The sequence below is a fragment of the uncultured Phycicoccus sp. genome (genome assembly GCF_947495705.1).
In the GTDB taxonomy this organism is placed as follows: Bacteria; Actinomycetota; Actinomycetes; order Actinomycetales; family Dermatophilaceae; genus Phycicoccus.
Window position 1 is genome coordinate 225,035 of sequence record NZ_CANLZR010000003.1, and the last position, 113,582, is coordinate 338,616.

Below are 113,582 nucleotides of genomic sequence, written 5' to 3' on the forward strand. Positions count from 1 at the left end.
ACGTCGAGAAGCGCACCGGCACGCAGCTGCACGACCTCGCGGCCGAGCACGAGGGCAAGCAGATCACCTTCGCCGACACCCAGGTCGCGCCGGTGCCGGTCATCACCTCACCCGAGTGGTCGGGGTCGGAGTCGGGCGGGCGGCGCTACGCGCCGTTCACGATCAACATCGAGCGGCTCAAGCCGTTCCACACCCTCACCGGGCGGCAGCAGTTCTACCTCGACCACGACTGGATCCTCGGGATGGGCGAGGCCCTGCCGGTGTACCGGCCGCCGCTGAACATGACCCGGCTCTTCGGCGAGACGGCGCTCGGCGAGCAGAACGAGCTCGGCGTCTCGGTGCGCTACCTGACCCCGCACAACAAGTGGTCGATCCACTCCGAGTACCAGGACAACCTGTTCATGCTCAGCCTCTCCCGCGGCGGGCAGACGATCTGGCTGTCCGACCGGGATGCCGAGAAGATCGGGGTCAAGGACAACGACTGGATCGAGGCGGTCAACCGCAACGGCGTCGTCGCGGCCCGGGCCATCGTGTCGCACCGGATGCCCGAGGGGACCGTCTACATGCACCACGCGCAGGACCGGCTCATCGACGTGCCGCTCACCGAGCGGGACGGCAAGCGCGGCGGGATCCACAACTCGCTGACCCGGATCCTCATGAAGCCCAGCCACCTCATCGGCGGCTACGCCCAGCTGGCGTACTTCTTCAACTACATCGGCCCCACGGGCAACAACCGCGACGAGGTCACGATGATCCGCAAGCGGACCACCCCGGTCGAGTACTGAACCAGGACGAGAGGAGAACCGCGACATGCGCGTCATGGCTCAGATGGCGATGGTGATGAACCTCGACAAGTGCATCGGGTGCCACACCTGCTCGGTCACGTGCAAGCAGGCGTGGACCAACCGGGCCGGCACCGAGTACGTGTGGTTCAACAACGTCGAGACCCGGCCCGGGCTCGGCTACCCCCGAGGTTACGAGGACCAGGAGGAGTGGCAGGGCGGCTGGGTCGTGAAGAACGGGCGGCTTCGGCTGCGCGCCGGCGGCCGGTTCCGCAAGCTGGCGACGATCTTCAGCAACCCCAAGATGCCCTCCATCCAGGACTACTACGAGCCCTGGACCTACGACTACGAGACGCTGCTCAACGCGCCGGCGCAGAAGAACTTCCCCGTCGCCCGGCCGTACTCCCTCATCTCCGGCAAGCCCATCAACATCTCGTGGAGCGCCAACTGGGACGACGACCTCGGCGGCTCGCGCGAGCACGCGGCCAAGGACGTCATGCTCAAGGGCATCGAGGACAAGGTCCGCATGGAGTTCGAGCAGACCTTCATGTTCTACCTGCCCCGCATCTGCGAGCACTGCCTCAACCCGTCCTGCGCGGCGTCCTGCCCGAGCGGGGCGATCTACAAGCGCGAGGAGGACGGCATCGTCCTGGTCGACCAGGACGCCTGCCGCGGCTGGCGGATGTGCATCACCGGGTGCCCGTACAAGAAGATCTACTTCAACCACAAGACCGGCAAGGCCGAGAAGTGCACCTTCTGCTACCCGCGGGTCGAGGTGGGGATCCCGACGGTGTGCTCCGAGACCTGTGTCGGCCGGCTGCGGTACATCGGCCTGGTCCTCTACGACGCGGACCGGGTCCTCGAGGCCGCGAGCGCCGAGGACGACACCGACCTGTACGAGTCCCAGCTGGGCGTCTTCCTCGACCCCGAGGACCCCGAGGTGCAGCGCGCGGCCGAGCAGGCGGGCATCCCGGGCGACTGGATGGAGGCCGCACGGCGCAGCCCCGTCAAGAAGCTGATCATGGACTACAAGGTGGCGCTGCCGCTCCACCCGGAGTACCGCACGATGCCGATGGTCTGGTACATCCCGCCGCTGTCGCCCGTCGTCGACGTCATCAAGGACACCGGCTATGACGCCGAGGACGTCGACAACCTCTTCGGGGCGATCGACACCCTGCGGATCCCGGTCGAGTACCTCGCGAACCTCTTCACGGCCGGCGACGTGGAGCCGGTGAACGGCGTGCTCAAGAAGCTCGCCGCGATGCGGTCGTACATGCGCGACATCAACCTCGGTCGCGACCCCCGCGACGAGATCCCCGCCGCCGTCGGGATGGAGGGCGAGGCCATGTACGACATGTTCCGCCTCCTCGCCATCGCGAAGTACGAGGAGCGGTACGTCATCCCGACCGCGCACGCCGAGCAGGCCCACGCCCTCGAGGAGCTCGCCACCGAGTGTGCGGTGTCCGAGTACGGCGGCGGGCAGGAGATCTTCGGCGAGGGGTCGGGTGGGGCGCCGACGCCGGTCGCGGTCGAGAACTTCCGGGTGCTCCAGCAGGCCCAGACGGCCGACACCATGGAGGCGCTGCCCGCCGACAACCCGATGCGCGGCCGCATCAACCTGCTCACCTGGGACGGCCGGGGTCTGCCCGAGGGGATGTTCCCCAGATCCGCCGGGGACGACGAGGGAGGCGACCGATGAGCTGGCGCCGACACCGGAAGGAGCGGCCGGGCCTGGACGAGCGGGCACTGTCCGACACCTGGCAGGTCGCCTCGTTGCTGCTCGACTACCCCGACGATGCCCTCGTCGCGAGGGTGCCGATGCTGCGCCGGGTCGTCGGTGCGCTGCCGGAGGCGCAGCGGCTGCCGCTCGCCGAGGCGCTGGACTCCCTCGAGCGCGGCGACCTCACCGCGCTGCAGCAGGAGTACGTCGACACCTTCGACATCACCCGCAAGTGCTCACTGCACCTCACCTACTTCACGCACGGCGACACCCGCCGCCGCGGGGTCGCCCTCGTGGAGTTCAAGCAGGCATACCGGAAGGCGGGCGTCGACTTCGACAGCGACGTCGAGCTGCCCGACCACCTCTGCGTCGTGCTCGAGTTCGGCGCGGCGCACGACTGGGCCACGGGGTGGCATCTGCTCACCCGGCACCGCGTGGGCATCGAGGTCCTGCGGGCCGGTCTCGCGCAGCGGAGCTCGCCGTGGCTGCCCGTCGTCGAGGCCCTGCGCACGACCCTGCCGCGGCTCGAGGGCGACGACGAGGAGGCGCTGCTGCGTCTCGTCGCGGAGGGGCCGCCCCAGGAGGAGGTGGGTCTCGAGCCCTACGCCATGGACCCGCGCCTCAACCCCCGACCCGAACCCGCCGACACCACCGCCCTGCTCGGCCCGACCATCCCCGTGGGAGCCCCGCGATGACCATGTTCCTCTGGGTGATCGTGCCCTACGTCTGTCTCGCCGTCTTCGTCGTCGGCCACGTCTGGCGCTACCGCTACGACAAGTTCGGCTGGACGACCCGCTCCAGCCAGCTCTACGAGGACCGGTTGCTGCGCATCGGCAGCCCCCTGTTCCACTTCGGGATGCTCGGGGTCGTCGCAGGGCACGTCGTCGGGCTCGTCATCCCCCAGGTGTGGACCAACGCCCTCGGCCTGAGCCCGCACACGTACCACGTCATCGCGCTCGCCGGCGGCATCCCGGCCGGGCTCGCGGCGGTCGCGGGCCTGGTGATCCTCGTCTACCGGCGCCGCACGACCGGGCCGGTCTTCAGCGCCACGACCGTCAACGACAAGGTGATGTACGCGCTCCTCGGCACGGTGATCCTCCTCGGCATGTGGAACACCATCGCGGGGAGCCTGCTGCAGTTCGGCGGCGAGTACAACTACCGCGAGGGCGTCAGCCCGTGGTTCCGCAGCATCTTCCTCTTCCGGCCCGAGCCCGAGCTGATGGCGGCGGCGCCGCTCGGCTTCCAGGCCCACGCCCTCCTTGCGTTCCTCCTCTTCGCCATGTGGCCGTTCACCCGGCTGGTCCATGTCTTCTCCGCACCGATCGGGTACCTCACCCGGCCCTACCTCGTCTACCGCTCCCGCGACGCGCGTCCCGGCAGCCGAGCACCCCAGCGCGGCTGGGAGCGCCCGGAGCTCCAGAAGAAGTGAGGCCGGGGCCCGCGGGGTCCCGGCGGCCGGGGGTGGGCTGGCAGGATGCCGACTGCTGCACCACCCCCCGCATCGGCGCCGACCTTTCCGCGCCCACGACCAGGAGAGCCCCATGACGCTCGCCACGACGGCCGCCCTCATCGAGGCCGCCCGCCACGCCCGCCGCGGGGTCGCCGCGTTCAACGTCATCACCCTCGAGCACGCGGAGGCGATCGCGGCCGGCGCCGAGGCCGCCGGGCACCCGGCGGTCCTGCAGCTCAGCGAGAACGCGGTGCGCTACCACGGCGGGCGGCTGCGGCCGCTGGCCGCGGCAGCGGTCGCGGTCGCCGACCAGGCCGGGGTGCCGATGGCGGTGCACCTCGACCACGTCGAGAACGCCGACCTCATGCGGGAGGCGGTGGACCACGGGATCAGCTCGGTGATGTTCGACGCCTCGACGCTCCCCTACGACGACAACGTGGCGGCGACGCGGGCGGCGGCGGAGTGGGCCTCGGCGAACGGGGTCTGGCTCGAGGCGGAGCTGGGCGAGATCGGCGGCAAGGACGGGGCCCACGCCCCGGGAGTGCGGACCGACCCGGCCGAGGCGCTGGCCTTCGTCGAGGCCACGGGGGTCGACGGGCTCGCCGTCGCGGTGGGCAGCTCGCACGCCATGGTCGACCGCACCGCCGCGCTCGACCTCGACCTCATCCGGCGGCTCGCGGCCACCCTGCCGGTGCCCCTCGTCCTGCACGGCTCCTCGGGGGTGCCGGACGACACCCTGCGGGCCGCGGTCGCGTCGGGGATGGTCAAGATCAACATCGGCACGATCCTCAACGTGACCCTGACCGCGGCCGTGCGGACTGCCCTGGCCGACCCGGCGGTCGTCGACCCGCGCAGATACCTGGGCCCGGGCCGGGACGCCGTGGCGCTCGAGGTGCGGCGTCTGCTGGACGTGCTCCGGGGAGCCGGGCCGACCAGCCCCTCGTAGGAGGGCGCAGCACCGGGACCCGGGTCCGGCGCGCGACGACTCGCTCACCAGTCTCCGAACCGGGGCCCCGCACCCCGATCTCGACGGGGAGCCGCTCGTGGCCGACCCGGGGGTCGAGATCGCCACCGGACAGGCAGCAGGCGAGCCTCTCCGTCGAGCTCGGCGTCAGGGCCTCCGTGTCTTAGTCGGCCGGGCCGCGCGGGCCGGCGGACCGCTATCGTCGGGGCAGGAGGCGGTCGCCATGGAGTCAACCCCACTGCTGGACCTCGCCGACGGTCAGCTGGAGGCGGCCCGGCAAGCGCCGAGCGCGCGGTCGTCGCGGACGATCCAGGGCGGCCACGACCGGATGCTGCGCGAGACCGTCATCGCCCTGCTCGCCGGGCACGAGCTGGCCGAGCACGAGAGCCCCGGCGAGGCGACCCTGCAGGTGCTCCGGGGGAGGGTCCGGCTCACGGCCGGTGACCAGCGCTGGGACGGCACCGTCGGGGACCACGTCATCATCCCGCGGTCCCGCCACGCCCTGACCGCGCTCGAGGACGCGGCCGTCCTGCTCACCGTCGTCAAGACCGTGACCTGAGGGGCCGGGGGGCGATGCAGCACCCCGACGCCGAGTCCGAGGACCTGCTCCGGCTCACCCGGTGGGAGGGCGCCGGCGGGACGTGGGAGGTCCTGGCGTCCCGCGACGGCCGGGTGACGATCGCGTTGTGCCGCTGCGACGGTGGCGAGGAGGTCGACCGCTTCACCTCGGCCGACCCGGCGCTGCTCCGCCACGTGGCGGGTCAGGACCACGACGACGGACCCTGACGCCCCCCCGAAATAGATGAGCAGAACGGGCTATTACCAACCCCGTTCGGCATCACTAGTCTCACCGCAAGCGGTCGGGGAAACGTCGATTGACGCGCACCCCTGCCGCAGCCGGACGGGCAGGGGTGTCTCATGGTCGGTCATGTTGTTGCGTCGGCGATCCGCCTTCGCATTCTCATCGTCATTCTCGCTGTCGGGGCGACGGCCTTCGCGGCCGTGCAGGTCGCGACGACCCCGATGGAGCCGGTCCCGGAGTTCCGGCCGGTGACGGTCGAGGTGCAGGCGGAGGCACTGGGGCTGTCGGCCCAGGAGGTCGAGGACCTCGTCACCGTCCCCCTCGAGTCGAACCTGCTGAGCGGGGTGGCCTGGGTCGACTCCATGCGCTCCGCCTCGATCCCGGGCCTCTCCTCGATCGTCATGACGTTCGAGGAGGGAACCGACGAGATCCGGGCCCGGCAGGTCGTCCAGGAGCGGCTGACCCAGGGTGCGCTGCTGACCAACGCCTCGAAGGCGCCGGTCATGCTCCAGCCCGTGTCGGCGGCCAACCGGGTCATGATGATCGGGCTGTCGTCGGAGGACCAGTCGCTCATGGACCTGTCCGTGCTGTCGCGCTGGACGATCCGCCCCAAGCTGATGAGCGTGCAGGGCGTGGCCAACGTCGCGATCTGGGGGATGCGGGACCGTCAGCTGCACGTCGAGGCGGACCCCGCCCGGATGGAGCGGCACGGGGTGACCCTCGACGAGCTCGTGGCGACCACCGGCAACTCGCTGTGGGTCTCACCGCTCAGCTTCCTCGAGGCTTCGACGCCCGGCCGTGGCGGCTTCCTCGACCTGCCCCAGCAGCGGGTCAACGTCCAGCACATCTCGCCCATCACCGACAGCGCCGCCCTCGGTCGGGTCGCGGTCGAAGGAGCGGACGGTGACGTCGTCCTGTCCGACGTCGCGAACATCGTCGAGGCACCACCGACGATCATCGGCGACGGCATCGTCAACGACGCCTCGGGGCTCGTCCTCGTCGTCGAGAAGCAGCCCGGGGTCAGCACCGCCGAGGTGAGCGCCGGGATCGAGGCCGCGCTGGCCAGCCTGTCCGTCGGGCTCCCCGGGGTCACGATGGACCCCACGCTCTACCGGCCCGCCGACTACGTCGCGGACGCCGGCCGCAACCTCGCGCTCGCCGCCGGCCTGGCCCTGCTCCTCGTGGCGGTGGCGTCGGCGCTGATCTACCGCGCTTGGCGGCCCGCGGTGTCCGTGACGACCACCGTCGCGCTCGCGCTGCTCGGTGGCTGGCTCCTCCTGTGGCTGCGGCCCGCGCCCGTGAGCGTCCTCGCCCTCACCGGGCTGGCGGCCGGCGCGGTGCTCGCGATCGGCCAGGCCGTCTCGGCGGTCGACGGCGTCGCGCGGGCACCCCGCGAGCTCACGCCGCTCCAGCGCGTCGGCCACGCGTACACCGGGGCCGGCCTCACGGCCGTCTACACGGCTGCGGCCGTCGTGCTCATGGCGGTCCCGGCGTTCCTGCTGGCCGGCCGCGCCGGTGCGTTCCTGCCCGAGGTCGCCCTCGGCTTCCTCGCAGCCGCCGCCGGCTCGCTCGTCGTCGCGCTCCTCGTCGCGCCCGCGGTCGCCGCCCTCGTCGGGGCGCCCCGCGCGGCACACCTCCCCCCGGAGCGGGCCACCTCCCCGCGCCTGACGTCTGCGGTCGGCCGGGTCGCGGCGTCCGCCGTCGCGGTCGTCGCGGTCGTCGCGGTCGGGGTCGGGGCCTCGGTGGCCCTGGCGGTCGGACTGGGGGTGGACACCCGGCCGACCTTCGAGGAGCGGAGTCTCGTGCTCGAGGCCGTCGCGCCCGAAGGAACGGCACCCCAGGCGCTCGCGCGCACGCTCACGGCGCTCTCCGGCGACCTGCGCCGGATCGACGGGGTCGCCGGGGTCGGCGGCCACCTCGGGCGCGCGGTGAGCGGCGAGCGCATCGTCGGCGCGAACTCCGGGGAGCTGTGGATCACCCTGGACGACGGCGCCGACCGGGAGGCCGTGGCAGGCGAGGCGCTGGCGGCCGCGCGTGCGGCCGGTGGCCTCGACACCACGGTGCGCGGCTTCCTCGACGGGCGGGTCGACACGATCCTCCCCGACGCCGACGGCCCGCTCGTCGTGTCCGTGTACGGGCCCGAGCCGGACATCCTGCGCGCGAGCGCCGCCGACGTCCTGGGCGTCGTGTCGGGGACCGCAGGCGTGACCGGCGCCCGGCTCGTCGAGCCCCCCACGGAGCAGAACATCCAGATCTCGGTCGACCTCGCGAAGGCCGAGGCGCTGGGCATGACCCCCGGGGACGTCCGGCGTCAGGCCGCCACGCTCGTCGGAGGTCTCGAGGTCGGTGCCATCTTCGAGGAGCAGAAGGTCTTCGACGTCCAGGTGTGGTCGGGCGAGGAGATGCGCAACAGCCCGGAGATGGTCCGGGCCCTCCCGATCGACACCCCGGACGGCACGCACGTCGCGCTCGGCGACGTCGCCACGGTCGCGGTGGCCGAGCAGCCGACGGTCATCGAACGAGAGGCCGTGCAGCGACGGCTCGACATCGTCGCGGACGTCTCCGGCGGCGGGGTCCGTGACGCGGTCGCCGCCTCCCTCGCCCGGATGGCCCTGCCGACGGAGTACCACGCCGAGGTGCGCCACGAAGCAGCGCTCATCGCCGGGAACCAGCGCGACGTCCTGCTGTACGGCATCGCGGCGGTGCTCGGGGTGCTCCTGCTCCTCCAGGCGGCGACCCGCAACTGGTGGACGTCGGTGGCGGCCATGGCCACGCTCCCGCTCGGACTGACCGGCGGGCTCGTCGCGGCCCTGCTCATCGGTGACCTCACCGTGGGCGCCCTGGCGGGGCTGCTCGCGCTCGGCGTCCTCGGGGTGCACAACGCGCTCACCATCCTGCGGACCGTTCGGAGTGGCACCGAGGACCGCACGCACCTCGCTGCGGCCACGGGGACGGTCCTCCCCGCGACAGTGCTCACCCTGCTCGTCGGGCTGGGGGTCGCCGTCCTCGGCGGCCGTGCCGGCCTCGAGGGCATCGCCCATCTCGCGCTCGTCGTCGCGGGTGGAGCCGTCACGACCGGTCTGGTGGCGCTCGTCGTGCTGCCGGCGGTCGCCCTCAGGTACGGGGAGCGGCTCGAGGCCGTCGACGACCTGTCCTTCGACGACGCAGCCCGGTTGGGGCTCCGAGGCGTGGGCGCCCATGCGTAGGTCAGCGCTCCCGACCGCCCTCGTTGCCGTGGCGCTCGGCACGCTGCCCGCCGCCGGGTGCACCGCGAGCGACGCCGCGGTCCACACGCCCGTACCGGCCGTCGAGATCGTCGACGGGGCGGACGACAAGGCCCCCAAGACCCTCACCCTGACGGCCGACGCGGTCCGCCGACTCGAGCTGCTGACCGTGACGGTCGACGACGAGGGGTCCATTCCGTACTCCGCGGTCGTGTACGACAAGACCGGCGCCCCCTGGGTCTACTCGAACCCGCAGGAGCGCACGTTCATCCGCGTCCCCGTGACGATCGACCGCGTCGAGGGCGACACGGCCCTCCTGTCGGCCGGCCCCGCCGTCGGGACGCGGATCGTCACCCGGGCGTCCATCAAGCTGTACGGCGCCGAGAACGGCGTCGGCGGCGGCCACTAGGAGGGCCGGACCGTGATGCGTCGAATCCTCACCGCGAGCCTCAGGTTCCGGTTCATCGTCGTGGCGGCGTCGGTGGCCATGCTGGTGGTCGGCGGGCTCCAGCTACGGGACACCCCGGTCGATGTCTTCCCCGAGTTCGCCCCCCCGCGGGTCGAGGTGCAGACGGACGCGCTGGGCCTGTCGGCGCAGGAGGTGGAGGAGCTCATCACGGTGCCGCTGGAGCAGGGCCTGACGGGCATGCCCGGCCTCGACACGCTGCGGTCGAAGTCGATCCCCCAGCAGTCCTCGATCGAGCTCATCTTCGTCAAGGGCACCGACGTCATCGAGGCCCGGCGGCTCGTGTCCGAACGGATCCAGACGATCACGCCGACCCTGCCCAGCTGGGCGACCCCGCCGGTCGTGCTCCAGCCGCTGTCCGCGACGAGCCGGGTCATGAAGATCGGGATCAGGTCCGACTCCCTCGACCTCATCGAGCAGGCGACCCTGGTGCGCTACAAGATCCGGCCGGAGCTGATGTCGCTGCCCGGCGTCGCCAACGTCGCGGTGTGGGGGATGCGCAAGAACCAGTGGCAGATCCAGATCGACCCCGAGCGGATGCGCGCAGAGGGCGTCACCCTGGAACAGGTCATGGCGGCGGCATCGGCCGGGACCGACGCCGGCCTGCTCAAGCACCGCACCGGCACGAAGATCGGCACCGGGGGCTACGTCGACTCCGGCGACCAGCGGTACATCGTCCAGCACGTGCTGCCGCTCGACTCCGCCGAGACGCTCAAGCAGATCGTCGTCGACCGCGCCGACGACCGGACGATCGTCATGGGCGATGTCGCCGAGGTGGTCAAGGGCCATCAGCTGCTCATCGGCGACGCGGTCATCAACGACGGCGACGGCCTGCTGCTCATCGTCGAGAAGCTGCCGTGGGGCAACACCCTCGACGTGACCCACGAGGTGGAGGAGTCCCTCGCGGCGATGGCGCCGGCGCTCGAGGAGCTCGAGATCGACACGACGATCTTCCGCCCTGCGAGCTTCGTCGAGCTGGCCATCGACAACCTCACCCAGGCCCTCACTCTGGGCATCCTGCTCGTGGCTGTCGTGCTGGTCTTCTTCCTCTTCCAGTGGCGCACCGCCGTCATCTCCCTCGTGGCGATCCCGCTGTCGCTCGTCGCCGCCGCGTACGTCCTGCACCTGCGCGGTGAGACGACGAACACGATGGTGCTCGCGGGTCTGGTGATCGCCGTCGGGGTGGTCGTCGACGACGCCATCATCGACGTCGAGAACATCGTGCGCCGGCTGCGCGAGCACCGGGCCCAGGGAGGGACGCGCTCGACCGCGTCGATCGTCCTGGACGCCTCGATGGAGGTCCGCAGCCCCATCGTGTACGCGACCCTCATCATCCTCGCCGCCGCGATCCCGGTGTTCTTCCTCACCGGGCTCATGGGCTCGTTCTTCCAGCCGCTGGCCCTGTCGTACACGCTGGCCGTCGCGGCGTCGATGCTCGTCGCGGTCACGGTGACCCCCGCGATGGCGCTCATCCTGCTCCGTCGGGCGACGCTGCAGGCCGAGGCCCCCCGCCACGTGCGCGCGCTGCAGGGGGGCTACACCAGGGTGCTGCGGCGCACCGTGCGCCGACCGCTCGCGGCGTACGTCATCGTCGCGGCGCTGGTGGTCGGTGGGGCGGCGGTCGTCCCCCGGCTCGGCCAGGACCTGCTGCCGACGTTCCGGGAGCGCGACTTCCTCATGCACTGGGTGCTGGAGCCGAGCGCGTCCTACGACGAGACGATGGACGTCACCCGGGCCGCGAGCCGGGAGCTGCGGGAGGTGCCCGGGGTCCGCAACTTCGGTGCCCACGTGGGCCAGGCCGCGATGGGCGACGAGGTGTACGGCATCTACTTCGTCGAGAACTGGATCAGCATCGACCCGGACCAGGACTACGAGGCGACCCTGGACCGCGTGCAGACCGTCGTCGACGGGTACCCCGGGCTGCGCCGGGATGTGCAGACCTACCTCAAGGAACGCATCCGTGAGGTGCTCACCGGAGCAGGGGAGGCCGTCGTCGTCCGGGTCTTCGGGGACGACCTCGACGTCATCGAGGACAAGGCGCACGAGATCGAGGACGCCATCGCGGGCATCCCCGGCGTCAGGGACCCGCACACCGACCTGCAGACCCGGATCCCGCACCTCGTCGTCGAGGTCGACCTGGACAAGGCCCAGGCCGTGGGGCTGAAGCCGGGCGACGTGCGCCGTCAGACGGCGATCTACCTGGCCGCGGAGGAGCTGTCCGACGTGTTCCGCACCGGCAAGGCGTACGACGTCATGGTGTGGAGCGTGCCCGAGGCGCGGCAGACGCCCGACCACGTCCGGGACCTGCTCATCGACACCCCGGGCGGCGACACGGTGCGGCTGGGCGACATCGCCTCGGTCGAGATGAGCTCGACCCCCAGCATGATCCGGCGCATCGACGGGTCCCGTCGCCTCGACGTCGGGGCCAACGTCGAGGGCCGGCCGCTGGCCGACGTGGCAGCCGACGTGGAGGCGGCGGCGATGGCCGTCGAGCTGCCGGTCGGCTACCGGGTCGAGGTCAGCGGTGAGGACACCGAGCGCGCGGCGGCGTCGCAGCGACTGCGCCTCCTGTCCGGCGTCGCGTTCCTGGCGATCCTGGGGCTGCTCTACGGGTCCTTCCGGCGCTGGCGGCTCGCCGTCCTCAGCCTGCTCACCCTCCCGATGGCCCTCGTGGGCGGGGTCCTCGCCGCCTGGCTCACCGGAGGCACGATGACGATCGGGTCCTTCGTCGGGCTGTTCACCGTGCTGGGCATCGCCGCCCGCAACGGGATCCTCATGATCAGCCACTGCCAGCACCTCGAGGCCGTTGAAGGCGTGACCTTCGGCCCCGAGCTCGTCGTCAGAGCCGCCAAGGAGCGCCTCGCCCCGATCCTCATGACGACCCTCGCGACCGCGCTCGCGCTCGTGCCGCTCGTCGTCATGGGCGACGTGCCGGGCCACGAGATCGAGTACCCGATGGCCATCGTCATCCTCGGGGGACTGCTGACCTCGACGCTGCTCAACCTGTTCGTCGTCCCGTCGCTCTACCTGCGGTTCGGCCGGCCCCGGGAGGCGCCGGCCTACGCGACCCAGCCCGACACCCGCGTCCTGGGGCCGCAGCGGCAGCCGGCGGTGACCTGACGCCCTCGGGCCGCCGTCCCGTCAGCCGATGGTGCGCCGCGTCGGCAGTTCGGTGGCGGGGCCGCGTTCGGGCATGTCGGGGTGGCCCCCCGAGAGCCGGGCACCCAGGCGTGCCGCCCAGGGGCTCGCGCTCAACCCGTGGGCGTAGACGCTGACGAGCACCGTCCAGACGGCGATGTCGAGCACGGTCTCGACGCGAGGGCTGTCGAGCTCCTGCGACACGATGAGCGCGAACAGGATGGACGCGAGACCGCGGGGACCGAACCACCCGAGGAACAACCGGGTCTCGACGAGGGTTCCCGAGCGAGCCAGCGCCAGGAGCACCGGCACGACCCGGACGACGGTGAGCGACGCGAGCGCGTACAGCCCGATCTGCCACGTCCAGTCGGCCAGCCGAGGACCCGCCAGAGCGGCACCGAAGATGAAGAAGGTGACCGCCGTCAGCAGCTCGCCCTCGTCCTCGGTGAAGTCCTGGACGTCGGCGCACTCGGTGGTGGCGGCGCGGGCGAAGGCCAGGCCCGCGACGAACGCCGCGATGAACCCGTTGCCATGGAGGACCTCGGCCGCGGCGAAGGCGCCGGCCGCCACGGCCAGGGTGGCCAGCTGCCGGTAGATGCCGTCCACCGCGCCCGCTGCCGAGCGGTGGTGCAGCAGCCGGCCGCCGAGCCCGCCCGCCACGAGGCCGGCGAGCAGCCCGAACCCGAGCTGCTGGGCGATGAGGCCGCCCCAGCCGTCGGTTCCACCGGCCTCGGCCGCCGCGATGGCCAGCAGCACGGTGACGACCGGCACCATCATCCCGTCGTTGAGCCCGCTCTCGACGTTGACGCTCTGCCGGATCCGCACCGGCAGGCGGCGGTCGCTGACCACGGCCTGGCCGAGGGCCGCGTCGGTCGGGGCGAGGATGGCGGCGACGAGACCCGCCTCGACGAGCGTGAGGTCGCGGAAGACCAGGGCGGCCGTCCCGGTCCCGGCGAGGATCGTGAGCGGGAGCCCGACGCCGAGCAGCCGCCCGGGGATGCCGGCGTTGGAACGGAGCGCTCGCAGGTCGATCCGGGCGGCGTCGGTGAACAACACGAGCACGAGGGTCGCCTCGACGAGGGTCGCGACGACCTCACCGCCGAGGGAGAGGTCGAACAGGTCGGCTCCCAGGGTGCCGACGAGCAGACCCGCGGCGGTGAAGACCATCGGCGCCGTCACCGACGACATCGTCGCTCGGCGCGAGACCATCGCGAACCCGAAGATCGCACCGGCCATGACCAGCAGCTCGACCATGCGCCATCGTGGCATGCCCCAGCGGTCGCCGCGGGGCGAGCCGGCCGGCACGGGCCGGGGGCGGCGTGCTCGTCATGCGATGTCTGGTGGTCATCCCGTGGCGGGTCTAGATTCGGGAGGTCCAGCCGACCATCGGAGTACGCCATGCTGCCCGAGCCCGTCCAGGCGTTCATCGACGCCGAGATCGCCGCGAACGAGACCGACTTCAGCGACCTGCGTGCCGTCTACCTCAACGGCACGCTCAAGCCGTCGCCGGCGCCCAGCCACACCGACGGCCTCATCGCCGTGTCGGCCCACGTGCTGCGCGGGGTGGGGGCCCGGGTCGACACGATCCGGGTCGTCGACCACACGATCCCGCCCGGCGTGCAGCCCGACATGCGTGAGCAGGGCGCCGAGGTCGACGACTTCCCGGACCTCTACCGCGAGCTCATCGCCCCGGCGCACATCGTCGTCCTCGCGACACCCATCTGGCTCGGGGACCAGTCCTCGATGACCCGACTCGTCATCGAGCGGCTCTACGGCTGGTCCGGCAAGCTCAACGACGCCGGGCAGTGGTCGTACTACGGCAAGGTCGGCGGCGTCCTCGTCACCGGCAACGAGGACGGCGGCAAGCACTGTGCGGCGCAGATGCTCTATGCGCTCTCGCACATCGGGTTCACCATCGCGCCCCAGGCCGACTCGTACTGGGTCGGCGAGGCCGGGCCGGGGCCGTCGTACCTCGACGACGACCGGGGGGCGCAGAACCACTGGACCACCCGCAACACCGTCTTCGCCGCGTGGAACATGCTCCACACGGCCCGCCGGATCACCGACCAGGGCGGCATCCCGGCGCACGGCAACGTCAGCACCAACTGGGACCTCAGCGACCCCGACCACCCCAACCCCGAGTACCACTGAGGCCTGCCGGCACGTTGGGCCCTTGACGGTGGCTCCGCCGCGGCCTAACCTAACAACGTTCGGAGATTCGAACGACGTTAGGTTGATCGATGGAGCAGCGAGTCGAGGCGCGGCGCAGCCGCACCCGTGACGACATCATCGCCGCGGCGTGGCGCCTCGCCGAGCGTGAGGGCCTCGTCGGGCTGACGCTGCGCGACCTGGCGGCCGAGGTGGGCATGCGCGCTCCTTCGCTCTACGGCTACTTCGACAGCAAGGCCGCGATCTACGACGCCATGTTCGCCGCGGCCTACCGCGACCTCGACGCCGCCATCTGGGCGCCGGAGGCGTGGGCGACCGACCCCGGTGAGGACCCGCACGCGTGGCTGGTCGCCGGTGCCGAGCAGTGGCTGGCGTTCTGCCAGGCGTCGGTCCCGCGCTACCAGCTGATGTTCACCCGCGCCGTCCCGGGCTGGGAGCCCTCGCCGGAGGCGTACGCGGCGAGCACCGACAGCTTCACCCGGATGCGCGAGGCGCTGGCCCGGGCGGGGATCCGGGAGGACCGTGACGTCGACCTGTGGACGGCGCTGGTGGCGGGGCTGGCGGCACAGCAGATCGCGAACGAGCCAGGCGGGCAGCGGTGGGTGGCGCTCACCGACCGCGCCGTCCGCATGGTGCTGCACGAGATCAACGAGAGGACCGCACCGTGACCACGACCCAGGTCGACATCGTCACCGTCCCCCGGATCACCCGGGGCCCCGAGGCCGACCGTCTCGCCGCAGCCGCCTACGACCGGCTGATCGCGCTGCTCGAGAGCCTGCCCGACGACGCCTGGGGTCGACCCACGGACTGCGCGGCGTGGACGGTGCATGCCATGGTGGCCCACCTCGTCGGCGCGGCGCGCGGCCACGCGTCGCGGGTGGAGTTCGTCCGGCAGGTCGTGCACGGGCAGCGGGCCAAGGGCGCCTTCGACGGCAACGACATGGACGCGATGAACGCCTACCAGGTGGAGCGCAACGAGCACCTCACCCCGGCCGAGCTCATCGCGGAGCTGCGCGCCCTGGCCCCACGCGCGGTACGGGGCCGGGCGCGGACGCCGGGCCTCCTGCGGCGCCGGAGGATCCCGATGGCGCCTTCCGGCTCGGTCGCGAGCGGCACTCCCGCGTCGATCGGCCTCGGCGAGCTCATGGACGTCATCCTGACCCGCGACGTCTGGCTGCACCGCATCGACATCTGCCGGGCCGTGGGCCGCCGGCCCGACCTCGACCAGGACGTCGACGGCCGGATCGTCGCCGACATCGTGGCCGACTGGGCCGCCCGCCACGGCCGGCCGGTGGACCTCGAGCTCACCGGTCCGGCCGGTGGCCGTTTCGTGCAGGGCGACCGGGGCGAACACCTCGTGCTCGACGCGGTGGAGTTCTGCCGGATCCTGTCCGGTCGGGCCGGTGGCGAGGGCCTGCTCCGCACCAAGGTCGTGTTCTGACACGCGACGATCCGGCGCCAGCCCTGGTCCGGACCGCTCCGAGGGTGTAGGCAAGGGGTAGGGCGCGGCCCCGCGCGTTCGCCACCGAGGAGGATCCATGGCCACACTCGACAGCGCCCAGTTGCTCGCCGCCCTCGAGCCCACGGTCGAGGAGAACCTCAACCGGCACCTCGGCGCGGCCCAGGAGTGGATGCCGCACGAGTACGTGCCGTGGTCGCTCGGCCGCGACTTCAAGGAGCTCGGCGGCGAGCCCTGGTCGGTCGAGCAGTCCCCGCTCTCGCCGATCGCCCGGACCGCTCTCGAGGTCAACCTCCTCACCGAGGACAACCTCCCCAGCTACCACCGGGAGATCGAGCGTGCGTTCGGTCGGGACAGCGCGTGGGGAGCCTGGGTCAACCGCTGGACCGCCGAGGAGGGCCGGCACGCGTTCTGTATCCGCGACTACCTCCTCGTCACCCGCGGCGTCGACCCCGACGAGCTCGAGCGGGCCCGGATGGACACGATGGAGGCCGGCTACGACTCCGGAGACAAGCCCCTGCTGAACGTCTGCGCCTACGTCTCGTTCCAGGAGCTCGCGACCCGGGTCTCGCACCGCAACACCGGGCGCTTCACCGAGGAGCCCATCGCCGAGAAGCTCCTCATCCGGGTCGCCAAGGACGAGAACCTCCACATGATCTTCTACCGCAACATCATCCAGGCGGCGCTCGAGCTGACCCCGAGCCAGACCATGCGGGCGATCACCGACGAGGTCGTGAACTTCCAGATGCCCGGAGCGATCATCCCGGGCTTCGGACGCAAGGCGGTGCAGATGGCGATGGCCGGCATCTACGACCTGCGCATCCACCACGACGACATCGTCGCCCCCCTTCTGCGGCAGTGGGGCATCTGGGAGCTCGAGGGCCTCGACGCCGATGGGGAGAAGGCGCGCGACGAGCTGGCCGCGGCGGTGGCCGCCCTCGACGACGAGGCCTCCCGCTTCGTCGCGAAGCGGGAGGAGCGGGCGGCCAAGCTGGCCGCCCGACAGCGGGCGTAGGGGCCGGTGCTCGGCGACCGCTGGGGTGTCACCGACGCCGAGGTGGCTCGCCGCTACACCTGCGACGGGGTCGTGCCCGAGCCGGTGCTCGAGGCGTGGCGCGGGGTCACCGTGGCGGCGGCCCCGGCACAGGTGTGGCCGTGGGTCTGCCAGATCCGGGTGGCGCCGTACTCCTACGACTGGATCGACAACCTCGGGCAGCGTTCACCCCGGAGGCTCCTCGGGCTGGACGCTCCGCGAGTCGGTGAGGCGTTCACCCGGACGGGGGGCCGGCCGGTCGGCCAGGTGCTCGCCGTCGACGAGGGCCGTGAGCTGACCGGCCGGATCATGGGCGCCGTCATGTCGTACCTCCTCGTGCCAAACGGCGCCACGTCGACCCGGCTGCTCCTCAAGGTCGTCCTGGCCCGGGGCCGCCTCCTCGCGCCGTTCGTCGCAGTGGGCGACCTCGTGATGGCACGGCGGCAGCTGCTCACGTTCGCCGAGCTCGCCGAGGCCGATCCCACCGGTCCGTGACCGGAGACCGGGGACCCGAGGCGGTCAGGGAGTGCCGGTGGGGGAGGCCGTCGGTGAGGGGGTCGGCGTCGCGCTGCTCGAGGGCGACGGTGAGGGCGACGGGCTCGGACTGGAGCTCGGGCCGGCCGTCGGGCGCGCCGTGGGGGACGCGGACGTCGTTCCCGACGGGCCGGCGGACGGCGAGGCGGCGTCGGTCGCTGAGGGCGATGGGCTCGCCGAGCCGGACGCGGTGGGCGTCGGGGAGCCCGAGGGGCCGGCGCCGCCGAGGGGGCCCTGCTCCTCCTCCACCACCGCGAGGATCTGTTGCTCGAAGGCGGTGAGCTGCGCCTGGATGTCGGCCAACGGGACCTCGCCGATGTTCTCGCCGTAGGCGACGACGTCCTGCCAGATCCGCTCGATCCGGGCGGTCGCCTCGGCACTGAGCGGGCCGTCGAGGGTGACGAAGAGCTGGACCGCGAGCGCGAACGTCAGGCAGTTGACGCAGTCGCTGTTCACCGCGACCGAGATGTTCTGGGGCACGGCGACGTCGGTCTGCCCCACCACGAGCACGACCTGGAAGGAGACCGCGACGGCCGCGCAGCCGGTGCAGCTGGCAAGGGCGTACGCCTCGTTGGTGTTCGTCGCGGGCTCGCTCCCGTCCGCCCAGATCAGCCCGAAGGCCACGTCGTAGACGGCGGTGCCGTCGGTCGTGTTGACCGCCAGCGCCTGGGTGTCGCCTTCGCCGGGGGCGGGGGGCTCCGAGAACGGGAAGATCCAGGTCTGCGGTGCGGGGGAGTCCGCCGCGGTGCCGGCCGGTGCGCTGCCGGTGTCTCGGGGGACGAGCACCATGCCCAGCTGGGGGCGCTCCCGCGTCGGCAGGTCGGTGCCCGCCGGCCAGGCGATGGTGCCCTGGCCGGTCGACCCGACGTCGAACCCGGTCGAGGGGCCGGCGAGCGCTACGGCGTCGGCGAGCGTGCCGCGCTCGTAGGCCTGGATCGGCCGGTAGCGCTCCGAGGACGGCCACCACGCCCAGGCCAGACCGCCCACGAGCGCGACGGCGGCGACCGCGGCCACGGCGCGGCGCGCGGGGCGGCCCTCGGTGCGGGTCCGGACCGAGGTGACGAGGCGGTGGGCGACGCGGACCAGGACGACCGCGATCGCTGCGACGGGCAGGAGCACGACGAGTGCCGACAGCCCTCGTGCAGTGGCGGAGACCAGGTCGCCCTCGTCCAGGGCCGTCGTGAACTCCGCCCACTGCGCGGCGGCGGCCGCCGCCGCGGTCCCGACGATCCGGGGGAACGTCGTGACGAGCAGTACGAGGGTGACGGCGAGCACCGGGACCACGGTGAGGACCCAGGCCGAGACGACGGCCCGGGCCCAGGGCTTGAGCACCTGCGCCTCCGGGCTCCGCCAGTTCCAGGGCAGCAGGCCGCGCAGCGTCGGCCCGATCCGCTGGAAGAGGTCCGGGACCCCGGTGAGGTCGGCGAGGACGTGGTACCCGTCGAAGCGCACCAGCGGCAGGAGCTGGCGCAGCATCTGCAGGATCTGCGCCGCGACGAGCAGCAGGACCGCGTCGTCCCGGGTGAGCCACCACGCCGCGACGGTGACGACGGCGACGATGGCGTTGAAGTAGAGGCCGCCGAGGTCGGTGCGCAGGCGACCGCCGCGGCCGAGCCGGTAGGAGTCGGTGACGTCGGTGTAGAACGCGGGCCAGATGAGGTAGAGCCCGACCCCCATGGCGCCGGGCGGGGCGCCCCCGCGTCGCGCGGCGGCGGCGTGGCCGAACTCGTGGAAACCGGCCGAGAGCACCGTGATCGCGAGCACGGCCAGCAGCAGGCCCGGTCGGGCGAAGGCGTCATGGGTGGCTCCGGCCAGCCCGCGCTCGAACAGCACCCACCAGCAGATCCAGACGAACGCCGCCACGACGAGCGCCACCAGCACCGGGTTGAACAGAGCGGCGAACGGGGTGGTCAGCCGCCGCGTCCGCTCGGGGTCGGTGACGACGGCCTTGAACCGTAGGCCGAGCAGCGGGTTGGAGCGCTGGACCTCCGGCTGGGCGCCGTCCACGGTGGTGCACAGACCCATCTCGCGGAGCTTGCCCACGAGGGTCTCGACGTTCGCGGCGCTGACGCTGCGGCCGGTGGCGGCAGAGACGGCCGCCGCGAGCTCGTCGTGGTCGCGGCGGCCGTCGAGAGCCTCCAGCAGGAGGTACAGCATCGGGGTGAGCTGGATGGTCTGGCCGTCGGCCCGGCGGGCCAGCGCCGGGGGTCGCCGGTACCCCGACCCGCTCATCTCGCCCATCAGCCGGACGCCGTCGGCCCGGTCGGGCAGGGATCCGCCGTCGCTGGTGCGTCCGGCGGCCGGGGCGTCGGTGACCTCGCTCACCCGCGGACTACGGCTGGTCGATGGTGGAGGTCTGGTCCGCGTTCGCGGTGGCCGAGCCCTCGATGTTCTGGTTGATGATCGCGTCCTGCTGCGCGACCGCGACCGCGTCGCTGTCGATCGAACCGATGTTGGCGGCGACCGCCGCATCGATCGGGGCGGCGACGTTGGCGTTGGCCGCGACCGCACCGTTGACCGGGGCCGCGATGTTGGCGTCGGCGTTGAGGTCGACGTCGACGTTCAGCAGGTCGTCGTCGGCGAGGTCGCCCACGGTTCCGCCGACATCGCCCGTGGCGTCGCCGGGCAGAGCGGTGGTCGGGTCGGTGGTGGTGCCGTCGGGGGCGGCCACGCCGGAGTCGGGGGTCGTGGCGTCGGGGCTCGCGCCCTGGGTGATCCCGCTGTCCTGGGTGGAGTTCGCGGTGGCGTCCGCCGAGACGTTCTGGTCGATCATGACCCCCTGGTCGGCCAGGGCCTGGGCGGTCGAGCCGGTGGAGAGGATGTTGGCACCGACGGCGGCGTCGATCGGAGCGGCGACGTTGGCGTTGGCGGCCACGGCGAGGTCGATCGGGGCGGCGGCGTCGATGGCGAGGTCGAGGTCGGCGTTGAGGTCGAGGATCGAGACGACCTCCTTGTCCGGCAGGGCCACGGCGCCCTCGGCTGCGAGCTCCTGGTCGGACAGGCCGTTGGTGTCGTCCATGAGGGGTTCCGTTCGTCGAAGGGTCGGGTGCTCGAGTCACCGTACCCACGGAGACGTCCGGGAAAACCCTTGCGAACACGCGAAATTCGCCGGCCCCGCTGACGGATGCGCCCTGGTCCCGGACCTGGCGTGACCTATTGGTCGATGTGGGGACGGGCCGGCGGGCACCGTACCTGGCGTGACCTATTGGTCGATGGGGGGACGGGCGGGGGTGGGGCCGCGGGGAGAGGTCCCCGCGGCCCCACCGGGCGTCAGTCGGCCGCCTGGAGCGCCTTGACCTCGTCGCGCGCCGCGACGATGGCGGAGTGCTGGCGCTGCACGACCCCGCGGAAGCCCTCGCTGAGGTCCTGCTCGAGAGCCTTCTCGTACTCGGACACGGCGTGGTCCTCACCCGTGACGGCGGCGCCGAGCACGCTGCCGGCGTCGTCACCGGTGACGGCGTCCTTCATCGCGATCCAGCCGCGGTGCAGCCGGGCCGCGAGCGACCCGCTCTCGTCGACCTCGTCGCCATAGGCGTGGCCCAGCTCGACGATTTCGCGGACGAAGCCATCACGCTGCTGCGAGAAGCGCTGCATCGTCTCGGCCCACTGCGGCCGGTCGCTGTCGCGCAGCTTGTCCGCTGCGGCGGCGAACCCGTCGCGGCCGTCCTTGAGCGTCTCGACCAGGTCCTGGGCGACGTTCTCGTCAACCGACATGTGTTCTCCTTCGTCGTGGGAGTGGTGCACGAGCACCCGTACCCGCTGACACCTCGGCGAAACAAGCCGGCACGATCCGCGGCGGACGCGCAGGAGCCTCCGACCCGAAGGCCGGAGGCTCCTGCGCTCCTCGTGTGATCGCTCAGGCGAGGAAGCGGTGCCGCTGGACGATCGGCCGCGACTCCCACCAGCGGCCGAGGCCGAAGGTGTGGCCCGCGCCGGCGAGGACCAGCATGACGAGCACGAGGGCGTACACGATGTGGTCGTCCATGAAGGGGTTGTTGTCCGGCGGCAGGACGGCGGCCCACATGAGCACGAGCATCAGGACCCCGGAGGTCGCGGCGACCCGCATGGCGACACCGAGCATGAGCGCGGCACCGATGGCGAGGAGGCCGAGCATGAACAGCCAGTTGGCCCAGGTGGCGCCGGCGAAGCTCTGGAAGAACTCCGCGAACGGGCCCTTGGTGCCGAAGGACAGGAACCCCTTCGTCGGGGACCCCTCGTTGAACCAGGCGGCCGGGCCGAACCGGTCGACGACGCCGGTCTCGGCGTCCCGCCCGGTGGCGAAGCCCAGGGCGAAGAGCTTGTCGAGGAAGGCCCACAGGAAGATCCAGCCGAGCGCGAGGCGGGTGACCGCCGCGACAGCCCGGAACGTCTTGCCTCCGATGGGCGCGGTGACGGCCCCGGACGTGGGGGTCGTGCTCTCGCGGTTGGTGATGGTGGTCATGGTCCCGGTCTCCTTCGATCTGGTTGGGCTGTGGTGCCACTTCAACAGTGGCGCGGGGCGGTCCTGCGGGACAGGGACTTTGGACCCAACCTTGTGGGACCTCGGTCGCTGGTTCGGGGCGGGTCGCGGTCAGTGCGAGACGGCTCCGGGGCGGACGATCATCACCGGGCAGGAGGCGTGCCGCAGGAGGGCCTGGCTGACCGAGCCCAGGAGCAGTCCGGTCACCTCGCCCCGCCCCCGGCTGCCCACGACGAGCATCTCGGCGCCGCGGGACACGTTGGTGAGGACCCGCCGGGGGTCGCCGTGCACGACCTCCTGCTGGAGGGGGACGTCGGGGTAGCGCTCCGCCATGCCCGTGACCATCTCCGCGGTGAGGGCTCGCCCGTACTCGCCGGCGCGCAGCCTCTCGACCTCGAGGTCCGGCACGAGCACGTCCGCGCCGGAGTACTGCACGGACCACACGTGGACGACCGTGAGGGGCATGCCGAGCCGGGCGGCCCGCCGGAAGGCCTCCTCGACCGCGGCGCGGCTGCCCTCGGAGCCGTCGGACCCGACGACGACGCCGCGAGGCAGGCTCGTGACCGGCAGGCGGTCGCGGATGACGACGACGGGGCAGCGGGCCTGGGCCGCCACCTCCACGGTCGTCGAGCCCACGAGGGCGCTGCCGAGGGCTCCGTGGCTCGGGCCGCCGACGACGACGAGGGCCGCCGTCGCGGAGGCCTCGACGAGGAAGCCCGCGGCGCTGCCGCCGACGCTCGCCGCGGTGACGCCGATCGCGTCGACCACGTGGCCGACCCGCGCGAGGCCGTCCTCGACGACGTGGTCATCCGCCTCCGGGGGGACCGGGACCGGGGCCATGGACTCCGGCCACGGCAGGGGGACGGTGTGCGCGTGCAGCAGCTTGAGGGGGCGGTCGAGGGCCTCGGCCTCGCTCACCGCCCAGTCCAGGGCGGCGTTGCTCGCCGTGCTGCCGTCGATCCCCACGACCACCGGACTCCCGGTCCGGGGCGTGGTGTCCGTGTCGTGCTGGGTGGCCGACGTCGTGGTCATCGGGGGCCTCCTCGGGCCGGGGCCGGCGCCGGATCGGCCGGACCTGTCGACTTCAAGCCTCGGGGCCGGAGCCGACCCGGCACAGGGACTTTGGACCCGCGTCCTGATGCACTTCGCTGGGCCGACGCTGCGGGCTCAGGCGACCGGGACCGTCCAGGTGAGGAGCGTCCCGACGCCCGAGGGGCCCGGGCCCACGACGCAGGTGCCGTCCCGTCGCTGCGCACGGTCCTGGAGGTTCGACAGGCCGCTGTGGCGGGTCGGGTCGCTGACCCCCCGGCCGTCGTCGGCGACCTCGACCGTCAGCGCGGCGGCGCCCGCGCGGAGCCGGACGACGGCCGTGTCCGCGCCCGCGTGCCGGGCCACGTTCGTCAGCGCTTCGCGGACCACGGCGACCACGTCGGCGCCCAGGTCGCCGGTGCCGACGGCGTCGACCGGCCCGTCGAACGCGACGTCGGGGTCGAACCCGAGTGCCTCCGCGACCTCGCGGGCGACGTCGAGGACCAGCGACCGGAGGCTGTTCGCGTCGGGACGGGCGGAGCGGAGCTGGAAGATCGAGGTGCGGACCTGACGCACCGCCTCGTCGAGGGTGTCGACGACGGACGCCAGCACCCGCGACCGGTCGGGGTCGTCGATCGTCGAGGCGATGCCCTGGACCGACATCCCGGCGGCGAAGAGCTGCTGGATCACGTGGTCGTGCAGGTCGCGGGCGATGCGGGCCCGGTCCTCCAGCAGGACCATCCGCTGCTGGTCCTCCCGGGCCCGCGCGAGCTCGAGCGCCACCGACACCTGGGTGGCGAAGGTCGAGGCCATCTCGAGCTCGGGACCGGTGAAGGGGCGGGCGCCGGGCTCGCGGAGCGCGACGAGAAGCGTGGGGGGCGAGCCGAGCAGCGGCAGGAGGATGGCCGGCCCGCCCACCGGGAGGGCTGTCCCTGGCGACGCCTCGAAGACGTCGACCGCGCGAGCGTCCCCGGTCGCGATCGTGCGGTGGAGGGCGTCGGGCGGGTGGATCTCGGCCCCGACCGCGGACTCCGCCGCCTCGCCCGCCACGGCGGTGACGGTCGCCGTCTCGGCGGAGGCGACCTCGAGGACAGCGACCGCGACGCTGCCCGCGAGGGTGCGCACCGTCCGGGCGACGAGCGCCGGGGTGACCGAGGTGGGATCGGCCAGGACCCGACGGGTGAGGTCGGACGACGCGAGCAGCCACTGCTGCCGGCGGCCGCTGTCGGTGTACAGCCGGGCGTTGTGGATGGCGATGCCGGCCGTCGCCGCGAGGGAGACGGCGATGGCCTCGTCCTCGGCGTCGAACTGCCCGGCCCGGGAGTCGGTGAGGTAGAGGTTCCCGTACACCTCGCCGCGGACCCGGATGGGCACGCCGAGGAAGCTGTCCATCGGCGGGTGGCCGGGGGGGAAGCCCACCGACCGCGGGTCGCCGGCGAGGTGGGGCAGCCGGATCGGGCGGGGGTCCTCGATGAGGGCCCCGAGCAGGCCCTTGCCTTCGGGGAGGTGGCCGATCAGGTCGAGCACGTCGTCGTCGATGCCCACGTGGACGAACTGCTCGAGACCGAGCCGGTCGGGGGCGACGACGCCGAGGGCCCCGTACCGCGCGCCGACGAGCTCGAGGGCAGCCTCGACGATGCGGCGCAGCACCGTGGGCAGGTCGAGGTCGGCGACGATGCTCTCGTTGGCGGCGACGAGCCGCTGGAGCCTCGCGTCACCCGGGCCGGGCGCCGTCATCGATCGGGGCCCAGCAGCCGGGTGGCGAGGACGGCTGCCTGGGTGCGCCGCTCGAGGCCGAGCTTGTGGAGCAGCACCGACACGTAGTTCTTGATCGTCTTCTCGGCCAGCGACATCTGCTCGCCGATCTGGCGGTTGGTGAGGCCCTCGGCGATGAAGCCGAGCAGCCGCAGCTCCTGCGGGGTGAGCCCGGCCAGCTCGGGGGCGGTCTCCTGGCCGTTGCGCACCCGGTCCAGCACGCGGGTCACCAGCGCGGGGTCGATGAGGGACTGCCCCGCGGCGACCCGGCGTATCGAGTCGACGAGGTCGAGGCCCTTGACGTCCTTGAGCACGTACCCCACGGCACCGGCCATGATCGCCGCGAACAGCGCCTCGTCGTCGTCGTAGGAGGTGAGGATGAGGGCCCGGATGCCGGGGTCGACGGAACGGATCGCGCGGCACACCTCGATGCCGGACCCGTCGGGCAGGCGCGCGTCGAGGACGGCCACATCGGGGCGCAGCGCGGGGATGCGGGCGGTCGCCTCGCCGGCGGTCCCGGACTCCCCGACCACCTCGATGTCACCGGCGGACTCCAGCAGGGTGCGCAGCCCCTGCCGGACGACCTCGTGGTCGTCGAGGAGGAAGACCCGGACCGGCGGCTGCGTCATGGGTCCATTCATTCGGGTCGAGGCGCCCACCGCAAGCCTGACACCGCGACATGCGCACGAGGACCGGCCGGCGCAGGGACACTGCCTCGAGCGCGGTGTCGCGGTCGACCATGGCCCCGCACCAGCAGGCTGCGCTGTCGACCAACACCGTCAGTTGAGCGGGCGGGTGTCCTCGGGCAGCGCCCCGTCCCCGGCGAGCGCGCGCTCGGTGAGCTGCTGGAGCGCGGTCAGGGCCACCCGCTGCGACCACGGCCCGTAGGTGACGCGCGCGACGCCCAGTGCCTCGAGCTCGGACAGCGGCAACGTCCCGGGGATGCCGATGACGGTGAGCCGCTGCGGGCCGAGCTCGCCGACGAGGCGCTCGATGTGCCCGCGCTCGACGACCCGGGGCACGAACACGACGGGCGCCCCGGCGTCGAGGAACGCCCGGCAGCGCACGACCGCCTCGTCGAGGCACTCGTCCGGCGAGCGGCCCTCGGGACGTACGAACGCGTCGGTGCGGGCGTTGAGGACGAAGTCGGGGACGCCCAGGTCCGTCGCGGCCGCCATGACGTCCTCGACGGCGCGCACCGCCTCGGCCAGGGGGCGCATGCCGTCCTCGATGTTCGCCCCGACGACGCCGAGGTCGATCGCCCGCCGCACGGTCACGGCGGGGTCGCCGTAGCCCGCTTCGAGGTCGGCGCTCACCGGCAGGCTCGTGGCGCCCACGATCCGGGCTATCGCCGCGAGCATCTCGTCGAGGGGGATCTTCTCGCCGTCCGGGTAGCCGAGCGAGGCCGCGATCGAGTGCGACGCCGTGGCCAGCGCCGCCGTGCCGGGCGTCTCCGCGACGACCCGGGCGCTGGCGACGTCCCAGACGTTGACGAGGGTGAGCAGCGTCGGGACCCGGTGCAGCTCGAGGAAGGAGGTGGCGAGGGCGGCGGTGTCCTGTGACATGGCGGCAAGCATCGCCCCGGGCCCGACGTTCGACAAGCCCCCGCCCGCGAGATGGGTCACCGCCTGCGACCTAGAGTGGGACGGGTGGCCGGTTCCGGCTGCCCGGTTCGACGAACGGAGTGGGATGGACCTCGACCTCGGGATGCTGCTCGTGCGGCTCGCCCTCGGCCCGATGCTCGTGCTGCACGGCGCCAACAAGGTGTGGGGCGGCGGCGGGCTCACCGGGACCGCGGGCTGGTTCGAGTCGCTCGGTCTGCGCCCCGGGTGGCTCCACGCCCGGATCGCCGCCGGCACCGAGATCGTCGCGGGGCTGCTCGTGACGTTCGGCCTCGGCACCGGGCTCGCGGCCACGGCGTTCGTCGGGCTCATGACCGTCGCGGCCCTCACCGACCACCGGGGCAAGGGGTACTTCGTCTTCAAGGGCGGCTGGGAGTACGTCGTCCTCGTCGCGATCGTCGCCGTCGCGCTCGCGGTCATCGGTCCCGGCGACTGGTCGCTCGATGCCGCGTTCGGCCTGCCGCTCTCCGGCATCGGCTGGGGTGCCGTCGCCGCGGTGGGCGGTGTCGGCGCCGCCCTCGGGATGCTCGCGATGTTCCGCCGGCCGGTCCCCGACGAGTCCTGATGCCCGTCCGGACCCTGCCGGGCAGCTGGGACGCCGACGCGCTGCTCGCCGCCAAGGGCGACACCCGGGTCACCGTCGTCGTCCCGGCCCGGGACGAGGAGGACACCGTCGGCGACGTCGTCGCCGGCATCCGGCAGGCCTGGCTCCAGGACGTGCCCCTCGTCGACGAGCTGATCGTCATCGACTCCGACTCCACCGACCGCACCGCCGCCGTCGCCCGCGCCGCGGGCGCCACGGTGCATGCCGCCCGCGACGTGCTGCCCGGCCTGCCTCCGGCCCGCGGCAAGGGCGAGGCGCTCTGGAAGTCCCTGCACGTGAGCACCGGCGACGTCCTCGCGTTCCTCGACGCCGATCTCATCGAGTGGGGCCCCCACTTCGTCAGCGGCCTGCTCGGTCCGCTGCTCACCGACCCCGGCATCGCGCTCGTCAAGGCCGTCTACGACCGGCCCCTCCTGGACGCCGCGGGGCGCGAGGCCGAGACGGGCGGCCGGGTCACCGAGCTCGTCGCGCGCCCCCTCATCGCCCTGCACCATCCGCACCTGGCCGGGCTCGTCCAGCCGCTCGCCGGCGAGTGGGCGGTGCGCCGCTCCGTTCTCGAGCAGTTCCGGGTCCCGGTCGGCTACGGCGTCGAGATCGCCGCGCTCGTCGACACGGCGACGGCGTTCGGGGCGTCGTCGATCGCCCAGGTCGACCTCGGCCGGCGCGCGCACCGGCACCACCGGCACGACACCCTCGGGCCGATGGCCGTGCAGGTCATCGCCGCCGTCGAGGCGCGGCTGGACCGCTCCGCCGCACCGCGCGACACCGCCCGGCTCACTCAGTACGACCGGACCGGGTCGGGGTTCGCGCCGCACCCCCGCCACGTCGACCTCACCGAACGCCCTCCGGCCGTGAGCATCGAGGGCTACGCGGGAGCCTCCCGATGAGCCGCGGAGCGCCGCTGCGGCTGGGCCGCCGTGAGTACGCCCCGACGGCGCGTCTCGTCATGGCCATCGTCAACCGCACCCCGGACTCGTTCTACGACAAGGGCCTCACCTGGGGCGAGGACGCCGCGATGGACCGGGTCCGCCAGGTGGTCGACGAGGGCGCCGACCTCGTCGACATCGGCGGGATCAAGGCGGCACCCGGGGCCGTGATCGACGCCGACGAGGAGAAGCGCCGGGTCGTCGGGTTCGTCGCTCGGGTCCGTGACGCCTACCCCGACCTCGTCATCAGCGTCGACACGTGGCGCAGCGAGGTCGCCCGGGCCGTCTGCGAGGTCGGCGCCGACGTCATCAACGACGCCTGGGGCGGGGTCGACGCCGGTCTGCCCGACGTGGCCGCTGAGTTCGGAGCCGCCCTCGTGTGCACCCACACCGGTGGCGTCACCCCGCGCACCCGGCCCCACCGCATCGAGTACGACGACGTCGTCGCCGACGCCCGCGACTCGCTGGTGCGGCAGGCCGAACGGGCCGTCGGGGCCGGGGTCGAGCGGGAGCGCGTGGTCATCGACCCCGCGCACGACTTCGGCAAGAACACGTGGCACTCCCTGGAGGTGACCCGCCGGCTCGACGAGCTGACGGGCCTCGGGTGGCCGGTGCTCGTGTCGCTGTCGAACAAGGACTTCGTCGGCGAGGCCCTCGACCGCCCCGTCGGGGAGCGGCTCACCGGCACGCTCGCCGCCACAGCGCTGTGCGCGTGGCACGGGGCTCAGATCTACCGGGTGCACGAGGTGCCCCAGACCCGCGAGGTGCTCGACCTCGTGTCGACGGTGCGCGGCGACCTGCCGCCGGCCCGGACCGTCCGGGGGCTCGGATGAGTGGGTCGGTCGTCGTCGTCCCGAGCGCGCCGCTGCTGCTGCCCGAGTACACCGGCCGCCAGGACGTCGGCGCGGACCTGCGGGACCGCGCCGTCGAGGCGATCCGCGCCGCCACCGACACCGACGGCAGCGACCGGGCAGTCCTCGTCGTGGCGACCGACCGCGAGCAGCGCGGCACGCGCCCCCCGCTCGGCCAGCGCGTGGGCCGGCACCTTTGCGAGCTCGCCGGGGTCGGGGTCGACGGCGTCGTCGCCGTGTCGTGGGACGCCACCGTCGACGAGTGCCGGGCGGTCGGGGAGCACCTGGGCCGGCGGCCCGCCGCCACCCTCGTCGTCGTCGCCGACGGCAGCGCCCGGCGGGGCGAGAAGGCGCCCGGGCACCTCGACGACCGGGCCGCGGCGCTGGACGACGAGATCGTCGCGGCGCTACGGACGGCCGACCCCGAGCGTCTGCTCGCGCTCGACCCCGGCCTGTGCGCCGACCTCCTCGCCCACGGTCGGGCTCCCCTCCAGGTCGCGGCGGCGGCCATGGCCGGCCGGGGCGAACCGCGGTGCACCGAGCTCGAGGTGAGCGACCCGCTGGGGGTCCTGTACGTCGTGGCCCGGCTCGCCGTCGGCTGAGCGTCGCCGCCGCGTGACCCCAAGACGACCCCGGGCCGGAGCCCGGGGTCGTCCCCGATCCGCCGAGCGTGTCGGCGGCTCTTGGACCCCGGCGGCGGCGGAGGAAGCCGACGGCGGGGCCGGTCTGGGGGTGTCCACGAGCGGTTCGACGCGGGGCGGCCGGTCGGATTGGCGTGATCACCTTGACGGTTGATCAACAAAAGAGTTGAATACACCGCACACCGGATGCGACGGAGGTGGTCATGGGTACGCAGAGACCCGCGCGGCCGCCCGTCGACGACCCTCTCGTCGACGCCGGCTTCGCGGCGCTGGCCGACCCCGTGCGCCGCGCCATCGTCGCGCGGCTCAGCCGGGGCCCGGCCACCGTCAACGAGATCGCCGAGCCCTTCGCCATCTCGCTGCAGGCGGTGTCCCGGCACATCCAGGTCCTCGAGCAGGCGGGCCTGGTCACCAAGGGACGGCAGGCCCAGCGCCGGCCGGTCCAGCTCGACCCCGCGGCGCTCGAGCGCCTCACCGCCTGGATCGACGGCTATCGGCTCGCGCACGAGCGGTCCTTCCGGCGCCTGGACGCCCTCGTCGCGTCCGATCCCGCTCCCACCACGAGAAGGAAGACCCGATGAGCAACTCCCTGTACCTCGACGTCCCGGCCGACGTGCCGTGGATCGACTTCACCCGCGAGTTCGACGCCCCCGTGGCCGCCGTGTTCGACGCACATCGCGACCCCGACAAGGTGCGCCGCTGGCTCGGGCCGTACGGCTACGACATGGAGATCCTGCGCTGGGACGTCGCCGACGGCGGCGGCTACACCTACATCCACCGGGACCCCGACGGCGCCGAGTACGGGTTCCGCGGGGTGTTCCACACGGTGCGCGAGGACGAGCTCATCGTCCAGACCTTCGAGTACGCGGGCGCCCCGGACGAGGTCGCGCTCGAGTTCCTCACCTTCGAGGACCTCGGGGGTGGCCGCACGCGGCTCCGCGGGCGCAGCGTCGGGCGGACGGTCGAGGGGCGCGACGCGATGGTCGAGTCCGGCATGGAGGGCGGCATGCGCGAGGGCTACGTCCGGCTCGACGGCGTCCTCGCCGAGGCCGGGTGACCGGGATGGACTGGACACTCGAGGTCGTCGTCGTCCCCGTCTCCGACGTCGATGCCGCGATCGCGTTCTACCGGGACCTCGTCGGCTTCCACCTCGACCACGACACCGACACCCCCGGTGGGCGCGTCGCGCAGCTGACGCCGCGGGGGTCCGGGTGCTCGGTCGTCGTCGGGACCATGCCGAACCTCCAGTCGATGACGCCGGGCAGCCTCCACGGGCTCCAGCTCGTCGTCGCCGACGCCGAGGCCGCGCGGGCGGAGCTGGTCGCGCGCGGCGTGGAGTGCGACGACATCTACCGCTTCGACGACGAGCGCGACGGCAGCACGTTCTTCGGCTTCCGCGACCCCGACGGCAACGCGTGGGCGGTGCAGCAGATCGCGGCCCGCGCGCAGCGACCCCTCATGGCGCGGGACACCGGCACGCCCTGACGTGGGCGGTCAGCGCCCGGCGTCGTCGGGCTCCGGAGCCTCGCCGGTCCCCGCGATGGCGCGGCGCTGCAGGCGCTCGCGGACCTCGTCCGGGGTGTAGGCGCGGCGGGCCCGTTCGTCGCGGGCGATGAGCGCGCCGGTCGCGACGACGCCGGCCGCCCCGGCCACGCCGAGGATCTTCACCCACCTGTTCCGGTTCACCCTCGTCACCCTAGCGAGGGCCGCCGGGCACACTGGGGTCATGGCGCGCACCGGCACCCAGGCCGTCCCGTTCGACGAGGCCGTCGCGGCGACCCGGACCGGCGACCTGTGGATCTTCCGCGGCGGCACCGTCGCCGACCGGCTCATCCAGACGGCCAGCAACGCCCCGGTCAACCATGTCGGGATGGCACTGGTCGTCGACGACCTGCCCCCGCTCATGTGGCACGCCGAGCTCGGCCGCTCGCTGCGCGACCACTGGACCGGCGACCACCACCGCGGGGTTCAGCTGCACGACCTCGGCGAGGCCGTGCGCACGTGGCAGGTCCGCTACGGCCAGCAGGCCTGGCTCCGTCAGCTCGACCCGGGCGCCGGGCCCGAGCAGGAGGATGCCGCGCTGCGCACGATCGCCCGGCTCGACGGCGTCTCGTTCCCCTCGACGCTGCGACTCGGCCTGCGGTGGCTGCGCGGCCGTGACGCCCATGTCACCCGTCGGGCCCGGGAACGCAAGGCCCTGCGCCCCGAGGACGCCTACTGCGCCGAGGTCGTCGCGGCCACGCTCGAGGAGATGGGCATCCTGCGCCCCGACGTGCCGACGAACTGGTACGACCCGGGCCGGTTCTGGAGCGGCGACTCGCTGCCGCTCAACGCGGGCTGGTCCTACGGGATCGAGGTCGAGGTGGCCCGGCCCGCGGACTGACCGAGTCCGGCTCAGGACGGCCGCTGGCCGGCTCGCTGGCGCCGGACCCACGGCAGGGCCACGGCGACGACACCGACGGCGAGGGCGGAGGCCCCGGCGAGCAGGCCCCAGAGCACGCACCACGCGAGGACCACGACGCCCTCCCAGATGACGGTCGTGTACGCGAGGTCGGGGGTGCGCTGGGCCGCGAGCCACGCACCACCGATGAACCCGAGGCTCGTCAGCAGCATGAGGCCGAGGGTGAGGCCGGCCGAGCGCGCGAGCGCGCGCACCGGCGGGATGGCCCTGCGGCGCTCCTCGGGGACGTCCACGCGGTCGGCGAAGGCCTCGAAGACGTCGGGGGCGGGCCCCGGCTCGCGGCGACGCATGGGGCAAGAGCATACGGGCCGGGCTACGGGCGGACCATCGACCAGCCGAGGGCCGCGGCGCCGATCCCGAGGACGAGCGAGGACGCGACCACGGCCGTCGCCTCGACGCGGCGGCCGTCCGCCATCGCCTCCCACACCTCGAGGGCGAGGCTCGAGAACGTCGTGAAGGCGCCGCAGAAGCCGATCCCGAGCAGGGCGACCCATCCCGCGCCCACCCCGGCCCCGACGAGCGCCCCGAGGGCGAGCGAGCCGAGGACGTTGACGGCGAGGGTGCCTGCCGCAGCGGTGGTGCCGAAGCGGTCACGAACCCAGTGGCCGACGAGCATCCTGGCGGGGGCGCCCACGGCTGCCCCGAGCGCCACGAGCAGCGCGTCCGTGCCGGTCATGGACCGGGCCAGACCGTGCGGCCGAGGCGGAGGCCCGCGGCGACCGCCAGCACCCCGACGAGGAAGGTCCCGGCGACGTAGAGGAGGGCGACCTGGACGTGATGGCCGGCCCCGAGGCCCACCGTCTCGACCGCGAGGGCCGAGTACGTGGTCCACCCCCCGAGCAGGCCCACTCCGACGACGGGGCGTGCGAGCCGGTGGGTGCCCGGCCGGTCGACGAGGTACGTGACGAGCAGGCCCATCGCGAACGCTCCCGAGACGTTGACGGCGAACGTGCCCCACGGCACCTCACCGGCGCGGTGGGGGAGGCCGAGACCCACCGCCCATCGCCCGAGCGACCCCACCGCGCCGCCGACCGCGACGGAGGCCAGGACTCGGGAGTCCGGCCGCGTCGGACCCGTCGGCGGCATCAGTCCCGGATCGTCTCGAGGAACTCGGCGATCCGGCCGATCGCCTCGGTGAGCGTCTCCTCGTCGGGGAGGGTGACGAGGCGGAAGTGGTCGGGTTCGAACCAGTTGAAGCCGGTCCCGTGGGTCACGAGGATCTTCTTCGCCCGCAGCAGGTCGAGGACGAACGCCTCGTCGGACTCGATCGGGTACACCTCGGGGTCGAGCCGCGGGAAGCAGTAGAGCGCCCCGCGCGGCTCGACGCACGAGACCCCGGGGATGTCGTTGAGGAGCCGGGACGCGAGCTTGCTCTGCTCGCGGAAGCGGCCACCGGGACCGATGAGCTCGGTCACCGACTGGTAGCCGCCGAGCGCGGTCTGGATGGCGTGCTGGGCCGGGACGTTGGCGCACATCCGCATGTTCGCCAGCAGCGTCAGCCCCTCGAGGAAGTCCTCGGCGAGGTGCTGGGGCCCGCTGATCATCACCCAGCCCGCGCGGTACCCACACACCCGGTACGCCTTCGACAGGCCGCTGAAGGTGAGGCAGAGGACGTCCTCGCCGGCGAACGTCGCCGCGTGGTGGTGGACGGCGTCGTCGAAGAGGATCTTCTCGTAGATCTCGTCGGCCATGACGACGAGCTGGTGACGCCGGGCGATGTCGACGAGGGCACGCACCGTCTCCTCGGAGTACACGGCGCCGGTGGGGTTGTTCGGGTTGATGATGACGAGCGCGTGGGTGTTCTCGGTGATCTTGGCCTCGATGTCCGCGAGGTCGGGGTTCCACCCGTCGGCCTCGTCGCACCGGTAGTGCACCGGGGTCCCGCCGGACAGCGACACCGCGCCGGTCCACAGCGGGTAGTCGGGCGCGGGGACGAGCACCTCGTTGCCGTCGTCGATGAACGCCTGGAGCACCATCGTGATGAGCTCGGAGACCCCGTTGCCGATGAAGACGTCCTCGACGCTGGTCTCCCGGAGCCCGCGGGACTGGTAGTACTGCGCCACGGCGGTGCGGGCCGAGTAGATGCCCTTGGAGTCGGCGTAGCCCTGGCTGTCGGGCAGGTTGTGCACGATGTCGGCGACGATCGACTCCGGCGCCTCGAACCCGAACGGCGCCGTGTTGCCGATGTTGAGCTTGAGGATCTTGTGGCCCTCGGCCTCGAGCCGGTGGGCCTCGACGAGGATCGGGCCCCGCACGTCGTAACGGACGTGCTGGAGCTTCTTGCTCTGGACGATCCGGCGCATGGGTCCAGTGTTCCAGCCCGCCCCCGCCCCCGCCCGCCCCGTCCACCCCCCTGCTTTCCCGACTTTTCATGCCGGCGTCCGCGCGACACCCCGCTCCGACGGGGTGTCCCGCGGACCGGAGCATTAAAAGTCGGGAAGCGCGGAGGGGTTGTGGGGGGATTACCGGGTGCCGCGGGATGGGCACCCCGGGCGGGTCGGCGCCCTAGCCTGGGCGGGTGGTGCGCATCCTGGTCGTCGAGGACGACGCGACGGTGCGTGAGGCCGTCGCCGCGTACCTCGCGCGAGCCGGGCACGACGTCGAGGCCGTGGGCGACGGCGAGGCCGCGATCGAGGCCTACACCCGCACTCCGGCCGATCTCGTGCTCCTCGACCTCATGCTGCCCGGGCTCGGCGGGTTCGAGGTGACGCGTCGGCTGCGGTCGATGCGCCGCGACCTGCCGCTCATCATGGTCACCGCCCGGGGCCAGGAGCACGAGCGGGTCCAGGGCCTGCAGCACGGGGCCGACGACTACGTGACCAAGCCCTTCAGCCTCCGCGAGCTCGAGCTGCGGGTCCGCTCGGTGCTGCGCCGCACGAGCGGCCCGGCGCCCGAGGTCACCGACGTCCTGCGGGACGGCGACCTCGTCGTGGACCTCGGGGCCCGCACCGTGACCCGCGCCGGGGAGCCGGTGCCGATGACCGCCCGCGAGCTCGACCTGCTCGCCTGGCTCGTCCAGCACCCCGGCGTCGTGTGGTCCCGCGACGAGCTGATGCGCGAGGTGTGGGGCTGGGACGTCGGCGATGCCTCCACCGTCACCGTCCACGTCCGGCGGGTCCGCGAGAAGGTCGAGGACGACCCGGGCGACCCCACGCGCCTCGCGACCGTCTTCGGGCGGGGCTACCGGTGGGACGCCTCACCCGCCGACGCGACAGGGCACGTCGATGGGCGCTGAGCTGGGCGCCGTCGTCATCTGCGTCCTCGTCACGGCGGCGGTCGGGGCGCTGGGCTCGGTGCTGCTCGCCCGGGTCTCGCGCGACCGGGCGCACATCGCCGCACTCGGCGCTCCGCTCGTCGTCGTGGCCGCACTGGCGGCCGGGGTCGGTACCGCGAGCGGCGCGATGCTCATCGCGGAGGACGACCAGAAGACCCTCGTCGTCGTGCTGCTGGCCGGGATGCCCGTCGCGATCGGCGTCGGGCTGGTGCTCGCGCGGCGGGTCCGCCGCCTCGAGGAGAGCGCCGCGCACGACCGGGCCGCCCGCGAACGAGACCGCGAGGTCGAGGCGTCCCGACGCGAGACCATCCGGTGGCTCTCGCACGACCTGCGCACCCCGCTCGCGGGCATCCGGGCGCTCGCCGAGTCGCTCGAGGACGGCGCCGTCGCCGACCCGGCCCACGCCTACGGCCGCATCGTCCACGAGGTCGACCGGATGGACGGCATGGTCGACGACATCGCCGAGCTGTCGCGGCTCCAGGGCTCGCCCGAGGTGCTCCGCGAGCCGGTGGACCTCGACGACGTCGTCTCGGACGCCGTGGCCGGGGTGATGCCGCTCGCGGACGCCGCCGGGGTCGCGCTCGTCGCGGGCGAGCTCGCGGGCGCGACGGTCCTCGGCGAGGCCCGGGCCCTGACCCGCGCGGTGTCCAACGTCGTGCGCAACGCGCTGCAACACACGCCGGAGGGGGGCCGTGTGCATGTCGGCACCGCCCACCGGGGCGGCTCGGTCGTCGTGGAGGTCGTGGACGGCTGCGGAGGCCTGCCGGAAGCCGCGCTCGACCGGGTCTTCGAGCCGGGCTGGCGCGGGGACCCGTCCCGGCACGACCGGGGGATGGGGCTGGGGCTGACGATCTCGCGCGAGGTGGCCCGGGCCCACGGCGGCGACGCGACCGCGGCCAACCTGCCCGACGGCACGGGCTGCGTCGTCCGGCTCGAGGTGCCGCGGCGCGTTCTCCCGCCGGCCCACGCCTGAGCGCAGTCCTTACCCGGAGATCACGGCCGCACCCGCCGGCTGGATCGGCGCCCGCCCGTGGGGTGCACTGGAGGCTCCCCCACGAAGGAGCTGCCGATGCGCACTCGCCCGATGGCCCTCGCCGTCGCCTCCCTGGCCGCCGCCCTCACCCTCGCGGCCTGCGGGACCGGCACGGCGACGAGTGACCCCACACCGGCGGCGTCCGATGGTCCGTCGGCGGGTGTCTCCACGTCGTCGCCGGCGGAGTCGTCGTCGGCGGAGTCGTCGGCGGGGGCGACCGCCGAGAGCTCGGCGCCGGCCGACGGTGCCTACGTGACGCGCGCCGAGTACGAGGCCGACCCCGCAGCCTACGAGGGCAGCAAGGTCGTGTACTTCTTCCACGCGTCGTGGTGCTCGAGCTGCCGTGCGACGGAGAAGGCGATCGCGGAGACCGGGGTGCCGGCCGGGCTGACCCTCGTCAAGGCGGACTACGACAGCGACACCGAGCTGCGCCAGCGCTACGGCGTCACCACCCAGCACACGTTCGTCCAGGTCGGGCCGGATGGCGAGCGCCTCGGCATCTGGACCGGCAGCCCGGACGGCGCGGCGATCCTCGCCGAGACGGTCTGAGGTGCTCGTCGCGCTCGGCGGGGCGCTGCTCGCCGGAGCCCTGACCACCCTCGCCCCCTGCGCGCTCTCGCTGCTGCCAGTGGTCGTCGGCGGGTCCGTCGCGGGCGGCCCCGGCGGCGGGGCCGCCCGCCGCGCCGTTCTCGTCGTGACTTCGCTCGGGGTCTCCGTCTTCGCCTTCACGCTGCTCCTGCGGGCGACGACGGCCCTCATCGGCGTGTCACCGTCGGTGTGGCAGTGGCTGAGCGGGGGTCTGCTCGTCGTCCTGGGCCTCACCCAGGCGGTGCCCGAGTTGTGGGACCGGGTCTCGGTGGCGTCGGGGCTGTCCTCAGGGAGCGCCCGGGGTCTCTCGGCCGCGCACCGGCGGGGTGGCTCCCTCGGGGCCGTCCTCACCGGGGCGGCCCTGGGCCCCGTCTTCACCTCGTGCAGCCCGCTGTACGGCTACGTCGTCGTGACCGTGCTGCCGGCCGAGCCGGGGCGCGGGCTGGCCCTGCTCACGGCGTACGTCGCGGGGCTCGTCGGCGTGCTCATGGCCGTCGCCCTCGGCGGCCAGCGGGTCGTCGGGCGGCTGCGCTGGGCCGCGGACCCCCACTCGCCGCTGCGGCGCGGGCTCGGGGTGCTGTTCGTCGTGGTGGGCGTCCTCATCGCCACCGGGCTCATGCTCGAGCTCGAGGCGTGGCTGCTCGAGCACTCACCCGTCGCGCCGTGGGAGATCGGGTCCGAGATCGGACGCTGAGCGTGCCCGCCGCGGGGGGTCAGGCTCCGCCGAAGCCGCTGAGCAGGAAGAAGAAGACGAGCATCCCGAACAGCGCAGCGACGACCCCGACACCGGCGCCGACGACGAGGGTCCGCGGGCCCGGGGGCGCCGACGGCAGCGCCTGCCAGACGAACGCCCCGACGGCGGCCATCACGACGAGGTCGAGCGGGATGATGAGGTTCTCGGTGCCCTCCCCGTCGAAGACCGCTGCGAGCAGCGGCAGCGCGAGGAGTCCGAGGACGAGCAGGCCGACGACGGCGAGCGCTCGAGGTGCAGACATGACAGCCACCACCTTCCGGGCCCCGTCCTGGGGGGGGGGTCCTCCCTGGAGGATAGGGCCCGCGGCGGCACGGCCGGGGAGTTCGTGCCGGGTCCCCCCCGGTCGGGCACACTCGGGGCCGTGGACGACGTCGTCGTGGAGCGGGTGCTCCGGGCCGTGGAGCAGGTGCCGCGGGGGCGCGTCGTGTCGTACGGCGACCTGGCGGCTCTCGTGGGGATCGGTCCGCGACAGGTCGGCTCGATCATGAGGGTGTACGGCGGCAACGTCACCTGGTGGCGCGTCACGAACGCGGCCGGCGACCTGCCCGCGCCGTTGCGTGAGGCGGCCCGGCTGCGCTGGGCGGACGAGGGGATCCTCGTCAAGCCGAACGGACTCGGCTGCCGGATCGCCGACTACCGCGCCGACCTCGCCGCCCTCGGGGACGCCTACCACCGAGCCACGGTCGACCTGGAACCCTGACGCCCCGCGCCTCGACACCGGGTCCACGCACTGACGCCCAGGGGTGCCGGGCGGCGGGCCGGGGTGTGAGACTCGGGTATGCGACCCGCGCGCCCCGACCATGTCCCCGCTCGCGCCGCGGCCGCCCTCGCCGGCCTCGCGCTCGTCCTGACCGCCGCCTGCTCGTCCGCGGACGACGACGGCTTCGGCGAGGTGCCGGCCCGGCCGACGACCGGCACGAGCACCGCCGCCGCGACCCCCAGCCCCGCGCCGCGCAGCACGGTCGTGCCGGCGCTCGACGTCGAGGTGGTCTCGGACCAGTTCGAGCACGGCTGGGACATCGGGTTCCTGCCGGACGGCTCGGCGCTCGTCACCGAGCGCCCGGCCCGGATCTCGCTCGTGTCGTCCCTGCGCGCAGGTGCCGAGGTCGCCCGCCTGGACGTCGACCTGGACGACGTCTACGTCCGGGGTGAGGGCGGGCTGCTCGGCATGGTCGTCCACCCCGACTTCGAGTCCTCGCGTGAGTTCACGACCTGCCAAACTCACCAGGAGGGCGGGGCGCCGGTCGACATCCGGCTCGTCACGTGGCGGCTCGCCGGCAACGCGGCGTCGGCCGAGCGGGTCCGGACCCTGCTCGACGGGCTGCCGCTCTCGACCGGGAGGCACTCGGGCTGCCGCCCCGAGATCGACGCCGACGGTGCCCTCGTCGTCGGCACCGGGGACACCGCCGTCGGGTCCGTCCCGCAGGACCGCACGAGCCTCGGCGGCAAGACGCTGCGGCTCGACCTGCGCACCGGGGACCCGCTGCCCGACAACCCGTTCATCGACAGCGACGACCCGAACGAGCGGTACGTCCTCAGCTACGGGCACCGCAACATCCAGGGCGTCGCCCTCCAGCCGGGGACGGGCCGCATCTACACCGCGGAGCACGGGCCGTCGAACAACGACGAGGTCAACCTCATCGAGGCCGGGGCGAACTACGGGTGGGACCCGGCCCAGGGCGGCACCGTCGGCGGCTACGACGAGGGCGTCCCGATGACCGACACCGACCGGTACCCCGACGCCGTGCAGGCCGTCTGGCAGTCGGGGCGGACGACGCAGGCGGTGTGCGCTGCGGAGTTCCTCGAGGGCGAGCAGTGGGGGGCGCTGGACGGTGCGCTCGTCGTGACGGCGCTCAAGGGCGCCAAGCTGCTGGTCCTGGCCCTCGACGACGACGGCGGTGTCGCCGAGGTGTCGGTGCCGGAGGAGACGAACGGCCCCTACGGGCGGCTGCGTGCGGCGCGGCTCGGCCCGGACGGTGCGCTGTACGTGACGACGACGAACGGCGAGGACGACAAGCTGCTGCGGATCACCCCGCGCACGTGAGCGGCGCCGCCGGGTGACTCGGGTCGAGATGAGGTGACACGCCGACCCGCGAGCGCGTGCCCCTGCGTGTCACCTCATCTCGACTGGTCCGCCTCCACCTCGACGATCGTCGTCGTCACGTTCGTCACCGCGGGCCGGCGCGGGGTGGACGAGAAGCCGAACCGGCACGGCGGGTCCACCGGCGCCAGGTGGCCGAGGTCCGTCCCGTCGAAGGTGCCCGCCACCGAGGTGACCGCCCGCATGTCCGTCGCCCCGTAGTACTCGCGGCGGCCGGCCCGGGCGACACCACGCGTCCGCACCCCGCGCAGGACCACGCGCGCCACGGGGTCCGCGAGCGTCGCGAACGCCGGGCTCGTCGCCACCGGTGCCGGGACGAGTCGCAGCACGCGGCCCAGGGCCGTCCGACCGCCGACCTCGACCCGCAGCGAGAGCGACGGCGCCGACACCACCCACGAGCGAGCCCACCCGTCGCCGTCAGCCGCGGCCGCGTGCACCTCGACGGGCTCGATCCGCACCTCGTCGAAGGTGTAGGTGGTCGACACCAGGTCGGCGACCTCGGCGGTCGGTGCCAGCAGCACCCGGTGCCCGTCCGCCCGCTCGACCATCGCGTCGGCGAACCCGCCGAACGGGGACTCGTGCCACCAGCCGACCACGACCCGCACCCCGGACGTCGAGCCGACCCCGGCGATCCGTCCACGGAACCTCCGACGCTCCCTCACGCGCCCCATCATTCCCGCAGGGGAGCCCGGTCTGTCCGTCACGTGACCCACGACGGCGTTATGCCGATGGCGGCCGCGGTTATGCGGCGCACCCGCGCACTGCGGTCGGTCGTTCCATGCGCCCCTAGCGTCCTGGGCCAGCGAGGGGGCTGCCGCTCGGGTTGGCCTCCCACCAGCAGAGAAGACCAGGCCATGCCAGCAGTTACGCTCCGCCGCAGCGTCGGTGTCCTCGCGACGATCACCGTCCTCCTCGGGGCGGTGACCTCGACCTCCGGGGCCGCCGAGCGCCCGTCACCGTTCACCGACGTCCCGGCACCCGTCGACGCGAGCGCCCTGCGCCAGGTGGCGGCCAAGGGTGGTGCGGCCGCCCGGAATGGGCCCGGCACCGCTGACCGTCCCGAGCTGCCCGCCAAGGGTGTCACCGCAGTCCCTCGTGCCGAACGGGACCGGCTGCTGGGCAGTGGATGGGAGCGGTCGACCGACCGGGCCTGGACCACCACCGGTGACGCAGCGGGCCTGCACGTCCTCGTCGCCGACGCGGACGACGGCTACACGTGGCGAACGGCCACCACGCTCTCCGAGCCCGGTCTCGAGGCGGACGCGTGGATCGGCAACGCCTGTCTCACCGGGGACGGGCGGACCCTGGCTGTCACCTACGCACCCCGGACCTTCACGAACCGGGCCCCGCTGAGCGAGCGGGGTGCCTTCGTGGCGACTGTCGACCTGCGGACGGGCGAGGTGGCGAAGCTCCCGGTGCGGGGGAGCCTGGCGTACTTCTCGCCCTCGTGCGGGACAGGTGACGAGGTGCTCGTGACCCAGGAGGGCGGTGAGGAGCACGGCGCTACCCGGATCTTCTCGGTCGACGTGAGCAGCCACCGGGTATCTGCCCCGGTCGAGGTGCCAGGTCAGCTGACCTCCGCCGTCCCGACCCCGGACGGCATCGTCGCGGCTGACTCCGGGGCCGTGGTGCGTCTCGACGACAAGGGCGCCCGGCGCGTCCTCGCGCCGACCACCGGTGTCGCCTACGACCTCACCGTCGGGCGCGACGGGTCGGTGACCTATCTCGAGCGTCGAGGTAGTGACCGGGCCGAGGTGCGACGCCTCGACCACGAGCAGATCGCCGCCGGTCGCCGGGTGGCCCGGCCGCGTGCCCTTGCCCGCGGCCCCCTGACCTCGCTCGGCCTGGCGGGGTCCGCACAGGGTCCGGTGAGCATCTTCGGCGACGCAGCTGCCACGGCCGCCCTTCCCTCCGGCCTCCGGGTCGTCGACGCCGACGCCGACGCCCGGGTCTCGACCTCGGGGGCGCTGGTCGTCGAGACCCCGCTCACCCGCACCCTCGGCCCGGCCGCGGGAGCCGCCGGGGTCGACACCCCGGTCGCCATCCCCGCGCGCCTCACCAGGTCAGGTACGGCCCTGACCTTCGCGACCGAGCCGATGACCCCGGAGACGACGGGCGGGACCGACCCCAGCACGTCGTCCGGGACGGCCGGCACCGGCACCGCACGCACGGGCGCACAGCTTGCGGGGTCACCGACCGAGCTCGTCGAGTCCGAGCGCTACTGCTCGGTGCCACGGAACGACCCCCGCAACCAAGCGATGCAGCCCAAACCCCGTCAGGTGGAGTGGGCCGTCAACCAAGCGGTCCGCAATGTCCTGACCGTGCAGCGCCCGTCGAACTGGAAGAACCTCGGGATGCCCGCGTACACCCCTCAGGGGCTGTTCCCGCCGCGGACGCTGACAGGCGGGGGCTACGTGCCCTCGCAGGTGTACCTGGGCATCCTCGCGCAGGAGTCCAACCTGTGGCAGGCGGCCCGCTTCGCGGTGCCCGGTGTCACCGCCAACCCGATCATCGGCAACTACTACGGGATCGACTACTACGACGGTGACTCGAGCAACGACTGGACCATCAACTGGGCCGACGCTGACTGCGGCTACGGCGTGGGCCAGGTGACCGACGGGATGCGCCTCGCCGGCAAGGAGCGCCCCGGCGAGACGGCGATGCCCTACCAGACCCAGCGTGCCGTAGCGCTCGACTTCGCGGCCAACGTCGCGGCCGGCCTGCGCATCCTCCAGGACAAGTGGAACCAGACCCGCGGCGCGGGCATGTCGATCAACAACGGTGACCCGTCGAAGATCGAGAACTGGTTCTACGCCGCCTGGGCCTACAACTCCGGCTTCTACCCGCAGTCGTCGGCGGGCTCCAATGACGGCGCCTGGGGGGTGGGCTGGCTCAACAACCCGGTGAACCCGCGCTACCCCGCGAACCGGGCGCCGTTCCTCGACCTCACATACGCGGATGCCGCCCACCCACAGGACTGGCCCTACCCCGAGAAGGTCATGGGCTGGGCCGGCCACCCGGTGGAGGTCCTGGAATCCCCCGGGACTCTGGTCGCCGGGTACCGGGCGGCCTGGTGGAACGGGGACGCCACGACCGGCCCGCAGAACCGGTCCAACGTCAAGCCGCCGGTCAACCAGTTCTGCGACAGCAGCAACTCGTGCGTCCCCGGGGCGAAGTACACCCCGAACGACCCCGACGTGATCGGCGAGCCCGCGGGGCCGTGCGCCCACAAGAACGCCGCAGGACAGTACGACCTCAAGTGCTGGTACCACGGGTCCACGACCTGGAAGTCGGACTGCTCGTACAGTTGCGGCAACGAACTGCTCCGCTTCAGCCCGGGCTACGCGTACCAGGAGGACGCGACGTCCTACGCCCCGAACTGCTCGACGAGCGGCCTCCCGGCCGGTGCGCTGATCATCGACGACGTGCCGGACGGCACCCCCTCGATCAGACCGAACTGCGCCCGGACCTGGACCGATGCCGGGTCGTTCTCGCTGACGTTCCCCGCGGATGCTCGGGGCGACTACCCCGGCAAGATCGACACCCATCAGATCGGTGGTGGCTTCGGCGGTCACTTCTGGTTCACCCACACCCGCACCAGTGGGCCGATCAGCTTCACTGCGAAGTGGAAGATGAACTCGACCCGCAACGGGCCGATGCGGGTGCTCGTCGCGCTGCCGGACCACGGGGCTCATACCCGTCAAGCGACCTACGTCGTCAAGACCGCGCAGGGCGACCGGACCCGCACCGTCGTCCAGCCGGGCACGGGCAACCGCTGGGTCTCCCTGGGTGCGTTCATGTTCAACGGCTACCCCGAGGTCAGCCTGTCCTCGATCACGAGTGACGGCAGCGGCGACCAGGACATCGCCGTCGACGCGGTTGCCTTCGTGCCGGTGACCGGGACCTACAAGGAGCAGTCGGTCGAGTCGGTGGCCGTCTTCGACGAGGACCAGGACATCGACACCAAGGCTCCGTCGTCGTGGCTCGCGGGGTTCCTGTCAAGCCGTCAGGAGCTGTACGACTGGGGCATGTCCAAGTCGACGGGCATCGCCGGCGCCGCGTCGTGCAGCGTTCTCGTGACGACGAACTGCGTGGGGACCAGCCTGAAGGCGGCCGCCGCCGCGTGGAAGGCCGAGGTGACCGCCGCCGGTACCGATCCGACCGCGCACCCGGACGGCACGAGTATCGCGACCTGGATCGGTTTCGCGCAGAAGTACACCGACCGTCCGACGTCATCGACTCGGCCCAGCTGGTTCGACACGGACGAGCGGTACAAGATCAAGACCAAGGCGACCGCGTCGTACATCGTCGACGGTGGCGGCAACATCATCGACGGCAGTGAGTGGGTCGAGTACTCGAACCGGACCGGGAACACGCATCTGCCGCAGTTCTGGCGCTCGCTCGTGTCGGCAGTGTCGACGGACTACGGTCTCGCCCCGCCGAACATGACGTACACCACGCGAGACCTCAACACCCACTACGGGCAGAGCACGACGTGGGACCCGATCGCAACGGGGATCCTCCCAGGGCGGGCCTACGCCTTCATGGGCAAGAAGCCGACCCTTGTCGACTCCACCGGTGCGCCCTCCGGTTCGAATGCATCGTGTGTCGCCACGCTGTACACGGCGGGCGGGTCGCTCGGGTACCGGCCGTTCCTCGGCGCCCAGGACGGCGTCCCGGCCGAGCGGTACAACACCTGGGTCGAGGCCCTCGATGCCAACCGCAAGGCCCCTGACGCGCTCGTCGACACGATGCGCGACTTCAAGAACACCTTCCTCGACCCCGGCAGAATCCCGGGGGCGGACTCGGCGTTCAACTTCGCCCCGCCGATCTGGCAGGAGCTGAGCCTGAACTTCTGCGCCGACGGCACGATCCAGAAGGTGTCGGGGCGCCAGCTGCTCCGCGCCAGCCACATGCCGGACCAGTACTTCTACGTCGACGGTAAGGCGGCGACCCTCGACGGCGCGGCGACGTCGTCGTCGGCTCCGGTCTGGCGAGGGGACTTCCAGAAGTTCAGCGCCTCTCCGGACCCGAACGAGGACTACCCCCTGTGGCCCAACCCGTTCGGTCCGTGCGGGGCGGCGACCGACCGTTCCGGGAACCCGTGGGACCTCAGCGCTGCAGACCCCACCCAGGGCGCGGACGAGAATCCGGGCGGGCACTTCTGCCTCGACCGCAACCTGCCGGCGGATGGTCCATGGAGCAGCTGAGGGGTAGGAAGGCTGGGTGACCCTTCTCATCGCATACCTCGTGGTGGTCGTCCCGCTCGGCCTGCTCGCCCTGGCGGCGGTGTGGCGTCCGCGGCCGTGGCAGGTAGCCCTGATCCTGGCGGGACCGCTGGTCAGTGCTCTGGCGGTGGTGGGGGTCAGCCCGGCGAAGGACCTCGGCTGGGTCGCAACCATCGGCGTGGGGTACCTGTTTCTCGTCGTACTCCCGGTGCTGCCGTGGAGTCGGGAGTGGGCGCGCACCGCGATGCCGCTCGTGGTGCTCGCCATCTCCGGGTTGCTCGTCGGGCTGGCGCAGGGGTCTCCCGCGATCCTCGTGGTCGTGGCGCTTCCCGCCACCCTGTCGCTGGGCGCGCTCGTCGTCGCGGCGCTGTCCCGGCGCGACCGGCGTCGGCGCGCGGTGGCCCAGGTCGACTGAGCCCGATCCGGTTGCCCGCCAGGGCGGCGGCGTGTTGGCTGAACCCTCAGGCACCCTGCCGGAAGGACGACGATGACCACGCCGACCGAACCCACGCTCTCGCACGCCGTGGGCCCGCTCGACCCGCCGCTGCTCGAGCAGACGATCGGCGACAACCTCGACACCGCCGTCGAGCGTTACCCCGGCCGAGACGCACTCGTCGATTGGACGCAGGGCCTGCGGCTCACCTACGCCGAGCTCGGGGAGCAGGTCGACCGCCTGGCCAGGGCTTTCGTCGCGGCGGGGCTGGAGACGGGTGACCGGGTCGGCATCTGGGCGCCGAACTGCGCGGAGTGGACGCTCACCCAGTTCGCGACGGCGAAGATCGGGGCCATCCTCGTCACGATCAACCCGGCGTACCGCACCCACGAGCTGACCTACGTGCTCAACCAGGCCGGCATCCGCTGTCTCGTCGCCGCACCGGCCTTCAAGACCTCCGACTACGTGGCGATGGTCGAGGAGGCCCGCCCGGAGTGCCCCACGCTCGAGCAGGTCGTCGTCATCGGGCAGGAGTCGTGGGATGCGCTACTGGCCCGCGCCGACGAGGTGAGCCCCGAACGGCTGACGATGATCCAGCACGAGCTGGCGCCGACCGACCCGATCAACATCCAGTACACCTCGGGCACCACCGGGTTCCCCAAGGGCGCCACCCTCTCGCACCACAACATCCTCAACAACGGCTACCTCGTCGGCGAGGTGTGCCGTTACACCGAGGCCGACCGGATCTGCATCCCGGTGCCCTTCTACCACTGCTTCGGCATGGTCATGGGCAACCTCGCGGCCGTCTCGCACGGCGCCTGCATGGTGATCCCGGCGCCCGGGTTCGACCCGGCGGCCACGCTCGCCGCGGTCAGCGAGGAGCGCTGCACCTCGCTCTACGGCGTGCCGACGATGTTCATCGCCGAGTGGAACCTGCCGGACCTCGACGCCTACGACCTGTCCTCGGTCCGGACCGGGATCATGGCCGGCTCGCCCTGCCCGGCCTCGATGATGACGCAGCTCATCGAGGCCGGGATCGAGGAGATGACGATCTGCTACGGGATGACCGAGACCTCGCCGGTGTCGACGCAGAACCGCACCGACGACACCTTCGAGCAGAAGGTGCAGACGGTCGGGTCGGTACACCCGCACCTCGAGGTCAAGGTCGTCGACCCGGTGACCGGCGAGACCGTGCCCCGCGGCACGCCGGGGGAGTTCTGCACGAAGGGGTACTCGGTGATGCTCGGGTACTGGGAGGAGCCCGACAAGACCGCCGAGGTCATCGTCGACGGGTGGATGCACACCGGCGACATTGCGGTCATGGACGACGACGGCTTCGTCCAGATCACCGGCCGGATCAAGGACATGGTGATCCGGGGCGGCGAGAACGTGTACCCCCGTGAGATCGAGGAGTTCCTCTACACCCACCCCGACATCCAGGACGTCCAGGTCATCGGCGTCCCCGACGAGAGGTACGGCGAGGAGCTCTGCGCCTGGGTCCGGATGCGTGAGGGCGCCGCGCCGCCGACCGCGGAGGAGGTGCGGGAGTTCTGCACCGGCCGGCTCGCGCACTACAAGATCCCTCGGTACGTCACGGTGGTCGAGGAGTTCCCGATGACCGTGACGGGCAAGGTCCGCAAGGTCGAGATGCGCGAGTCGACGATCGCAGCGCTCGGTCTCTGACCGGCGGCGACCCGTCCCGGGCGGTGGCGCCGGACGCCGCGGACGCCCTACGTTGGCCGTACGGAGACGCCCTGAGCACCTCGGTGAGCGGTACGGTCTCAACCTCGCTGCCGGGGGTAGGTTCTCCGCCGACGGCATCCGCCGGTGACCCGACGACAGGAAGACCCCATGCCGACCTACCAGCTGCTTCTCCTTCTCCTCGTCATCGTCGTCGCGCTCCTGCTCGTCTGGCTGCTCGTGCGCCGCTCCTCGGCCAAGAAGGACCTGGCGCGCGCCGAGGCGGCCGAGGTCCGCGCCGAGGCGGAGCAGGTGGCGGCGTCCGTGGCCGGGCTCGAGACCTACGCGGCCCAGTCCGAGGAGCGTGCCGACCTCGCCCGGGCCGAGGCCGAGAAGGCCGCCCGGGAGGCCGACCGACTCATCGTGGAGGCCGACCAGCACCGCACCGAGGCCGAGGCCACCCGGCACGACTACGAGGCGATGCTCGCGCGCGCCGACGAGGTGGACCCCGACGTCCGCACCTCCGACGCGGCGACCGCGCAGCCGGCCGAGCCCGAGTCCCACGACGCGGCCACCGCGGCCTCCGATGCGGACGACGACAGCGCGGCGGACGCCGACGGCTCGACGCCGCTCACGCGGGCCGAGGCTCGCCAGCAGCGCGAGGAGGCCGAGCGGGCCGCGTGGGCGGGGAGCCCGGCAGCCCCGATCCCGGGGGCTGCTGGTGCGGCCGTCATGGGTGCCGACACGTGGGCGGCCCACCCGGACGAGGGTGAGCAGGAGCAGCAGCGCGAGGACGAGGACGCGAGCCTCGGGCAGCAGCCCGTCGAGGCCGCCGGGGCCGGCGAGGTCGCCGCCGAGGATGTCGCCGACGACGCCGTTTCGGCGCGCGACACCTGGGAGGAGCCGGTGGCCGCCGACACCGCCCCCGAGGAGCAGGTGTCCGGCTGGGGCGCCGCCGAGGAGGCCGGCACCCGGGCCCCCGCGGACGACTCCGAGGCCGAGGCCCCGGCGGACGAGCGCAGCGCCCGGATCGCGGCCGCCACGGACTATCGCGACGACACGGGCAGCGACGCCGGTTCTGACCCCGACACCGGTTCTGACACCGACACCGGCACGGCCCCCGCGTCCGAGCCGCTGGAGGCCGAGGCCGCGGCCGCCGGCCCCGACGACGCTGCGGACCCGGCGACCGACGCCCGGACCCCGACGAACGAGTGGGGCGGGCCGCACGACGAGGCCGACGAGGAGGAGCCGGACGTCGCCGACAGCAGCGAGACCGCGGCCCCGGAGACCCGGGACGACGTGACGAGCGAGACCGCCGGCGACCGCTACGACCCGACCCCGGAGCGGGACTGGGCCGCCGACGAGGGCGCCCTCCTCGCCGAGAACGAGGAGCGAGCCGAGCGCCTGGCCGAGGACCGCGCCGACATGGAGCGGGAAGCCGCAGCGGCCGGGATGGACAGCCCGCACGGCGACGAGCCCGCGAGCGAGCCCGAGCCGGCGGTGCAGGAGCCCGCAGCGGCCGAGGCGGAGCCGGCCGCGGACGAGCAGGACGCGCTCGAGCAGGATGCGGAGGAGCAGGACGCCCCCGTCGAGGTGGCCGGGGACGCGGCCGCCACCGAGCACGACGACACCATCGAGGAGGAGCCGGTCGCCGCCGCGCAGGACGCCCCCGAGCCGGACGCTCCGGCCGAGGAGGGCCCCGCAGCCGCGGAGCCGCGCCCGGCCCGCCGGGTCTCGGAGTTCCACGAGATCCGCGACGGCGGTTTCGGGATGGGCTCGGCCGCCCCGATCGGCGACGGCGCCCAGCCCCTGGACCACCCCGTCCAGGCGTACCGCGACACGATGACCTACCGCGTCCCCGGGGACCCCGGCTACGACGACGCCGACGCCGACGTGTGGTTCTACGACGCCGGCGCCGCCGAGCGCAGCGGGTTCCGCCGGTCCGAGGGCTGACGCAGTCCACTGCCCACCGGCCGGGGCGTCCCGACGCCCCGGCCCGGGCCACGGACCGGGCTCCGGGACGCCGCTGCGGCGCGCGTGAGACCTGTCGTGCCGAGCCGGGCCCGACCCGCTAGGTTCGACCCGACCGTCCCCTCCGGAGAGGAAGCACTGTGCGCATCGGCGTCCCCCGCGAGTCCCGGCCCGGCGAGACGCGGGTCGCCGCGACCCCGAAGACCGTCGAGCAGCTGGTCGGGCTCGGGTACACCGTCTTCGTCCAGCGCGGCGCCGGCCGTGCCGCCAGCTTCGACGACGACTCCTACCTCACCGCCGGGGCCGACGTCATCGACGACGCGGTGTGGAAAGCCGACGTCGTCCTCAAGGTCAACGCCCCCAGCGACGTCGAGATCGCCCTGCTGCGACCCGGCCAGATCCTCGCCTCCCTCCTGTCGCCCGCGCTCGAGCCGGCGCTCATCGAGAAGCTCGCGGCCCGCGGGGTCACCGCCCTGGCGATGGACGCCGTCCCCCGCATCTCGCGTGCCCAGTCGCTCGACGTGTTGTCGTCGATGGCCAACATCGGCGGGTACCGCGCGGTCGTCGAGGCGGCCCACGAGTTCGGGTCGTTCTTCACCGGCCAGGTCACCGCGGCCGGCAAGGTGCCGCCCGCGAAGGTCCTGGTCGTCGGCGCGGGGGTCGCGGGGCTGGCCGCCATCGGCACGGCGAGCAGCCTGGGGGCCGTCGTCCGGGCCTTCGACGCCCGCCCCGAGGTCGCCGAGCAGGTCGAGTCGATGGGGGCCGAGTTCCTGCGCATCGACGTCGCCGACGACGGTCCGTCCGCCGACGGCTACGCCCGGGAGACGAGCGAGGACTTCGACGCCAAGGCCGCCGCGCTGTACGCCGAGCAGGCGCGGGACGTCGACATCGTCATCACGACCGCGCTCATTCCGGGGCGCCCGGCGCCGCGCCTGTTCACCGAGGAGATGGTCGCCTCGATGAAGCCGGGGTCGGTCGTCGTCGACATGGCCGCGGCCAACGGCGGGAACGTGGCCGGCACTGTCGCCGGGCAGAAGGTCGTCACCGACCACGGCGTCACCATCCTCGGGTACACCGACCTCCCGGGCCGCCTGCCCACCCAGGCCTCGCAGCTCTTCGGGACCAACCTCGTCAACCTGCTCAAGCTGCTGACCCCGGACAAGGACGGCGAGGCCCACCTCGACCTCGACGACGTCGTGCAGCGCGGCATGACCGTCGTCCGCGACGGCGAGGTGCTGTGGCCGCCGCCGCCGGTCCAGGTCTCGGCTGCTCCCACCCCGGGCACGGATGTCGCGCCCCCCGCTCCGATGTCGCACGTGAAGCAGCCGATGTCCTCGACCAGGAAGCTCGGCATCGCGGCTGCCGCCGCCGTCCTGTTCCTCCTCGTGTCGACGTTCGCGCCCGCCCCGTTCCTCGGTCACTTCCTCGTCTTCATGCTCTCGGTCGTCATCGGGTTCTACGTCATCCGCAACGTCCATCACGCGCTGCACACCCCGCTCATGTCGGTGACCAACGCGATCAGCGGCATCATCGTCGTCGGCGCCCTGCTGCAGGTGGGGCACGACAGCGTGTGGGTCTCGGTCCTCGCCTTCGTCGGGATCCTCGTCGCGAGCATCAACGTCTTCGGCGGGTTCCGGGTGACCGCGCGAATGCTCGGCATGTTCAGCCGCGAGGGGGCCACCCGATGAGCGCCACCCTCGTCCAGGGCGCCTACATCGTCGCCGGACTCCTCTTCATCCTGGCCCTGGCCGGCCTCTCCCGGCACGAGACCGCCCGGTCCGGAAACCGCTACGGCATCGCCGGCATGGCCCTGGCGCTCGTCGCCACCGTCCTCGCGGCCACCGCGGGGGAGGACGGGTCCGGTGGGCTCGGGTTCCTGCTCATCGTCGCCGCGATGGGGATCGGTGCCGTCATCGGCCTCGACCGCGCCCGCAAGGTCGAGATGACGGGGATGCCCGAGCTCATCGCGCTGCTCCACAGCTTCGTCGGGCTCGCGGCCGTGCTCGTCGGCTGGAACAGCTCGTACGAGCAGACCCCGTACCCGACGATCCACGACATCGAGGTCTTCGTCGGCGTCTTCATCGGCGCGGTCACCTTCACCGGCTCGATCGTCGCGTTCCTCAAGCTGTCGGCGCGCATCCCGTCGCGGCCGCTCATGCTGCCGTACCGGAACTGGCTCAACGTCGGGGCGCTGGCCCTGTTCTTCGTGCTCACCGCCGTCTACCTCGCCGTGCCGGAGTCCTCGGTGTTCGTGCGGCACCTGCTGCTGGGGGTCGTCACGATCCTCGCGCTGGCCCTCGGGTGGCACCTCGTCGCCTCGATCGGCGGCGGCGACATGCCCGTCGTCGTCTCGATGCTCAACAGCTACTCGGGCTGGGCGGCGGCCGCGGCCGGGTTCCTCCTCAGCAACGACCTGCTCATCATCACCGGTGCGCTCGTCGGCTCCTCGGGTGCCTACCTCAGCTACATCATGTGCCGGGCGATGAACCGGTCCTTCATCTCGGTCATCGCCGGGGGCTTCGGGGTCGAGGGCGGCACGGCCGCCGCGGACGCCGACTACGGGGACCACCGCGAGATCACCGCCACCGGTGTCGCCGAGCTGCTCGCCGGCGCCTCCTCGGTGCTCATCACGCCCGGCTACGGCATGGCGGTGGCGCAGGCGCAGTACCCCGTCGCCTCCCTCACGAGCACGCTCCGCGAGCGGGGGGTCGATGTGCGGTTCGGGATCCACCCCGTCGCAGGCCGGCTGCCCGGGCACATGAACGTCCTCCTCGCCGAGGCGAAGGTGCCGTACGACATCGTCCTCGAGATGGACGAGGTCAACGACGACCTCGCCGACACCGACGTCGTCCTCGTCATCGGCGCCAACGACACCGTCAACCCGTCCGCCGCCGAGGACCCGTCCTCGCCCATCGCCGGCATGCCGGTGCTGCGGGTGTGGGAGGCGAACGACGTCATCGTCTTCAAGCGGTCGATGGCCACCGGGTACGCCGGCGTGCAGAACCCGCTGTTCTTCCGCGAGAACACCCAGATGCTCTTCGGCGACGCCAAGGAGCGGGTCGAGGACATCCTCAAGGCCCTCTGACCGCCCGGGCCGTGAGGGGGCTCCCCACGGGACGCCGTCAGCGCCGCCCCCCCGGCCTCGGTAGGCTGCCGGGCGTGAGCGAGCCCATCACCTATGCCGCGGCCGGGGTCGACGTCGAGGCCGGCGACAAGGCCGTCGAGCTGATGAAGGCCTCCGTGCGCCGGGCCACCCGCCCGGAGGTGCTCGGCGGGCTCGGCGGGTTCGCCGGGATGTTCGACGCCAGCGGCCTGGCCGCCTACCGCCGGCCGGTCCTCGCCACGTCCACCGACGGGGTCGGCACGAAGGTCGCCATCGCCCAGGCCCTGGACCGGCACGACACGATCGGCTTCGACCTCGTCGGCATGGTCGTCGACGACATCGTCGTGTGCGGCGCCGAGGCGCTGTTCATGACCGACTACATCGCCTGCGGCAAGGTCGTGCCGGAGCGGATCGCGGCCATCGTCTCGGGCATCGCGGCCGCCTGCGAGCAGGCCCGCGTGGCCCTCGTCGGCGGCGAGACCGCGGAGCACCCGGGGCTGCTCGGGCCCGACGATTACGACGTCGCCGGCGCTGCCACCGGCGTCGTCGAGCACGACGACGTCCTCGGCCCGCAGCGCGTCGCGGTCGGCGACGTCGTCCTTGCCCTGGCCTCGAGCGGCCTGCACTCCAACGGCTACTCGCTCGTGCGCCGGGTCGTCGCCCACGCCGGCTGGGCCCTGGACCGGCACGTCGACGAGTTCGGCCGCACCCTCGGCGAGGAGCTGCTCGAGCCCACCCGCGTCTACGCCGCCGACCTGCTCGACCTCGTCCGCTCCGACGGCATCGACGTGCACGCCCTGTCGCACGTCACCGGCGGTGGGCTCGCGGCCAACCTCGCCCGGGTGCTGCCGGACTCCGTGCACGCCCGGCTCGACCGCGCCACGTGGACGCCCCCGCCGGTGTTCACCACCGTCGGGGCCCTCGGCAGGGTGCCGCGCGCGGACCTGGAGCGCACCCTGAACATGGGGGTCGGCTTCGTGGCCGTCCTCCCGGCCGACTCCGTCGACGACGCGACCGCCCACCTCGCGGCCCGCGGCATCGACACCTGGGTCATTGGCGAGGTGTCCGGCGCGGACGCCGCCGAGCAGGCCACGGGCGAGGTCGTGCGCGGAGCCAAGGGTGTCGACGGCGGCTCCGTCGAGCTCGTCGGCGACCACCCGGGCGCCTGAGCCGCCGGGCTCAGCCCCAGATGGAGGCCGCCCACTCCGGGTGGTCGATGAAGGGGTTGCGGTTGCCCTGCCAGGTCGAGTGGATGCGGTCGTTGCGGCGCATCTCGAAGGTGTCGACCGGGTCGGCCGCGTTCCACGCCAGCAGCACCGACAGCCGCCCCATGAACGGCGCGCTGCCGTTGCCGACCGCGTCGTTGGGCTCGAGGTCGGGCCAGCCGTCGCCACCTTCGTAGCGGACGGCCATGTAGAGGATCATCCTGGCCACGTCGCCCTTGACCGCGTCGCGTGGCTCGAAGGAGTCGATGTCGGTGAGGCAGCCGCCGCACTGGCTGACGGTGCCGCCGCCGGTGTCGAAGTCCTTGTTGCCGCGCGCACTGTTGACGGTGACGTCCTCGGGGCGCAGGTGGTGCACGTCGGTCCCCGGCCCGGTGGCCGTGCCGAAGTCACCGTGCGACTTGGCCCAGACGTGCTCACGGTTCCAGTCGTCGACGCCGCCGCCGTTGGTCGACTTCGGCAGCGACAGCCCGGAGTAGAGCGTGCGGATGTTGTTCGTGTTGGCGGGGTCCTGGTCGGTGTCCTTAAGTGCGGTCCACACCTGGTCGTAGGTGAGCTTCGTCTGGTCGTCGATGATGTCGTGCAGCGAGGCCTTGAGCGCCGCTCCGGACTTGCCCATGGCGGGGGCGTAGTACGTGCTGTCCCAGGGGCTCGTCCCGCCAGGCGGTGGGTCGCTGGGGCTGCCGACCGTCGCGAACGCCGTCGTGCCGGTCATCCCGGGGTGCGAGAAGTAGGCGGTGAGCTTCCCGGTGACGTCGATCTGGCGGCCCTTGAGGCCGGGGTTGGACTTCAGCCCCCACTGGGCCCGGAAGGCCGACGGGATCTGGACGTAGAGCATCGACGCCGTGTTCGTCGTGCCCGCGGAGTCGGCGATCGCCAGGGCGTAGTCGTTCGGGTAGTTCGAGGTGACGACGGTGTTCGTCGCGGTCGGCTGACCCACGACGTACCCCCGGACGGTCTGCGTCGACCCGTCCTGGCCGGCGACGGCCTGAGCGACGGTCAGCGGCGCCGCCGCCTGGGAGGCCGGGGCCGTCAGGCCGAGGGAGAACAGGAGGGCGGTCACGAGGGCGAGCCACGGGGTCGGGCCCCGGCGTCGGCGGCAGTCGATGGTCACGCTCCCAGACCCTGCACCAGCGGGCCCGTTCCCGCTCGCCGGGCGGGCGGCCTGCGGGTGAACCTCTGGTCAGGGTTGTCCCAGGGGGCGGTCAGCGGTCGGTCAACCGGGGTCGCCTCGGCGGCACGACTGAGTAGCGGAACTCATGACGCGGCGCCGCTATCCCGCCACGCTGGCGTCATGAGCACCTCGAGCGCCTTCCCCGCCCCGGCCGGGCCGCGGCACGCCGCCGACCTCCCGTACCGGTACGCCCGGGCGCGGCGCTGGGCGGTCGGCGTCCTCCTGGCCGGGACCCTGGCCGCGTTCGCCTACCTGGCGGCGGTCCTCGCCGCGGTGTGGCTCGTCGCCTCGGCCTACGACGCCCTGACCGCCGGCAGCCTGGCCCGGCTCGACGTCGTCGCAGCCGCTGCGGACCTGGCCCCCGGGCTCCTCGTCGGATGGTGCACCGGACTCGCGATGGTGAGCGTGCTGGCGCGGGGCGAGGGGATCGGACCCCGGACGGCCGGCGTCGCCGCCGGCAGCGTCGGCGTACTGGCCGGCGTCGTGGTGCTCCGGCTCACCGGGGTCCTCTGACCCGGGTCCCCCGCGAGGCCCAGTGCACCCATCCGCCGGTGCCCCGCGCCCGGGACGCCAGCTTTCTCGGGTGACCCGAGAAAGCCGCGCTCCACCCCGGAAGGGTTCCCCTGCGAAGTGCTGGGTTCTCGGGTGACCCGATAAATCCGCGCTCCGGCGGGGCTCAGGTGATGGTGATCTGCGGCCCGAACAGCGCCATCGTCGCGAGCGCGTGCTCGTGGCTCTCCTGGGTCGACCCGGCGCACGCGTCCGCGACGAGCTCGATCGTCACCCCGGCGTCGGCCATCGGCAGCGCGGTCGAGATGACGCAGCAGTCGGTGGCGACCCCGGCCAGCGTGACCCGCGCCTCGGGCCCCACGAGGTCGGCGAGCACCGGCCACTTCCCGAAGGTGCCCGCGGTGACCACCTGCCCCCCGACGTCGTCCAGCTCGGGCACGACCGCGTACAGGGGGTCGTCGCCGGGGACCAGGGCGAACGGCCACTCGTCGTAGTACGGCTCCCAGGACCCCCCGAGCGAGGGGTCGGCGACGAACCGGGTGACGACGGTGCGGTCGGGGCCGAACTCGCGGGCCAGCGCCACCATGTGCGGGACGGCGTCGGCGAACAGCGGCGACCCCCAGGGCGAGGCCGCCGGGTCCGCGAAGACGACCTGCGGGTCGACGATGACGAGCCAGCCGTCGCGGGTCGGCATCAGGCGACCGGCTCGGTGGCCGACACCCGGGCTCCCGCGGCGCGCTCCTGCCGGCGGACGGTGGCGCGCCGGGCGACGAACGTGACGCCGAACCCGAGCGCGAGCGCGAGGAGCACCCCGATGTTCGAGTACGGCCACGCGCCGTCCCAGTACGGGCCGCCGTCCGCGGCGGAGACGAAGGTGCCGAGGCCGAGCGGCTCGAGCAGATAGCCCTGCCAGTTGTTCCACGCCGCGTCCTCGGCGAACGCGTTGACGACCAGGCCCCAGCCGATGACGGACGCGCCGGCCATCGTGCCGATCGAGACCCAGTCCCACGAGCCGTAGCGGCCGCGTTGGTCGAACAGCGCCTCGGCGCCGTCGGGCCCGGCGTCGTAGTCCTCCCTGCGCAGCGCGAGGTCGGCGATGAAGATGCCGGCCCACGCCGCCAGCGGCACCCCGAGGGTGATGAGGAAGGACTGGAAGGGCCCGAGGAAGCTCTGCGCGAAGAAGACGACCCAGACCGTGCCGAGGGTGAGGATGACGCCGTCGACCGCGGCCGCTGCGGGCCGCGGGATGCGGACCCCGAGCGAGAGCAGGGTCAGGCCGGAGGAGTAGATCCCCAGGACGGCGCCGGAGACGAGGGAGAGGATGACGGCCACGAGGAACGGGACGAGGAACCAGGTCGGCAGCACCGTCGCGAGGGTGCCGATGGGGTCGTTGGGGATGCCGTTGAGCACCGTCTCGTCCGAGGCCGCGAGCATGAGCCCGAACAGGACGAGAAGCACCGGCGCGGTGGCGCCGCCGATGGTGTTCCACAGCACGATGGACCCGCCCGAGGCGTCGCGCCGCTGGTAGCGGGACCAGTCGGCGGCGATGTTGATCCAGCCGAGGCCGAAGCCGGTCATCAGCATGACGAACGCGCCGACGACGGCCTGGGGCGGACCGGCCGGGACAGCGGCCACGGCGGACCAGTCGATGCTGCCGGAGGCCACGACGATGAACAGCACCGTGACGATGCCGGTGACCCAGGTGAGGACCGACTGCATCGCCATGATGATGTGGTAGCCGGCGACCGACGCCGTGACGATGAGCGTCGCGACGACGACGGCCGCGACGACCTTCGTGCCGGTCCCGCCGCCCCAGCCGAGCCGCTCGAAGATCGTCGAGGTGGCGAGGACGGCGAGGATCGCGAGGAAGGTCTCCCAGCCGATGGAGACCAGCCAGGAGAGGACCCCCGGGACCTTCTGCCCGACGACGCCGAACGAGGCCCGCGACAGGATCATCGTCGGGGCCGACCCGCGCTTCCCGCCGACCGCGACGAGCCCGCAGAGCAGGAACGAGACGACGATCCCGATGACCGTGACGACGGCGCCCTGCCAGAACGAGACGCCGAACTGGAGGACGAAGGCGGCGTAGGAGATGCCGAAGACCGAGACGTTGGCCGCGAACCACGGCCAGAAGAGGTCACGGGGCCGCGCGGTGCGCTCGGCCTCGTCGATGATCTCGATCCCGGTGGTCTCGAGGCCGAGACGCGGGGCCTCGGTGGTGGTGGGAGCACTCATGGGCCGAGCATGGCACGCCGCGCGAGCCCGTGGCGGGACCGGTTCGCGGCAGCCCCGCGACGCGTGTCGCCGGGGGGAGGCAGAGGGGTTAGGCCGACGTCAACGTCGGCCCGAGGCCCACGAGTCGTAGTCGTCCTCGTCGTCACGGCTGCGCTCGCTGGCGGAGTTGCCGTGACCGGACTGTGTGTGGAGTTCCTGCTCAAGCGCCGAGAGGTCGGTGTCGGGGCTGAAGTACTTCAGCTCGCGGGCGACCTTCGTCTGCTTGGCCTTAGCTCGGCCGCGCCCCATGGCGTGACCCCCTCGTGCGTCTGCCGGGGCGGCAACGCTGATGGGACGGCCCCGACTTCGGGGTCATCCCACGTCGCGGAGCGGCTCCGGGAATGGTGTGCTTATCGTGGGTCCAACGATACATGGGACTCGGGGGGTTCGGGGACGCCTCCGACGCACGGCCCGGTGTCGTCGGTCGACCTACAGGGCGTCGGACCGGTCCGCAGGCAGCCACGGGGCCGCGGAACCCCGGGCGATCCGCTGCTCGGCGAGCCGGTCGGCGGCCACCGCAGGGCTCACGCCGTCCTCGTCGGCCGCCTGCAGCACCGCCAGGGTGCTGTCGAAGATGGCCTGGGTCCGCGCCGCGGCCCGCTCCATGTCGAACCCCCGCAGTTCGTCACTGACCTGGATGACCCCGCCGGCGTTGACGAGGAAGTCCGGGGTGTAGACGATGCCGCGAGCCGCCATCCGCTCCGCGCTGTAGGTGCTGGCCAGCTGGTTGTTGGCGCCGCCGCAGACGATCGCCGCCCGCAGCCCCGCCACGGTGTCGTCGTCGAGGGCCCCACCCAGGGCGTTGGGGCTGAAGACGTCGAGCGCGGACCGGGCCAGGTCCTCGGCGTCGCCGGCGACGTTCACCTCCGGGTGCTTCTCGACGAGCCGGCGCACGGCATCGCCGTCGACGTCGGTGACCGTCAGCTCGGCGCCGTCCTCGAGCAGGTGCTCGGCGAGCCGCGACCCGACCTTGCCGATCCCGGCGATGCCGACGTGGCGGCCCGCGAGCGTCGGTTCGCCCCACACGTGCTGCGCCGCCGCCCGCATCCCCTGGAAGACCCCGAGCGCCGTGAGCACCGACGAGTCGCCTGCGCCGCCGCGCTCGGGGGAGCGGCCGGTGGCCCACCGGGTCTCCTCGGCGATGACGTCCATGTCGGTGACGTAGGTGCCGACGTCGCAGGCCGTGACGTAGCGCCCCCCGAGGGACTCGACGAACCGGCCGTAGGCCCGCAGCAGGGCAGGGGTCTTCGTGGTGGCGGGGTCCCCGACGATGACGGCCTTGCCGCCCCCGTGCGCGAGCCCCGCGAGCGCGTTCTTGTACGACATGGCCCGCGACAGGCGCAGCGCGTCGGCGACGGCCGAGTCCATCGTCGGGTAGGGGTGGAACCGGGTCCCGCCGAGGCCCGGCCCGAGGGCGGTGGAGTGCAGCGCGATGACTGCACGGAGCCCGGTGGCGGGGTCGGAGCAGAAGACGACCTGTTCGTGTCCGACGAGGTCGATGAGGTCGGTGGCCATGGGTTCCACCGTAGACCGCGGGCCGGCATCGGGCTCGAAGCGAGGTCGCAGCATCGGCGCAGGGCTCTGCCGCAGCGTGGGCGTCGATCCCGGCCAGCGTGGCCGGGCCGACCCAGGAGGATCCGAATGTCCGTCACATCCGTCCGCCGCCGCGCTACCGCCGGCATCGCCGTTCTCGCGGCGACCGTCGCCACCGCGGGGGCAGTCTCGATGGCCGCTGCCGGCGCCGCCGAGGCCGCCGGCACCCGTCCGCTGCTCAAGGTGCCCTTCAAGTGCAACCAGACCTGGCGCGGCTCCACCCGGTCGAACCACTCGCCGAGCGACCGCGCGATGGACCTCAACCTGCCGTCCGGCGGTGACACCGACCTCGGCGAGCCGGTCAAGGCCAGTGCTCCCGGCAAGGTCGTCGCGGCCGGCGTCGGGGGCGGGGGCTACGGCAACCGGATCATCATCGGCCACGGCGACAACTGGTCGACGCTGTACGCCCACCTCAGGTCGATCAACGTCAAGGTCGGGGACCACGTCGAGGACACCACGACGATCGGCACCGTCGGCAAGTCCGGCGGTCAGGAGTACGCCCACCTGCACTACGAGCAGCGGAACTTCGGCGAGCCGAAGAGCATCCGGTTCGGGTCGTCGACGTGGGCGACCTACTACGACGCCGAGCAGTACTTCACGCGCACCCGCTGTTGAGCCGATCCGGGCCTCGCAGCGATTTCACAGCGATCGCGTAGTGGGGCCCTGGACAGTGGTCGTCACGCACCACCGGGGGGACGGCGGTGCGTGACCCGGGCCATCGGGGGGTCGATGGCCCGGGACTGCACCACGCATTCGGGGTGCGGACCGTCGCGAGGGGGACGGTCCGCACCCCGACCGCGTTGTCGGGGTGCGACCGGCCCTGGCCCGGGGTCCTGGCCCGGGTCCTGGCCCGGGCACCGGGCGGCCGGCCTGGGGCAGGATGGGGCCATGACGGGTTCGCGCGGCATCCGGGTCGGCTACAAGGCGTCGGCGGAGCAGTTCGCTCCGGGGGAGCTCGCCGGGTACGCGGTGCTCGCCGAGGAGCTCGGCCTGGACTCGGTGACGATCTCCGACCACTTCCAGCCCTGGCGGCTCGAGGGCGGGCACGCGCCCAACTCGATCGCCTGGATGGCGTGGGTGCTGGCGCGGACAGAGCGGGTCCTGCTCGGTACGTCGGTCATGACGCCGACCTTCCGCTACAACCCGCCCGTCATCGCCCAGACGTTCGCGACGATGGCCTGCCTGGCCCCCGGGCGGGTCATGCTCGGGGTCGGTACCGGCGAGGCCCTCAACGAGGTCGCCGTCGGGTCGGTGGCCGAGGGGGAGTGGCCCGAGTTCAAGGAGCGGTTCGGGCGGCTGCGCGAGGCCGTCGTCCTGATGCGCCGGCTGTGGACCGAGGACCGGGTCACCTTCGAGGGCGACTGGTACCGCACCGAGGACGCGGCGATCTACGACCGTCCGGACACGCCGGTGCCGGTGTACATCGCGGCGGGTGGGCCCATGGTGGCGCGCTACGCGGGGCGGCACGGTGACGGCTTCATCTGCACCTCGGGCAAGGGCGAGGAGCTCTACCGCGACCAGCTCGTCCCCGCCGTCGACGAGGGCCTCGACAAGGCGGGCAGGGCCCGGAACGAGATCGACCGGATGATCGAGATCAAGGTCTCCTACGACCCCGACCCCGAGCTGGCCCTCGAGAACACCCGGTTCTGGGCGCCGCTGTCGCTCAGTGCGGACCAGAAGCACTCCATCCACAGCCCCGAGGAGATGGAGCGGGCCGCCGACGAGCTGCCGATCGAGCAGGTCGCCAAGCGCTGGGTCGTCGCGTCCCGACCCGAGGACGTCGTCGAGGCGCTGCGGTTCTACACCGACCTCGGGTTCGACCACCTCGTCGTCCACGGCCCCGGCCACGACCAGGAGCGCTTCCTCCGGGCGTTCTCGGAGCAGGTGCTCCCGGGGCTGCGCGAGCTCGTCCCCGCGTCCCGGTGAGCGCCGTCGCGCCGGCGGCTGCGCCGGGGCCGCTGGCCGGAATCCGGGTCGTCGAGCTCGGCGGCATCGGGCCGTCCCCGTTCGCGGCGATGATCCTCGCCGAGCTCGGCGCCGACGTCGTCCGGGTCGACCGGCCGGCCGAGTCCAACCTGCTGGCGACGTCCGGGGGCCTGCGGCGCTCGCGGCCGAGCATCGCCGTCGACCTCAAGCACCCGGACGGGCTCGCAGTGGTGCGCCGGCTCGTCGACGACGCCGACGTCCTCCTCGAGGGGTACCGGCCCGGCGTGCTGGAGCGGCTCGGGCTCGCCCCCGCCGACCTGCACGCGCGCAACCCCCGGCTCGTCGTGGGCCGGATGACCGGCTGGGGCCAGGACGGGCCGTGGGCGCAGCGCGCCGGGCACGACATCACGTACGCCGCGGTGTCCGGGACGCTGCACGCCCTCGGGCCCCGGGAGCGGCCGATCGCGCCGGTGCCGGCCATCGGGGACTTCGCGGGCGGCTCGATGTACCTCGTCGCCGGGGTGCTCGCGGCGCTGGTGTCGCGGGCCAGCACGGGCCGCGGGCAGGTCGTCGACGCCGCGATGGTCGACGGGGCCGCGCATCTGCTGACGATGGTCCACGGGATGCTCGGGGTCGGGGGGTGGCGTGACGAGCGGGCCGCGAACCTCCTCGACGGCGGGGCGCCGTTCTACGACGTCTACGAGTGCGCCGACGGGCGGTTCGTCGCGGTCGGGGCGCTCGAGCCGCAGTTCTTCGGCGAGCTCGTCGCGACGCTCGGGGTGGAGGTCGAGGGGGAGCAGTACGACCGGAGGACCTGGCCGGCGCAGCGCGAGGCGTTCACGGCGGCGTTCCTGTGCCGGACCCGGGACGAGTGGGCGGCGGTGTTCGACGGCACGGACGCGTGCGTGGCGCCGGTGCTGTCGCTCGTCGAGGCCCGGCACCACCCGCACCTGGCGGCGCGCGGCTCGTTCGTCCCCGGTCCGGGGGGTGCGCCGGTGCCGCGGCCCTCGCCCCGGCTGTCCGGGACGCCGCAGCGCGAACCGGGGGAGGAGCCGCTCCCGGGGGCCGACACCACGTCGTGGCTCACGGCGCACGGTTTCGGCGCCGACGAGGTGGCGTCCCTCCTCGCCGCAGGCGCCCTCCACCAGGCCTGACGCGGCGGCCCGCCAGGTGGCGGGCTCGATGCGGTTGGATGGCGGGATGAGCAGCGAGCGGGTCCGCGTAGAGGCGGACGGGGCCATCGGACGCATCACCCTCGACGCGCCGGAGCGGCTCAACGCCGTCGACCCGGACATGTGCGCCGCGGTCGTCGAGGCGCTGGAGGCCTTCGACGCCGACCCCGCCGTCCGGGTCATCGCGCTCGGTGGCACCGGTCGCGGCTTCTGCTCCGGAGCGCCGCTGTCGGCCGAGGGGGCGCAGATGGGGGTCCTGGACGCCGGCGCCGACGTCGTCCGCGCCCTCCTCGCGACCCGCACCCCCGTCGTCGCGCTCGTCCACGGGGTCGCGGCGGGCATCGGCGTCCCGATGGCGCTCGCCTGCGACCACGTGCTCGCCAGCGACGCCGCGTCCTTCGTCCTCGCCTTCGCCCGGATCGGGCTGATGCCCGACGGCGGGGCGACCGCGCTGGTGGCCGCCTCGGTCGGGCGGGCCCGCGCCATGCGCCTCGCACTCACCGGCGAGAAGCTCGACGCCGCGACCGCCGCCGAGTGGGGGCTGGTGGCCGAGTGCGTCCCGGCCGCGGAGTTCGCGGACCGTGCCGCCGCCCTGCTCGGCGCCTACGCGACGGGCGCAACGCTCGCCTTCGCCGAGACCAAGGCCGCGATCAACGCCGCGACCCTCGACGTCGAGGCCGCGCTCGCCGTCGAAGCCGGGGGCCAGACCCGGCTCGCAGCGACCGAGGACCACCGGGAGGGCACCGCCGCGTTCGTCGCGAAGCGTCCCGCCGAGTTCCGCGGCCGCTGAGTCGTCCCTGGCCCGCTGTCGGGCCGGAGCCGCGAGTGGCGTGACCGTCGGCTGACCCGATCGGGTCATTGCGCGCGTCGATAGCCTGCGGACGTATGCGCATGTGGGCGCACGCAGGGGCTCCACAGGGGCCACCTCGCGAACCGGAGGTCCCGGTCATGGCATGGACACGGTCTCTCGTACCGCTCGGCACAGCAGCCGCCGTCGCACTCGGGGTGGTGGCGGCGCTCGCGCCGGGCGCGGAGCCCGGGGCGGCCGCAGCAGACGTCCCGGCACACGTGGCCACGGTGTCGACGGCGCCGCCCGTGTTGTTCGCGGACGGCTTCGAGTCCGGTGATTTGTCGGCGTGGACCGGGGGCAGCGGCCTGGCGGTGCAGCAGGCCGTGGTCGACGAGGGGGGCTGGGCGGCGCGGGCGACGATGGCGGGTAACGCCGCATCCACGTACCGCACCCTCTCCTCGGCGGTGCCCGAGCTCACCGCGTCGCTCCGGGTCCGGGTCGTCAGCGCCCCGACGTCGAGCGCGGTGAACTTCGTCAAGGTGCGTACCGCGTCCGGGTCGGCCATCGCCGAGGTCTACGTCACCGCCTCCGGCGTCCTCGGCGTGCGCAACGACGTCCTGGGCGCCTCGACGAACAGCACGCGGACCCTCGCGACCGGCACCTGGCACCGCGTCGCGCTGCACGTCGTCGTCAACGGGACGGCAAGCCGTACCGAGGTGCTTCTCGACGGGACGACGGTGCTCGATCTGGCGACCGACCTCGGGACGGCCGGGGTGGGGCGGGTGCAGGTCGGGGAGAACGTTGCGGGTCGCACGGCCGACCTGGTCTACGACGCGGTCGCCGTGACGGGTCCTGCTCCGGCCCCGCCGCCGGCGGTCCCGGCGCTGTTCGCGGACGGCTTCGAGTCCGGTGACCTGTCGGCGTGGACCGGTGGCAGCGGCCTGGCGGTGCAGCAGGCCGTGGTCGACGAGGGCGGCTGGGCGGCGCGGGGTGCGATGACGGGTGGGGCGGCTTTCGCGTATCGCTCGCTCGGCACCGCGGTCGATGACCTGAGCGTCTCGGTGCGGGTGAACCGGGTCAGCCACGCGGGGAGTCCGGCCGTGAACTTCCTCAAGCTGCGGACGAGCACGGGGGCGGCGATCGCGGAGGCCTACGTGACCTCCAGTGGGTTGCTCGGTGTCCGGAACGCGGTCACCGGGGTGGCCACGAACGCCGCGGCGCCGTTGCCGACCGGCGGGTGGCACACCGTCGTCCTGGAGGCGGTCGTGGCCGGGCCGCAAGGCTCTGCCCGGCTGGCGCTCGACGGGACGACGGTGCTCGACCTGGCGACCGACCTCGGGACGGCCGGGGTGGGGCGGGTGCAGGTCGGGGAGAACGTTGCGGGTCGCACGGCCGACCTGGTCTACGACGCGGTCGCCGTGACCGAGGCGCCGCCCACGACGAGCTCGGACCCGGTCCTCCTCGCCGCCGGTGATATCGCCTGCGACCCCACGAACGGCAGCTTCAACGGTGGCGCCGGCACCTCCAACGCGTGCCGCCAGCGGGCCGTGTCCGACCTCGTCCTCGCCCAGACGGACGTCAGCGTCGTCGCCGCGCTCGGCGACATCCAGTACCAGTGCGGCGGGTACGAGGCGTTCCTCGCCTCGTACGACCCGAGCTGGGGGCGGTTCCGGGCCATCACCCGACCCGCGGTGGGCAACCATGAGTACCTCGACGTGGCCGAGGGTGGCCCGAACGCCACCGACTGCGACCCCACCGGCACCGCCACCGGGTACTTCACCTACTTCGGCGCCGCCGCGGGAGAGCAGGGGAAGGGTTACTACAGCTACGACCTCGGGGCCTGGCACATCGTGGTCCTCAACACGAACTGCTCCGACGCCGGTGGCTGCGGGAGCGGATCCCCGCAGGAGACCTGGCTCCGCGCCGACCTCGCCGCCCACCCGGCCCGGTGCACGATGGCCTACTGGCACATCCCGCTGTGGTCCTCGGGCGGCCGGGCGGCCCCCAACTCCCGGGCGCTCGTCAAGGCACTGGTCGACGCCGGAGCCGAGGTCGTCCTCACCGGGCACGACCACACCTACGAGCGCTTCGCCCCGATGGACTCCACGGGCGCGGCGACCCCGGCCGGGGTTCGGCAGTTCGTCGTCGGGACCGGAGGAGCGAAGCACACCTCGATCCCGACCGTCGCCGCGAACAGCGAGGTGCGTGACGCCTCGACGTTCGGGGTGCTGCGGATGGTCCTGCACGACGACAGCTACGAGTGGGAGTTCCTGCCCGAGGCGGGCGGCACCTTCACCGACTCCGGCTCCGAGGCCTGCCACTGACCGTCACGGATCGGGGGTTGGCCGTTCCGGAGATGCCGCTCAGGCGCCGAGCAGCTCGGCGAGCTCGGTGACTGACGCCACCGTCAGCTCGGGGGGTCGCATCGTCGGTGGGTACGGGGTACCGCTCCGGGCGAGGTAGGCGGTGCGCAGCCCGGCCGCCGCGGCGCCGTGGATGTCCCACGGGTGAACCGCGACGAGCATCGCCTCCTCGGCCTCGACGTCACAGGTCCCGAGCGCGTACGCGTACGCGCGCGCGTCGGGCTTCCACAGCGGGGCGTCGGCGACCGACAGCAGATGCTCGAAGACGCCCTCGAGCCCGCTGCGCTCGACGAGCCCCTGGGCGACCGCGGCCGAGCCGTTGCTCAGGGTGGCGAGCCGGATGCCGAGGTCGGCCAGCGCCCTCAGGCCCGGCGCCACGTCCGGGTGCAGGGACAGGTCCATGAAGGTCGAGATGATCTCGGAGGCGGCGGCATCCACGTCGTCGGGTGCGTCCGGCCGGCCGTGCACGAGGGTGTGGAAGGAGGCCCGGGCGAGGTCGGCGAAGGCCGGGTTCTCGCCGGTGACGGTGAGGGCCAGGCCGTCGCGGAGCGCGCCGGCGAACCACGGGGCGGCGAGATGCTCGGGCAGGCCGAGGGCGGCGAACCTGTCGCCCACCGGGGTCATGTCCGAGAGGGTCTCGTTGACGTCGAAGACGATGAGCCGGGGCGCGTGGACGATGTCGGTCATCGGCCCATCGTCCCGCGCACGGCTCCGCCGTGGGGCCGCAAGGGTGACGTCAGCGCGGTGACAGCGCGGCGCCGGTGCGTCGTAGGGTGACGAGCGACCCCGCCGGAGGAGCGCCGTGACCACGATCCACTCCGCGCCCACGCGCGCGGTGCCCGCCGAGACGCTGTACGCGCTGATGCGGCTGCGGCAGGACGTGTTCGTCCTCGAGCAGGAGTGCCTCTACCCCGACCTGGACGGGCGTGACCTCGAGCCAGGGGCGCGCCTGTACTGGGCCGAGCAGGGCGATGGGACGGTCGTCGGGACGCTGCGGGTGCTCGCGGAGCCGGGCGGCGGTGTGCGGGTGGGGCGGGTCGCGACGGCGTCGTCCGCCCGGGGCTCCGGGGTGGCGGCGGCACTGGTCCGCGCGGTGCTGGAGGCGAGTACGGGCCCGGTGGTCCTCGACGCGCAGAGCCACCTGGAGGGCTGGTACGCGCGGCTGGGGTTCGAGCGCGACGGTGCCGAGTTCCTCGACGACGGCATCCCGCACGTGCCGATGCGGCTCGACCGCTGAGCGCAGTCGTCCGACCCGCGCCGCCGCCCCCCGCCGCCCCGCCGCCCCGCCGACCCGCGATGACCCCTCGACGCCCCGACATCGACCAATAGGTCACGTCCGGTACGGGAGGCGCCGGACGGGATGAGGGGGAGGCGTACCTCGGGTGACCTATTGGTCGGGTGGGGTACGGCCGGCGCTGGGCGGGGCGTGGGGGAGGCGTACCTCGGGTGACCTATTCGTCGGGTGGGGTACGGCCGGCGCTGGGCGGGGCGTGGGGGAGGCGTACCTCGGGTGACCTATTGGTCGCGTCGGGTACGGGGCCGATGTCGGCGCCGACCGGCAGGATGAGGGGATGGACGCCGCCGCGCCCCGGTCCGGGACGACGCTCGCCGATCTCGTCGCCGTGTCCCGGGCCGTCGCGGCCACCCGGTCGCGCACCGCGAAGACCGAGGCCATCGCCGCCATGCTGGCGCGCGCCGACGCCGACGAGGTCGGCACCGTCGTCGCCTTCCTGTCCGGGGTGCTCCCGCAGCGCCGGCTCGGCGTCGGGTACCGCTCGCTCGGGTCGCTGCCCGAGCCCGCCACCGACGCGTCCCTGACCGTGGCCCACACCGATGCCGCGTTCGACCGCCTCGCGGCCGCCGCCGGCTCCGGGTCCTCGACCACCCGACGCGCCGAGCTGGCCGCGCTGATGAGCCGAGCCACCGCCGACGAGCAGCGCTTCCTCCGCGACCTCATGACCGGCAACCTCCGGCAGGGGGCGCTCGACGGTGTCGTGCTGGCCGCCGTCGCCCGCGCCTTCGACGTGCCCGACGCACTCGTCCGCCGGGCCACCATGCTCGCCGGCTTCACCCACGTCGTCGCGGGGCTCGCGGCCCGCGGCGGGTCGGAGGCCCTCGAGCAGGTCGGCCTCGTGGTCGGCCGCCCGCTGCGGCCCATGCTCGCCGCCTCGGCGAAGACGACGGCGGAGGCGGTCGAGGCCTTCGCCGGCGCCGAGATGCTCGTCGACGGCAAGCTCGACGGCATCCGGGTGCAGGTCCACCGGGCGGGCGCCGAGGTCACGGTCTTCACCCGGAGCCTGGACGAGATCACCGAACGCGTCCCCGAGGTCGTCGAGGCGGTCGCGGCTCTGCCCGGGGGCGACCTGGTGCTCGACGGCGAGGCGATCGTCCTGCAGGGCGACGGGCGCCCGGCCCCGTTCCAGGTCACCGGAGCGCGCACGGCCAGCTCGGCCGACGTCGCGCGGCTCCGCACCGAGGTGCCCCTGACCACCTACCTCTTCGACGTTCTCCACGCCGACGGCCGCGACCTCCTCGATGCTCCGGCGGGCGAGCGCCATGAGGTCCTGACCGGTCTCGCGCCGCACCTGCTCGTGCCGCGGATGCTCACGTCCGACCCGGGCGAGGCGGGTGACTTCTTCGACCGGCTCGTCGCGGCCGGTCACGAGGGCGTCGTCGTCAAGGACGCCGCCGCCCCCTACGCCGCGGGCCGGCGGGGCAGCGGCTGGGTCAAGGTCAAGCCCACCCACACCCTCGACCTCGTCGTCCTCGCGGTCGAGCGCGGGTCGGGGCGTCGCCGGGGCTGGCTGTCGAACATCCACCTGGGGGCGCGCGACCCCGCGACCGGCGGCTACGTGATGGTCGGCAAGACGTTCAAGGGGATGACCGACGAGACCCTGCGCTGGCAGACCCAGCGGTTCACCGAGCTCGCCGAGGGCCCCACCGACGGCTACGTCGTCACCGTCCGCCCCGAGCAGGTCGTCGAGATCGCCGTCGACGGCATCCAGCGCTCGAGCCGCTACCCCGGCGGCGTCGCGCTGCGGTTCGCCCGGGTGCTGCGCTACCGCGACGACAAGACGGCCGAGCACGCCGACACCATCGACGTCGTGCGTGCCCTCGGCCCCGGCTGATCGGGGGACCCCGGCCGAAGCCCGACGGATCGTCCGCCTCCAGTCCTGGCGATCTGCGGTGGTCCAGGTGCGGTGGCGCCAGGAGTACCGCAGATCACCAGGACCACGGGCGGTCCCGCTGGCACGATGAGCCCGTGGAGGACCTCCGAGGCATCTGGACCATGACCGCCGACGTCGACCTGCTGCGTCGGCTGGCGCGCAGTGGCGTCGACTGGATCGCCGTCGACGCCCAGCACGGGCCGGTCGACCGCGGCGCGCTGCACGGCGTGGGACGCGCCCTCGCCGACTCGCCGGTGCCGTGGCTGGTGCGCGTGCCGTCGGTCGACGCCGCGTGGATCGGCGCGGCCCTCGACGCGGGCGCGGCCGGGGTGGTCGTCCCGTCCGTCACGGGCGCCGCCGACGCACAGGCCGCCGCCCTTGCCGCCCGCTACCCGCCTCTGGGAGAACGCAGCTGGGGCCCGTTCGCGCCGCTCTGGGGCGGCGTTGCCCCCACGCCCGAGGCGGCGAACCAGGCTGTCCGCTGCTGGGTCATGGTCGAGACGCCGGGGGCGCTCGACGAGGTCGACGCCATCGCCGCCACTCCCGGGGTGGACGGCGTGTTCATCGGACCCTTCGACCTCGCGCTGTCCCACGGCACCACCGTCGACGCGCTCCTCGAGGACGAGTCCGCTGACGGCCCGATCGCCCGGGTCGTGGCCGCGGCCCGGCGCCAGGGGATCGAGGTCGGCGCGTTCGCGGGCACCCCGCAGAACGCGCTCCGGCTCCGGGCCCACGGCATCGGGTACGTCGCGGTGACGACCGACGCCGGCGTCGTCTCAGCCGGGGTGCGCGCCGTGCTCGACGCGTGCGACGCCCCGGCCTGACCGTTCCTCAGCCGCACTCCACGGGCGGCACGGCGACGGGGACGTGGTCGGCCCCCAGCCGCGCGATGAGGCGCAGCGCGTCGTGGGGGGCATGGCCTTTGGCGTCGTTGTCGAAATAGGCGACGACGTCGCAGGTCTCCGCCCACTGCCGGCACCTCGCCGCCCACGCGTCCAGGGCGTCGTCGCTGTAGCCGCTGGCGTAGAGCTCGGTGTCGCCGTGCAGGCGTACGTACACGAGGTCGCTGGTCACCGCCTCGGCCACGGGCCAGCGGCCGGCGCTGTCCGCGACCACGGTGGCGACGTCGTGGGCACGCAGCAGGGCGGCCGCCTCGTCGGTGCAGAACGACTCGCTGCGGAACTCCAGCGCATGGCGGACCCGCTGCCCGGCGAGCCCGGCGGGCAGCGTGGTCAGCGACCGGCCCTCGGCCAGCTTGTCGTCGTGGCGCCGGGCGAGGTCTGCGGCCTCGCCGAGCGTGCGCGGGAGCAGGGCGAAGAACGAGGCGAGCAGGTCCGCGTCGTACTCGAGGCGCTCCGGCACCTGCCACAGGACCGGCCCGAGCTTCGACCCGAGCGCGAGCACCCCGGAGGCGAAGAAGTTGGCCAGCGGCGTCTCGGCGTCGCGGAGCCGCTTCATGTGGGTGATGAACCGGCCCCCCTTGACGGCGAGGACGAACTCGTCCGGGGTCTGCTCGTGCCACGACGTGTACGACGTCGGACGCTGCAGGGAGTAGAAGGAGCCGTTGACCTCGATCGAGCCCATCCGCTGCGCGGCGTACGCCAGCTCGCGGCGCTGGGGGAGCCCGCGTGGGTAGAAGTCACCGCGCCAGCCCGCGTAGGTCCAGCCGGAGATGCCGACGCGGATCTCACCCATGACTGCCTCCCGGTGTGGCTCGGGCCCGTCGCGCACGCTACCGGCGGAGGGCCGGGTGCAGGGCGAACGGTCGGTGGCGACGTTCCCGCCGCAGCCGCTACCTCGGGGTGACGACCGGCTCCGTGGCCGGAATGGCGGGCGCCGCCGGGCTCGAGCCCGTCACCCCGACCGGAGCGGCAGCGTCCTGGGCCGTGGGCAGGCGCCACCCGAGGCCGGCCCGTCGCCGCAGCGCGCACCAGCCGAACAGGGCGAGCCCGCCCACCGGCACCTCCATCCCGACGACGAGGGCGCGGTACACGAGGACCCCGGCGACGGCCACGGCCGGCGCCGTCCCGAAGGTGCCGAGCATCCCGACCATCCCGACCTCCACGGCACCCACGGCACCGGGGGTGAGGACCAGCATCGACAGCACCCGCTCGACGGCGAACGCGCAGGCGACGACGACGGGCTCGACCTGGCCGCCGACCGCCCGCAGGCACGCCCACAGGAGCACGGCCTGGAGCGCGGCGTAGGCCAGCTTGCCGCCGAGCATCCAGCCCCAGCCGGCCCGGACCAGCCGGGTGCTGTCCCGGCGGAACCCGGCGGCTCGCTCCCCGTAGCCCTCGGGCGCTGACGGCACCCACCGCACCCTCGCCGCGACGGCATCCGCCCGGCCCCCGGCCCACCGCACCGCGCGATCGTCACGGGCGACCAGGCCGACTCCGAGGACGAGGACCCCGAGCAGCCCGGTGCCGACGGCGGCCGCGGCCCCCATGACGCCGCCGGCGACGGCGCCGGACATCGCGACCCAGCAGAGGACGAGGCCGGGCAGCGCCACCTTGACGACGGTGTCGGCGACGTTGGTGAGCATCGCCCATCGCGCGAACGCGTTCCCGCCGAAGCCCCAGGCCCGCGCCATCCGCCAGTTGACGACCGTGCCGACGGCGCCCCCGAGCGGGAGCAGGTTGGAGACGAACGAGCCGCTGAGGTTGAGGAGCAGGGCGCGCCGGTGGGACAGCCCCGGCAGCGCCGCGGTGAGCGACGGGGTGTGCACCCAGAGGCCGGCCGCCCAGAGCGCGACGAGAAGCACGAGCTCGGTGGACCCGACCTCGCCGAGCGCGGCACCGGTCTCGTCCCACCGCGCGCCCGACACCGCCGGCAGCGCCAGGACGACCATCGCCGCCCCGGCTCCCCCGCAGAGCGCGAGCCGCGCCGCAGGCCCCGTCCACCTCGACATACGTCGAGGATGACGCCCGGACCGGTGGCAGCGCATCAGGTTTGTGCCGGGGATCGACCCCGGGGGGTGGGGCGGCGTATCAGGGAGGACCCCGAGGCAGCGACGGCGAAAGCCGCAGTCAGCGGGGGCTGGCTGCGGCTTCGTGAACTGGTGGCCAGGGGCGGGGTCGAACCGCCGACCTTCCGATTTTCAGTCGGACGCTCGTACCAACTGAGCTACCTGGCCGGACCTACACGCCGGGGCCGGACGAATCCGGCCCCAACATGGAGGAGCGACCCCGACGGGACTCGAACCCGCGACCTCCGCCGTGACAGGGCGGCGCGCTAACCAACTGCGCTACGGGGCCTTGACTGGTGCAAGACCGTATCCCCAACGGGATTCGAACCCGTGCTACCGCCGTGAAAGGGCGGGGTCCTGGGCCGCTAGACGATGGGGACCCGACCTCGTCGGACCCTCTTCGTCACGCAGACCGGGCTCGGATCCGTCGAGGACTCCGAAAGCATAGGGGACGCCGAGCCCGGGACCAAAACGGGGGTGGCGGCGGTCGGGGCCGGCGCTCAGCCGAGCCGCCGGTAAGCGCCCCGGACCAGGTCGACGGCCTCCTGTTCCGACGTACCCGCGGCCCGCGCCGCCCGCGCGTAGTCGGCCGCGGCCAGCCGAACGGCGGGGTCGGGACCGCCTCCAGCGGGGGAGGCGGCGGCTCCGTCGGGGGAGACGACCGTGCCCAGCCGGCGCCGGGTCAGGACGAGCCCCGCGGCCTCGAGCTCGCGGTAGGCCCGTGCCACGGTGTTGACCGCGAGCCCGACCTCCTCGGCGAGCGACCTGATGGTCGGCAGCTTCGCCCCCGCCGGCAGACGGCCGTCGCCGATGGCCTCAGCGAGCTGGCTGCGGACCTGGTCGAACGGTGGCCGGGGCCCCTCGTGGTCGACCCGCAGCAGCCCGTCGAGGGCCACCGACACGTGCCCGCCGGCGCTCATCGGGAGGCTCCGGCCCACTCGCGGACGCGGTCGACGTCCCACGTCGTGACGATGCGCTCGGCCGGGACGCCGAGCCGCTCGGCCCGCGCGCACCCGTACGCCTTCATGTCCAGCTGCCCGGGGGCGTGCGCATCGGAGTCGATCGAGAAGAGGCAGCCGATGTCGAGGGCCAGCGTCACGAGGTCGTCCGGGGGGTCGCAGCGCTCGGGGCGGCTGTTGATCTCGACCGCCGTGCCGTGCTCCGCGCAGGCCTCGAAGACGGCGCGCGCGTCGAACTCCGACTGCGGGCGGGTGCCCCGAGACCCTTCGACGAGCCGGCCCGTGCAGTGCCCGAGGACGTTGACCCGCGGGTTCGAGACGGCCGCGACCATCCGGCGGGTCATCGGCTCGGCGTTCATCCGCAGCTTGCTGTGGACGGAGGCGGTGACGACGTCGAGCCGCCCCAGCATCTCCTCGGTCTGGTCGAGGGAGCCGTCGTCGAGGATGTCGACCTCGATGCCCTTGAGGAGGGTGAAGTGGCCCGCCAGGGAACGGTTGATGCCGTCGACGATCTTCAGCTGCTGCCGGAGCCGCTCGACGGTGAGGCCGTTGGCGACCCGCAGCTGCGGGCTGTGGTCGGTGAGCACCATCCACTCGTGGCCGAGCTCGACCCCGGTGAGGACCATCTCGTCGATGGGGGAGCCGCCGTCGCTCCAGTCCGAGTGCAGGTGGGCGTCGCCCCGGAGCGCGGCGTACAGGTCCTCGCCGCCGTCGACGAGCCGGCCGCCGGCCTTCTGCTGCAGCGACTCGAGGTAGCTCGGCAGCTCGCCGGTGAGTGCCTCGGTGATGACGCCGGACGTCGACTTCCCGATGCCCTCGATCTCCTGCAGCGTGCCGGCCTCGGCGCGCTCACGCACCTCGCCGGCCTCGAGCGTGCGCAGCGTCTTGACCGCGTTGCGGAAGGCCTCGACCCGGTACGTCCCGGCCCGGGTGCGCTCGAGCAGGAAGGCGATGCGGCGCAGGGCGTCGACCGGCTCGACCGGTGCCTCCAGGGGCTCGAGCAGCGCGACCATGGGCCGATGCTGTCACACCGGCCGGGTCCGCTGCCGCCGTGCGGACTGGCCCGCGGCTGCAGCCGTTGCCGCCGGCGGTCGCCGGCGCTACGGTCCCTCACGGGGGAGCCATTGGGGGGTCCTCCATGACCTGAAGGGGGATTTCATGACCACATCCATCCGTCGCCTCGGGGCGGCTGCCGCCGTCGCGGTGGCCGCTCTCGCCGTGCCTGCCGGGGCGGCCTCCGCCGCCGGCGAGTCGTGCGAGGGCACCGCGGTGAAGAAGTGCGTGTCGCTGTCGGTCGCCAACGGCGTCTGGCAGGCGGAGGGCGTCATCACCGACGTGGGCGGAGACGGGATCAACGTCGACGTGCGGGTCGACGAGGTCCGCATCCAGGCGTACAGCGGCGGCCGCTGGGTCGACGTCATGTCGTCCAACGCCGTCGACGCCGACGGCTGGCACGGCGCTCAGGACGTCGGGCTCAGCCTGCGGCGCGGCTGCAACGAGCTGCAGATGTACGGCAGCAGCATCCGCGCGAAGGCGCACATGCAGTGGCGTGGCGACCGCACCGGGGACCTGTGGGTGACCGGTGCCGCCGTCACCCCGGGCTGCTTCGGCTGACGGCCGGTGGTCGGGGTGGGTCCTGGGCCCCACCCCGACCGTCACAGCAGCGCGCGCAGCCCGGTGAGCAGGCGGTCGACGTCGGCGTCGTCCGTGTACGGCGCGAGGCCGACGCGCACCCCGCCTGCATCGCCGAGGCCCAGGTGGCGCGAGGCCTCGAGCGCGTAGAAGTGGCTCGCGGGCGCGTTGACGCCGTGCTCGGCGAGGCCGCGGTAGATGTCCTGGGGGTCGCGGCCCTCGACGGTGAACAGCAGCGTGGGGGTGCGCCGGCCCGCGTTGGAGTGCACGGTGACGCCGGGCATGGCGCGCAGCGCCGGCTCGAGGCGGGCGAGCAGGGCGTCCTCGTGCTTCTCGAGGGCGCCGAAGGAGGTGAGCAGCCGCTCGCGGCGGTCGGCCGGGTCCACCGGGGTGTCGAGGTCGTCGAGCCCGGCGAGGAAGTCGACGGCGGCGGTGGCGCCGGCCATCAGCTCGTACGGGAGCGTGCCGAGCTCGAACCGCTCCGGGACGGCGTCGGACGACGGCAGCAGCTTGTCGGGACGGAGGGTCTCGAGGAGGCCTGGGTCGGCGGCGAGGACGCCGCAGTGCGGGCCGAGGAACTTGTACGGCGAGCACGTCCAGGCGTCGGCCCCGAGGGCCTGGAGGTCGACGGACGCGTGGGCGGTCGCATGGACGCCGTCGACCCAGTGGAGGGCGCCGACCGCGTGCACCGCGTCGGAGATCTGGCGGGTCGGCGGGCGGGTCCCGATGAGGTTGGACGCGGCAGTGGTCGCGACGAGCCGGGTCCGGTCGGAGAGGACCGCCTCGATGTCGGCGACGGTGAGCTCGCCGGTGGCCGGGTCGAAGTCGGCCCAGCGCACGGTGGCGCCGGCCGCCTCGGCCACCTGGAGCCAGGGGCGGATGTTGGAGTCGTGGTCGAGGCGGGTCACGACGACCTCGTCGCCGGGGCCCCACTGCTTGGCCAGGGCGCGGGCCAGGTCGTAGGTGAGGGCCGTCGCGCTGCGCCCGAAGACGACGCCGCGGGGGTCGGCACCCAGCAGGTCGGCCAGCGCCTGGCGGCACGCCGCGACGACGTCGCTGGCGCGCCGTTCGGACGCGGTGACGGTCCCCTTGTTGCTGATGGACGCCGTGATCGTCCGGGCGACGGCGGCACCGACGACGTCCGGCACCTGGCTCCCGCCCGGGCCGTCGAAGTGCGCCAACCCGCCCTCGGTCAGGGAGGGGAAGTGGGACCGGATCTGCTCGACGTCGTAGGCCATGGCGTCATCCTCCCCCACCCCGCCGTCCCTGAAGGGGACCGGAGCGGGGGTGGGGCGGGCTACCAGGAGGAGTGCAGGGGGCGTCCCTCGGCGAACCCGGCGGTGGACTGGATGCCGACCGTCGCCCGCTCCTGGAACTCCTCGAGCGTGCGGGCGCCCGCGTAGGTGCACGAGCTGCGGAGGCCGGCGACGATCTCGTCGATGACGTCCTCGACGCTCGGGCGGGCGGGGTCGACGTACATCCGGGCGCTGCTGATGCCCTCCTCGAACATCCCCCGGCGGGCCCGCTCGTACGCGGAGTCCGCCGCGGTCCGGTTGCGGACCGCGCGGGCCGAGGCCATCCCGAAGGACTCCTTGTACTGCCGGCCCTTCTCGTCGGTGTAGAGGTCGCCGGGGGACTCCAGCGTCCCCGCGAACCACGAGCCGACCATGACGTTGGACGCTCCGGCGGCCAGCGCGAGGGCGACGTCACGGGGGTGCCGGACGCCGCCGTCGGCCCACACGTGCTTGCCGAGCTGCCGTGCGGCGGTAGCGCACTCGTGCACCGCCGAGAACTGCGGTCGGCCGACGGCGGTCATCATCCGGGTCGTGCACATGGCGCCCGGGCCGACGCCGACCTTGACGATGTCGGCGCCCGCCTCGACGAGGTCGCGGGTCCCCGACGCGGTGACGACGTTGCCGGCGACGAGCGGCACCCCGAGGTCGAGGCGGCGCAGCGTCGTCAGCACCTCGAGCATCTTCTCCTGGTGGCCGTGGGCGGTGTCGATGACGAGCACGTCGGCGCCGGCCTCGGCGAGCGCGGTGGCCTTGGCGGCGACGTCCCCGTTGATGCCGACGGCGGCGCCGACCCGCAGGTGGCCCGCGGCGTCGACCGCAGGGGAGTAGAGGGTGGCCCGCAGCGCCCCGGCCCGGGTGAGGAGCCCGACGAGCCGCCCGTCCGGCGCGACGACCGGGGCCAGCCGCCGCCGGGCGTGCGAGAGGGTGTCGAAGGCGGACTCGACGTCGACGCCGTCGGGCACGGTCACCATCTCGCGGACCATGACGTCGGCGAGCTGGGTGAACCGGTCGACGCCGGTGAGGTCGGTCTCGGTGACGATGCCGACGGGCTTCTCGCCGTGGACGACGACACCCGCCCCGTGCGCCCGCTTGTGAAGCAGGATGAGCGCCTCACCCGCGGTCGTCGCCGGGTCGAGGGTGATCGGGGTGTCGTAGACGAGGTGGCGCGACTTCTGCCAGGCGATGACGTCGGCGACGACGTCGACCGGGATGTCCTGCGGGATGACGGTGAGCGCGCCGCGCCGGGCCGTCGTCTCCGCCATCCGCCGCCCCGCGATCGCGGTCATGTTCGCGACGACGAGCGGGATGGTCGTGCCGGTGCCGTCGGAGGTCGACAGGTCGACGTCCAGCCGGCTCGTGACGGACGAGCGGTTCGGGACCATGAACACGTCGTCGTACGTGAGGTCGTGCTGGGGCATCAGGCCGTTGAGGAAGTGCACCGCCCCAGCGTAGGCGGGGCCGCGGTGCCCGGGCGCGGCCCGGGTGCCGCCGACGCACGGGGTCGTCAGCGTGGCAGGACCTCCGAACCCGTGCCGCGCTGACATTGCGGGGTGACCCCGAAATGTCGAGGCGGGCGGGGGAGGAGCCGTGCCGGGGGACGCAGGTCGGGCAGGATCGGGGCCGTGAGTCTCCTGGCCCCTTCGCCCGCCGACGAGCGACGGCGCACCGGCCTGCGCCGGATGCGGCTCGTCGCGCTGTCGCTGCTCGTCCTCGCCGCCGTCGTCTTCCTCGCGACCGTGCGCCTCGACCACGACGGCCCCTGGGGGTACGTCAACACCGGCGCCGAGGCCGCGATGGTCGGGGCGCTCGCCGACTGGTTCGCGGTCACCGCCCTGTTCCGGCACCCCCTCGGGATCCCCGTGCCGCACACCGCGATCATCCCGAAGCGGAAGAACGAGATCGGCCGCAACCTCCAGGACTTCGTCACCGAGAACTTCCTCACCGAGGAGATCGCGCGCGAGCGGCTGGCCGCGGCCGACGTGAGCGGGCGGGTCGGCCGGTGGCTCGGGGTGGGCCGGCACCGCCGCACCGTCCTCACCGAGGTGACCCGGGTGGCGCGGGCCGGGCTCGGCCGCCTCGACGACGCCGAGGTGCGCACCCTCGTCGAGGACTTCCTCGTCCCGCGTCTCGTCCGCGAACCCGTCAGCCCCATCGCCGGGGCGCTGCTCGAGGGGGTCGTGGCCGAGGGCACCCACCACGGGCTCGTCGACCTCGGTCTCGAGGAGCTGCACGACTGGCTGCGCGAGAACCCCGGCACGTACGCGGCGGTGCTCGGGTCGCGGGCCCCGTGGTGGAGCCCGCCGTGGCTGGACGACCGGGTGATCGGGTGGACCTTCGACCAGGTCCTCGCGTTCCTGCGCGAGGTCCGCGACGACGCCCGGCACCCGGCCCGGCTCGCGCTCGACGACCTGCTGCGCCGGCTCGCCCTCGACCTGCAGCGCGACGCCGACGTCATGGCGCGCGCCGAGGCGCTCAAGGAGCGGCTGCTGCTCCACCCGCAGGCCGCCGAGACCGCCGTCGGGCTGTGGCGGTCCTTCCGCACCGCCCTCGAGACCGCGATGGACGACGAGGGCTCGTACTTCCACGGCCGGGGCGACGAGCTGCTCGAGCACCTCGGGCACCGGCTCACGTCCGACCCCGTGTGGCGCGGCCGGCTCGAGGCACGCCTCGGCGAGGCCGTGTCGTTCGTCGTCAACACCTACGGCAGCGAGCTCGCGGAGGTCATCTCGGTCACCGTCGACCGGTGGGACGGACGAGAGGCTTCCGAGCGCATCGAGCTGCACGTCGGGCGCGACCTGCAGTTCATCCGGATCAACGGCACCGTCGTCGGAGCGCTGGCCGGTCTCGTCATCCACGCCGTGGCGCAGGCACTGGGCTGAGCCCACGGGGGACCTACGCTTCGGTCATGACGAACCCCGGCCGGGCGACGCCCGCGAACTCCGACGGCACGACCACGCCGGGCCGGGGGCGGCTGGCGCTCGCGGTCGCCCTGACCGCTGTCGTGTTCGGCATTCTCGACGGGCTCTGGCTCACCGTCGTGTCGGGCGACCTGTACCGGGACCGGATCGGGCACCTGCTCGCCGACAGCCCGAACGCAGCCGCAGCAGCCGCGTTCTACGTCGTCTTCGTGCTCGGCATCGTCTACTTCGTCATCCGCCCGGGCCTCGCCCGAGCCACCCTCGGCCCGAGCCTGCGCGACGCCGCCGCGTTCGGGCTGGTCACGTACGCGACGTTCGACCTCACCTCGATGGCGGTGATGAAGGACTTCCCGCTCGACGTCGTCCTCATCGACATGGCGTGGGGCACCATCGTCTGCACGGCGACGACCGCGGTGGTCCTCGCGGTGCTGCACCGGCTGGGTCGCAGCTGAGTCAGCGCCGCTTCGGAGGCAGCGGGAAGAACATGCTCGTCCGCTCCATGTACTCGGGGTAGCCCGGGCGCTTGGCCATCTCGGACTCGAGCAGCCGCGCCCCCGTCGCGAAGGCGAGGAAGTACGTCATGACGACCGGCGACAGGACGGTGAGGACCCCGGGCCAGGCGCCGGCGGCGATGACCCACAGCCCCCACCAGATCGCGGAGTCCCCGAAGTAGTTGGGGTGCCGGGTCCAGGCCCACAGCCCCTGGTCCATGACCTTGCCCTTGTTCGAGGGGTCGGCCTTGAACGCCTTGAGCTGGGCGTCGCCGACGGCCTCGAAGGTCAGCCCGACGAGCCAGACGAGCACCCCGAGCGCCGCGACCCAGCCGAGCGCGGAGTCGGTGGCGGCGGCGACCTGCAGCGGCAGCGAGACGAACCACGCTGCCGCGCCCTGGGTGCCGAACACCCGCACCAGGGCGGACCGCCAGCGCTCCTCCTGGGAGTCGGCCGGCAGCATCTTCTCGTACCGCGGGTCCTCGCCCTGCCCCAGCGCGCGGCCCCGGATGTGCCACGCGAGACGGCCGCCCCAGATCGTGACGAGGACGGCGAGGAGCAGCGAGCGAGCGGAGTGCTGGCCGACCGCGAAGGCGACCCACCCGATGGCCACGAACACCAGGCCCCACGTGACGTCGACGACGGCGATCTTGCCCGTCCGCCTCGCGACGAGCGCGGTGACGCCCATCGCGACGGCGGCCGTCGCCAGCGAGGCCAGCAGCACCGCGACGAGCGTGCCGCCCGCGAACCCCTCGCCCGTCATCGGGCCGGGTCCGAGACGACGGGCGGGCCGCCGGGGCGACGCAGCAGCAGCTGGTCGACGCCCATCCGGTTGTCGCGGAACGCCTGTGCACTCCCGACGAGGTACAGCCGCCACACCCGGGCGCCCTCCTCGCCGATCAGCTCGACTGCGCGGTCCCAGTGCTCCTCGAGGGTGCGCACCCAGGCGTCGACGGTCCAGACGTAGTGCTCGCGCAGGGCCTGCACCCCGCGGATCTCGAACCCGGCGTCCTGGAGGAAGGTCAGCGTCTCGCCGACCGGCCGCATCGTCATGTCCGGGGCGATGAACTGCTCGATGAACGGGCCGCCGCCGGGGTGGACGCCACGCCGTGACATCTGCTGGACCAGGACGTACCCGCCGGGCTTGACGCTGCGGTGCAGTACCGACGCGTACGTGCCGTAGTTCTTCTCGCCCACGTGCTCGCCCATCTCGAGGGACGCGACGGCGTCGTAGGGGCCGTCGTCGACCTCGCGGTAGTCGCGCAGGTGGATCTGGACCCGGTCCTGGAGCCCGCGAGCGCGGATCCGCTCGTCGATGAACGCCTTCTGCTCGGCGGCGATCGTCACGCCGGTGACCTGGGCCCCGAAGCGCTCGGCGGCGTACAGCGACAGCGACCCCCAGCCACACCCGACGTCGAGGAAGCGGGACCCGGCGGTCAGGCCCACCTTGCGGCACACGAGGTCGAGCTTGGCGGCCTGCGCGGCCTCGAGCGGCATGTGCGGGCCGTCGACGTAGTACGCGCTCGAGTACGCCAGGTGCGGGTCGAGGAGGAACTCGTAGAACTCGTTCGACAGGTCATAGTGGTGGCTGATCGACGCGCGGTCGCGGGCCAGTGAGTGCAGCCGGCCCTTGATGACCGCCTGGGTGGCGGGCGGCGCCGGCGGGCGGGCGAGCGCGCCGGTGTCGCGGGCGAGGCGCACGAGGTCGGGCAGCAGCCGGGCGACGCGGGCCGGGGTCAGCGGCGGGATGGCGCGGGCCGCGACGGTCTCGCGGACGAGGTCGAGGGCGGCCCCGACGTCGCCGTGGACCTCGAGCTCGCCGGTGACGTAGGCCTGGGCCGCGCCGAGCTCGCCCGGGTGCCAGAGCAGCCGGGTCAGCGCCTGCGGGGTGCGGAGCTCGACGAGGGTGCCGTCCTCGGGCCCGGCCTCCGAGCCGTCCCAGGCCCGCAACCGGACCGGCAGCGGGCCGGCCAGCAGGGGGCGCAGCGCCGCCTCGATGCGACCTGCGGCTCCCTGGCTGGTCCTGGTCGTCGACTCGGTGCCCTGGTGTGTCGTCGTCATCGGTGCTCCTCGCAGGGGTCGGCGGCGGCTACCGCCGCGCGGTCACGGGTGCGGTTCGGAGTCGGCGTGGGCCTCGGATGGGGTCTCGGCCGGAGTGTCGTGGCGGCGCCCGTCCCGTCCGGCCCCCGAGCCCTCGTTGCGGCGGCGGCTGCGCGCCGACCTCGTGAGCAGCTCGACGTCGGCGACGAGGTCGGGGCCCAGGTGGTTGGCGCCGATCTCTTCGAGGACGCGTGGGGTGGTGCCCCGCCCCGCCAGCCACAGCGGGTAGTTCTGGGCGATGGCGCGCAGCTCGCGGGCATGGGCGCGGAACCCGGACGGGCGCCGGGAGGCGAGGACGATGGCGTCGGGCTTCGCGAGCCGGGCCGCCGAGGCCAGCGAGGGGACCGGGGTGTCGGGGCCGAGGTAGCGCACCCGCCAGCCGGCGCGGCCGAGCAGCACGCCGAAGCTGAGCAGGATGATGTCGTGGAACTCGCCCGGGGGGCAGGCCAGCACCGCGACCGGCCCGGTGCCGAGTCCCCACGTCAGCGACAGCGCACTCAGACGCCGGCGGACGAGGCTGCTGGCGAAGTGCTCCTGGGCGATCCCCAGCCGGCCGAGCTCCCACTGGTCGCCGACCCGGACGAAGAACGGCACGAGGACGTCGACGATCGCGCTCTCGACGGAGCGGTCGAGGAATGCGGTGTCGAGGACGGCGTGGGCGCGGTCCTCGTCGAGCGCGGTGATGGCGTCGAGCAGCTGCGCGACGAGCAGGGGCGGGTCGAGCCGCAGGGTCGTCTCGGCCGCCGCGTCGGCGCTCGCGAGCCGGTCGTCCGGGGACACGCCGTCGACGCCGGTGCGGGCAGCCGTCCCGGCACGCTCGGCGGCCAGCACCTGGCGGGAGGCCTCCATCGCGCTGACGCCCTGGTCGCGCAACGACAGGACCTCGCGGACCCGGCGCTCGTCGTCGGCGCTGTACAGGCGGTAACCACCGGAGGACCGCGACGGGTTGAGGAGGCCGTACCGCGACTCCCACGCCCGCAGGACGTGCGTGCTGACGCCGACCCGGGTGGCCAGTTCGCCAATCCGCATCGCTGGGGGGACCGAACGCCTCATGGCACAGCACGGTACGCGGCTGAGGTAAGTTTGACAAACCTTTGACGGCCCCCCATGGAAGGTTCTACGGTCGTGAGCATGAGTTCCCATCCCCCCGAGCGCACCGGCGCCCGCGAGCGAGTCGCCGTCGTCGGAGCCGGGGTCTCCGGGCTCACCGCCGCGCACATCCTCTCGACCCGGCACGACGTGACCCTCATCGAGGCAGAGGACCGGCTCGGCGGCCACGCGCACACCCACACGGTGCCGACCCGGCACGGTGACCTCAAGGTCGACAGCGGCTTCATCGTCCACAACGACCGGACCTACCCGTACCTGCGGCGCCTCTTCCGTGAGCTCGGGGTCGAGGCCCGCGACACCGAGATGTCGATGAGCATCCGGGACGAGTCGACGGGCCTGGAGTACGCCGGCGGCCGCGGGGTCAAGGGTTTCGTCGCCCGCCCGCGCCAGCTGCTCGACCGCGAGTACGTCGGGATGCTCCGCGCCGTCAAGCGCTTCCACACCCTCGCGACCGCCTTCCTCGAGCAGACCGACGACGAGGACACGACGACCTACGGCGAGTTCATCGCCGACCACGGCTTCCGTGAGTCGTTCCTGCGGCTGTACGCGCTGCCGCTCGTCGCCTGCGTGTGGTCGAGCGGGGAGGGCGACGCGCTGGACTACCCGGCGCGCTACCTGTTCCGCTTCCTCGAGCACCACGGGATGCTCACCGTCGGGGACTCCCCGCAGTGGATGACCGTGGTCGGCGGCTCGCGGACCTACGTCGACGCCCTCGCGTCCCGGCTCGCCGACGTCCGCAGCGGCGACCCCGCCGTCTCGGTGCTGCGCACCCCCGACGGGGTCGAGGTCCGCACCCTGGCCGGCCGGGTCGACCGCTACGACCGCATCGTCCTGGCGACCCACGCCGACGACGCCCTCCGGCTGCTCGCCGACGCGACGCCCGCCGAGAAGGAGGTGCTCGGCGCCTTCCGCTACTCGGCCAACGAGACCGTGCTGCACCGCGACGGCTCGTTCATGCCCCGGGCCCGGATGGCCCGGGCGTCGTGGAACTACCTCGTCGGCTCCGACCCCACCCGGGGCGCGGTCGTCACCTACTGGATGAACCGGCTCCAGGGCCTGCCCGCCGACGAGCCGTTCTACGTCACCCTCAACGCCACCGAGCGGATCGACCCGGACAGCGTCATCGCCACGATGCAGTACACCCACCCCCTGTACGACCTCGGTGCCGTGCAGGCCCAGCGCCGGATCCCCGAGATCACGACGGACCGCACCGCGTTCGCCGGCGCGTACCAGGGGTGGGGCTTCCACGAGGACGGCTGCCGCTCCGGTGTCGAGGCGGCCCGGGCCTTCGGGGTGGACTGGTGACGACGACGGCCGACCTGCCCCGCCTGCCCGCCCTCGTCGTCGGGCAGGTCCACCACACGCGCTTCCGCCCGCTGCGGCACTCGTTCACGACGGCGCACACCCAGTGGCTCGTCGACCTCGACGACATGCCCCGGCTGCCGCGCTGGCTGCGCCCGGTCGCGACGTTCCGCGGCGAGGACCACCTGTCGGGCAACCCCGGCATCGCGGCGCTCAAGGCCAACGTGCTGCGCGTCCTCGAGCGCGACGGCGTCACCGTCGGCTCCGGCGACCGCGTCGTCATGCTCGCCCACGCGCGGGTGCTCGGGCACGTCTTCGACCCGATGAGCGCCTTCTGGGTCTTCGCGCCCGACGGCACCCTGCGTGCCGTGCTCGTCGAGGTCCACAACACCTACGGGGGGCGGCACGCGTACGTGCTCCGCCCCGACGGCGGCGGGCGGGCCGACGTCGAGAAGGCGTTCTACGTCTCGCCGTTCAACGACGTCGAGGGGGAGTACGCGATCCGGCTCACCCTGACCCCCCGGACGGTCGGGGTGGCCATCCGCCTGCGGGTCGGCGACGAACCACTCGTGACCGCCACGGTCACGGGGACGCCGCGACCGGCGACGACCTCCGCCGTGGCCCGCACCGCCGCGCGACACCCGTTGATGCCCCAGCGGGTCAGCGGGCTCATCCGTGCCCACGGCATCTGGCTGTGGCTGCGGAGACTGCCCGTCCGACCCCGCCCCGACCACAGCCTGGAGAGTGTGCGATGACCGCCGACACCCCCCGCCTCGAGCTCGCGTCCCCGCGGCTCGGGTTCCCCCGCGTCCTCACCCGGGGCGCCATCGCCAAGGCGATCACCGAGGTCGCCGTCCGGCCCATGCCGGTGCGGCTGCGCTACCCCGACGGGCGGCTCGTCGGTGGCGGCGGCCCGGACAGCCCCGTCCTCGACGTCGTCCGGCCGCGCGCGTTGTTCCACCGCCTCGAGTCCCACCCCAAGATCGGGCTCGGCGAGGCGTACATGGCCGGCGACTGGAAGGCCGCCGACGGCACCGACCTCGCTCACGCCCTCATGCCGTTCGCGGCGCGGATGGGCGAGATCGTCCCCAAGCCCCTGCTGTCGCTGCGCGGCCTCGTCGACCGCGCCATCCCGCAGGGGATGCGCAACACCCTCGAGGGCTCGCGCACGAACATCAGCGCCCACTACGACCTGTCGAACGACCTGTTCGCGAAGTTCCTCGACCCGTCGATGTCCTACAGCTCGGCGCTGTTCGACCCGGCACGGCCGCTGGCGCAGCAGGACCTGCACGAGGCGCAGGTCCGCAAGGTGGAGGCCATCCTCGACGCCGCCGACGTCGGCGACGGCACCCGGGTCCTCGAGATCGGCACCGGCTGGGGCGAGCTCGCCATCCGGGCGGCGGCCCGTGGGGCCACCGTCACGTCGGTGACCCTCTCGGCCGAGCAGCGCGCCCTGGCGCTGGAGCGCATCGCTGCGGCGGGGTACGCCGACCGGGTCACGGTGCTGCTGCAGGACTACCGCGAGACCACCGGCCAGTTCGACGCCATCGTCAGCGTCGAGATGATCGAGGCCGTCGGCGAGGAGTACTGGGAGACGTACTTCCGGCAGATCGACGACCTCCTGGCCCCCGGAGGCGCGGTCGCGATCCAGGCGATCCTCATGGAGCACCACCGGCTGCTCGCGACGAAGGGCTCGTTCGGCTGGATCCAGAAGTACATCTTCCCCGGCGGGCTCATCCCCTCCCTGCAGGCGATCCGGGACGTCACCCGCGACTCCACGACCCTGCGCGTGGAGCGGGTCCACGGCTTCGGGGCCGACTACGCCGAGACGCTGCGTCGCTGGCGCCACACGTTCAACGCCGAGTGGCCCCAGATCCAGGGGCACGGCTTCGACGAGACCTTCCGTCGGATGTGGGAGTTCTACCTCGCGTACTGTGAGGCGGGCTTCGCGACGGGGTACTTGGACGTCGCCCAGATCCGCTTCACCAGGAGGTAAGGCCCGTATGACGACGACCGTCGAACGCACGATCCACACCGCGACCGCCCCCGAGGTCGTCTTCCCCTACCTCGTCGACTTCCGCAACGCCACCGAGTGGGACGCGGGCACCGTGTCCTGCGAGCGGGTGTCCGGTGACGGCGGCCCCGGGACGGTGTACAAGAACGTGTCGACCTTCGCCGGCAACACCGTCGAGCTCGAGTACACGACCGAGAAGGTCGCCGAGCCCGAGTTCGTCATCGTGGGGCGCAACAAGTCGACGACGAGCCGCGACACCATCACGGTCCGCCCCGACGGCAGCGGGTCGCTGGTCACGTACCGCGCCGACTTCGAGTTCACCGGGCCCGCGCGCTTCCTCGGTCCGATCATGACGCCGCTGCTCGAGCGCCTCGGCGACCGGACGGCCACCCAGCTCACAGAGGCTCTGGACCGCCGGTGAGCCAGCGTCGCGGCGAGGGCCGCCGAGCACTGGTCACCGGGGTGACCGGCTACATCGGGTCCCGGCTCGTCCCCGCGCTGCTCGACGAGGGGTGGACGGTGCGGGTCCTCACCCGGGACGCCGCGAAGCTCAGCGGCCGGGCGTGGCTCGACCGGGCGGAGGTGGTCGAGGGTGACGCGACGTCCCGCGCGACCCTCGCCGAGGCCCTCGACGGCGTCGACGTCGCCTACTACCTGCTGCACTCGATGGACTCCGAGGGCGGCTTCGTCGAGCGCGACCGGGAGATGGCGCAGGGCTTCGGCCGCGCCGCCTACGAGGCCGAGGTCGGCCGGATCGTCTACCTGTCCGGGCTGCACCCGCGGGCGGAGCGGCTCAGCGACCACCTGGCCTCCCGGGTCGAGGTCGGTGACCTTCTCATGGCCAGCGGTGTCCCGACGGCCGTGCTGCAGGCGGCGATCATCCTCGGGTCGGGGTCGGCGTCCTTCGAGATGCTCCGGCACCTCACCTCGCGGCTGCCCGTCATGGTCGCGCCCAAGTGGCTCGGCAACCGCATCCAGCCGATCGCCGTCCGCGACGTGCTCCACTACCTCGTCGGCGCCGCCGACCTGCCGCCCGAGGTCAACCGGACCCTCGACATCGGCGGCCCCGAGGTCCTCACCTACAGCGAGATGATCCTGCGGTTCGCGCGCCTGGCGGGCCTGATGCGCCGCACCATCCTCACCGTCCCGGTCCTCACCCCGCGGCTGGCCAGCGAGTGGGTCGGGTTCGTCACGCCGGTGCCCACCGGCCTCGCCAAGCCGCTCGTCGAGAGCCTGCTCCACGAGGTCGTGTGCGAGGAGTCGGACATCGACGACCTCGTCGGTCCCCCGCCCGGCGGCGCCCTCGGGTTCGACCGGGCCGTGACCGACGCGATCGCCGGCGACGACGCGGACCCGCGCCCCGAGCCCGGCACCGTCGACCCCGCCCACGTCACCGCCGCTGACCCCGACTGGGCCGGAGGCGGCCGCGCGGCGGGCTCGTGACGCCGCCACCGGGGCGCCGGTGGGTGCGGTGAACCCTGTCCGCGAGCTCCGCGCGTTCATCCGGGCCGCCCTCGTCGTGCCGGTGCCGCGCGACCACACCGAGCCGGACTGGGCGTTCAAACGGCGCCGGATCGTCGCGGTCGCCACCCTGCTCGTCGGGGCGGGCTTGCTGGCCTGGGCGCTGCGGATCGAGCCCGGCGACCCGATGTTCTACGTCGCCACCTTCGCGCTCGCCGGGGTCTGGGCCGTCGGCGCGTTCGCCTCCGGCCCGCTGCACCTCGGGCGGGCGCACACCCGCGACGGCGACGGGCACAGCCGCGCGGTCGTCCAGTCCCTCGCGCTCGGGGCCATGCTGCTGATGCTGTTCCTCGCCGGCGCGGTCGTCGTCGCGCAGATCCCGGTGCTCCGCGACCCGGTCGAGGAGCTGCTCGACCACGCGGAGTTCGGGTCGCTGGGCATCGTCGCGGTCGCGACGTTCGTCAACGGGATCGCCGAGGAGCTGTACTTCCGGGGTGCCCTGTACGCCGGGGTCGGGCGGCGCCACGGCGTGGCCGTGACGACCGTCGTGTACGCGCTGGTCACCGCGGCGTCCGGCATCCCGCTGCTCGTGTTCGCCGCGGCCGTCGTCGGGCTCGTCGTCGGGCTCCAGCGCCGTGTCACCGGGGGCATCCTCGGGCCGGTCGTCACCCACCTGACCTGGTCGCTCGGGATGCTCTTCCTCCTGCCCCCCGTCCTCGACCGGCTCAGCTGAGGGATCCGCGATGACCTCCGTGCTCTGGCTCCGCCGCGACCTGCGTCGTCGTGACCACCCCGCGCTGCTCGCCGCCCGCGACGCCGCCGACGGTGGCGACCTCGTCGTCGTCTTCGTCGTCGACCCGGCGCTGTGGGACGGCGGCGGGCCGGTGCGGCGGGCCTGGCTCGCCGCCAACCTGCGGGCCCTCGACGACGCCCTCGACGGCAACCTCACCCTGCTGCACGGTGACCCCCGACGCGTCCTGCCCGCGCTGGCCGCCCGGGTCTCCGCCTCCTCGGTCCACGTCTCGCGCGAGACGACCCCGTCGGGCGCACGCCGCGACGAGGCCGTGAGCGCCCGGCTGGCGGCGGACGGCGTCGAGTGGGTGCCGACCGGCACGCCCTACGCCGTCGGGCCGGGGCTCGTGACGAACGGGTCGGGGGACCCGTACAAGGTGTTCACGCCGTTCGCGCAGGCCTGGCGGAGCCACGGGTGGCCCGAGCCGGCCGCCACCCCCCGGGAGCTGCCGCTTCGCCACGCGCGCAACGACGCCGACGCCACGTCCGCGCTCGACGCCGCGCTGTCCGCGCCCGACCTGCCCGAGCTGCCCGAGCCGGGGGAGGATGCGGCACTGCGCCGGTTCCGCCGGTTCCGGGACGACCACCTCGACGACTACGACGACGCGCGCAACCTCCCCGCCGTCGACGGCACCTCGCGGATGTCGCCCTATCTCAAGCTCGGGGTCGTGCACCCGCGCACCCTGCTCGCCGACCTCGCGGACCGCCGCGGTGCGGGCGTCGAGACGTTCCGCGACGAGCTGGCGTGGCGGGAGTTCTACGCCGACGTCCTGCACCACAATCCCGGCAGCGCCTGGCAGGACCTGCGGCCGGCGCTGGCGCGGATGCGGTATGACGAGCCGGAGGACGGCATCGAGGCCTGGAAGCGCGGCGAGACCGGCTACCCGATGGTCGACGCCGGGATGCGTCAGCTGCTCGCCGAGGGGTGGATGCACAACCGGGTCCGGATGATCACCGCGAGCTTCCTCACCAAGGACCTGCACGTCTGGTGGCCGGTGGGGGCACGGCACTTCCTCGACCACCTCGTCGACGGCGACCTCGCGTCCAACAACCACGGCTGGCAGTGGGTGGCGGGGACCGGCACCGACGCCTCGCCCTACTTCCGGGTGTTCAACCCCGTGACCCAGGGTGAGAAGTTCGACCCCGACGGCGAGTACGTCCGGCGCTGGGTGCCCGAGCTGCGGCACCTGGCCGGGAAGGCCGCGCACCAGCCCTGGGAGCACGACGACGGGTACGCCCACGGGTACCCACGGCGGATCGTCGACCACGCCGAGGAGCGCCGCGAGGCCCTGGACCGGCTCGACGCCACGAAACGCTGACCGCCCCCACATCGACCAATAGGTCACGCCAGGTACGCCCGGCCTGTCCCCACATCGACCAATAGGGCACGCCAGGTACGCCCGGCCTGTCCCCATATCGACCAGTAGGTCACGTCAGGTACGCCCGGCCTGTCCCCACATCGACCAATAGGGCACGCCAGGTCCGGCCGTCGGTGTACCTGCAGCGACCTATTGGTCAGGTCAGGTACGGCCGGGGTGTCCCTGCAGCGACCGATCGGTCAGGTCAGGGTCGACGGGAGACAAACCTTCGACGAGTCGACTTGGGCGACGGCGCCGGGCACCCGTATCATCGTGCGGACGAGGGGAGTACTTCCCAAGCTCGTGCCGGTCAGTACGAGCGCCCCGTGGCGCTCCCGGTGCGGCGCCGCCCCGTGGCGGTGAAGGAGACCTCAGGACCAGTTTCACCGTGCCTGAGGAGTCTGATGCCACCCGTCCCTGCCGTGTTCACGACCGGACACACCGCTACCGCCCAGGAGTCGATCGGGACGCCCGAGCTCTGGGCCATCACCATCGGTGCCGTCCTGCTGCTCTTCGCCGTCGACTTCGTCATCACCCGCAAGCCGCACGAGGTGTCGATGAAGGAGGCGGTCGGCTGGTCGTCCTTCTACATCGCCCTCCCGCTGACGTTCGGCCTCTACATCTGGAGCGAGTACGGCGGCGACCGGGGCGTCGAGTACTACACCGGGTACCTCGTCGAGAAGTCGCTCTCGGTCGACAACCTGTTCGTCTTCATGCTCCTGCTCACCGCGTTCGCCGTGCCCAAGGAGCTGCGCCAGCGCGTGCTGCTCATCGGCGTCGCCGGTGCCCTGATCCTGCGAGGCATCTTCATCGCGGCCGGCGCCCAGCTCATCGACATGTTCTCGTGGACCTTCCTGCTCTTCGGCGCGATCCTGCTCGTGACCGCGGTCAAGGTCCTCCGGGACGCCCTGTCGGACGGGGACCAGCACGTCGACATCGGAGCCCTGCGCACGGTCCGGCTGCTCCGGCGGTTCCGGCCCGTCACGGATGACTACCGCGGCCCCCAGATGACGGTCGTCGAGAACGGCAGGAGGGCGCTGACCCCCCTCGCTTTGGTGACCGTCGCGATCCTCGGCACCGACGTCGTCTTCGCCGTCGACTCCGTGCCGGCGGTCTTCGGGATCACCGGGGACGCGTACCTCGTCTTCGTGACCAACGCCTTCGCCCTGCTCGGGCTGCGGGCCCTGTACTTCGTCCTCGAGGGGCTGCTCGGGGCCCTGGCCCACCTCGGCCACGGGCTCGCCGCGATCCTCGCCTTCATCGGGGTCAAGCTCGTCCTGCACTGGGCGCACGGCATCTGGGAGGCCGTCCCGGTCGTGCCGACCCTCGCCTCCCTCGCCGTCATCGTCGGCATCCTCGGGGTCGTCACGGCCACGAGCCTGGTGGCCAAGCGCCGGGAGGAGGCCCGCCGGGCGGTCGAGGCGGACGCCGCGGCACGCCGCGAGGCGGTTGAGTCCGAGCTGTCCTGACGCCTCCTGCACGACGACGCGGGGCCGGGTCCGTGGTGGACCCGGCCCCGCGTCGGTCACGGGGTCACTTCAGCTTGAAGTGCGCTGCGATCGTCGACCCGTCCTGGGCCGTCATCGTCACCTTGTAGCAGGCGCCGGCCTTCTTCGGGGTCTGCCAGTTCTGGATGAACTGGGTGCCCGTCGAGTCGTACCGCAGCGAGGTGCCGCCGGTGGTGGACAGCTCCTCGATGACATCCTCGGCCGCGCTCGTGCAGTTGACCGTGACGGCCGAGAAGCCCTTGACCATCGTGGTGGACGTCAGCTCCGTGGAGCCGCTGAACAGGCGGAACTTCAGCGGGACCGTGGAGCCATTCTTCACGGTGTTCCAGACGGTCGCCGTGGAGGTGCCCATGTCGACCGGCTTGAAGAAGCCGCTCGTGGTCCAGGGAAGGATCTGGAACGTCGTCGAGCCGGTCGACCCGTCGTGGTTGGCGTCCCCGCCGTACGTCGCCCAGGCCGTTGCCGTGCCGACCGCGGTGTTGTCCGTGAACGTCACCGGGCTCACCGCGACGTCCAGCCCGCCGACGCCGGTCGCCCGAGCCGTGCAGGCCGGGGTGAGCGCGTAGCCCGCGAAGTACACCGGCGCGGTCGGGCACGTCACCGTGACCGTCGAGGGCGCCTTGGCGATGGTGAACTCCGTCGAGCCGGTGCTGCCGGTGTGGTTGGCGTCCCCGTCCCAGGCGGAATCGGCCTTGGCAGTACCCGCGTTGACGTTGTCGGTGTAGGACACCGGGCGGGTGATGGGAGCCATGCCGGCGCCCGACGCCGTCGCAGTGCACGGCTGGATCGCCGAGCCCGTGAACACCTTTGCGCCGTTGCAGACGATGGCGATGCTGGACGGCGCCTGCGCGATGACGAAGGTCGTCGAGCCGGTGCTGCCGGTGTGGTTGCTGTCGCCGGCGAAGCTCGCGCTGGCGTGCGCGGTCCCCGCGTCGGTGTTGTCCGTGTACTCGACGACGAGCGACTCGTCGAGCGCGCCGGCGCCGGTCGCCTTGGCCGAGCACGGCGTGAGCGCCGAACCGGTATAGACGTGCGGCCCTGCGGTGCAGGTCACCGTCACCGACGAGGTCGCCTTGTCGATGACGAACGTTGTCGACGCGGACGAGCCGGTGTGGTTGACGTCGCCGTCCCAGGCGGCAGTGACCGAGGCGGTGCCCGCGTTCACGTTGTCGCTGTAGGACAGCTGGAGGATGACGGGAGACATCCCTGCACCGCTCGCGGTGGCGCTGCACGGCTTGACCGCTGAGCCTGTGAAGGTCCTGTCACCGTCACAGATGAGGGTGACCGAGGACGGAGCCTTGTCGATGACGAACGTCGCCGAGCCGGACCCGGGCTGGTGGTTCACGTCACCCGGGTAGGCGGCGCTTGCCGTGGCGGTGCCGGCGCCGGTGTTGTTCTCGTAGGACACGGGGACCGACTGGTTCAGGCCGATGCCGGTGACCGTGGCGGTGCACGGTTCGTGGACGTCGCCGGTGTAGACGAACGGTCCGTCGTCGCAGGTCACGACGACGGTCGAGGTGGCCTTGGCGATCTCGACGGTGGCGGTGCCGCTCTGGTCGGTGTAGTTCCGTCCGCCGTCGAAGGACCAGTCGACCTCATAGGTGCCTGCAGCGGTGTAGGTGCCGCCGAGGTCGAGGCTGTCGGAGAGGTCCGCATCGTCAACGCCGGTGCACGAGCCGGTCAGGCCGTGCGCGTTGCCGTCGTACTTCCCGTCGAACCCGCTGATGACGCAGGTGGCGTCGGCCTGGCCGATGACGAACGTCTCCGAGTCCGAGCTCCCGTCGTGGTTGTCGCCGCCGGTGTAGCTCGCCGAGGCCGTGGCCTCACCCGCGTCGACGTTGTCCTGGTAGCTGACGCTCGGGGACTCGTTGAGCCCGCCGACGCCGGTCACGGAGGCCGAGCACGGCCGGATCGGGTCGCCGGTGTAGACGAACGGACCGCTCGCGCAGGTGACCAGGGTGGTCGAGGTGGCCTTCGTGATGTCGAAGGTCGCCGAGCCGGAGTCACCGGTGTGGTTGGCGTCGCCGCCGTAGGTGGCGCTGGCGATAGCGGTGCCGACGACCTCATTGTCGGTGTAGCTGACCTCGAGGCCGTCCTCGGACAGCCCACCGGCACCGGTGACCGAGGCCGAGCAGGGCTCAATCCGGGCGCCGGTGTAGACCTCCGACGTCGGGCACGTCACCGTGACCGTCGACGGGGCCCTGTCGATCGCGAACTCGGCAGCGCCGCTGCCCGCCGTGTGGTTGGCGTCGCCGGCGTACGAAGCGCCGGCCGTTGCCGTGCCCGCGTCGATGTTGTCCGCGTAGTCGGCCTCGAGGGTCTCGTCGAGATCGCCGGCGCCGGTGACCCGGGCCGAGCACGGCTCGTGGGCCTGGCCGGTGTAGACGACGGACTCGGGGCAGTCGACCGTGACGACGGACTCGGCCTGGTCGATGGTGAACGACGAAGCACCCGAGGACGCCCAGTAGTTCGCGCCGCCGGCGTAGGCCGCCGACACGTTGACCAACCCCGCGTCCACGTTGGCGGAGTACGCCGGGGTGAGGCTCTGCGAGAGCCCTGGACCCGTCGCTGTGGCAGTGCACGGGGTGAGGGCGGACCCGGTGTAGACGTGCGGCCCCGCGGCGCAGGTGACCGTCGTCGACGTCGTGGCCTTCGTGATCTTGAAGGAACCAGTCCCGAAGGAGGCCAGGTGGTTCGGCCCTCCGGCGTAGTCGGCGGTCGCGGTGGCGGTGCCCACGTTCGTGTTGGCCGTGTGGTCGACCGACACGGACTGGCTCAGCCCGCCCACCCCGGTGACCGTCGCGGTGCACGGCGTCTGGGGGGCTGCGGTGTAGGTCTCGGTGTCGGGGCACGTGACGGTGACGCTGCTCGGTGCCCGGGCGATGGTGACGGTCGCGGTCCCGGACTGGCTGGCGTAGTTCGTGCCGCCGTCGAAGGACCAGGGCACCGAGTGGGAGCCCGCGCTCGTGTGGGAGCCGCCGAGCGAGAGGCCGCTGGAGAGGTCCGACCCGCCGACGCCGGTGCACGTGCCGGTGAGGCCGTGGGCAGCGCCGTCGTACGTGCCGTCGAACCCGGTGACCGTGCACGTGGCGGCGGCCTGGTCGATCCGGAACGTCTGGGTGGCGGAGGACCCGTTGTGGTTCGCGTCCCCGGCGTACGTGGCCGAGACGCCGGCGACGCCCGCGCCGGTGTTGTTCGTGTAGGTCGGGGTCACCGCCACGTCGAGCCCGCCGACGCCGGTCGCTCGTGCGCTGCAGGGCTCGAGGGCCGCACCGGTGTACGTCTGGTCGGTGCAGGTGATCGCCGTCGAGCTCGCAGCCTTGGTGATGGCGAAGGTCTTGGTGTCACTGCTCGACAGGTGCGTGGCGTCGCCGGCGTAGGTCGCCGTCACCGACGCCGTGCCGACGACGGTGTTCTCGGAGTAGCTGAGCGTCGGGGTGGCGGTGAAGCCGTTCTGCCCCGTCGTCGTCGCGGAACACGGGGTCTGCGCGGACCCGCTGTAGACCACGGAGGCGGGACAGCTCAGCGACGTGGAGGTCGCCGTCTTCACCGCGGCCACGACGACGTCGAAGGTCGCGGGCTCGAGGTTGAAGGTGCCCTGCGTGTTGTTGAGAGGCTGCGTCAAGGAGACGCGGGCCGTGCCGGCAACTCCCGACGTGACGGTGATGGTCTGGGGTGCGTCACAGTCAGCGAAGGTGATGCTTCCAGGCGACACGGTGGCGACGGCCGTGTTCGACGACGTGATGTTGGCCCGGAAGGTCCGCTGTCCGTTGAGGTTGCAGTTTTGCTTGCCGTCGTTATCCGTGGCGATGACCCTGAGTGTCGTGGTGCCCACTGCACCGCCCGGGGCGAGCGGCATGACCTCGACGGTGGCGTCGACGGTGTTGTCGAGGCTGTTGCTGATGTCGTCAGCGAGTGCGGCGGTGCCGCCAATGGTGAGAAGCATTGCGGCGACCGTGGTTCCGGTCAGTCCGCGCAGCCATGACTGTGGGCGCATCGGCCCCTCCCCTGCAAGAGTGTGATGGTAAAGGGAAGGTAAAGCCGCGGGGGCTTCCGTGTCTGCCGAATCGCGATTACTCGTACGGGCCGCGCCCCGACCGGTTTGACCTGCGGCGTTGCGGCCTCGCCGCGCGCCCACCGGCGAGGCATCGGACCCGCGGCGGAGTCGGCCGCTCCCGGCTGGGACGCCAGGCCCGCGGCGCCCTAGGTTGGTGTCCGTGAACGAGCAGCCGCGCACCCGCACCATCGAGAACGCCCACAGCTCCGGGACGGTGGTCGACGAGGGGGCCCTCGTCCTCCAGTGGGCCCCGGCCGGCGCGGACCAGGTGCTCTTCGTCCACCCTGCCGTCCCGGTCCGCCACGGCAAGCCACCGCACGCGGGAGTTCCGGTGTGCTGGCCGTGGTTCGGCCCGGGGCCGGCCGACGAGGCGCCCACCCACGGCTTCGCCCGTACCGCCGAATGGCGCCATGTCGCGACGACCACGGAGGCCGGCGCGACGAGCGTCGAGTACCTCCTGACCTCCGACGACGCAACCAGTGAGTGGTGGCCGCACCCGTACCGGCTCCGCCTCGTCGTGTCGTTCGGCGAGGTCCTCGAGGTCTCGCTCACGACGACGAACGACGGGCCCGACCCCGTGGTGGTCGGCGAGGCGCTGCACGCCTACCTCGCCGTCGGCGACGTCCGGGAGATCACGGTGACCGGGCTGGGCGGCGCCGAGTACTTCGACAAGGTGCGCGGCGTGACCGCGGTGCAGGCCGGCGACCTCGTCCTCACCGAGGAGGCCGACCGCGTGTACCGTTCGGCGGCAGCGGTTCTCGTCGACGACCCGGTGTTGGGGCGACGCCTGCGGGTGGAGAGTGAAGGAGCCGCCAACCGGGTCGTCTGGAACCCCTGGGACGACAAGGCGCGCGACCTCGACGACGTCGACGAGGCCTGGCCCCGCTTCGTCTGCGTCGAGGCGGCCAACGCCCGCGACGACGTCGTGACCGTCGCCCCCGGCGCTGCGCACACCCTCACCTACCGGATCACCGTGGAGGACCTGTGAGCACCTGGCTCGACGAACCCGGCCACCGGCAGTGGCTCCAGCAGGGTCTGGCCGACGTCCTGGCCTTCTCGCTGCACTCCGTCCGGCCCGAGGGCGGCTTCCACCACCTCGACGGCTCCGGCGTGCCCCTGCCGGACCGCGACCCGCAGCTGTTCCTCACGGCGCGGATGGCCTACGCATCAGCGCTCGGGGTGCGGCACGGCGTGCCCGGAGCGGGCGAGCTGCTCGACCATGCGATGGCCTCGCTGTCGGGGCTGCACGCCGACACGGTGCACGGCGGCTGGCTCAGCGAACCCGGCCGCGAGACCCGCAAGATGACGTACGACCACGTGCACGTGGGCCTCGCCTCCGCCACAGCCATGTCGGTTGGGCATCCCTCTGCCGCAGGACTCCTGGACCAGGCGGCGGCTGTCATCGACACGCACCTCTGGGACCCCGCCGCGGAGGCGCTGCGTGAGTCGTTCGCGCCGGACTGGTCCGACGACGAGGACTACCGCGGCGCCAACGCCAACATGCACGGCCTCGAGGCCTTCCTCGCGATGGGCACGGCCACCGGCGACGCGACGTGGCACCGGCGGGGGCTGGCCATCGCGGAGCGGCTCATCGACGGTGCGGCCCGCGAGCACGGCTGGCTGCTGCCCGAGCACTACACCCGCGACTGGGAGGTTCTGCCCGAGTACAACCGCGACGAACCGCTCCACCCCTTCCGTCCGTACGGGGCGACCTTCGGGCACTCGCTGGAGTGGGCCCGCTTCCTCCTCCAGCTCGACGAGTCCCCGCTCGTGGAGTCGCCGTCGTGGCTCGCCGAGTCTGCGGAGGCCCTGACCCGGCGCGCGCTCGACAGCGCGTGGGCACTCGACGGCCGGCCCGGGCTCGTCTACACCGCCGACTGGCAGGGCCGCCCGGTGGCGGACGTCCGGCTGCACTGGCCCGTGTGCGAGGGCATCCAGATCACCGCCCTCCTCAGCCGCCGCTCCGGCGACCCGCACTGGGAGCACTGGTACCGGCGCCTCTGGGACCACGCCGCCCGCTACTTCATCGACGAGCGCGGAACGTGGCGCAACGAGCTCGACGAGCGGATGGCCGAGGGCGGGCGGATCTGGCCGGGCCGCCCGGACGTGTACCACTGCGTCGGCGCGCTGGTCACCCCGCTCGAGGTCTGACCCCCCGCCCGGCTGCGGGTCAGAACCAGTCGAGCGACCTGCCGAGCAGCTCCTCGGTGGCCCGGACGTGCGGACGGTAGTACTCCTCCAGGCGCGCCCGGGTCTGCTCGGGCAAGGAGGACCGGGGCAGCTTGTTGTACTGCGGGAACTCCTCGGCGCCGTGCACCGCGAGCCCGAGGTGCTCGCACACCTTCGCCACCTCGCCCGCCGGGTCGGCGTAGAAGTCCTCGGCCCGGAGCACGAGCAGACGCTCGGGCGGGAAGAGGCCCATGAGCACCTGCAGCTGCTCGTCGTAGTGGCCCCGGGCGAGGTAGGACGACAGGTCGTGGTGACGGCTGTAGTAGTGCGGGGCTTCGGCGACGATCCGAGCGGCCTCCCCGGCGAGGCGTGCCGGCTCTGCGTCGATCGCCTCGTCGAACGACAGGCTCTCGGTGTGCCCGGCGACCCGCTCGTGGTAGTGGCTCCAGATGCGGTCGACGGGGTTGCGCAGGCTGACGACGAGCTTGACGGCCGGCAGGTCCGCCGCGATGCGCTGCGGCGCGAGCGGGTGGAACATGTAGTACGGCGACGCCTCGCCGGTCAGGGCCCGTCGGCCCGTCTGCTCCTCGTGGCGCTCCCGCTCCCGGGCGGTCGGGAAGTGCGACCGGTACCACCGCGGCCCGCGGTCGTAGTGGATGTCGAAGTAGTGCGGGGACTTGATCTCGCGCGAGGCCGGGAACATCGGGAGGACGTCCGGGTGGGCGACGAGGTAGTTCCACAGCGAGGTCGTCCCGCCACGCTTGGTGCCGACGACGAGGAAGTCCGGTTCGGTGCGCCGGGAGGCAGTGGCGAGGCCGACGCCGCGGGTGGCGTGCCGGGCCACCGCCTTGACCGGCAGCGGCACCTTCTTCTTCAGGTGACGCAGCCGGCTCGGGACCTCGAGCTGGCGGACGCCCTGCGGGGCACCGGGAGCGGTCATCGGTCCGTCGCCCGCCCCGGTCCGGCCCCACGACCGCGCAGGGCCCCCACGAGTTCGTCCAGCCGTACGTGCCGTCGCATGACACCGAGGCTAGCCGCGTAGATGAGCAGCGCGCCGACGGTCACGCCAATCGTGACCCACTCGCCACCGCCGGCCAGCGCAGCGATGCCCAGGGGGACTCCGACCACCACGCTGGCGAGCAGCGCGGCGGCGATAGCGGGCCGCCCGATCGCCCACAGCCGCAACCGGACCCGGACGACCGCGACGTACAAGCCGTTCTCGAGGACGACCGCTGCACCCCACGCGACCGCCGCGCCGAGGGCACCGTGGTCGGGGACGAGTGCGAAGAGCAGGACGAGGTTCGTCGCGAGGGCCACGACCGAGATCGCGAGCCCGAGCGAGCTCCATCCCGCCATGAGGACGAGCGCCTGCGCCGGCCCGACGAGCGAGGGGACGAGCATGGCCAGGGCGATGACCGTGAGCGCCGGAGCCCCGGCGGTGAAGCCCTCGCCGAACAACCGCAGCACCGTGACGCTCGCCGCCGCGAGCACGAGGTAGCCCGGCCAGGCCAGGGCGGCGATCCAGCCCGACCCCGTCTGGTGCAGCCGCCGCACGCCCGCGAGGTCACCGGTGGCCAGGAGCCCGGCGAAGTTCGGCGCCACGACGATCCGCACGGCCTGCCAGACGAGCATGCCGGCGAGGGCCAGCCGGTTGACCGCGCCGAACAGCCCGGCCTCGGAGGCGCCGGCGAGGCGACCGACGAGCGTGACCCCGATGCTCAGGGTGAGGATCTCGACCGCCTGGGCGATGGCCCGCGGCATCGCATACGCCCACAGGGTCCGCGACGAGGAGTCGTCGGGAGCATCGGGAACCTCCGGCTCCCCGGCCCCGGAGGCCGAGGAGTCGGAGGAGCCGAGAGCGGCGAGCCGGCGGCGGAGGACGAGGACCGTGATGACGATGCCCACCCCCACCGGCGCGGCCCAGGCGATCGTGACGCCGAGGACCCCAGGCATGAGCAGCGCGAACCCGCCCACGAGGACGACCCGCAGTACCGGCTTCAGGACCTGGTCGACGAGGACGAGGGTGCGGATGTCGCCGACCCCGCGGAGGAGGGCGAGGAGGACGACCGTCAGGGTCTGGGCGGGGATGAGGATCGCGAGAGCGAGGACCGACGCGGCCGCGCCCTCGGTGGTGGAGGACCGGCCCAGCGCCGCCCGCGCCACCTCGGGGGCCAGGAGCAGCACCGCCACTGCGGTGAGCACGGTGAGGACGAGCACCGGAAGGCCGAGACGCCAGGCCACGGACCGCACGTCGCGGCCCCGGCCGAGGGCGACGAGCCGGGCGGCGACGCGCACCGCCGTCGTGTCGGTGCCGAGCTTGAGGACGGTCGTCGCGATGGTGAACAGCGAGGTGAGGACGAAGACGACGCCGGCCCCGGCCGTCCCCAGCGTGCGTCCTGCGGCGACGGTGAAGATCAGCCCCGCGAGTGCCGAGACGACGGCGCCGATCCCGGTCAAGGCGCCGGCTCGGGCGACCTGGCGGGTCACGGGGGATCCGGGCATCGTCGTCGAGCGGCTCACCCGGGCACCGTGACGCCGCGCACCGCGGCGGGCACCTGGTCCGCCCGCTCCGGACCTGCTCGGGGTCCATCGGGGTCGGCCGGCGGCGTGCCCGCCCGGGCTGCGGCGCCCAGCACGAGCCCCAGCATCGTCCACGCCACCATGATGAGGAACGGGTTGGTGTAGACGACGTCGATGAGGCCGTGGACCGCGACCCCGCCCAGGAGTGCGGCCAGGACGGCGAGCGTGGTGCGCTCCCGCCGCGCCGCCGGGTCCGAGGCCCTGCGGCCGAGCCGGCGGAGCGCGCGCAGGACCGCGACGACGGAGACGCCGGTGACGACGAGCAGGGCGATGACGCCGGCGAACCCCATCTCGGCGGCGATGTCGAGGGGGATCGAGTGCGCATGGATGTACGGCCTGCGGACGAGCAGAGCCTCCGGGGTGCCCGCGACGTCGGCGAAGGTCCCGGGCCCCTGGCCGAGGACCGGGTGCAGGAGCCAGAGCCGGATCGCCTCGGCGTAGATGATCGCCCGGTCGTCCTCGGGGTTCGGGACGCCACCGGCGAGGGTCGCCAGGCGGGCAGCCAGCGTGGCGAACGGTGGGACCGAGAACGCGGCAGCGACAGAGGCGAGGGCCCCTCCCGTGACGACGACCGCAGCGATCCCGCGGACGAGGCGGGGCGCGAGGATGCCCACGAGGACGACCATGGCCGCCGCACCGATCCACGAGCCGCGCGAGAACGACAGCGCGAGGGCGGCGGTCCCCGCGAGCAGCCCGACGACGCCGATGATCCGGTCGACCCGGCGCTCGGCGGCGACGAACAGGGCGAAGGCGGCCCCGATGCAGAAGAGCGAGAACTCACCGAAGTCGTTCGGCTGGCTGAAGACCCCAAGGGCGCGCTCGGTGACGATGGACCCGCCGAAGCGGGACCCTCCGGCGGCGGCCTGCGGCAGATTGGGCAGGACGACGGCGAGCGAAGCCAGGGTCCATAGCCGCAGCACCTCGCGGAGCCATGCGTGGGAGTGCCGCGCGACCATGGCAGCCGCGACGCAGAGCAGCAGACCGAGCAGGTGGTTGACCGACACCTTGAGGCCGCGGAAGGGGTCGACGGAGCCGACCGTCGCGACGAGGAGGGCGAGGACGAAGACGATGCCCGCGTACACCGAGGCCGGTGGCGCGGGCAGCCGGCCGCGGGCCGCCTGGAGCGCGACGACCGCCAGGACCGCGACGACGAGCACGTGGACGACCTGGGCGCCCTGGGCCCCGGGGAGCTCGCGCAGCGCGACCGGTGCCGCCAGCAGCGGGACCGCGATCGCGACGGAGGCCCGGCGGGTGAGGACCGCGACGACCCCGACGGCGCCCAGGCCGGCCAGCGCGACGACCGGCCCTTGCCACCCGATGACTGCCACCAGGGCTGCGGCGAAGACCCCGGCCAGGACCGCGATCCCGCCCGGATGGAACCGGTGGTCGACGACCATCGACACCGGTCGTGGGTCGGGAGTGGTCACGGCCCGGACCGATCACGGCGGGCTGCGAGCAGGCCTTCGGCGCAGCCGCGGGCCTTCATGACGTCGCGGTACGCCGCGAGCACCGGGACCCAAGCCGCCGTTGCGGCCGGGCGCCGGCCGCGGGCTGCCCGGAGGAGAGGCAGCGAAAGGTAGGCGCCGAGCCCGGCGACCGCCGCGACCCGGCCGTAGCGGTGCAGCGCGAGCACCGGCAGCGCGCCGTAGGCCAGCCCGCGCGCGAGGTTGCGCCCCACGAGGACCGGGTCGCCCGACAGACCGTCGCCCCGGCCGTAGCCGCGGAACATCCGGCCGTTGGCGGCGATGCTGGGCCGCTGGTCCCAGGTGACGGCCGCGTCGAGGCTCAGCACCGGCCGTGCCCCGGCCTCCACGGCGGCCATCCCGAAGCGCACGTCCTCGGCGGTCGCGAGGTGCTCGGGGAAGCCCCCGGCCGACTCGGCGGTCGCCGTGGTGAAGGCGACCGAGCGTCCGGTGCACAGCCGGGCGTCGTAGGTGCGACCGAAGAGACGCCCGTAGGCGCGCACGAGCGGCGTGCGGCGTCGCTGCTCCGCCGGGTTGGGGTAGGCGACCGCGGCCAGACCGCGTTCCCAGTCCGAGCCCTCCCCGTTCGCCTCGTACACCCCGGTGACGAGGTCGTAGTGCCCGGTGGCGGCCGCTCGGCGGAGGCCGCTCAGCCACCCGGGCGCGGGGTGGCAGCCGAAGTCGGTGCATGCCACCCAGTCGGTCGTCGCAGCCCGGATGCCGATGTTGCGCCCGGCCGAGATGCCGGCACCCGGGGCGCTCACGGCCTCGACGCGTGGCTCCCGAGCCTGCCAATCCTGCAACGCTTCCCAGGTGCCGTCGGTCGATCCGCCGTCGACGACGACGATGTGGTCGTCGCCGTCCAGCTGGTCGACGAGCAGCTTCATGAGCTCGTCGACGACCGCGCACTCGTTGAGCACGGTCGCGACGACGGTGAGCGGCGGGCCGCCGGTGATGCCGGCACCCGGCCTGGTGGCCGCCTCGGCGAGGATCCTGACGATCGTCGCGGCGACCTCCGGAGGGCGCGGATGCACGGCTCCGACGGCCGCGGCCCGTTGCGAGGTCTGCTGCCATAGATCGGTGTTTGCGAGTCTCTCGAGCGACTGTGCGACCTCCAGCGCGTTGGTGGCGTCGAGGCGGATGCATCCCTGAGCGACGTCCTCGTCGCGTGCGGGGGGCACCGTGGCGGGATCGGCCAGAACCGGTGTACCGGCGGCCAGCGACTCGATCATCGCGAGCCCGTAGCCCTCGGCGGACGGGTACCCGGGGACACCTGCCCTGGTGAGCAGCGCGACGGCGTCGAAGCCACCGGACAGCCGCCCGGCCCGCTCGACGGCTCCGAGCCAGGTGACGCGGGCGGTGACTCCGCGGCGCCGGGCCAGGCTCTCGAGCCGCCCCTGCTCGTCGGGAGCGCCGGGGTCGTCGACCCCCGCAACGACGAGCCGCCACCTCTCGGCTCCCGGTAGGGCCAGCGCCTCGATGGCCGTGTCGACGCCCTTATAGGGCGCCAATCGCGTCGTCATCCCCAGGAGCATCAGGCCGTCGTCGGGCACCCCGAGGGCAAGGAGCCGGCGGCGAGCGTCGATGCGGGGGAGTGGTTCGGCCAACAGCGGGGGAGGGACCACGACCGCGCCCTCGTGCTCCACGTCCGCGCCTCCTCGGGGAGTCACCGTGACCGTGCGGGTGGCCAGGCGGTGGACGACCCGGCCCAGGGTGGCATCGAAACTCGGGTCGTGCCGGACCCACACCAAGGGGACGCCCGCGCTCCAGGCGACCGGGGCCACGGCAGCCGCGGCCTTGATGCCGTTGGCGAGCACGACGTCGGGCTCGACCTCGCGGAGCACCCGACGCAGGTCGAGGGCCGCGGCCACAAGGTCTGCCGGCCGAGGGCCGGTGCTGCGCACCCGGGCCCGCGCGCTGCGGTTCTCCAGCTCGCGCACCAGAGGGCCGTCGTCGAGGACGACGGCGTCGACGTCGAGCCGTGGGGCGGCGGCGTCGAGCAGCGCGAGTAGCCACGCCTCCGCACCTCCGATGAAGCCCTTCGGAGCGACGACGAGGGTCCGCAGCGGAGCGGGCTCGGACGCGCCCGGCTGGGCGGAGCGACCCCGGCCGGCGCGGGGGGTCATCGGGCCTTGCGCGACCGCGCGGTGCTACGGCCGCGAGGGCCGCGGCGCCCGTTGGGTCCGGGCTTCGGCCGAGCGGCACCCTTCGGTGCGCCGTCGGTGTTCGAACCGTCGGCACTGGGCGTCCCGGTCTCGGGCGACCCCGCCGCGGCGTCGGCCGGAGGGTCCTCGGCGACCACGTCGGCGTCGTCCGTCGCGTCGTCGTCGATGGCCGTCTGGTCAGCGTCAGAGGCTGCAGCCTCGTCGTCCACGAGGGGCTCGCGCTCGGCGGTCGGTTCCGGTGCCGGCGTGGGGTCCGCCTGCGCGGCAACCGCTTCGGAGTCGTCGGATACCGACTGGGAGTCGTCGACCGGGTCGGCCGCTGTCGCGTCCACTGCGGTGTCGCCGCCGGTCCGGGCGGCGGCGACGGCGGGCGCCGTGGTCGCGGCAGCCAGCCGGGCGAGGACCGCCGCATCCTCGGCCTCGTCCGCGGCGAGCGGCAGGACGGCAGGCGTGTGCTCCGGCCCCGTCGCGTGGCGGCGGGCGATGAGACCCGTGAGCGCCCAGGCGGCGGTGGCCGCCCCGGCCCCGACGAGGAGGGCGATGAGCACGGTCGCAGCGAGGAGGACGGTGCGCGGCGGGCCGGACGGCTGGAGCGGCACGGCAGCCCTGGCGAGCACCTGGCCGTAGACGACCGGGTCGGACACCGTGCGCTTGGCGAGGGCGGACGCGAGGGAGTTCGCGCCGCGGGCCGCGCGGTCGGGGTCGGTGGTGGCGTAGTCGATCCGGATGGTTCCGGTGGCCGGCAGCTGGGTGACGGCCAAGCCGTCCTTGAGGTCGGCGGACTCCTCGCCGATGCCCTGCGCGACCTCGCGGAGGGTGGAGGGTGCCGACAGGTAGGCCACGTAGCCGGCCGCCGCGGCCTGCACCGAGTCGGAGCTGGCGATGCTCCCGTTCTCGGTGGGACGGGACCCGAAGATGACGACGGACTGAGCGGTGTACTCGTCGGGCAGCCCGGCGGCGTAGGCCTGCCCGACGACGCCGACCGCCAGGGCGAGGAGCAGGCCGACGGCTGCGCTCAGAATGATTCGACGGCGCAGCATGGGTCGCTCCCTCTCAAGCCGTGGGCGCGGACACCCGTCGGCCCATGTTGGCAGGTCGTTACCATGACACGGTAGAGCCTGCCTCTCGCAGTTGGTGATCGTTTCGTGGACGATCTGCGGACGAGAGCCAGGACGGCCGCCCGGTCGACGCGTCGGCGGGCTCGAAGAAGGGGTGTTCATGCGTGCCGTCATCGCCGCCGCCGTGACCGTCCTCGTCGCGCTCGTCGCGGTCCTCGCCGTCGCCCTCGGGTCGCGGGCGCAGCCGGTGCCGACGCGCGTGGAGTCGTCGTACACCATCGCCGAGCCGGTCTGCTCGGTCACCGACAAGCGCCTGGCGGGGATCAGCGGGATGGCGGTGCTCGACGGCGACCTGTGGGTCGTCGACGACCAGACGTCCTCGCTGTACCGGCTCGACGGCGGGTGCCGGGTCTCCGAGGTCGTCGACCTCACCCCTCGGCTGGAGGACCGCAAGGTGACGCTGCGCGACGTCGAGGACCTCGTCGCCGGCGTCGACGGATGGCTCTGGCTGGCCGACACCGGGGGCAACCGTGTCGACGGACGGTCGAGGGTCCAGGTCGTCGGCTACAACCCCGCCACCGACCGGGTGAAGAGCCTGCGGCTCGACTACCCGAGCGGCGCCCACGACGTCGAGGCCATGCTCGTCGGACTCGACGGACGCGCCGTGCTCGTCACCAAGGACGAGGAGGGCCCGGCCACCGTCTTCTCCACGCCTGACCCGCTGCTCGACGGCACCACCCAGGCGCTCGTACGCGAGGGCACGGTCGCCCTCGGCGGAGACGACGCCACGACTCCCGAACGCCTCGTCACCGGAGGGGCGGTCTCCGGTAGCGGTGTCCACGTGGCCCTCCGCACGTATGCCGCGGCCTGGGAGTACGACGTGCCGGACGGTGACATCGCCCAAGCGCTCGTCACGGCCACCCCGCGGGAGGTCCCGCTGCCGAAGAGCCGCCAGGGCGAGGCGTTGACCTACGACGCCGCGGCCACGGCGTTCCTCGCGACCACCGAAGGACTGCCCGCCGCGGTCGACCGGGTCGACATCGTGCGGGCTCGCGTCGAGGTTCCGTGATCCGACGCCGAGCGGTGGCCGCCGCGGCCGCGGTCGCCGTCGTCGCGGCCGTCGCGGCGACGGTCCAGGCCACGGGTGGGGCGATGAGCGACGCGGTACGGACCGCATCGGGGGCCGCGTCACCGGCCCCGATGACGCCGCTCGCGTCGACGCCGCCCGTGCTCGGCGTGCAGTACACGGCGTTGTGGGACGGGGTCGAGACCGCCGACCGTGAGCAGATGGTCGATGCCATCGCCGCATCGGGTGCCGGCTGGGTCCGCCTCGATGTCGGTTGGGCGGCACTCCAGCCGGACGGCCCGAATCGGTGGGACCTCGACTGGGGGGTCGCTCTGGTCGACGACGCCGTCGCGGTCGCGCGCGCGAAGGGGCTGCGCGTCCTCCTCACCTTCTACTGGGCACCCGAGTGGGCCACCGGCGGCGGTGGGAAGGCCGCCCACCCCTCCCCGGCCGCCTACGCCCGTGCCATTGGCTGGGTCGCCCAGCGGTGGGGCGACGACGTGGACGCATACGAGATCTGGAACGAGCCGAACGGCAAGCGCTTCTGGAAGCCCACCGATGCCGAGGCCTACACCCGGATGCTCAAGGCCGCCTACCCCGCCGTCAAGGCCGCCGACCCGTCGGCCCAGGTGGTGCTCGGTGGGCTGGAGTACGTGGACCTCGACTGGCTGCAGCAGCTGTACGACGCCGGGGCGGCCGGCTCGTACGACGTCCTCGCGGTCCACCCCTACCCGAGTCCAGGCGACCTCCCTCCCGGCGCCGCGCCGGACGGCACCCGTTACCGGTTCCGCAACCTCGACGAGCTCGTCGTCGTCATGCGCGAGCACGGCGAGGCCGAGGTCCCGGTCTGGCTCACCGAGGTCGGCTGGTCCGCCCACGAGAACGACGCCGACGCAGAGGTCTGGGCCCTCGGGGTGAGTGACGCCGACCAGGCGCGGTTCCTCTACGACTCTGTCCGCCTCGTCGCGAGCAGGTACCCGCAGGTGCAGGGATGGTTCTGGTACACCGTGCGCGACACCCGGCTGGGGGACGTGCACCAGGACGGGTTCGGGCTGACGCGCGCCGATGGCTCACGCAAGCCGGCGTGGTTCGCACTCCGGTGCGTGGCGTCCCGCGAGTGTGCCGATGCTCCCTGACGACGTCCGGCAGGCGCTGGCGTCCGTGGGCGTCGATCCCGATGTGCTGGAGGAGGTTCGCAAGCCCGGGCCCCCGCGTCCGATCCGTCGATGGCGCGGGGCGGATGTGCTCGTCGACGTCGCCACGTCCGAGCATGGGCGCCGGCTCGTCGGCCTCGAGGTCGAGGGCCGAGCCTGGGCGCAGGCCACAGGCGTGCCCGTCCCCGCAGTCCACGCCGTCGGGCTCGGAGGTGGCTGGATGGTGGGTGCGCGCGCTCACGGGGTGTCGTGCCGCGGCCCCGGCGCCGTCCGGGCCGCCCTGGACGCGGCCGACCGCATCGCCGCCTGCTCCGCGCCACGGCCCGCGCTTGCGCCCTCGACGTGGTCGGGGGACCGCCGCACGCTGCCCGTCCGCGTCGCGAGGTCCGTCGTGGGCGGGCTGCCGCTGCGCCGGTTCCGTGCGGCCCGGGCCGCTGCGAACGGCCTGACTGACGTCGTCAGTGGGCATGGAGACCTCTACCGCCGCAACGTGATCGCCGATGGCGACGACATCCGGGTCATCGACTGGGAGTTCCTGGGCGCCCACCCGCGCTGGAGCGACCACGTCCGGCTCTGGTCGACCCTCACCGACCCGGCCGACCGGGCGGTCGCAGTGGGGCACCTCGAGGACGTCGTGCCGCCCGCCGGGCACTGGCATCTGGCGGTTCTGGTCCGTCATCTGACCCTGCGCTTGCTTGCGGAGAATGTCGCTGCGCCCCCCAGGCACCGCAATTCCGACGACCTCGCCCACGCCCGGGCGATGGTCCTGGAGGGCGAGGAGCTCGCCCTCCAGATCAGTGGTTGACGCCGCAGGAGTGGAGGCCCGGCGCGACGAGGTGCGCCCGGTTCCGTTGTGCAGCAACCGTCCCCGGTGATGTGCGGAATCCGTTGCGCTGGCTCGTATCAGGACGGACCGTTGGGCACTCCTGACCACTGACAACTCCAGACGGCCGACGTGGCCGCCGCCGGTGGTCGTCCACATGGCCCGATCGGGCCGGTTGCGCGACCGTCCGGGGTGTGGGCACTATGGCCTTTTCCGCGACACCGCTCTTGCAGGGGGAGCTCATCGTGGCGTTCATTGACGACCTCATTTCACGACCGGCGTATCCGGTTGCCGCACGGCCATTTCCGATGGCGCCGCGCCTCGAGCGCTGGGTCAAGCGGACCATCGACGTGCTTCTCGCCTCCACGGCGCTGATGCTGCTCGCCATCCCGTTCCTCGTGGTGGCGGTCCTCATCAAGGCCGACTCGCACGGCCCGGTGTTCTTCCGGCACAGCCGGATCGGCGCAAAGGGCAGAACCTTCCGGATGTGGAAGTTCCGCACCATGGTCAGCGACGCGGAGGCCCGCCTCCGCGACCTCGCAGCCAGCGGAAACGTCTACAGCGCAGGGCCGTTCGTGAAGATCAGCGACGACCCGCGCATCACGCGCCTCGGGGCGTTCCTCCGGAAGACCTCCGTCGACGAGCTTCCACAGCTGCTCAACGTCCTGACGGGCGAGATGTCGCTCGTCGGCCCGAGGCCGCTCATCGCGGCCGAGGTCGAGGCGCTCGGCTCGGCCGGCGAGGAGCGGTTGAAGGTGCTCCCGGGCATCACCGGTCTCTGGCAGGTCTCGGGGCGGTCCACGACCACGGCGGACGAGCGTCTCGAGCTCGACCTCGAGTACGTCCGCCGGCGGGGCTTCGCCTTCGACCTGCGCATCCTCCTGCTCACCATCCCGGCGGTCTTCTGGCGTCGGGGGGCGATGTGAGCTCCTCACCGCGGCCCCGCGTCCTGCATGTGGCACAGCCGGTCACTGCCGGCGTTGCCGTGGCGGTCGCGGGGTACGTCAAGATGCTCGCCGCCGAGGGCTGGGACACTGTCGTGGCCTGCCCGCCGGGGGGCGAGCTCGCCGATGCCGCCGAGGCGGCGGGGGCCCGGTGGGTCCGCTGGGACGCCAGCCGCGGCCCTGGCCCGTCGTCGCTGCGTGAGGCGCGGGCGCTCGCCCGGGTGGTCGAGCAGGTGCGCCCCGACGTCGTGCACCTGCACAGCAGCAAGGCCGGCCTCGCCGGGCGGCTCGTGCGAGGCCATGAGGTCCCCGTGGTGTTCACCCCGCACGCGTGGAGCTGGCTCGGTGCCACCGGCCCGGTGTCCGTCGCGGCCCTCGGCTGGGAGCGGCTCGCCGCCGGGCGGGCATCGGCCGTCATGTGCGGCGCCGCGGACGAGGCCCGGGCCGGCCGCGCCGCCGGGCTCAGCGCCGCACGCTGGGAGGTCCTCACCAACGTCGTCGACGTCGACGACCTCCCGCCCGTCGGGCGGCACGCGGCCCGCGGTGAGCTGGGCCTGGCGCCCACCCGCCCCCTCGTCGTCTGCCCCGCCCGGGTCAGCCACCAGAAGGGCCAGGACACGCTGTTCGAGGCGTGGCGGCGTGCCGCACCCGAGGCCCAGCTCGTCCTCGTCGGCAGCATGGCCGGGGACGACGGCATCCTGGCCACGGCCCCGCCCGGCACGATCGTGGTCACGCCGCGCTCGCGGACCGAGGCCCTGCTGTGGTGTGCCGCGGCCGACCTCGTCGTGGCCCCGTCACGGTACGAGACGCTGAGCCTGGCGGTGCTCGAGGCGGCGGCCATGGGGGCCCCGGTCCTCGCGAGCGACGTCGGCGGGATGCGGGAGGCGCTTGTGGGCACGCCCGCCTCCATCCTCCCGCCCGAGGACGCCGGCGCTCTCGCGGCAACCCTCACCGACGCGCTGGCCCGCCGCTCCGAGCTCGCCGCGGCAGCCGAGCGCAGCGCGCCGCTCGTCCGCCGCCGCCTGCGGTCGACGTGGCTGGCAGGCGCCGGGCAGCTCGACCGGCTCTACCGCGACCTCATGACCGCGCACGTCTCACCCGTGCCCTCCATCTCCGCTCTCTCACGCGCGGCGACCACCGCGGTGTCGGCGACCTCACCGTCCCGGCTCCGCATCCCCGCTCGGCCCACGCCGCGCCACCACGACCGGACGACCAGTCCCGACGTGCATCACCCCGCCCCGGTCTCGTCCGGGGCTGTTCCCGCAGGAGGATCACGATGATCCGTCGTCTCGCTTGCGTGCTGGTCACAGCCGCATCGATGATCATCACCGCCCCGGTCCAGCAGGCGCCCGCCGTCGATGCTGGGATCGAGACCGTCACCGCCGCACCGCTCAGCACGTGGCAGACGAACGGGACGGTGTGGGCGATCCAGGTCGTCGGTGACGTCGCCTATGTCGGGGGCAGCTTCACGGCCGTCCGCCCGCCGGGTGCCGCGCCGGGGACGCAGGAGGTGCCGCGCCGGTTCGCGGCGGCCTTCGACGCCCGCACGGGTGACCTGCTGCCGTGGAACCCCGTCATCGCCGGGCCCATCACGACGTCCTCCGACAGCAACTGCCCCTCGGTCGGGGGCGGCAAGCGTGAGTGCGGCACGGTCTGGGACATGGACGTCACGCCCGACGGCGGCACCCTCTACCTCTCCGGGGACTTCGACAAGGTCGACGGCAAGTGGCGGATGGGGCTCGCGGGCTTCGACACCGCGTCGGGCCAGCTGACCAACGTCTACCGGGCCGGCATCTACGGGCGAGCGATGGCCGTCACCGCCACGAACACCACGGTGTACGTGGGCGGCAACTTCACCAAGCTGTCCGACGGCAGCCTGCGCAACCGTCTCGCGGCCTTCTCGCGGACCACCGGCGACACGCTGCCCTGGGCCCCGAGTGCCGACAACCTCGTCCGCAAGCTGAAGATGACGCCGGACGGCTCCAAGCTCGTCGTGGGCGGCAACTTCTCGACGATCAACGGCAGCGCCCCGCGCCGGCTCGCGGCCGTCGACCCCGTCAGCGGTGCCCGCGTGCCGTTCAACGAGACGAACAACTTCCACTCGGCCGCGTGGGTCACCGACCTCGAGACCTTCGGTGACACCCTCTACGTCACCGGCGAGGCGTCCGGCTCCGTGAACGAAGGTGTCGACGCCTACAACAGTGCGGGCGTCCGTCAGCACTTCGACAACTGCCTCGGCGCCTCGCACTCGGTCGCCGTCTTGCGGGGAGTCGTCTACGCCGGCTCGCACGCGCACAACTGCAACAGCATGGTCGACGGCTTCAGCGAGCAGTACCAGGGGACCAACCCCCAGACGGCACGCCGCTACAAGCTCCGGGCCGAGGTCGCCGTCGGTGGCGGCAAGTTCCAGCTCCTCAACTGGACGCCGCAGACCAACGACGGCAACGGGCCGCGCGAGATGGCCGTCGCCGGCAACGACATCCTTTGGGTGGGTGGCGAGTTCACCCTCGTCAACGACAACCAGCCGCAGCAGGGCCTGACCCGGTTCGCGTACAAGGACGCCGGTGGCACCCAGACCCCGCCGCGCGGTGGCGATGCGCCCACCGTCTACAGCGCAGTCCCCGGCCGAGCGACCGTCTCGTGGTCGACCGGCGAGGACCGCGACAGCCGGATGGTCACCTACCAGGTCATCAAGGACGGCAACACCGCGTCCCCGGTGTACTCGGTGACCACCGAGACCAAGCCGTGGTACCCGGGTGGGATGTCGTACGTCGACGCCTCGGTCACCCCGGGCTCGACCCACAGCTACGCCATCCGCGGGGTCGACGCCGACGGAAACAAGGGCCCGGTCTCGCCGGCGACGTCGTTCACCGTGCCGGGCGCGGCCCCGGCCCCGGCCGACGTGCCGAAGGCCGACGCGGCCCGCGTGTTCTACCCGCTCGACGAGACGGGTGGCTCCACCGTCCGCGATGTCGTCAGCAACCGCTCACTGGCGGTCGGTAGCCGGGCGTACCTCGGCCAGGCGGGGGTGCCCAACCTCCCCGGCACGGCGGTGCGGCTGGACGGCCGCAGCGGCGGCGCGCTCGCCGACCAGAGCAACGAGTGGGGCCGGAAGCTGGCCAGCGTCGAGCTGTGGTTCAACACGACCACCAACTCCGGCGGCTACCTCGCCGGGCTCGGCAACTCCCGCAGCACCACGGGGACCTCCAGCACCACCGACCGGATCCTCTACATGACGAACGACGGACGGATCACCTTCGGTGTCTCCAGCGACGTCCGCCGCACGATCACCTCGGGTCCGGGGCTCAACAACGGGCAGTGGCACCACGTCGTCGCGACGGTCGACTCGCTCGTCGGCACGACGCTCTACGTCGACGGCGTCGCCGTGGGCACCGAGCCCGACGCGCACAGCATCGCCCGTCTCAACGGCTACTGGCGCATCGGGGGCGACACCCTCAGCGGGTGGCCGTCCCGCCCGTCGAGCGACTGGTTCGCCGGGACGATCGACCAGTTCGCGCTGTACGACTACCCGATGACCTCCGGCCAGGTCGTGCGGCACCGCGACGCGGCCAGCGGCCCGGTCGCCGACACCCAGGCACCGACGGTGCCCGACGGCGTGGCAGCGTCGGTCAACGGCTCCACCGTCACGGTCTCGTGGCAGGCCTCCACCGACAACGACTCGATCGCCGAGTACCGGGTCTACCGGGGCTCGTCGGCCGGCTTCACCGCCAACGCCGGCTCGCTCATCGCGAGCACGGGGTCGCTGTCCACGGTCGACGCGGGGCTCGCCCCGGGCACCTACTACTACAAGGTGGCCGCGGCCGACCCCGCGGGCAACGTGAGCGCGGCGTCCTCGGCGGTCTCGGCGACCGTCCAGGCAGCCCCCCCGACTCCGACGGCCCTCGGGCCCACCGAGGACACCTGGGTGAACTCGACCATCCCCGGCGCCACCGCCGGTGGCAGCTGGGTCATGCGCGTCCGCGCTGGAGCCAATCCGCAGGTCTCGTATCTGAAGTTCCGCATCCCGGCGGTCCCGGAGTGGGCGTCCCTGCAGTCGGCGACGTTGCAGCTGTCGACCTCGGCGAACAGCTGGGCGTCCACGGCGGAGGAGCAGCAGATCCGGCTCGTCACCGACTCCTCGTGGTCGCAGTCGACGATGACCTGGCCCACGGCGCCGGCGGTCTCGGCCACCGTCGTCGGGTCGCTGCCGAGCATCGGCGTCGACGACACGAAGACCATCACGCTCGACGCGGCGACCCTGGCCGCGCACGCCGGCCAGGACATCAGCCTGGCCATCGTCGGGACCGGCGGTGACAACGCCGAGTTCGATACGAGCGAGGCGCCGGCCGGCTCACCCGTCCTCACCGTCGTGATCGGCTGATGGCCATGCGCGGGCGTATCCGGGCAGGTCTGGTCTCCATCTCGGCGGTCCTGGCCGTCATGGGCTCGCTCCTCTCTCCCGGCTCTGCGTCCGCGGCCATCGACGACGACACGCCGCTGGCGTCGTGGCGCCCCGACAACGGCATCACCTACGCGATGGTGCGCGCCGGCGACACGATGATCATCGGCGGCGACTTCTCGTGGATGAAGGCACCGAACGGGGCGGTGACTCGGCGGTACGGGCTGGCGGCGATCAGCCTCACGACCGGCGACCTGCTGCCCTGGGCGCCGGCGGTGTCGGGCACGGTGCGCTCCCTCGAGCTCTCCTCGAACGGGGCCGACGTGTTCGTCGGCGGGACGTTCTCGAGCATCGGTGGCGCCACCCGGGCCAACCTCGCGCGGGTCAGTGTGTCCTCGGGCCAGGTGTCGTCGTGGCGGGCCGACACCAACGGCCAGGTCTGGGACCTGGCCCTGCACGACGGCGACCTGTACGCGGTGGGGTCGTTCTCCCAGGTCAGCGGCCAGTGGCGGAGCCGCGGCGCTGCCGTCGACCCGTCGAGCGCAGCCCTGCGGGACTGGAACCCGCGGGCCAACGCCGGCATCCGGTCGGTCGCCTTCGGGCCCACCGGCCAGACGGCCTACCTCGGTGGGGCGTTCACGACCCTTGGCGGGGACGCGCGCCAGTACGTCGGCGCGGTCTCGGCCGACACGGGCGACGTCACCTCGTGGCTGCCCCGCAGCTCGTGCAACGACGCCAACAACCCCTGCTACGTCTTCGACGTCGTGGTCACCGACACCCTCGTGTACCTCGCCGTCGGCGGGCCGGGTGGCCGGGTCACCGCCCTCGACCGCAGCAGCGGCTTCGAACGGTGGTGGATGGGCGCCGACGGCGACGTCCAGGCCCTGAAGCTCAGCGGTCGCAAGCTCTTCGTGGGCGGGCACTTCAGCGACTCGTTCGCGGGGTCCAACCGGGCCGGGGTCGCCGTCCTCGACTCCCAGAGCGGGGCCGTCCTCCCCGACTTCACGGCCTCGGTCGTCGGCTGGTCCGGCGTCTGGTCGATGTCCCTCGACGAGTCCAGGTTCGGGATCGGCGGCCACTTCGAGACCGTCAACGGGGTGACGACCCGGCGGTACGCCGCCTTCGCGGTGCTCCCCGACCCCGCCGACACCTCGCCCCCCACCGCGCCGACGTCGCTGCGGGCCCCCGCGGTCCTCTCCGACGAGATCGCGCTGTACTGGTACGAGTCCCAGGACAACGTCGGCGTCTCCCACTACGTCGTGCTGCGCGACGGGGTCGAGATCGGCGAGACGAACAAGCCGTTCTTCCGCGACCGGACCGTGCTGCCCGGGACCCAGTACCGCTACACCG

At 73.1% G+C, this 113,582-nt stretch carries 102 protein-coding genes and 3 tRNA genes (2 of these 105 running past the window's edge); 65 read left to right on the plus strand and 40 right to left on the minus strand.

What is annotated here, in order from left to right; genetic code table 11:
• The 10 genes from Q0963_RS06215 to Q0963_RS06260 form a co-directional block, all read left to right on the plus strand.
• On the plus strand, positions 1–785 hold the 3' portion of the coding sequence (locus tag Q0963_RS06215) for a nitrate reductase subunit alpha (protein ID WP_299444236.1). 2,926 nt of this gene lie to the left of the window's left edge; only the last 785 of its 3,711 coding nucleotides appear in the window; its start codon lies beyond the left edge, outside the window; its stop codon occupies positions 783–785.
• 25 nt (positions 786–810) lie between these two features.
• Positions 811–2,481, plus strand: a complete 1,671-nt coding sequence (gene narH, locus Q0963_RS06220; protein ID WP_299444239.1) for a nitrate reductase subunit beta — start codon at positions 811–813, stop codon at positions 2,479–2,481.
• Complete coding sequence (gene narJ / locus Q0963_RS06225; RefSeq protein ID WP_299444242.1) at positions 2,478–3,197, plus strand: nitrate reductase molybdenum cofactor assembly chaperone; 720 nt, start codon at positions 2,478–2,480, stop codon at positions 3,195–3,197. The genes narH and narJ overlap by 4 nt, the downstream gene beginning before the upstream one ends.
• Complete coding sequence (narI, locus tag Q0963_RS06230) at positions 3,194–3,931, plus strand: respiratory nitrate reductase subunit gamma (RefSeq protein WP_299444245.1); 738 nt, start codon at positions 3,194–3,196, stop codon at positions 3,929–3,931. Before narJ ends, narI begins: the two co-directional genes overlap by 4 nt.
• Positions 3,932–4,043: 112 nt before the next feature.
• Complete coding sequence (locus tag Q0963_RS06235; RefSeq protein ID WP_299444248.1) at positions 4,044–4,898, plus strand: class II fructose-bisphosphate aldolase; 855 nt, start codon at positions 4,044–4,046, stop codon at positions 4,896–4,898.
• A gap of 241 nt (positions 4,899–5,139) precedes the next feature.
• Positions 5,140–5,475: a cupin domain-containing protein gene (locus Q0963_RS06240; RefSeq protein WP_299444251.1), complete on the plus strand. Its 336-nt coding sequence runs from the start codon at positions 5,140–5,142 to the stop codon at positions 5,473–5,475.
• Between the two features lie 14 nt (positions 5,476–5,489).
• Complete coding sequence (locus Q0963_RS06245) at positions 5,490–5,702, plus strand: hypothetical protein (protein ID WP_299444254.1); 213 nt, start codon at positions 5,490–5,492, stop codon at positions 5,700–5,702.
• Positions 5,703–5,834: 132 nt separating this feature from the next.
• Positions 5,835–8,924: an efflux RND transporter permease subunit gene (locus Q0963_RS06250; protein ID WP_299444257.1), complete on the plus strand. Its 3,090-nt coding sequence runs from the start codon at positions 5,835–5,837 to the stop codon at positions 8,922–8,924.
• A complete protein-coding gene (locus Q0963_RS06255; RefSeq protein WP_299444260.1) occupies positions 8,917–9,351 on the plus strand; it encodes a hypothetical protein in 435 nt (144 codons plus the stop codon). The genes Q0963_RS06250 and Q0963_RS06255 overlap by 8 nt, the downstream gene beginning before the upstream one ends.
• 15 nt (positions 9,352–9,366) lie before the next feature.
• Complete coding sequence (locus tag Q0963_RS06260; protein ID WP_299444263.1) at positions 9,367–12,528, plus strand: efflux RND transporter permease subunit; 3,162 nt, start codon at positions 9,367–9,369, stop codon at positions 12,526–12,528.
• Between the two features lie 21 nt (positions 12,529–12,549).
• Here Q0963_RS06260 and Q0963_RS06265 read toward each other — a convergent pair whose 3' ends face one another.
• Complete coding sequence (locus Q0963_RS06265) at positions 12,550–13,800, minus strand: sodium:proton antiporter (protein ID WP_299444266.1); 1,251 nt, start codon at positions 13,798–13,800, stop codon at positions 12,550–12,552.
• A gap of 144 nt (positions 13,801–13,944) precedes the next feature.
• Between Q0963_RS06265 and Q0963_RS06270 the strand changes: the two genes are divergently transcribed.
• From Q0963_RS06270 to Q0963_RS06290, 5 genes are all read left to right on the plus strand, one after another.
• Positions 13,945–14,697, plus strand: a complete 753-nt coding sequence (locus tag Q0963_RS06270) for a flavodoxin family protein (RefSeq protein ID WP_299444269.1) — start codon at positions 13,945–13,947, stop codon at positions 14,695–14,697.
• 89 nt (positions 14,698–14,786) lie between these two features.
• On the plus strand, positions 14,787–15,383 hold the full coding sequence (locus tag Q0963_RS06275) for a TetR/AcrR family transcriptional regulator (protein WP_299444273.1): 597 nt from the start codon (positions 14,787–14,789) through the stop codon (positions 15,381–15,383).
• Entirely contained in the window at positions 15,380–16,156 is a 777-nt protein-coding gene (locus Q0963_RS06280; RefSeq protein WP_299444276.1) for a maleylpyruvate isomerase family mycothiol-dependent enzyme, read from the plus strand. The genes Q0963_RS06275 and Q0963_RS06280 overlap by 4 nt, the downstream gene beginning before the upstream one ends.
• 97 nt (positions 16,157–16,253) lie before the next feature.
• Positions 16,254–17,189, plus strand: coding sequence for an acyl-ACP desaturase (locus tag Q0963_RS06285; protein ID WP_299444279.1), 936 nt, complete (start codon positions 16,254–16,256; stop codon positions 17,187–17,189).
• Between the two features lie 6 nt (positions 17,190–17,195).
• Positions 17,196–17,702, plus strand: a complete 507-nt coding sequence (locus Q0963_RS06290; RefSeq protein WP_299444281.1) for an SRPBCC family protein — start codon at positions 17,196–17,198, stop codon at positions 17,700–17,702.
• Between the two features lie 24 nt (positions 17,703–17,726).
• Here Q0963_RS06290 and Q0963_RS06295 read toward each other — a convergent pair whose 3' ends face one another.
• The 8 genes from Q0963_RS06295 to Q0963_RS06330 all read right to left on the minus strand — a co-directional run bounded on the left by Q0963_RS06295 (position 17,727) and on the right by Q0963_RS06330 (position 26,549).
• Positions 17,727–20,066 (minus strand): hypothetical protein, encoded by a 2,340-nt coding sequence (locus Q0963_RS06295; protein ID WP_299444284.1) that lies wholly within the window; start codon positions 20,064–20,066, stop codon positions 17,727–17,729.
• A 7-nt stretch (positions 20,067–20,073) separates the two neighbouring features.
• On the minus strand, positions 20,074–20,760 hold the full coding sequence (locus Q0963_RS06300) for a peptidoglycan-binding protein (RefSeq protein ID WP_299444287.1): 687 nt from the start codon (positions 20,758–20,760) through the stop codon (positions 20,074–20,076).
• Positions 20,761–21,011: 251 nt separating this feature from the next.
• Positions 21,012–21,455, minus strand: a complete 444-nt coding sequence (locus tag Q0963_RS06305) for a PA2169 family four-helix-bundle protein (RefSeq protein ID WP_299444290.1) — start codon at positions 21,453–21,455, stop codon at positions 21,012–21,014.
• Between the two features lie 142 nt (positions 21,456–21,597).
• A complete protein-coding gene (locus Q0963_RS06310) occupies positions 21,598–22,182 on the minus strand; it encodes a DoxX family membrane protein (protein ID WP_299444293.1) in 585 nt (194 codons plus the stop codon).
• 129 nt (positions 22,183–22,311) lie between these two features.
• Complete coding sequence (locus Q0963_RS06315; RefSeq protein ID WP_299444296.1) at positions 22,312–23,232, minus strand: universal stress protein; 921 nt, start codon at positions 23,230–23,232, stop codon at positions 22,312–22,314.
• A gap of 135 nt (positions 23,233–23,367) precedes the next feature.
• Positions 23,368–24,966 (minus strand): GAF domain-containing protein, encoded by a 1,599-nt coding sequence (locus Q0963_RS06320; RefSeq protein WP_299444300.1) that lies wholly within the window; start codon positions 24,964–24,966, stop codon positions 23,368–23,370.
• Positions 24,963–25,613 carry a response regulator transcription factor gene (locus Q0963_RS06325; protein WP_299444303.1) on the minus strand — a complete coding sequence of 217 codons (651 nt, stop codon included), beginning with the start codon at positions 25,611–25,613 and terminating at the stop codon, positions 24,963–24,965. Before Q0963_RS06325 ends, Q0963_RS06320 begins: the two co-directional genes overlap by 4 nt.
• A gap of 150 nt (positions 25,614–25,763) precedes the next feature.
• Positions 25,764–26,549, minus strand: a complete 786-nt coding sequence (locus Q0963_RS06330; RefSeq protein WP_299444306.1) for an isocitrate lyase/phosphoenolpyruvate mutase family protein — start codon at positions 26,547–26,549, stop codon at positions 25,764–25,766.
• Between the two features lie 124 nt (positions 26,550–26,673).
• Here Q0963_RS06330 and Q0963_RS06335 point away from each other — a divergent pair, with 124 nt between their 5' ends.
• The 7 genes from Q0963_RS06335 (at position 26,674) to Q0963_RS06365 (ending at position 31,113) form a co-directional block, all read left to right on the plus strand.
• Entirely contained in the window at positions 26,674–27,171 is a 498-nt protein-coding gene (locus Q0963_RS06335; protein WP_299444309.1) for a DoxX family protein, read from the plus strand.
• The gene (locus tag Q0963_RS06340; protein ID WP_299444312.1) at positions 27,171–28,097 is read left to right on the plus strand and encodes a glucosyl-3-phosphoglycerate synthase; all 927 of its coding nucleotides are present in this window, start codon (positions 27,171–27,173) and stop codon (positions 28,095–28,097) included. The genes Q0963_RS06335 and Q0963_RS06340 overlap by 1 nt, the downstream gene beginning before the upstream one ends.
• Entirely contained in the window at positions 28,094–28,969 is an 876-nt protein-coding gene (gene folP, locus Q0963_RS06345; RefSeq protein ID WP_299444315.1) for a dihydropteroate synthase, read from the plus strand. Before Q0963_RS06340 ends, folP begins: the two co-directional genes overlap by 4 nt.
• Positions 28,966–29,589, plus strand: a complete 624-nt coding sequence (locus tag Q0963_RS06350) for a hypothetical protein (RefSeq protein ID WP_299444318.1) — start codon at positions 28,966–28,968, stop codon at positions 29,587–29,589. The genes folP and Q0963_RS06350 overlap by 4 nt, the downstream gene beginning before the upstream one ends.
• A 242-nt stretch (positions 29,590–29,831) precedes the next feature.
• Positions 29,832–30,209: a helix-turn-helix transcriptional regulator gene (locus Q0963_RS06355; RefSeq protein ID WP_299444321.1), complete on the plus strand. Its 378-nt coding sequence runs from the start codon at positions 29,832–29,834 to the stop codon at positions 30,207–30,209.
• On the plus strand, positions 30,206–30,685 hold the full coding sequence (locus tag Q0963_RS06360; protein WP_299444324.1) for an SRPBCC family protein: 480 nt from the start codon (positions 30,206–30,208) through the stop codon (positions 30,683–30,685). The genes Q0963_RS06355 and Q0963_RS06360 overlap by 4 nt, the downstream gene beginning before the upstream one ends.
• A gap of 5 nt (positions 30,686–30,690) precedes the next feature.
• Entirely contained in the window at positions 30,691–31,113 is a 423-nt protein-coding gene (locus tag Q0963_RS06365; protein WP_299444328.1) for a VOC family protein, read from the plus strand.
• A gap of 9 nt (positions 31,114–31,122) precedes the next feature.
• Here Q0963_RS06365 and Q0963_RS06370 read toward each other — a convergent pair whose 3' ends face one another.
• Positions 31,123–31,314 carry a hypothetical protein gene (locus Q0963_RS06370; RefSeq protein WP_299444330.1) on the minus strand — a complete coding sequence of 64 codons (192 nt, stop codon included), beginning with the start codon at positions 31,312–31,314 and terminating at the stop codon, positions 31,123–31,125.
• A gap of 40 nt (positions 31,315–31,354) precedes the next feature.
• Between Q0963_RS06370 and Q0963_RS06375 the strand changes: the two genes are divergently transcribed.
• Positions 31,355–32,011, plus strand: coding sequence for a hypothetical protein (locus tag Q0963_RS06375; RefSeq protein WP_299444332.1), 657 nt, complete (start codon positions 31,355–31,357; stop codon positions 32,009–32,011).
• An 11-nt stretch (positions 32,012–32,022) separates the two neighbouring features.
• Here the strand turns inward: Q0963_RS06375 and Q0963_RS06380 are convergent, their stop codons facing one another.
• Genes Q0963_RS06380 through Q0963_RS06395 form a run of 4 tightly spaced genes read right to left on the minus strand, consistent with a single transcriptional unit; the run spans position 32,023 to position 34,392 of the window.
• Positions 32,023–32,379: a hypothetical protein gene (locus tag Q0963_RS06380; protein WP_299444334.1), complete on the minus strand. Its 357-nt coding sequence runs from the start codon at positions 32,377–32,379 to the stop codon at positions 32,023–32,025.
• Between the two features lie 23 nt (positions 32,380–32,402).
• Positions 32,403–32,765 carry a CrcB family protein gene (locus Q0963_RS06385; RefSeq protein WP_299444337.1) on the minus strand — a complete coding sequence of 121 codons (363 nt, stop codon included), beginning with the start codon at positions 32,763–32,765 and terminating at the stop codon, positions 32,403–32,405.
• On the minus strand, positions 32,762–33,175 hold the full coding sequence (locus tag Q0963_RS06390; RefSeq protein ID WP_299444340.1) for a CrcB family protein: 414 nt from the start codon (positions 33,173–33,175) through the stop codon (positions 32,762–32,764). The genes Q0963_RS06385 and Q0963_RS06390 overlap by 4 nt, the downstream gene beginning before the upstream one ends.
• A complete protein-coding gene (locus Q0963_RS06395) occupies positions 33,175–34,392 on the minus strand; it encodes a pyridoxal phosphate-dependent aminotransferase (RefSeq protein ID WP_299444344.1) in 1,218 nt (405 codons plus the stop codon). Before Q0963_RS06395 ends, Q0963_RS06390 begins: the two co-directional genes overlap by 1 nt.
• A 215-nt stretch (positions 34,393–34,607) precedes the next feature.
• Between Q0963_RS06395 and Q0963_RS06400 the strand changes: the two genes are divergently transcribed.
• From Q0963_RS06400 to Q0963_RS06415, 4 genes are all read left to right on the plus strand, one after another.
• Positions 34,608–35,324, plus strand: coding sequence for a response regulator transcription factor (locus tag Q0963_RS06400; RefSeq protein WP_299444347.1), 717 nt, complete (start codon positions 34,608–34,610; stop codon positions 35,322–35,324).
• Positions 35,314–36,336, plus strand: a complete 1,023-nt coding sequence (locus Q0963_RS06405) for a sensor histidine kinase KdpD (RefSeq protein ID WP_299444350.1) — start codon at positions 35,314–35,316, stop codon at positions 36,334–36,336. The genes Q0963_RS06400 and Q0963_RS06405 overlap by 11 nt, the downstream gene beginning before the upstream one ends.
• A gap of 96 nt (positions 36,337–36,432) precedes the next feature.
• Positions 36,433–36,945 carry a thioredoxin family protein gene (locus Q0963_RS06410; RefSeq protein WP_299444353.1) on the plus strand — a complete coding sequence of 171 codons (513 nt, stop codon included), beginning with the start codon at positions 36,433–36,435 and terminating at the stop codon, positions 36,943–36,945.
• Between the two features lies 1 nt (position 36,946).
• Positions 36,947–37,678 (plus strand): cytochrome c biogenesis protein CcdA, encoded by a 732-nt coding sequence (locus Q0963_RS06415; RefSeq protein WP_299444356.1) that lies wholly within the window; start codon positions 36,947–36,949, stop codon positions 37,676–37,678.
• A 19-nt stretch (positions 37,679–37,697) separates the two neighbouring features.
• On the opposite strand, the gene Q0963_RS06420 is transcribed toward Q0963_RS06415, so the two are convergent.
• Entirely contained in the window at positions 37,698–37,979 is a 282-nt protein-coding gene (locus Q0963_RS06420) for a hypothetical protein (RefSeq protein WP_299444359.1), read from the minus strand.
• Positions 37,980–38,099: 120 nt separating this feature from the next.
• Here Q0963_RS06420 and Q0963_RS06425 point away from each other — a divergent pair, with 120 nt between their 5' ends.
• Positions 38,100–38,438, plus strand: coding sequence for an MGMT family protein (locus tag Q0963_RS06425; RefSeq protein WP_299444363.1), 339 nt, complete (start codon positions 38,100–38,102; stop codon positions 38,436–38,438).
• A gap of 78 nt (positions 38,439–38,516) precedes the next feature.
• Positions 38,517–39,782, plus strand: coding sequence for a sorbosone dehydrogenase family protein (locus tag Q0963_RS06430; RefSeq protein WP_299444366.1), 1,266 nt, complete (start codon positions 38,517–38,519; stop codon positions 39,780–39,782).
• Positions 39,783–39,856: 74 nt separating this feature from the next.
• Here the strand turns inward: Q0963_RS06430 and Q0963_RS06435 are convergent, their stop codons facing one another.
• Complete coding sequence (locus Q0963_RS06435; RefSeq protein WP_299444370.1) at positions 39,857–40,510, minus strand: hypothetical protein; 654 nt, start codon at positions 40,508–40,510, stop codon at positions 39,857–39,859.
• 183 nt (positions 40,511–40,693) lie between these two features.
• Here Q0963_RS06435 and Q0963_RS06440 point away from each other — a divergent pair, with 183 nt between their 5' ends.
• From Q0963_RS06440 to purM, 7 genes are all read left to right on the plus strand, one after another.
• A complete protein-coding gene (locus Q0963_RS06440) occupies positions 40,694–45,049 on the plus strand; it encodes a hypothetical protein (protein WP_299444374.1) in 4,356 nt (1,451 codons plus the stop codon).
• Between the two features lie 16 nt (positions 45,050–45,065).
• Complete coding sequence (locus tag Q0963_RS06445; RefSeq protein ID WP_299444377.1) at positions 45,066–45,482, plus strand: hypothetical protein; 417 nt, start codon at positions 45,066–45,068, stop codon at positions 45,480–45,482.
• 72 nt (positions 45,483–45,554) lie between these two features.
• Positions 45,555–47,183, plus strand: coding sequence for an AMP-binding protein (locus tag Q0963_RS06450; RefSeq protein WP_299444380.1), 1,629 nt, complete (start codon positions 45,555–45,557; stop codon positions 47,181–47,183).
• Positions 47,184–47,351: 168 nt separating this feature from the next.
• Positions 47,352–49,133 carry a hypothetical protein gene (locus Q0963_RS06455; protein ID WP_299444383.1) on the plus strand — a complete coding sequence of 594 codons (1,782 nt, stop codon included), beginning with the start codon at positions 47,352–47,354 and terminating at the stop codon, positions 49,131–49,133.
• Positions 49,134–49,291: 158 nt separating this feature from the next.
• Positions 49,292–50,839, plus strand: a complete 1,548-nt coding sequence (locus Q0963_RS06460) for a Re/Si-specific NAD(P)(+) transhydrogenase subunit alpha (protein ID WP_299444386.1) — start codon at positions 49,292–49,294, stop codon at positions 50,837–50,839.
• Positions 50,836–52,236 carry a Re/Si-specific NAD(P)(+) transhydrogenase subunit beta gene (gene pntB / locus Q0963_RS06465; RefSeq protein ID WP_299444389.1) on the plus strand — a complete coding sequence of 467 codons (1,401 nt, stop codon included), beginning with the start codon at positions 50,836–50,838 and terminating at the stop codon, positions 52,234–52,236. Before Q0963_RS06460 ends, pntB begins: the two co-directional genes overlap by 4 nt.
• 74 nt (positions 52,237–52,310) lie before the next feature.
• A complete protein-coding gene (gene purM / locus Q0963_RS06470; RefSeq protein ID WP_299444392.1) occupies positions 52,311–53,423 on the plus strand; it encodes a phosphoribosylformylglycinamidine cyclo-ligase in 1,113 nt (370 codons plus the stop codon).
• A gap of 10 nt (positions 53,424–53,433) precedes the next feature.
• Here the strand turns inward: purM and Q0963_RS06475 are convergent, their stop codons facing one another.
• Entirely contained in the window at positions 53,434–54,591 is a 1,158-nt protein-coding gene (locus tag Q0963_RS06475) for an endonuclease (protein WP_299444395.1), read from the minus strand.
• A gap of 180 nt (positions 54,592–54,771) precedes the next feature.
• Between Q0963_RS06475 and Q0963_RS06480 the strand changes: the two genes are divergently transcribed.
• Positions 54,772–55,164 (plus strand): hypothetical protein, encoded by a 393-nt coding sequence (locus Q0963_RS06480; RefSeq protein WP_299444398.1) that lies wholly within the window; start codon positions 54,772–54,774, stop codon positions 55,162–55,164.
• A gap of 163 nt (positions 55,165–55,327) precedes the next feature.
• Here Q0963_RS06480 and Q0963_RS06485 read toward each other — a convergent pair whose 3' ends face one another.
• The 4 genes from Q0963_RS06485 to Q0963_RS06500 form a co-directional block, all read right to left on the minus strand.
• Positions 55,328–55,855, minus strand: coding sequence for a cysteine hydrolase family protein (locus tag Q0963_RS06485; RefSeq protein WP_299444401.1), 528 nt, complete (start codon positions 55,853–55,855; stop codon positions 55,328–55,330).
• Positions 55,855–57,396 carry a cytosine permease gene (locus Q0963_RS06490; protein ID WP_299444404.1) on the minus strand — a complete coding sequence of 514 codons (1,542 nt, stop codon included), beginning with the start codon at positions 57,394–57,396 and terminating at the stop codon, positions 55,855–55,857. Before Q0963_RS06490 ends, Q0963_RS06485 begins: the two co-directional genes overlap by 1 nt.
• Before the next feature lie 99 nt (positions 57,397–57,495).
• Positions 57,496–57,684 (minus strand): DUF3073 domain-containing protein, encoded by a 189-nt coding sequence (locus Q0963_RS06495; RefSeq protein ID WP_299444406.1) that lies wholly within the window; start codon positions 57,682–57,684, stop codon positions 57,496–57,498.
• 180 nt (positions 57,685–57,864) lie between these two features.
• Positions 57,865–58,950: a Glu/Leu/Phe/Val dehydrogenase gene (locus tag Q0963_RS06500; RefSeq protein WP_299444408.1), complete on the minus strand. Its 1,086-nt coding sequence runs from the start codon at positions 58,948–58,950 to the stop codon at positions 57,865–57,867.
• Positions 58,951–59,076: 126 nt separating this feature from the next.
• Between Q0963_RS06500 and Q0963_RS06505 the strand changes: the two genes are divergently transcribed.
• From Q0963_RS06505 to Q0963_RS06525, 5 genes are all read left to right on the plus strand, one after another.
• Complete coding sequence (locus tag Q0963_RS06505; protein ID WP_299444410.1) at positions 59,077–59,643, plus strand: M23 family metallopeptidase; 567 nt, start codon at positions 59,077–59,079, stop codon at positions 59,641–59,643.
• 273 nt (positions 59,644–59,916) lie between these two features.
• Entirely contained in the window at positions 59,917–60,954 is a 1,038-nt protein-coding gene (gene fgd, locus Q0963_RS06510) for a glucose-6-phosphate dehydrogenase (coenzyme-F420) (protein ID WP_299444412.1), read from the plus strand.
• A complete protein-coding gene (locus Q0963_RS06515; protein ID WP_299444414.1) occupies positions 60,951–62,108 on the plus strand; it encodes a CaiB/BaiF CoA-transferase family protein in 1,158 nt (385 codons plus the stop codon). Before fgd ends, Q0963_RS06515 begins: the two co-directional genes overlap by 4 nt.
• A gap of 46 nt (positions 62,109–62,154) precedes the next feature.
• Entirely contained in the window at positions 62,155–62,916 is a 762-nt protein-coding gene (locus tag Q0963_RS06520) for an enoyl-CoA hydratase-related protein (RefSeq protein WP_299444416.1), read from the plus strand.
• A 158-nt stretch (positions 62,917–63,074) separates the two neighbouring features.
• Positions 63,075–65,240 (plus strand): metallophosphoesterase, encoded by a 2,166-nt coding sequence (locus Q0963_RS06525; RefSeq protein WP_299444418.1) that lies wholly within the window; start codon positions 63,075–63,077, stop codon positions 65,238–65,240.
• Positions 65,241–65,279: 39 nt separating this feature from the next.
• On the opposite strand, the gene Q0963_RS06530 is transcribed toward Q0963_RS06525, so the two are convergent.
• Positions 65,280–65,966, minus strand: coding sequence for a haloacid dehalogenase type II (locus Q0963_RS06530; protein WP_299444420.1), 687 nt, complete (start codon positions 65,964–65,966; stop codon positions 65,280–65,282).
• 115 nt (positions 65,967–66,081) lie between these two features.
• On the opposite strand from Q0963_RS06530, the gene Q0963_RS06535 reads away from it, so the two are divergent.
• The 3 genes from Q0963_RS06535 to Q0963_RS06545 all read left to right on the plus strand — a co-directional run bounded on the left by Q0963_RS06535 (position 66,082) and on the right by Q0963_RS06545 (position 69,270).
• Positions 66,082–66,516: a GNAT family N-acetyltransferase gene (locus Q0963_RS06535; RefSeq protein WP_299444422.1), complete on the plus strand. Its 435-nt coding sequence runs from the start codon at positions 66,082–66,084 to the stop codon at positions 66,514–66,516.
• A 334-nt stretch (positions 66,517–66,850) separates the two neighbouring features.
• Positions 66,851–68,407, plus strand: a complete 1,557-nt coding sequence (locus Q0963_RS06540) for an ATP-dependent DNA ligase (protein WP_299444425.1) — start codon at positions 66,851–66,853, stop codon at positions 68,405–68,407.
• A gap of 134 nt (positions 68,408–68,541) precedes the next feature.
• Positions 68,542–69,270, plus strand: coding sequence for an HpcH/HpaI aldolase/citrate lyase family protein (locus Q0963_RS06545; protein WP_299444427.1), 729 nt, complete (start codon positions 68,542–68,544; stop codon positions 69,268–69,270).
• 7 nt (positions 69,271–69,277) lie between these two features.
• On the opposite strand, the gene Q0963_RS06550 is transcribed toward Q0963_RS06545, so the two are convergent.
• From Q0963_RS06550 to Q0963_RS06580, 7 genes are all read right to left on the minus strand, one after another.
• Complete coding sequence (locus Q0963_RS06550) at positions 69,278–70,141, minus strand: DUF72 domain-containing protein (protein ID WP_299444429.1); 864 nt, start codon at positions 70,139–70,141, stop codon at positions 69,278–69,280.
• Positions 70,142–70,238: 97 nt separating this feature from the next.
• Positions 70,239–71,357 carry a YbhN family protein gene (locus Q0963_RS06555; RefSeq protein ID WP_299444431.1) on the minus strand — a complete coding sequence of 373 codons (1,119 nt, stop codon included), beginning with the start codon at positions 71,355–71,357 and terminating at the stop codon, positions 70,239–70,241.
• 148 nt (positions 71,358–71,505) lie between these two features.
• A tRNA-Phe gene (locus tag Q0963_RS06560) sits at positions 71,506–71,582 on the minus strand.
• A gap of 47 nt (positions 71,583–71,629) precedes the next feature.
• Positions 71,630–71,703: transfer RNA gene (locus Q0963_RS06565), tRNA-Asp, on the minus strand.
• An 18-nt stretch (positions 71,704–71,721) separates the two neighbouring features.
• A tRNA-Glu gene (locus Q0963_RS06570) sits at positions 71,722–71,794 on the minus strand.
• 120 nt (positions 71,795–71,914) lie between these two features.
• Complete coding sequence (locus Q0963_RS06575) at positions 71,915–72,334, minus strand: GntR family transcriptional regulator (RefSeq protein ID WP_299444433.1); 420 nt, start codon at positions 72,332–72,334, stop codon at positions 71,915–71,917.
• The gene (locus Q0963_RS06580) at positions 72,331–73,386 is read right to left on the minus strand and encodes a PHP domain-containing protein (RefSeq protein ID WP_299444435.1); all 1,056 of its coding nucleotides are present in this window, start codon (positions 73,384–73,386) and stop codon (positions 72,331–72,333) included. The genes Q0963_RS06575 and Q0963_RS06580 overlap by 4 nt, the downstream gene beginning before the upstream one ends.
• A gap of 145 nt (positions 73,387–73,531) precedes the next feature.
• On the opposite strand from Q0963_RS06580, the gene Q0963_RS06585 reads away from it, so the two are divergent.
• Positions 73,532–73,987, plus strand: coding sequence for a hypothetical protein (locus tag Q0963_RS06585; protein ID WP_299444437.1), 456 nt, complete (start codon positions 73,532–73,534; stop codon positions 73,985–73,987).
• 41 nt (positions 73,988–74,028) lie between these two features.
• On the opposite strand, the gene Q0963_RS06590 is transcribed toward Q0963_RS06585, so the two are convergent.
• Both Q0963_RS06590 and Q0963_RS06595 read right to left on the minus strand, forming a co-directional pair.
• Positions 74,029–75,243: a cysteine desulfurase-like protein gene (locus tag Q0963_RS06590; RefSeq protein WP_299444439.1), complete on the minus strand. Its 1,215-nt coding sequence runs from the start codon at positions 75,241–75,243 to the stop codon at positions 74,029–74,031.
• A gap of 59 nt (positions 75,244–75,302) precedes the next feature.
• Entirely contained in the window at positions 75,303–76,739 is a 1,437-nt protein-coding gene (locus tag Q0963_RS06595; protein WP_299444441.1) for a GuaB1 family IMP dehydrogenase-related protein, read from the minus strand.
• Positions 76,740–76,922: 183 nt separating this feature from the next.
• On the opposite strand from Q0963_RS06595, the gene Q0963_RS06600 reads away from it, so the two are divergent.
• Together Q0963_RS06600 and Q0963_RS06605 are read left to right on the plus strand one after the other, a co-directional pair.
• Positions 76,923–78,179, plus strand: coding sequence for a DUF445 domain-containing protein (locus Q0963_RS06600; RefSeq protein ID WP_299444443.1), 1,257 nt, complete (start codon positions 76,923–76,925; stop codon positions 78,177–78,179).
• Positions 78,180–78,205: 26 nt separating this feature from the next.
• Entirely contained in the window at positions 78,206–78,670 is a 465-nt protein-coding gene (locus tag Q0963_RS06605; protein ID WP_299444445.1) for a DUF2177 family protein, read from the plus strand.
• Position 78,671: 1 nt separating this feature from the next.
• On the opposite strand, the gene Q0963_RS06610 is transcribed toward Q0963_RS06605, so the two are convergent.
• Genes Q0963_RS06610 through Q0963_RS06620 form a run of 3 tightly spaced genes read right to left on the minus strand, consistent with a single transcriptional unit; the run spans position 78,672 to position 81,862 of the window.
• On the minus strand, positions 78,672–79,472 hold the full coding sequence (locus Q0963_RS06610) for a DUF1295 domain-containing protein (protein ID WP_299444447.1): 801 nt from the start codon (positions 79,470–79,472) through the stop codon (positions 78,672–78,674).
• Positions 79,469–80,770 (minus strand): cyclopropane-fatty-acyl-phospholipid synthase family protein, encoded by a 1,302-nt coding sequence (locus Q0963_RS06615; protein ID WP_299444449.1) that lies wholly within the window; start codon positions 80,768–80,770, stop codon positions 79,469–79,471. Before Q0963_RS06615 ends, Q0963_RS06610 begins: the two co-directional genes overlap by 4 nt.
• A 42-nt stretch (positions 80,771–80,812) precedes the next feature.
• Complete coding sequence (locus Q0963_RS06620) at positions 80,813–81,862, minus strand: MerR family transcriptional regulator (RefSeq protein ID WP_299444451.1); 1,050 nt, start codon at positions 81,860–81,862, stop codon at positions 80,813–80,815.
• Between the two features lie 78 nt (positions 81,863–81,940).
• On the opposite strand from Q0963_RS06620, the gene Q0963_RS06625 reads away from it, so the two are divergent.
• The 8 genes from Q0963_RS06625 to Q0963_RS06660 all read left to right on the plus strand — a co-directional run bounded on the left by Q0963_RS06625 (position 81,941) and on the right by Q0963_RS06660 (position 90,315).
• Positions 81,941–83,224 carry an NAD(P)/FAD-dependent oxidoreductase gene (locus Q0963_RS06625; RefSeq protein ID WP_299444453.1) on the plus strand — a complete coding sequence of 428 codons (1,284 nt, stop codon included), beginning with the start codon at positions 81,941–81,943 and terminating at the stop codon, positions 83,222–83,224.
• Positions 83,221–83,976: a DUF1365 domain-containing protein gene (locus Q0963_RS06630; protein ID WP_299444455.1), complete on the plus strand. Its 756-nt coding sequence runs from the start codon at positions 83,221–83,223 to the stop codon at positions 83,974–83,976. Before Q0963_RS06625 ends, Q0963_RS06630 begins: the two co-directional genes overlap by 4 nt.
• A complete protein-coding gene (locus Q0963_RS06635; RefSeq protein ID WP_299444457.1) occupies positions 83,973–85,217 on the plus strand; it encodes a cyclopropane-fatty-acyl-phospholipid synthase family protein in 1,245 nt (414 codons plus the stop codon). The genes Q0963_RS06630 and Q0963_RS06635 overlap by 4 nt, the downstream gene beginning before the upstream one ends.
• Before the next feature lie 7 nt (positions 85,218–85,224).
• Positions 85,225–85,656 (plus strand): SRPBCC family protein, encoded by a 432-nt coding sequence (locus Q0963_RS06640; RefSeq protein ID WP_299444459.1) that lies wholly within the window; start codon positions 85,225–85,227, stop codon positions 85,654–85,656.
• Complete coding sequence (locus Q0963_RS06645; RefSeq protein WP_367180035.1) at positions 85,653–86,678, plus strand: NAD(P)H-binding protein; 1,026 nt, start codon at positions 85,653–85,655, stop codon at positions 86,676–86,678. Before Q0963_RS06640 ends, Q0963_RS06645 begins: the two co-directional genes overlap by 4 nt.
• 28 nt (positions 86,679–86,706) lie before the next feature.
• On the plus strand, positions 86,707–87,429 hold the full coding sequence (locus Q0963_RS06650; protein WP_299444461.1) for a CPBP family intramembrane glutamic endopeptidase: 723 nt from the start codon (positions 86,707–86,709) through the stop codon (positions 87,427–87,429).
• 10 nt (positions 87,430–87,439) lie between these two features.
• The gene (locus tag Q0963_RS06655; RefSeq protein WP_299444463.1) at positions 87,440–88,807 is read left to right on the plus strand and encodes a deoxyribodipyrimidine photo-lyase; all 1,368 of its coding nucleotides are present in this window, start codon (positions 87,440–87,442) and stop codon (positions 88,805–88,807) included.
• Positions 88,808–89,250: 443 nt separating this feature from the next.
• Positions 89,251–90,315 (plus strand): TerC family protein, encoded by a 1,065-nt coding sequence (locus Q0963_RS06660; protein ID WP_299444465.1) that lies wholly within the window; start codon positions 89,251–89,253, stop codon positions 90,313–90,315.
• 64 nt (positions 90,316–90,379) lie between these two features.
• Here Q0963_RS06660 and Q0963_RS06665 read toward each other — a convergent pair whose 3' ends face one another.
• Complete coding sequence (locus Q0963_RS06665; RefSeq protein WP_299444467.1) at positions 90,380–94,300, minus strand: PxKF domain-containing protein; 3,921 nt, start codon at positions 94,298–94,300, stop codon at positions 90,380–90,382.
• 271 nt (positions 94,301–94,571) lie between these two features.
• Between Q0963_RS06665 and Q0963_RS06670 the strand changes: the two genes are divergently transcribed.
• Together Q0963_RS06670 and Q0963_RS06675 are read left to right on the plus strand one after the other, a co-directional pair.
• Positions 94,572–95,399 carry a D-hexose-6-phosphate mutarotase gene (locus Q0963_RS06670; protein WP_299444469.1) on the plus strand — a complete coding sequence of 276 codons (828 nt, stop codon included), beginning with the start codon at positions 94,572–94,574 and terminating at the stop codon, positions 95,397–95,399.
• Positions 95,396–96,562 (plus strand): AGE family epimerase/isomerase, encoded by a 1,167-nt coding sequence (locus Q0963_RS06675; RefSeq protein WP_299444471.1) that lies wholly within the window; start codon positions 95,396–95,398, stop codon positions 96,560–96,562. Before Q0963_RS06670 ends, Q0963_RS06675 begins: the two co-directional genes overlap by 4 nt.
• 19 nt (positions 96,563–96,581) lie before the next feature.
• Here Q0963_RS06675 and Q0963_RS06680 read toward each other — a convergent pair whose 3' ends face one another.
• The 5 genes from Q0963_RS06680 to Q0963_RS06700 are packed head-to-tail and all read right to left on the minus strand — an operon-like array spanning position 96,582 to position 103,828.
• Positions 96,582–97,520, minus strand: a complete 939-nt coding sequence (locus Q0963_RS06680; protein WP_299444473.1) for a sulfotransferase domain-containing protein — start codon at positions 97,518–97,520, stop codon at positions 96,582–96,584.
• A complete protein-coding gene (locus tag Q0963_RS06685; RefSeq protein WP_299444475.1) occupies positions 97,517–99,100 on the minus strand; it encodes an oligosaccharide flippase family protein in 1,584 nt (527 codons plus the stop codon). The genes Q0963_RS06680 and Q0963_RS06685 overlap by 4 nt, the downstream gene beginning before the upstream one ends.
• A complete protein-coding gene (locus tag Q0963_RS06690) occupies positions 99,097–100,587 on the minus strand; it encodes an O-antigen ligase (protein WP_299444477.1) in 1,491 nt (496 codons plus the stop codon). Before Q0963_RS06690 ends, Q0963_RS06685 begins: the two co-directional genes overlap by 4 nt.
• Positions 100,584–102,749 carry a glycosyltransferase gene (locus tag Q0963_RS06695; RefSeq protein ID WP_299444479.1) on the minus strand — a complete coding sequence of 722 codons (2,166 nt, stop codon included), beginning with the start codon at positions 102,747–102,749 and terminating at the stop codon, positions 100,584–100,586. The genes Q0963_RS06690 and Q0963_RS06695 overlap by 4 nt, the downstream gene beginning before the upstream one ends.
• A complete protein-coding gene (locus Q0963_RS06700; RefSeq protein ID WP_299444481.1) occupies positions 102,746–103,828 on the minus strand; it encodes a hypothetical protein in 1,083 nt (360 codons plus the stop codon). Before Q0963_RS06700 ends, Q0963_RS06695 begins: the two co-directional genes overlap by 4 nt.
• Positions 103,829–104,006: 178 nt before the next feature.
• Between Q0963_RS06700 and Q0963_RS06705 the strand changes: the two genes are divergently transcribed.
• The 7 genes from Q0963_RS06705 to Q0963_RS06735 form a co-directional block, all read left to right on the plus strand.
• Positions 104,007–104,915: a hypothetical protein gene (locus Q0963_RS06705; RefSeq protein WP_299444483.1), complete on the plus strand. Its 909-nt coding sequence runs from the start codon at positions 104,007–104,009 to the stop codon at positions 104,913–104,915.
• Positions 104,912–106,048: a cellulase family glycosylhydrolase gene (locus Q0963_RS06710; RefSeq protein WP_299444485.1), complete on the plus strand. Its 1,137-nt coding sequence runs from the start codon at positions 104,912–104,914 to the stop codon at positions 106,046–106,048. Before Q0963_RS06705 ends, Q0963_RS06710 begins: the two co-directional genes overlap by 4 nt.
• Positions 106,038–106,871: a phosphotransferase gene (locus tag Q0963_RS06715; RefSeq protein WP_299444487.1), complete on the plus strand. Its 834-nt coding sequence runs from the start codon at positions 106,038–106,040 to the stop codon at positions 106,869–106,871. Before Q0963_RS06710 ends, Q0963_RS06715 begins: the two co-directional genes overlap by 11 nt.
• A 326-nt stretch (positions 106,872–107,197) precedes the next feature.
• A complete protein-coding gene (locus Q0963_RS06720; RefSeq protein WP_299444489.1) occupies positions 107,198–107,815 on the plus strand; it encodes a sugar transferase in 618 nt (205 codons plus the stop codon).
• Positions 107,816–107,844: 29 nt separating this feature from the next.
• Positions 107,845–109,113, plus strand: coding sequence for a glycosyltransferase family 4 protein (locus tag Q0963_RS06725; RefSeq protein ID WP_299444491.1), 1,269 nt, complete (start codon positions 107,845–107,847; stop codon positions 109,111–109,113).
• A 38-nt stretch (positions 109,114–109,151) separates the two neighbouring features.
• On the plus strand, positions 109,152–112,214 hold the full coding sequence (locus tag Q0963_RS06730; protein ID WP_299444493.1) for a LamG-like jellyroll fold domain-containing protein: 3,063 nt from the start codon (positions 109,152–109,154) through the stop codon (positions 112,212–112,214).
• 5 nt (positions 112,215–112,219) lie between these two features.
• Positions 112,220–113,582, plus strand: the beginning of a protein-coding gene (locus Q0963_RS06735) for a fibronectin type III domain-containing protein (protein WP_299444495.1). 1,847 nt of this gene lie beyond the right edge of the window; the window shows 1,363 of its 3,210 coding nt (coding positions 1–1,363); it begins with the start codon at positions 112,220–112,222; its stop codon lies off the right edge, out of view.

What these genes read in the sequence shown, in the direction of transcription:
- Q0963_RS06435 (WP_299444370.1), bottom strand. Translation starts at nt 40,510, where the DNA reads ATGGGGCGCGTGAGGGAGCGTCGGAGGTTCCGTGGACGGATCGCCGGG.
- Q0963_RS06695 (WP_299444479.1), bottom strand. Translation starts at nt 102,749, where the DNA reads ATGACCCCCCGCGCCGGCCGGGGTCGCTCCGCCCAGCCGGGCGCGTCC.
- pntB (WP_299444389.1), top strand. Translation starts at nt 50,836, where the DNA reads ATGAGCGCCACCCTCGTCCAGGGCGCCTACATCGTCGCCGGACTCCTC.
- Q0963_RS06385 (WP_299444337.1), bottom strand. Translation starts at nt 32,765, where the DNA reads ATGACCGGCACGGACGCGCTGCTCGTGGCGCTCGGGGCAGCCGTGGGC.
- Q0963_RS06500 (WP_299444408.1), bottom strand. Translation starts at nt 58,950, where the DNA reads ATGGCCACCGACCTCATCGACCTCGTCGGACACGAACAGGTCGTCTTC.
- Q0963_RS06350 (WP_299444318.1), top strand. Translation starts at nt 28,966, where the DNA reads ATGAGTGGGTCGGTCGTCGTCGTCCCGAGCGCGCCGCTGCTGCTGCCC.
- Q0963_RS06390 (WP_299444340.1), bottom strand. Translation starts at nt 33,175, where the DNA reads ATGCCGCCGACGGGTCCGACGCGGCCGGACTCCCGAGTCCTGGCCTCC.
- Q0963_RS06555 (WP_299444431.1), bottom strand. Translation starts at nt 71,357, where the DNA reads ATGTCGAGGTGGACGGGGCCTGCGGCGCGGCTCGCGCTCTGCGGGGGA.
- Q0963_RS06360 (WP_299444324.1), top strand. Translation starts at nt 30,206, where the DNA reads ATGAGCAACTCCCTGTACCTCGACGTCCCGGCCGACGTGCCGTGGATC.
- Q0963_RS06255 (WP_299444260.1), top strand. Translation starts at nt 8,917, where the DNA reads ATGCGTAGGTCAGCGCTCCCGACCGCCCTCGTTGCCGTGGCGCTCGGC.
- Q0963_RS06715 (WP_299444487.1), top strand. Translation starts at nt 106,038, where the DNA reads ATGCTCCCTGACGACGTCCGGCAGGCGCTGGCGTCCGTGGGCGTCGAT.
- Q0963_RS06245 (WP_299444254.1), top strand. Translation starts at nt 5,490, where the DNA reads ATGCAGCACCCCGACGCCGAGTCCGAGGACCTGCTCCGGCTCACCCGG.
- Q0963_RS06430 (WP_299444366.1), top strand. Translation starts at nt 38,517, where the DNA reads ATGCGACCCGCGCGCCCCGACCATGTCCCCGCTCGCGCCGCGGCCGCC.
- Q0963_RS06305 (WP_299444290.1), bottom strand. Translation starts at nt 21,455, where the DNA reads ATGTCGGTTGACGAGAACGTCGCCCAGGACCTGGTCGAGACGCTCAAG.
- Q0963_RS06355 (WP_299444321.1), top strand. Translation starts at nt 29,832, where the DNA reads ATGGGTACGCAGAGACCCGCGCGGCCGCCCGTCGACGACCCTCTCGTC.
- narJ (WP_299444242.1), top strand. Translation starts at nt 2,478, where the DNA reads ATGAGCTGGCGCCGACACCGGAAGGAGCGGCCGGGCCTGGACGAGCGG.
- Q0963_RS06640 (WP_299444459.1), top strand. Translation starts at nt 85,225, where the DNA reads ATGACGACGACCGTCGAACGCACGATCCACACCGCGACCGCCCCCGAG.
- Q0963_RS06520 (WP_299444416.1), top strand. Translation starts at nt 62,155, where the DNA reads ATGAGCAGCGAGCGGGTCCGCGTAGAGGCGGACGGGGCCATCGGACGC.
- Q0963_RS06655 (WP_299444463.1), top strand. Translation starts at nt 87,440, where the DNA reads ATGACCTCCGTGCTCTGGCTCCGCCGCGACCTGCGTCGTCGTGACCAC.
- Q0963_RS06540 (WP_299444425.1), top strand. Translation starts at nt 66,851, where the DNA reads ATGGACGCCGCCGCGCCCCGGTCCGGGACGACGCTCGCCGATCTCGTC.
- Q0963_RS06480 (WP_299444398.1), top strand. Translation starts at nt 54,772, where the DNA reads ATGAGCACCTCGAGCGCCTTCCCCGCCCCGGCCGGGCCGCGGCACGCC.
- Q0963_RS06665 (WP_299444467.1), bottom strand. Translation starts at nt 94,300, where the DNA reads ATGCTTCTCACCATTGGCGGCACCGCCGCACTCGCTGACGACATCAGC.
- Q0963_RS06440 (WP_299444374.1), top strand. Translation starts at nt 40,694, where the DNA reads ATGCCAGCAGTTACGCTCCGCCGCAGCGTCGGTGTCCTCGCGACGATC.
- folP (WP_299444315.1), top strand. Translation starts at nt 28,094, where the DNA reads ATGAGCCGCGGAGCGCCGCTGCGGCTGGGCCGCCGTGAGTACGCCCCG.
- Q0963_RS06580 (WP_299444435.1), bottom strand. Translation starts at nt 73,386, where the DNA reads ATGGTCGCGCTGCTCGAGCCCCTGGAGGCACCGGTCGAGCCGGTCGAC.
- Q0963_RS06615 (WP_299444449.1), bottom strand. Translation starts at nt 80,770, where the DNA reads ATGACGACGACACACCAGGGCACCGAGTCGACGACCAGGACCAGCCAG.
- Q0963_RS06375 (WP_299444332.1), top strand. Translation starts at nt 31,355, where the DNA reads ATGGCGCGCACCGGCACCCAGGCCGTCCCGTTCGACGAGGCCGTCGCG.
- Q0963_RS06700 (WP_299444481.1), bottom strand. Translation starts at nt 103,828, where the DNA reads ATGCTGCGCCGTCGAATCATTCTGAGCGCAGCCGTCGGCCTGCTCCTC.
- Q0963_RS06240 (WP_299444251.1), top strand. Translation starts at nt 5,140, where the DNA reads ATGGAGTCAACCCCACTGCTGGACCTCGCCGACGGTCAGCTGGAGGCG.
- Q0963_RS06420 (WP_299444359.1), bottom strand. Translation starts at nt 37,979, where the DNA reads ATGTCTGCACCTCGAGCGCTCGCCGTCGTCGGCCTGCTCGTCCTCGGA.
- Q0963_RS06250 (WP_299444257.1), top strand. Translation starts at nt 5,835, where the DNA reads ATGGTCGGTCATGTTGTTGCGTCGGCGATCCGCCTTCGCATTCTCATC.
- Q0963_RS06550 (WP_299444429.1), bottom strand. Translation starts at nt 70,141, where the DNA reads ATGGGTGAGATCCGCGTCGGCATCTCCGGCTGGACCTACGCGGGCTGG.
- Q0963_RS06380 (WP_299444334.1), bottom strand. Translation starts at nt 32,379, where the DNA reads ATGCGTCGCCGCGAGCCGGGGCCCGCCCCCGACGTCTTCGAGGCCTTC.
- Q0963_RS06275 (WP_299444273.1), top strand. Translation starts at nt 14,787, where the DNA reads ATGGAGCAGCGAGTCGAGGCGCGGCGCAGCCGCACCCGTGACGACATC.
- Q0963_RS06530 (WP_299444420.1), bottom strand. Translation starts at nt 65,966, where the DNA reads ATGACCGACATCGTCCACGCGCCCCGGCTCATCGTCTTCGACGTCAAC.
- Q0963_RS06495 (WP_299444406.1), bottom strand. Translation starts at nt 57,684, where the DNA reads ATGGGGCGCGGCCGAGCTAAGGCCAAGCAGACGAAGGTCGCCCGCGAG.
- Q0963_RS06310 (WP_299444293.1), bottom strand. Translation starts at nt 22,182, where the DNA reads ATGACCACCATCACCAACCGCGAGAGCACGACCCCCACGTCCGGGGCC.
- Q0963_RS06590 (WP_299444439.1), bottom strand. Translation starts at nt 75,243, where the DNA reads ATGGCCTACGACGTCGAGCAGATCCGGTCCCACTTCCCCTCCCTGACC.
- Q0963_RS06620 (WP_299444451.1), bottom strand. Translation starts at nt 81,862, where the DNA reads ATGAGGCGTTCGGTCCCCCCAGCGATGCGGATTGGCGAACTGGCCACC.
- Q0963_RS06410 (WP_299444353.1), top strand. Translation starts at nt 36,433, where the DNA reads ATGCGCACTCGCCCGATGGCCCTCGCCGTCGCCTCCCTGGCCGCCGCC.
- fgd (WP_299444412.1), top strand. Translation starts at nt 59,917, where the DNA reads ATGACGGGTTCGCGCGGCATCCGGGTCGGCTACAAGGCGTCGGCGGAG.
- Q0963_RS06330 (WP_299444306.1), bottom strand. Translation starts at nt 26,549, where the DNA reads ATGTCACAGGACACCGCCGCCCTCGCCACCTCCTTCCTCGAGCTGCAC.
- Q0963_RS06720 (WP_299444489.1), top strand. Translation starts at nt 107,198, where the DNA reads ATGGCGCCGCGCCTCGAGCGCTGGGTCAAGCGGACCATCGACGTGCTT.
- Q0963_RS06730 (WP_299444493.1), top strand. Translation starts at nt 109,152, where the DNA reads ATGATCATCACCGCCCCGGTCCAGCAGGCGCCCGCCGTCGATGCTGGG.
- Q0963_RS06365 (WP_299444328.1), top strand. Translation starts at nt 30,691, where the DNA reads ATGGACTGGACACTCGAGGTCGTCGTCGTCCCCGTCTCCGACGTCGAT.
- Q0963_RS06485 (WP_299444401.1), bottom strand. Translation starts at nt 55,855, where the DNA reads ATGCCGACCCGCGACGGCTGGCTCGTCATCGTCGACCCGCAGGTCGTC.
- Q0963_RS06705 (WP_299444483.1), top strand. Translation starts at nt 104,007, where the DNA reads ATGCGTGCCGTCATCGCCGCCGCCGTGACCGTCCTCGTCGCGCTCGTC.
- Q0963_RS06575 (WP_299444433.1), bottom strand. Translation starts at nt 72,334, where the DNA reads ATGAGCGCCGGCGGGCACGTGTCGGTGGCCCTCGACGGGCTGCTGCGG.
- Q0963_RS06260 (WP_299444263.1), top strand. Translation starts at nt 9,367, where the DNA reads ATGCGTCGAATCCTCACCGCGAGCCTCAGGTTCCGGTTCATCGTCGTG.
- Q0963_RS06490 (WP_299444404.1), bottom strand. Translation starts at nt 57,396, where the DNA reads ATGAGTGCTCCCACCACCACCGAGGCCCCGCGTCTCGGCCTCGAGACC.
- Q0963_RS06395 (WP_299444344.1), bottom strand. Translation starts at nt 34,392, where the DNA reads ATGCGCCGGATCGTCCAGAGCAAGAAGCTCCAGCACGTCCGTTACGAC.
- Q0963_RS06455 (WP_299444383.1), top strand. Translation starts at nt 47,352, where the DNA reads ATGCCGACCTACCAGCTGCTTCTCCTTCTCCTCGTCATCGTCGTCGCG.
- Q0963_RS06585 (WP_299444437.1), top strand. Translation starts at nt 73,532, where the DNA reads ATGACCACATCCATCCGTCGCCTCGGGGCGGCTGCCGCCGTCGCGGTG.
- Q0963_RS06660 (WP_299444465.1), top strand. Translation starts at nt 89,251, where the DNA reads ATGCCACCCGTCCCTGCCGTGTTCACGACCGGACACACCGCTACCGCC.
- Q0963_RS06265 (WP_299444266.1), bottom strand. Translation starts at nt 13,800, where the DNA reads ATGGTCGAGCTGCTGGTCATGGCCGGTGCGATCTTCGGGTTCGCGATG.
- narH (WP_299444239.1), top strand. Translation starts at nt 811, where the DNA reads ATGCGCGTCATGGCTCAGATGGCGATGGTGATGAACCTCGACAAGTGC.
- Q0963_RS06235 (WP_299444248.1), top strand. Translation starts at nt 4,044, where the DNA reads ATGACGCTCGCCACGACGGCCGCCCTCATCGAGGCCGCCCGCCACGCC.
- Q0963_RS06315 (WP_299444296.1), bottom strand. Translation starts at nt 23,232, where the DNA reads ATGACCACGACGTCGGCCACCCAGCACGACACGGACACCACGCCCCGG.
- Q0963_RS06605 (WP_299444445.1), top strand. Translation starts at nt 78,206, where the DNA reads ATGACGAACCCCGGCCGGGCGACGCCCGCGAACTCCGACGGCACGACC.
- narI (WP_299444245.1), top strand. Translation starts at nt 3,194, where the DNA reads ATGACCATGTTCCTCTGGGTGATCGTGCCCTACGTCTGTCTCGCCGTC.
- Q0963_RS06270 (WP_299444269.1), top strand. Translation starts at nt 13,945, where the DNA reads ATGCTGCCCGAGCCCGTCCAGGCGTTCATCGACGCCGAGATCGCCGCG.
- Q0963_RS06525 (WP_299444418.1), top strand. Translation starts at nt 63,075, where the DNA reads ATGGCATGGACACGGTCTCTCGTACCGCTCGGCACAGCAGCCGCCGTC.
- Q0963_RS06335 (WP_299444309.1), top strand. Translation starts at nt 26,674, where the DNA reads ATGGACCTCGACCTCGGGATGCTGCTCGTGCGGCTCGCCCTCGGCCCG.
- Q0963_RS06505 (WP_299444410.1), top strand. Translation starts at nt 59,077, where the DNA reads ATGTCCGTCACATCCGTCCGCCGCCGCGCTACCGCCGGCATCGCCGTT.
- Q0963_RS06405 (WP_299444350.1), top strand. Translation starts at nt 35,314, where the DNA reads ATGGGCGCTGAGCTGGGCGCCGTCGTCATCTGCGTCCTCGTCACGGCG.
- Q0963_RS06325 (WP_299444303.1), bottom strand. Translation starts at nt 25,613, where the DNA reads ATGACGCAGCCGCCGGTCCGGGTCTTCCTCCTCGACGACCACGAGGTC.
- Q0963_RS06285 (WP_299444279.1), top strand. Translation starts at nt 16,254, where the DNA reads ATGGCCACACTCGACAGCGCCCAGTTGCTCGCCGCCCTCGAGCCCACG.
- Q0963_RS06300 (WP_299444287.1), bottom strand. Translation starts at nt 20,760, where the DNA reads ATGGACGACACCAACGGCCTGTCCGACCAGGAGCTCGCAGCCGAGGGC.
- Q0963_RS06635 (WP_299444457.1), top strand. Translation starts at nt 83,973, where the DNA reads ATGACCGCCGACACCCCCCGCCTCGAGCTCGCGTCCCCGCGGCTCGGG.
- Q0963_RS06450 (WP_299444380.1), top strand. Translation starts at nt 45,555, where the DNA reads ATGACCACGCCGACCGAACCCACGCTCTCGCACGCCGTGGGCCCGCTC.
- Q0963_RS06320 (WP_299444300.1), bottom strand. Translation starts at nt 24,966, where the DNA reads ATGACGGCGCCCGGCCCGGGTGACGCGAGGCTCCAGCGGCTCGTCGCC.
- Q0963_RS06340 (WP_299444312.1), top strand. Translation starts at nt 27,171, where the DNA reads ATGCCCGTCCGGACCCTGCCGGGCAGCTGGGACGCCGACGCGCTGCTC.
- Q0963_RS06610 (WP_299444447.1), bottom strand. Translation starts at nt 79,472, where the DNA reads ATGACGGGCGAGGGGTTCGCGGGCGGCACGCTCGTCGCGGTGCTGCTG.
- Q0963_RS06680 (WP_299444473.1), bottom strand. Translation starts at nt 97,520, where the DNA reads ATGACCGCTCCCGGTGCCCCGCAGGGCGTCCGCCAGCTCGAGGTCCCG.
- Q0963_RS06625 (WP_299444453.1), top strand. Translation starts at nt 81,941, where the DNA reads ATGAGTTCCCATCCCCCCGAGCGCACCGGCGCCCGCGAGCGAGTCGCC.